The following is a 115,343-nucleotide window of genomic DNA, read 5'->3' as shown; positions in this document are numbered from 1 at the left end:
GGGCATTTTCCACGAAAGTCCGGTGGGGTTCGTCAGCGCCCTCAATCCCCAGATCGTTCTGGGAAAGCACCTTCCAGCCCAGAGGCGAAAGAAGCGCCTCAAATTCACGGATCTTGCCCGGATTGGAGGATGCCAGAACGACTTCGCGCCCCTCTGTCATCCTGCGACCAAACCGGTTTCCAGAGCCTGCAACTGCAACCCGATCAATTCCTGACATCCGCTGGATGCCAGGTCCAGCAGCGCATCCACCTCGCCGCGCCGGAAGGGGACACCCTCGGCGGTACCCTGCAATTCCACGAAATATCCATCGGCGGTCATCACCACGTTCATGTCCGTATCACAGGTGCTGTCTTCCTCGTAGTCGAGATCCAGGACCGGGACGCCCTGCCAGATCCCCACCGAAACGGCCGCCACGGGTTGAAGAATGGGCGACTGATCCAGTATCCCTCGCTCCAGCAACCTGCTCACGGCGTCCTCGAGGGCGATGTAGGCCCCGGTAATGCTGGCCGTACGGGTACCGCCATCGGCCTGCAGGACATCGCAGTCCACATGCAGCGTTCGTTCACCGAGCACTTCCATGTCCACCACGGCACGCAGGGAACGCCCGATCAGACGCTGAATTTCCTGGGAACGCCCGGAGGGCTTGCCTGCGGTGACCTCACGCCGGGAGCGGGTGTGGGTGGCGCCGGGCAACATGCCATACTCGGCCGTCACCCAACCCTTGCCTTGCCCCTTGAGAAAGGAAGGAACGCCTTCCGCCACGCACACCGTGCACACCACACGGGTATCCCCAAAGGCCACCAGAACCGAACCTTCTGCATGTTTGGTGAATCCGCGCAGGAACTCGACAGAACGCAACTGATCGGTTCGACGTTGGCTGGGGCGCATAGAGGGTCCTCATTGTCACGGTAAAATCGTTGGACCCCGATTCTAGGGGGCTACAGCACAGGATGCAACTAGGGTATGATAGCCCACGGTCATCGAATCGTTCCGTTTTGAAGGATACGCCCCCTTGAACACCTTGTACAGCATGACTGGCTTTGCCTCAGGCGCCCAGGAGACCCCTGAAGGGACCCTGCTGATGGAACTGCGCAGCGTCAATCATCGCTACCTCGAGTTGCAGTTTCGCCTGCCCGATGTTCTGCGCCCCTGTGAACCGCGCCTGCGCGAACTTCTGTCCCAATCCCTGAAACGGGGCAAGGTGGACTGCCGTCTCGAATGGCTGCCTCATCCCTCGAAAAGTCAATCCCTTTCCCCGGACATTCACACCCTGGAGCAGTTGCGCATCGCGGCTGCCCTCATCCGGAAAGAGTTCCCCGATGCCCGCCCCCTGTCTGTGGCGGATATCCTGAATTGGCCCGGGGTCTTGCCCCGCTCCCTGGAGCGCGCACCCGCAGACGAGTGGCTGGAAACCCTGGCCAGCACCACACTTCGTTCCCTGAGTGCCACCCGCAGCCGGGAAGGACAAAAATTGGGCAGATTCCTGCTGGACCATGCCCAGGCCATGAGCGCGCGAATCCAGCCCCTCAGGGAACGAATGCCCGCACTGGTCAGCGCCTATCAGGAAAAGTTGACTCAGCGTCTGCGCGAATCCCTGGCGAGCGTCGATGAGGATCGCCTGCTGCAGGAAGTCGCCCAATGGTCCGCCAAAATTGACGTAGCCGAGGAACTTTCCCGTCTCGACATGCACCTCGAGGAAGTGATCCGGGTCGTCCAGGCCGGGGGACAAAGCGGTAAACGACTCGATTTCCTGATGCAGGAATTGCATCGTGAAGCCAACACCCTGGGTTCCAAGGCCCTCCACTCGGAATTATCCCTCGTCTCCCTCGATCTCAAACTGCACATCGAGCAAATGCGCGAGCAAGTACAAAATCTGGAATGATGTCCGATCCCATCCCTTCCTCGCCCGGTCAGTTATTCATTGTCACTGCCCCCTCCGGCGCCGGCAAATCCAGCCTCATCGCCGCGCTTCTGAAACAGGACCCGCGCGTCCGGCTGTCCGTCTCTCACACGACCCGCGCCCCGCGTCAGGGCGAAATCGATGGGCAAGACTACCATTTTGTCAGTCGCACGACCTTTTCGACCTTGCGCACGGAAAACCAGTTTCTGGAATGGGCGGAAGTCTACGGAAATTTTTACGGTACGGCGCGTCGATCCCTTGAAGATCTCCAGAATCGGGGTTTTGACGTCATCCTGGAAATCGACTGGCAAGGTGCCCGCCAGGTTCGTCAGTTCTACCCGGAGTCTCTGGGGATTTTCATTCTCCCGCCGTCCCTCGAAACATTGCGCCACCGACTGCAGGGGCGGGGCAAGGATGATCCTGAAACCATAGAAAAGCGCCTGTCTCTGGCGCAGGACGACCTGAGCCACGAGAACGAGTTTGAGTATGCTATCATCAACGCTGATTTTGATGAGGCCCTCAGGGATCTGGCGGCCGTCCTGCGCGCCGCGCGTTGTCGGCGCGCCTGTCAGTATCCCCGTTACGCCTCTCTTTTAACGCGTTAGATTTCACTCTCCTGGAACCCTGATCATGGCACGCATCACGCTGGATGATTCTCTGCACCCCAATCAAAATCGCTTCGAGTTGACCCTGGCGGCCACTCAACGCGCCCGTCAAATTGCCTCCGGCTCCCCCCCCCGGGTCGACCCGCAACGCAACAAACCCATCGTCATCGCGCTGCGCGAACTCGCGGCAGGCAAAACCGGGCCGGAAGTCATCGATAAAGTCTGATTCGACTCTGGTGACCGCGTCTACCCCCTCCGAGATTCTGACTTCCGAACCTCTGCTTCGGGTAGCCACCACCTATCTGCGCCCGTCTGACCTCGAACTGCTGGAGCAAGCATTCCACCTGGCGGCCCGCGCCCATGAGGGGCAATTCCGCAAAAGCGGTGAACCGTACCTCATCCACCCCCTCTCCGTGGCCGTCATCCTGGCAGAATGGCACCTCGACCCCCAGGCCCTGTGCGCCGCACTGCTCCACGACACGGTCGAGGATACGGGCACGACCACCCAGGAGATCATGGAACAGTTTGGCCCTTCGGTGAGCGAACTGGTGGAGGGGGTCAGCAAGCTCGATCGCCTGGAATTCCAGACCGAGCAGCAGGCCCAGGCTGAAAACTTTCGCAAGATGCTGCTGGCGATGGCTCGGGATGTGCGGGTCATCCTCATCAAACTGGCAGACCGACTGCACAACATGCGCACGCTGGGGGCCATGAAATCCGACAAGCAACGGCGCATTGCACGGGAGACCCTCGACATCTACGGCCCCATCGCCAATCGTCTGGGCCTCCACAAACTGTATCAGGAACTGGAAGATCTGGGCTTCCGCTACCTCTACCCCAATCGCTATACCGTATTGAGCAAGGCGCTCAAGGCGGCAAGGGGCAACCGGCGCGAAGTGGTGGGCAAGATCCTGAGTGCGCTGGAACAACGTCTGGCCTCCTTCGGCCTGGATGTGTCCATCAAGGGCCGGGAAAAACATCTGTCCAGCATCTATCAGAAAATGCAGGAAAAATCCCTATCCTTTTCGCAAGTACAGGACATCTATGGTTTCCGGGTCATCGTGCCGGACCTGCCCAGTTGCTACCTCGCCCTGGGCGCATTGCACACACTTTACAAGCCAATTCCCGGGAAATTCAAGGATTACATCGCCATTCCGAAATCCAATGGCTATCAATCCCTGCACACCACTCTGTTCGGTCCCTTCGGGACGCCCGTGGAAATCCAGATCCGCACCCAGGACATGCACAAGATCGCCGAGTCCGGCGTGGCTTCCCACTGGCTCTACAAGTCTTCCAATACCCCCTTGAGCGATGTCCAGAAAAAAACCCACCAATGGCTCCAGTCGTTGCTCGAATATCAATCGGAAAGCGGAGATGCCGTAGAATTTCTGGAACACATCAAAGTCGATTTGTTTCCCGATGCCGTTTACGTCTTCACACCCAAGGGAACCATCAAATCCCTGATCCGGGGGGCAACAGCCGTGGATTTCGCCTACGATGTCCACACGGATATCGGCCACCACTGCGTCGCTGCCAAGATCAACGATCAACTGGCCCCCCTCCGTACCATCCTGAACAATGGGGATCGAGTGGAAATCATTACAGAGGCCGAGGCCAGCCCCAACCCGGCCTGGCTCAATTATGTGGTCACTGCCAAGGCACGTGCCAAAATCCGCCATTATCTGCGTACTCTGCGCCACGAAGAGGCCGAAGTTCTGGGAGAGCGACTGCTTCATCAGGCCCTGCGCGCCCTCAACGCAGACCCGGCCACGCTCACGGCAGATCAGTGGGAACAGCTGCTGAAAGGAGATCGTTGCAAGACCCGGGAAGAAGTGTTGGCCGAAATTGGTCTGGGGAAGCGCCTGAATATCGTGGTCGCCCGATCCCTGCTCCCCAGGAACGGGGATACCGTCCCCACCACGCCTGAAACGCGCACGTCCATCACCATTCGCGGAAGTGAGGGCATGGCCGTGCAATTTGCCCCCTGTTGTCGTCCCATTCCGGGAGACCCGATTATCGGACTGATCAAAAAGGGCCAGGGATTGCTGATTCACACGCAGGATTGTCAGAATATCCGCCAGTCTCGTATCGACCCGGACAAATGGGTGGATGTAGCCTGGGAAAACAACAGCGGTCAACTGTTCGAAGTGGCGATCAAGTTACTGGTCCTCAACCGTCGCGGGGTTCTGGCCACGGTTGCCTCGGCCATTGCCGAGGCGCATTCGAACATCGACAGCGTCACCATTGCCAAGGCCGATGGCACCTATAGCGAGATCAACTTTACGGTCCAGGTTCAGGATCGTGCACACCTGGCCACTTTGATGCAAAATCTTCGGGAAAATCCCGATGTCGTCCGTCTAACCCGCGTATAAAACCCCTCGGAGTTCCATGTCTAAAACCATTTTATCCACCCCAGCCGCACCCGCCGCCATCGGCACCTATTCCCAGGCCGTCCAGGCAGGGTCCACCGTCTACCTGTCGGGGCAGATCGGGCTCGACCCCACCACCATGACCCTGGAAGAAGGCATCGACGCCCAGATCGAACGGGTCCTGACCAACCTGCAGGCAGTCACCCAGGCCGCCGGGGGGAGTTTGAATGATCTGGTTCGAGTCACGGTATACCTCACGGACCTGGCGAATTTTTCCAAGGTCAACGAAGCCATGGCCCGACACCTGAGCGCCCCTTACCCCGCCCGCGCCGCCGTGGGCGTAGCCTCGCTACCGCGTGGGGCTTTGGTGGAGATGGACGGAATCATGGTCCTGGCGTGACTGGAGCGGGTGAAGGGAATCGAACCCTCGTCTTAAGCATGGGAAGCTTCTGCTCTGCCATTGAGCTACACCCGCACCGAACTTGAGCCCAGATTCTAACCGATTTACCGTGAATTGTCCCGCTCTCCCCTCGACTTTCTTCGCGCAGACGCTGGTGGCCTGGCAAGGTCAACACGGTCGCCACGAACTTCCCTGGCAAGGCACCCGGGAACCCTACCGGATCTGGGTTTCGGAAATCATGTTGCAGCAAACCCAGGTCGGTACGGTCATTCCCTTCTACCAACGCTTCATGACCGCCTTTCCGGAGGTGATCGATCTGGCCCGCGCGGACCTCGAAACCGTGCTGGGCCACTGGTCCGGTCTGGGATACTATGCCCGTGGTCGCCATCTGCACCGTGCAGCCCAGAAAATCGTCCAACAGGGATTTTTCCCCCGATCCCCCGAAGAACTGCAAAAACTCCCGGGCGTTGGGCGTTCCACCGCCGCCGCCATTGCCGTATTTGCCTACGGACAGCGAGCGGCCATTCTGGACGGGAACGTCAAACGTGTCCTGGGACGTTTCTTTGCGTTGGACACCCCGGAAGACGCCGGTTTATGGGCACTGGCCGAGTCCCTGTTGCCGGATCAGGATCTGGAGACCTATACCCAGGGTTTGATGGATATGGGGAGCCTGCTCTGCACGCGCACACGCCCCCGCTGTGCGGCATGCCCTCTCCAGACCCAATGCCAGGCATACCTGCGCGGAGAAACTCAACGTTATCCCACCGCGCGCCGAAAAACCGTCCGATCCGAGCGCCATCACCGTCTCCTGTTGCTGTGCACACCTGACGGACGGTGGTTGATGGAAAAACGCCCCATCCCTGGCGTATGGGGTGGGTTATGGAGCTTCCCCATGGAAGTCAGTGACTCACGACCGGCAGGCCACTCCCTGACACTCGACCTCGTGCCCTATCCAGAACTCGACCTTCCTCCCTTCATCCACCGTCTCACCCATTTCGACTGGCACCTGACCCCGTGCGCCTTCAAGGTCAGCGGTGCCGTACCTTCACCCTCCGACACGCCCGGGCACTGGAAATCCCTTTCGGACCTGATGACCCATCCTCTCCCGACACCGATTCGCCAACTGCTCCATACCCTGTCCACAAAACAAACGGGGCACTGTGTAGAATGATCCCATGAGATCTTTCCTCCCAACCCTATGAAGGAAGCCTTTCAACGCGCGCGGGACGTTCGCGTCCTGGTTGGTCTGATCCTCATCGCCTGGATTCTGTCTTTCGTGATGCTGATCAATTGGCGGAGTGAAAGTCGGTCACAGAATCGCGAAGAAATCAAAACCCGCGTTTCGCGCATACTTGCCCTCGAAGAACTCACTGAGGAAGGTCAGGTCAGTTTTCAGCGTGAAATCCACGAGTGGAAGAACGTCCTCCTGCGCCAATATGATCCGACGTTGCGCCAGAAACACCTGACGGCCTTCCTCCAGGCCCAGGAAACCACGCAAGAATTACTGGATGCGGCCCAGATCCTGGCACGGGAAGAACAGATGCCCGAACTGGCCGAATTCCTGCAAATTTCCATTTTTCACCGCACCCTTTCCCTCTCCTACCAAGCCTCCCTGATCCATCTCGATGCCCATGATCCCCTTTCTTTCCGCCTGGTGGACCAACAGGTGCGCGGTCTGGATCGCCCCATGGACGATTCGCTGCGGAAGTTGGCGGGACAAATTGCCGAATATGCCAGCCGCCAGGTAGATGAACTGGATCGCCTGGGGAACGGCGAAAATCGTTGGTGGCATCTCTGGGGAAAGTACTTCGTCGCGCTTGAAATCCTGATCATCCTGGCCTTCATGCGCCTCATCCAGTTGGCGCAAAGCACCGAACTCAAGGGACGACGAGCCGCCGTCATCATGGATTCCATCAATGATGCCATCATCGTGACCGATCCCGAATGCCGCATCCGTTTTGTCAACCAGGCGGCAGAGGCGCTGCTGGAAAATTCCCAGGAAAAACTCAAGAAGAATTTTTTCCAGCAGCAGGTCCAACTGACCGATGAGCATCTCGCCCCCGTCCCCGACCTGCTGTTACAGGTCATTCAAAACCGTCAGCGCGCCTCCTCCGGTGCCGTACACCTGTTGCATACCCCAGCGGGGAAACTTGTTCCGGTAGAAAGCCGGGCCGCCCCCATCCTGACGGAAAACAATCAACTGGATGGGGTCGTCACTCTCCTGCACGACATGACGATGTACCAGGAGCTGACGCGACAAATCCAGACCCAATCCTTTCGTTTTCAACTGGTCTTTGAACAAACCGGGATCGGAATCGCCTTCTGTGAACCCCACAGCACCAGGATCCTTGAGACCAACCAGCGGATGGCCCACATCCTGGGCGCTCAGACCCCCGCACAAATCGTCGGACATCACTTCACCGAGTTCTATGCCGACGTGCTTCATGCCAATACCCCAAGTGGCCATAATGCCTTTTTGAAGGGGTTGGAGCACATGGTTCTGGAGGCGCGGGGATCCGATGTTCAACTGCTGGACCTGACCGGGCAGCAACGACGTTGGTACCACCAGACGGTGGCCTATCTGCACGACCCTGAACGGCATATTCCCAGTCAGTTGGTTTTCGTATTCTGGGATGTCGACGACCGCGTCCAGCTTCAGACCCGGCTGGAAATTCAAGGCTCGCGCGACCAGCTCACTGGTCTGGGGAACCGTTTCCTGTTTCAATGTGCGATTGAAAGTGCCCTGAACCGTGGGACGTCGTCGGAACAGGAAAATTCGTTTTGCATTCTGCTGATCGATCTGGACAATTTCAAAACCATCAATGATGCACGGGGTCATTCCGTAGGAGACAGCCTGCTCAAGGAGGTGGCCCTGCGTCTCACCCAGACGGTCAGGGACTATGATACGGTGGCCCGTCTGGGCGGAGATGAATTTGTGATCCTTTTGAGCCATGGCCAGGAAAATTCAGCCATCGCAGTGGCAGACAAACTTTGCCACGCCATTGCCCAGGAATTTCTGGTGGAAGGACAGCGTCTCCACACCTCCTGCAGCATTGGCATCAGCACGTTTCCTGAGCATGGCCGGGAATACGATGTGCTGCTACGACGTGCGGACATGGCCATGTATCACGCCAAATCTCTGGGAAAAAACCATTTTGCCCTGTTTTCCGATGCGTTGGAACGGGAAGGCATGGAACACTGGCAACTGGATACGGAATTGCGCGAAGCCCTGAAGCGCCATGAATTCGAATTATACTTCCAGCCAAAAATCAGCCTCGATACAGGCGCCATCTGCGGTGCTGAAGCATTGATCCGCTGGAATCACCCGGTGCGCGGACTCCTGGCCCCCGACATGTTCATCCCGCACGCCGAGCGCTCCGATCTCATCATCGGGATCGGGAACTGGGTCATCCAGGAAGTCTGCCGACTCCTCCACCGGTGGGATCTCATGGACATCCCGCCGCTCGAAATCAGTTTCAATGCCTCGCCCCGTCAATTGCTGGAACCTCTCTCATTGATCGATCAGATCAAAGAAAATCTGGCCCGTTTCTCCGTCCTGCCCCAGCGACTGACCATGGAAATCACGGAAACCGCCCTGATGCAGGAAAAAACCTGGGAAACCGCCCGCGAAGTCGTCAAACTCGGCATATCGATCTCCCTGGACGACTTTGGCACGGGCTATTCGAGTTTGTCGCTTCTCCAGAAACTGCCTTTTTCCTCATTGAAAATCGATCGTTCCTTCGTTCGGGATTTCATCGACAACCTCACGGATGACACACTGGTTCGAGCCATCATCGGTCTGACGCACGATCTGGGAATGGAAGTGGTCGCGGAGGGGGTTGAAACTCAAAACCAGGCCACCACCCTGTCCCGGTATGGATGCCGGATCGGCCAGGGGTACTTCTTCTCTCCACCGCTTCAGGAAACCCAGTTCCTGGACTACCTGAATTCCCCCCTGAAAGACTCCTGAGACGGGCAGCCTATCGCCCTCCTTCGCCGATCCTTTCCACCCCGCGGTCCAATTCCCGATGAATGACCCGGGTGGACTGATACTGGGAGAAATGGCGGGCCAACTTCTCGGCAAAATAGACCGAACGGTGCTGTCCTCCCGTACACCCCAGGGAAACCGTCAGGGCCGCGCGATTGTCCCTGATGAAATCAGGCATCCAGGAAGTCACAAAAGTTTGTAAATCCGCGAACATGCGTTGCGCGATGGGCAGATTTTCAAGGAACCTGATCACTGCAGGGTCCCGTCCCGTCAATGGACGCAGGTGAGGATCATAAAATGGATTGGGAATACAACGCAGATCAAAGACGAAATCGGCGTCGAGCGGAATACCGAACTTGAATCCGAAGGACTGAAAGAAAAGGGTGAGTCGGGCCGGGTCCAGATCCACGAAATCACGCACCCAGGCCCGCAGGGTATTGGGTGTGATATGCGTCGTATCAAAACGGCGGGCCAGATCCGCCACCCCGGACAACAGGTCCCGTTCCAGGGCAATGCATTCTGCAAGGGAATGCTGATGGAGCGCCAGGGGATGGGGACGACGGGTTTCCGAAAAGCGTCGGACCAGATCCTGATCGCTGGCTTCCAGATAGAGCAACCGGACATCCAACCCATTGTCACGCAGGGTCTGGAGCGCCTCAGGCAGGTTATTCAGGGCATTTCCGCCGCGCACGTCGAGGGTCAGGGCAATCTGACGCTCGCCCCGCGCCACCAACTCCTGTAATACGAAAACCAGAAAGGAAAGAGGGAAATTGTCCATGGCAAAGTAACCGGCATCTTCCAGCGCGCGCAGAGCCACGGATTTTCCCGACCCCGACAACCCGCTGATCAATACCACCTTGGACGTAATCGCCCCTGGTTCACCGGGATTCATGAGACTCGCCCTGGGCGCAGGATTCCTGCATGAATTGTTGCTGACGATCGATAAATTCCTGGGTACTGTTGATCCCCCGCTGTTCCAGAATGAAATTGCGCGTGGCCGCTTCCACCAGTACCGCCAGATTCCTCCCCACCGCCACGGGCAAGACCACCCGGGGAACAGCCACGCCCAGTATGGATTGAGTCTGACGCCCCATGGGAAGCCGTTCGCAGGTATTCAGATCGCCCCCGGACGGCCGCTCGAGATGCACGATCAATCTTAAATTCTTACGAGGACGGACCGCCGTTTCCCCAAAGATGGAACGGATATTCAACAACCCCAGTCCGCGGACTTCAAGAAAATCCCTCAACAGGGGAGGACAACGCCCCTGGAGGGTGTCTGGAGCGATGCGGTAGAACTCCACCACATCATCGGCCACCAGTCCGTTCCCACGCGAAATCAATTCGAGGGCCAATTCGCTTTTCCCCACCCCCGAATCCCCGGTAATCAGCACCCCCACCTCGAGAATCACCATGAAAACACCGTGCAGGCTTTCCTGCTCGGCCAACTCCTGACTGAGGTAATGCCGTATCTGGTTGATGACCGAGGTACTGTCCGCGTTCGACCCCATGACGGGGACACTTCGCTGTTCCGCTCTTTCAGCCAGAGCGGGCAACAATACACACCCTTCGCTGAGAAAAATGGCCACCAGTTCGGAAGAAAAGATACCCTCCCAGGCCCTCTCCAGCGCTTCTTCGTCCAGGCCCTGCAAATAAGCCATTTCATGGGCGCCCAGGACCTGAAAACGATGGGGATGCGTCAAATTGAGGTGAGCAATCAGACCCGCGGTGGAATCACTCAGGGCACCGACGGTAACCACCCGGAGTGCCCCTTTCTGACCCGCCAGCCAGCACAGGTCGAGTCTTTCCCGATTGTCCGTAAAGAGGCGTTGAACGCTAACCGAGGGCATGGGGTTGAGAAAGCGCCTGGATCACATCCAGGGGGTCCGTGACGGACAATAGGTATTGGCGCAGGGATTCGTCGCTGAAGAGTTCGGAGATTTCCCCTAAAAGGCGCAAATGCAGTTCATTCGCATGTTCTGGAACCAGCAGGGCAAACACCATGCGCACGGGCTGACCATCCGGTGCCTCAAAAGGGATTTCCGTCGACAGGCGCAGAAATGCGGCGAACGTGTCTCGCACCCCTTTCATGCGCCCATGGGGCAGGGCAAAACCATGACCCAGCCCCGTGGAGCCCAACTTTTCACGATTGAACAGAGCGTCGAAGACCTGACTGCGCGGTAACTGGTCATGATTTTCGAAAAGTATCCCGATTTGCTCAAACAACCGTTTTTTGCTGGTCACTTCCAGATCGAGCAAAATATGGTCGGGTTTGAGCAACTGGTGAAGTCGAGGAACGACGCTTCCCACAGCAGATCACACCCCGTTGGCCAGGTGTTTCAGCGGCTGGCCATTCCGCTGGTCACTTTGACGTTCCTTGTGCTTGATGATTTGACGATCGAGCAAATGGGCAAGGTCATCGATGGCTTCGTACATATCTCCCTGGGAAGTATGGACAAAAAAGTCCTTGCCGTTGACGTGGACGTTGGCTTCCGCGTTGTGCTTGAGTTTCTCCACTGTCAGCACCACGTTGATGTCCAGTGGATGTTCGAAATGGCGTTTGATTCGCCCAATTTTCTCCTCCACATGATCGCGTATCGCAGGGGTGACTTCGATGTGTTGCCCAGTGATAGTGACTTTCATCTTGTTCTCCTTGAAAATGTACAACTCACAACGACTTGCGCAAACTGGCGGCAGAAAGATGCATGGCCTCACGATACTTGGCCACAGTCCGCCTTGCCACCTGAAACCCCCGCTCGCCCAGCAAGTTTGCAATACGCTGGTCGGACAGGGGACTTTTGATATCTTCCTGATTGATCAACTGACGGATCAGTGCCCGAATGGCAGTGGAGGAGGCCGCTTCGCCGCTGTCCGTCCCCACATGGCTGCTGAAGAAGTATTTTAATTCGAACAAACCGCGCGGAGTCAACAGATACTTCTGGACGGTCACGCGCGAAATGGTAGATTCATGGAGCCCCAGCGCCTCGGCAATTTCGCGCAAGACCAGGGGTTTCATCCCGATCTCTCCCCGTTCCAGGAAATCCTTTTGTCGCTCGACCACGGCACAGGCTACCCTCAGGATCGTGTCGAAACGTTGCTGAATATTCTTGATCAACCAGCGCGCTTCCTGCAATTGTTGGGACATGGAGTGGCCCGGAGTCCCCTTCTTGAGAATGTTGGCATAGACCTGATTGACACGCAGACGCGGCATCACTCCCTCATTCAGCGATACACTCCAACCCCGCTCCGTTCGCCGCACGATCACGTCGGGCACGACATAGCGCGTTTCGGTCGCACTGAACGCCGCCCCTGGACGAGGATCGAAGTGCTGCAACATCTGCTGCAACTCCCTGACCTTGCGCTCCTCGATGCCCAGCGCCCTCCTCAGGCGAGTGTATTCCCGTTGGGCCAGCCATTCAAGGTGATCGAGCATTTTTTTGCCCAGTCGTTTATCCTCTTCGGTCGCCTGGCTGGCCAGCAATTGCAGTTCCAGACATTCACTCAAGGTGCGCGCCCCGATCCCTGCGGGATCCAGGGACTGTAGAATGCGCAGGGCCACCAGCCATTCGGATTCTTCCACCTCCCCAAGTTCGCCGGAGACGCTGGAATTCAGGTCAATGAAAGCGTAGCGCAGGTAACCATCTTCGTCCAGGTGATCGATCAGCGTGGCCACCAGTTCCTGATCGCGTTCCCCGAGGGGCATCAGGCGCACCTGCCCCAGGAGATGATCGCGCAGGGAGAGTGGAACCACGCGCAGATCCTGTTGTATCCCCTCGTCCTCATCTTCGCCCTGCCCGCCCTGGCCGGTGCCGCTTCCTTCTTCGAAACTCCAGGATTCCTGCTCGACCTCGGCCGAAGGGGAAGGTCCCGAGTCGACGGAATCGGCAGATTCAAACGCGCCGGGCTCCGAATCAACCGCGCCGTCTTTCCCGTCGACACGTTCCAGTAGGGGATTGAGCCGGAGAAACTCCTCGACTTCCTGTTCCAACTCCTGCGTGGAAAGTTGCAACAATCGAATCGACTGCTGCAGTTGCGGCGTCAGGGCGAGTTGCGTCGTTTGCTTGAGCTGGAGTTGGACCTTCATGGTTCACAACCGGAAATTTTCACCGAGATAGACCTTTCTGACACTTTCATTGTAGACGATTTCATCGGGCTTTCCCGCAGCCAGGACCCCTCCCTGATTAATAATATAGGCTCGATCGCAAATTCCCAGGGTTTCGCGCACATTATGGTCGGTGATCAACACCCCGATCCCGCGATTCTTGAGAAAGCGGATGATCTGCTGAATATCCATCACGGCGATGGGGTCCACGCCGGCAAACGGTTCATCCAGCAAAATGAAACGGGGTCGTGTCGCCAGGGCACGCGCAATTTCCACGCGCCGTCGTTCTCCCCCGGACAGACTGACAGCGGCACTGTCGCGCAAATGACTGACGTGCAGTTCCTCCAGCAATTGATCCAGTTCCTTCTGGCAATCAGATTCGCTCAGGCCACGAAGTTCCAGGACAGACCGAATATTCTCCGACGCCGTCATGCGCCGAAAGATCGAGGCTTCCTGCGGCAGATAGGAGAGCCCCATCAGGGAACGGCGGTGAATGGGATAGGCGCTGAGACGGGTCCCGTCCATGTAGATTTCACCGCCATCCAATGGCACCAACCCGACGATCATATAGAAACAGGTCGTCTTTCCGGCCCCATTGGGGCCCAACAACCCCACGACTTCCCCGTTTTCCACGGTCAGGGAAACATCCTTCACCACCTGGCGGGCGCGATAGCGCTTGACCAGATGCTCGGCGCGTAACTGGCTCATGGGGATAAATCCGTATCCTGTTTCAGAATGAGGGGAGAAGAAGTCTTCTCTTTGTCTTTGGTCACTGCTGCAGGCACTGGCACCGTGCCCCCCTTACCCTCAGGTTTCTTCTGCTCGTCCTTCTTTGCCGGTTGCAATACCACATGCACGCGCCCAGGCGCCTTCCCTTTTTGTGCCTCGGACTCTCCGTTGGCACGTAGAAACTCCGTCCTGGTGTCATAGGACAGGTAGTCTCCCTTGATTTCATCCTTACCCTGATGCACCACGGCATGGTCGAAGAGTTCGATCCGTTCGATCTTTCCGTTGTATTCCACATGCTGTGCCTTGCCATCCACCCATTCGTCGACGCCATCGCGTTTCTGCCGGAAGGTGACCGGATTGCCGAAAGCCGACGCATATTTCATGCCCTCCGGGTCTTCGCGAACCGTCATATGGTCTGCGGTCATGTGGATCGTTCCCTGTGTCAAAACGACATTCCCTTCGAAATAACTCACTTTTTTAGTGTCATCTGCAGTCATGCGATCCGCGTCGATATTGACCGGTTGGTCATGATCCGACTTTTCGGCATGAACGGCCGTCACAACTCCGGCCAGCACCCCGCTAAGGATGACGAGGCGCAGGATGGTAGAGAAGTTTGGCATGGGTGAAATGGGCCACTTTGGTTTTGTTGTCAACGATCATCGAATTAGCGACCAGCCGATCCTGGCCATAAGTCACCACCACCGGCTGATCGGTCTTTTCGATACCCCGTTGAGGATAGGCCGTCAAAATACTGGTCGTCATCACTGTCGGGGGTTCTTCGGGCGTGGGTTGACGGGTAACCACCACGTGTCCGGTAAACACCACCTCGTCACGGGGTTCGGAGCGCACCGCCCGCTCGGAACGCACATCCACCGGGGGGCCACTGGATTCATAGGAGGTAAACAGAACCGTCTCGAAATGAGAAGTATCATCGTCCGGGTAATGTACCATTTTAGACGCATCCAGGGTGTAACGAATCTGTCCGTTTTCGCCCAGTTGCAGGGCAGAAAAGTGAGACATGATGAGATCGGGTACGTGGCGGACGGATTTCTCTCCCCACGCGCCTCCCTCTTCGACCACCCGCCATAGCCAGGTGGTGACCATGGCCAACAGCAGGACCACGACCACCGGTACCCAGGCCTCCAGATTCTGAATCAGTCGGCCCATCGTTCCAGTACTCGGGCCCACTCCCCCCGTGCCTGCAAAAGCCAGGTTGCCGCTGCCCGGGCCGCCCCCATCCCTCCCCCCACAGGGGCCACCCAATGAACTGCAGCCCGAATCTCCTCCGGGGCTTCCGGGACGGTCAGCGCCAGAGCAGAGCGACACAGAACGGACAGGTCGGGCAAATCATCGCCCATGTAAGCCAACTGGTCCCAGCGAAACCCCAGATCGGAGAGCAGGGTATCCATGACCTGGCGCTTGTCATGAACGCCCTGAAACACATGGGTGATGCCCAATTCTCGGGCGCGCAACGTCACGATGGGAGACTGGCGCCCTGTGACGAGGGCCAGCGTCAAACCTGCCTGCTGCAACAACTTCAACCCCACCCCATCACGCGAATGAAACGATTTGGTTTCGTGCCCTTGTTCATCGAAGGTCAAGGTTCCCGGTGTCAGAATCCCGTCCACGTCAAATCCCACCAACCGTATCTGACGGGCCCGTTGCACAAGATCTTCGGCGGATAACTTCATGGGTTCCTGTCAAACAATTCCGTGCCGCAGGAGATCGTGCATGTTGAACGCACCCACCAAACGCTTCTTTTCCACCACGCACAACCCAAAAATCCGCTTGTCCTGCATCACCTGAGCCGCGTTGGCCGCAAGTTCGTCCGGTCGAGTAACCACGGGATGGCGGGTCATCCACTGGCTGACTTCCTGTTCCAGCAAATTGGCGGTGCCGGTTTCAAGCGCGCGCCGCAGGTCTCCATCCGTAAAGATTCCTTCGAGACGATCGTCGCTCCCCACCACCGCCGTCATCCCCAGGCCCTTGTCCGACATGACCCGTAAGGCTTCCGCCACGGTTGCCTGATGCGTCACCCGGGGAACACGCTCCCCCTGATGCATGACGTCCTGAACCGCCAGCAACAGGCGTTTCCCCAACGCCCCGCCGGGATGCGTTCGCGCAAAGTCATCGGCGGAAAACCCGCGCGCCTCGAGCAAGGTAAGGGCCAGCGCATCCCCCAGCGCCAGAACGGCCGTGGTGCTGGCCGTCGGTGCCAGATTGAGGGGACAGGCCTCACGCTCCACCCGAACTTCGAGGTGCACATCAGCCAGACGAGCCAGACGGGAGCGCGCGTTTCCGGTCAGCGCCAGAATGCGGGTACCGCGTCGCTTGAGCAAAGGGGCAATGGCCAGCAACTCATCGCTTTCTCCTGAGTTGGACAGAGCCAGCAGCACATCCTCAGCGATGATCATGCCCAGATCCCCGTGGCTGGCCTCGGCCGGATGCATGAAAAAGGCCGGACTGCCCGTACTGGCCAGGGTCGAGGCAATCTTGCCGCCAATGTGCCCGGACTTGCCCATGCCACTGACCACGATCCGCCCCCGACAGCCCAGAAGCAAGTGATGAGCGGCCACGAAATGTTCATCCAGACGGCTGGCCTGGTACTGGATGGCCGCGGACTCGATCTCCAGAATGATACGCGCCATGGACAACAAGGTGTCGGGTGAGAGGAGAGGCAGGGAATCGGGATGAGCATTCATGATTCACGGATTATACTTGAGGGCAAGAAGGGTGTGAAACTCGACCTCTCTGTCAAAGGAATGGAAACTCGTGAGCGACACACTGGAACTGATTTTACTGCTGCTGATCCTGGCGACTCTGGGCGTGGCGCTGTTTCGTCTCCTGCGCCTGCCGGCCATGCTCGGATACCTCCTCACCGGGATCCTGATCGGGCCCCATGCTGCAGGCTGGATTCCCCCCGGTGAAGAAACCCGGAACCTTGCCGAATTCGGGGTCGTGTTCCTCATGTTCAGCGTCGGGCTCGAGTTCAGTTTACCCCAACTGATCGCCCTGCAGCGCACCGTATTTGGCCTGGGTAGCGCCCAGATGGGACTGGCCTTCGGGCTGGTCTTTTTGCTGGGCTGGTCCATGAAATTACCCCTGCAAGGCACGGTGGTTTTGGCCGGCGCGCTGTCCCTGTCCTCCACCGCGATCATTTCGCGTCTGCTGGCCGAACGCTCGGAACTGAAATCCCCCCATGGGCAACGCATCATGGGCATGATGCTGTTTCAGGATCTGGCGGTCGTCCCACTCCTTGTTCTGATCCCCGCTCTTGCCCAACCCCACGATCATCTGGCACGTCTGATGCTCATCGAAGTCTTCGAGGCCATCGTCATTCTGTCCCTGTTGCTGGGCTTGGGCAAAAAGTGGCTGGGACTCTGGTTCCACTGGATTGCCCGTCAAAAGTCCTCGGAACTGTTTCTGCTCAATGTCCTGTGGGTCATTTTGCTGTTGGCCTGGATCACCCAGAAGGCCGGATTATCGCTGGCGCTGGGCGCTTTCGTGTCCGGCGTGTTACTGGCCGAAACCGATTACCGCTATCAGGTGGAAGATTACATAAAACCCTTTCGCGATGTGTTGCTCGGTCTTTTCTTCATCACCATCGGAACGCTACTGGACCTGAATGTCGTGGTCCACCACCTGCCCGCCGTACTGCTGACCCTGGTCCTCCTGCTGGGACTCAAGTTGCTGACGGTGTACGGCCCCGCGCGCGCGCTGGGCGAGCAGGATTCGATTGCACTGCGTACCGCCCTGGCCATGGCGCCGGCCGGCGAATTCGGGTTCGTGCTGCTGGCCCAGGCCGAAGGGCTTCATCTGGTCCCTGCCACGCCGCTTCAGATCGTTCTGGCAGCCATGCTCATCAGCATGATCCTGGCCCCATTCATTCTGCTCACGAGCGATCGTATCGTCCTCTTCGTCTGCAAGAATGAATGGGCCCTGCGTTCCGTCGCCCTCCATGAATTGTCCCGTCGAAGTTATGGGAAGCAACGTCACGTCATCGTTTGCGGATACGGCCGGAGCGGTCAAAATCTGGCCCGTTTCCTGGAACAGGAGGGGGTCTCCGTCCTTGCTCTGGACCGCGACCCGCAACGGGTCCGGCTGGCCTCGGAAGCGGGCGACGAAGTCGTGTTTGGCGATGCGGGACGACAGGAAGTCCTGATTGCTGCCGGCATCCAGCGCGCCTCGGCGCTCATCGTCAGTTTCTCCGATACGGCGTTGTCTCTCGCCATCATTGCGCTGGTCCGGGAGTTGAAGCCGGCGCTTCCGGTCATCGTCCGTACCCGTGATGACAGCGATCTGGATCGTCTGAAAGAGGCGGGGGCAGCCGAAGTCGTTCCGGAAATCCTGGAGGGATCCCTCATGCTGGCCAGTCATGCCCTGCTCGAACTGGGCATACCTCTGTCGCGGGTCCTGAAACGAATCCGTCAAGTCCGTGCCGAACGCTATCAGTTGATGCGCGGGTTTTTTCGTGGGTTGACCGACGAATCCAGCGAGAACACCAACCCCGACCAACTTCGCCTGCAAACGCTGACCCTGCTGGAAAACAGCCTTGCCAGGGGGATGCAACTGCGTGACCTGCCCCTTCATCAGTGGGGGGTGGAAATCACTGCCCTGCGCCGGCGTGGATTGCGGGGGTTCCAACCCGAAGGAGAGACCCGCCTCGAAAGCGGGGATATCCTGATCCTGCTCGGCCGTCCGGAGGCGCTGGCCCAGGCCGAAGCATGGCTCATTCAGGGAAAGTGAGTCGTGCCCCTGCCGCCCACCGTACCTCTGAGCGCCCTGGATTTCACCCCGCACCTCTGCCAACTGCTCCATACTCTGGGACTGCACAGCGGATTCGATTTATTGCTGCACCTTCCCCTGCGCTACGAAGATGAACGGCATCCCGGTTCAGTCGCGGCCCTGACGCCGGGGCAAAGCGCCTGCCTCATCGTTCAGGTGGTTCGTCACGAAATTCGCCAGGGTCCCCGCCGCACCCTGACCGTCCAGGTCAGGGATGAAACCGGCCTGCTCGAATTGCGCTTCCTCCATTTCCATCCCGGCCAACTGCGCCTGTTCGCCCCGGGCAACCGGTTGCGCCTCTTTGGTGAAGCGCGCCAGGGCTACCAGAGACTGGAAATGATCCACCCCCGTTGCCAACCATTCAAGGAAAACAATCCCCTTCCGGCCACCTTGACCCCCGTTTACCCCACCTGTGCCGGCCTGTCCCAGAGTGCCCTGCGGCGCGCCCTGTCACGGGCGCTGACGCAACTCGACCTGAGCGACACCTGGGACCCCTCCTGGCGTGATTCCCTGGGGTTACCCGACCTGGCCACGACCCTGAAGATCCTGCACGGCCCCACCGATACGTCCCAACTGGTCCCCGCCCTGTGGCAACGTCTCAAATTCGATGAACTGCTGGCCCAGCAGTTGTCCATGCATTTCCACCGCCGACATCGCAGCGAAACCCTGGCCCAGGCCTACCCCGCCCAGGGAAAACTTTCCCGATCTTTTGAACGATCCCTCCCGTTTCCGCTCACTGCCGCCCAACGCCGGGTCGTCGAGGAAATTCGTCGGGATCTGGCGCAAGAACGCCCCATGCATCGGCTGTTGCAGGGAGACGTCGGCTGTGGCAAAACCATTGTCGCCGCTCTGGCTGCCGTTCAATGCATCGAGGGAGGAGGGCAGGTGGCCCTGATGGCGCCCACCGAATTACTGGCCCAGCAGCACCATGCAAAACTCTGCGACCTGCTCGCTTCCCAGGGAGTTCCTGTCGAATTGCTGACGGGACAACTCGGGAGTCAGGCTCAGCGTCACCTGCACCAACGCATCGCCAATGGAGAAATTGGCCTGGTCATCGGTACCCATGCGCTGATTCAGGAACGGGTGTCCTTCAAGAACCTGGGGCTGATCATCATCGATGAGCAACATCGTTTTGGCGTCGCCCAGCGTCTCTCGCTCCACCAGAAAGGAGGAGAATCCGGCCGGATCCAGCCCCATCAACTCATGATGAGCGCCACGCCCATCCCCCGCAGTTTGAGCATGAGTTACTATGCCGACCTCGACGTCTCCGTGATTGACGAATTGCCCCCCGGACGCCAGGGCATCACCACCAAACTGGTTTCTGCTGCCCGTCGGAACGAGGTCATCGAACGCATTCGTTCGGCCTGTCGCCAGGGTCAACAGGCCTACTGGGTGTGCCCCTTGATCGAAGAATCGGAATTTCTCGACCTGCAGAACGCCCAGGACACTTTTCAGGCCCTCACCGCCGATGCGCCGGATTTGCGCTGCGAATTGCTTCATGGCAGACTTGCCGGAGCCGAGAAACAGGCCATCATGAATCGGTTCCAGAAAGGAGAACTTCAATTGCTGGTCGCCACCAGCGTCATCGAGGTGGGGGTGGATGTGCCGAATGCGACACTGATGGTGATCGAACATGCGGAACGAATGGGGCTGGCCCAACTCCATCAGATGCGCGGACGGGTAGGACGGGGCACAGGTCCCGGCGTTTGCCTGCTCCTCTATCGGCCCCCTCTGTCCGAATTGGCGCGTCAACGTCTGAAAGTGATTTACGAACACACCGACGGGTTTGAAATCGCCCGCCAGGACCTCCTGCTCCGTGGCCCCGGCGATTACCTGGGTTCCCGTCAAAGTGGCCTGGCTCTGCTGCGCTTCGCAGACCCCGTGCAGGATGATGACCTGCTGACCCTGGCGCGTCGGTACGCGGCCGCCTGGATCGTCGAGTCCCCTGTAAAATCCCGCCATCATGCCTCGTGCTGGCTGGGCACACGTCAACCCTATCTGAATACTTGAACGCACATGAACTGGAATGCGTGGTGGCGCCTGACCCGGATGGATAAGCCCATTGGCACCCTGCTGTTGCTGTGGCCCACACTCTGGGCCCTGTGGCTGGCCAGCCAGGGGCATCCCTCCCTATCCAATCTGATCGTCTTCTCGCTCGGTACCCTGCTGATGCGCTCAGCCGGCTGTGTCATGAATGACATTGCAGACCGCAAGGTGGACCCCCACGTTGCCCGGACCCGTCAGCGTCCCCTGGCCCGAGGAGAGGTCAGTGTCAAGGAGGCCGTCGTACTGGCGCTCCTCCTGAGCCTGGGTGCCTTCGCTCTGGTTCTGACCCGCAATACGCTGACCTTGATACTTTCCCTGCCCGCCCTTTTTCTCGCCGCCAGTTACCCCCTGACCAAACGATTTTTTCCGCTCCCCCAGGCCTATCTGGGTATTGCCTTTGGTTTTGGCATTCCCATGGCTTTTGCGGCCGAACTCGGTCAGGTACCCGGTTCTGCCTGGATACTGATGCTGGCCAACCTCTGCTGGACTCTGGCCTACGACACCGAATATGCCATGGTGGATCGGGAGGATGACCGCCCCCTCGGCATTCATTCCACGGCACTCCTCTTCGGCCACCGGGACGTGGCCCTGATCATGATGTTCTACGGACTTTGCCTGCTCCTGCTGGGCGGGGTTGGCTGGCACTTTCATCTGGGCGTGCCCTACTATGGGGGACTGTGCATCGCTGCCGGGGTGGCTGGCTTTCACTACACCCTGATCCGTACCCGCGCACGCGACCAGTGTCTGCGCGCCTTTCTGCACAATACCTGGTTCGGAGCCGCCGTCTTTGGGGGAATCTTCCTGTCCTACGCCCTGCGGTAGGAACAACGGCGCCCCGCCCCCCTCCAGTATCCGTGGAACTTTGATTCAGAATCCGTAACGCAGCCCCAGCGACAACAAATCAATGTTGGAATTTCCATTGATCCGGTTGTAATTCAACTGGTAATGGTCCCAGCCCCCCTGAAAACGCAAACGCTGACTGAGATCATAGTGCATCCCCAGGCCCGTCATGTTGTAAGGCAAGGCATCGTACAGTCCCACCGTCGACGTATTGGCAGCCCCCCCCGACCCCTGATTGCGGATGGTGGCCAGACTGCCCGTCAAGGCCAGACGGTCCCCCAGGGGCAGGATTCCCGTACCGCCCAGAACCCAGCTGCGGGAGAGCCCGGAAATCTCGGAGCCCCCCAATCCCTCGCTGCGCATATGACTGGACAGCGCGCTCCCTTCCGGGGCCAATTCCGTATTCCATTGCACCGAAAAGGGCAGGGCGCTGATCCCGGAAAACCAGCCACTGCTGGCCCCCTCCTGAGCCAGGGCCGCCTGCATCATGAGGAGGAGCATACCCACTCCCTGCACACTCTTTTTCATGACGATTTCCCCCAGTGACAGACGCCACCCCCCAGTGACACTTTTACACCTTCCATGTTAGCGCAAGGGATTTGGTGCAGGCAACACCGTTGCGTCCTGAGGGGCACCGGACTGTGGTATTTTTGATTCATGATAAACCCATCGGAGCAAAGCTTCCTGGGCCGCTTCCGTACCCCCGGCACCCGTTCCGTTCGCCAGAAAGACCACCACCACCCAGTGGTTTTGCGCATCCAGACCATAACCCGCCAGGGCTTTCACCCCCTCCAACGTACCACTCTTCAGATGAAAACGACCGCGCAGTTGAGGATCTTCAAAAGAATGGCGCAATGTTCCATCCACGTTCACGAGCGGCAGGGTGGTCATGAATTCATTCCCGTAAAGACTCTTCTCCTGCATCCAGAGCAACAGGTGCGCCAGATGTTCCGCAGAAATACGCGCCTTGCGCGATAACCCGGCACCATTCTCCAGCACCAACTCAGGGAAAACCAGCCCCCGTTCCGCCAGAATCCGGAGGACTTTGGCCCGACCAGCCGACTCCGTTGCCACGCTGGCAGAATCCGGGCCGTCCGTCGCCAGATCGAGCAACAAGGTTCGTGCCAGTACGTTATTGCTGTTCTTGTTCATTTGCAGAAGCAACTCGATCAGGGCGGGAGATTCACTGGATGCCAGCACGGGCCAGTCCCTGGGCACGGGACCCTGGCTCAGGGTCCCCGTGAATGTTCCTCCCAACTCATGCCACAGGGTCCGCAAGGAAGAATCGAGATAGGCGGCATTGGTCAGCAGGGAAAATCCCATGAGCCGGGTACCGCAAGCCTGCGGCATGGTCCCCGTCAACTCCAGAATCGCGCCCGCATCCAGATGGCGGTCAGGATGGGAGATCATCGCCTGTCCCGGAAATTTGGCGCGAATGGCATAGTGCAAACCTGAGCGCCACAGGGCCGGACAGGGGCCGTCGACGGTACGGGTCCGGTTGCGCAGTTCGATCCGTGGGAAAGGAAATTCCGGCCAGATCCGGAGCGGTTCACCGACCCTCTCTCCGGGACGGATGAACCACCATTGAGTCTGCTGCCCCACCTGCAAGGCATGAGGTATCACATTGTAGGCCCGAAAGCCTTCCTGGTCGAACGTGTCAGGGGAAGATGCCGATGGGGCAAACCCTTCCTGATCGAAACGAATCGGTCCCGACAGTTGGTGAACCCCCTGCTGGTACACCTGACGCCAGAGTTCCTGCCACCGTTCCAGCGTCAATCCCGGATCGCCCACCCCGACGACTCCGAAAGGACCCTGTCCCCTCTGTGCCTCCAAACGAGGCACGCGAACTTCCGTGCGCCATGTTTTGGCAGGACCCCAATTTTCCAGGGCCGCCAGAGTCGTCACCAATTTCATGACAGAAGCCGGATTGCGCGGTGTCTGGGCCTCCCAGGCCAGGCGCGGTTGAGGTTCATGGACCCCCCAGACCACGACAGAAACCTCCGAAGCCGGGACATTGGCCTGGGCCAGCGCCTGACGCAGGGTCTGCGGAAGTTCCTGCGAAACCGAAGGAAGAGGCCCGGGGTCGGCGCAGGCCAGTCCCCCCCAGGCCAGAAGCCACACGCCCCCGACAATCACGCTGAATTTGGTTATAATTTCTTTTTTACTCAATTGGATATAAAAATCTTCCGAAGACCTCGGGATTTTGGACGGTTTTTTATACCATTCCCCTTGAAAACCTCCCAAGACGCCCATACACTGTTAGCACTCGCACTTGACGAGTGCTAATCCTGTCTCAATTTTCTCAACATTGGAGAATCGTCGTATGAAAATTCGTCCCCTGCATGATCGTGTGATTGTCAAACGCCTTGAAGAAGAACGCAAGACCGCCTCTGGCATCGTCATCCCGGATTCCGCTGCAGAAAAACCCGATCAAGGTGAAATTTTGGCTGTGGGCAAAGGCAAGACTCTGGAAGATGGTACCTTGCGCGCCCTCGAACTCAAAGTGGGCGATCGAGTCCTGTTTGGAAAATACTCTGGTCAGGCCGTCAAGGTAGACGGCGAGGAACTGCTGGTCATGCGTGAAGAAGATGTCATGGGTGTCGTCGAGGCCTGAGCCTCCCCATTTTCAATCGAACCGGTTGGACCCACCGGGTCCGCCCCCGTTAAATTCAGGAGTCTAAAAGATGGCAGCTAAAGAAGTTCGTTTTCATGATAGTGCCCGCGCCAAGATGGTCGTGGGTGTCAATATACTGGCCGATGCAGTCAAGGTCACCCTCGGACCCAAAGGCCGGAATGTCGTGCTCGAGCGTTCCTTCGGCGCACCCACCATCACCAAGGATGGCGTGTCCGTTGCCAAGGAAATCGAACTGAAAGACAAGTTTGAAAACATGGGCGCTCAGATGGTCAAGGAAGTGGCTTCCAAAACCTCCGACGTTGCAGGCGATGGGACCACCACCGCAACCGTACTGGCCCAGTCCATCGTCAAGGAAGGCATGAAGTTTGTGGCCGCCGGCATGAACCCCATGGACCTGAAACGCGGGATCGACCGTGCCGTCACGGGCATCGTGGAAGAATTGAAAAAACTCTCCAAGCCCTGTACCACCAATACCGAGATCGCCCAGGTGGGTTCCATTTCCGCCAACGCCGATCACTCCATCGGCGAGATCATCTCCCAAGCCATGGACAAGGTGGGCAAGGAAGGCGTCATTACCGTGGAAGATGGCTCCGGCCTGCAAAATGAACTGGAAGTCGTGGAAGGCATGCAATTCGACCGCGGCTACCTCTCTCCCTACTTCGTCAACAATCAGGACCGTCAAATCGCCTTGCTGGAAGATCCCTACGTGCTCCTGCACGACAAGAAGATCTCCAACATCCGCGATCTGCTGCCCGTACTGGAGCAAGTGGCCAAGTCCGGTCGTCCGCTCCTGATCATCGCCGAAGACGTGGAAGGTGAGGCTCTGGCTACCCTGGTCGTCAACAACATCCGCGGCATTCTCAAAACCACCGCCGTCAAGGCGCCAGGGTTTGGCGATCGGCGCAAGGCAATGCTGGAAGATATCGCCATTCTGACCGGTGGAACCGTGATTGCAGAAGAAGTCGGTCTGTCGCTGGAAAAAGTGACGTTGAACGAACTCGGCCGTGCCAAACGCATCGAAGTGGGCAAGGAAGAAACCACCGTCATCGATGGTGCCGGGAACGAAGAGTCCATCAAGAGCCGCGTGACTCAGATTCGCAAGCAAATCGAAGAAGCCAGCAGCGACTACGATCGTGAAAAACTGCAGGAACGCGTGGCCAAGTTGGCAGGCGGCGTTGCGGTCATCAAGGTTGGGGCCGCCACTGAAGTGGAAATGAAGGAAAAGAAGGCGCGCGTGGAAGATGCACTGCACGCCACCCGTGCGGCAGTGGAAGAAGGGATCGTTCCTGGCGGCGGGGTCGCATTGCTGCGCGCCCGCTCCACCCTGACCGCACTCAAGGGCGACAATGCCGATCAGGATGCTGGCATCAGGATCGTGGAACGCGCCATCGAAGAACCCCTGCGTCAGATCGTAGCCAACTGTGGCGACGAACCTTCCGTAGTAGTCAACAAGGTACTGGAAGGAAAGGGGAATTTCGGTTACAACGCTCAAACCGGCGAATATGGCGATCTGGTTGCCATGGGCGTGGTCGATCCGACCAAAGTTACCCGTTTTGCCTTGCAAAATGCAGCCAGCATTGCCGGTTTGATGCTGACTACCGATTGCATGGTCGCGGAACTGCCCAAGGAAGAATCCCCCATGCCTGGGGGAGGAATGGGCGGTATGGGTGGCATGGGCGGCATGGACATGTAATTTTCCTGTTGCTCTCTCCGGTGTCCTGCACCGGCGTGTTGCGCCAAACCCCCTTCAGACCTGGTCTGAAGGGGGTTTTTCTTGTGTCGTGAAAAGCGCGAGGTCGGTCTGATTTATAATGGGCGCATTACCTTCCGTTTGAGCATTCGATGACCTCTTCTTCCCACACTCCGCCGCAAAAATCCTGGTCCGGACGTTTCAGTGCCCCCGTCGCTGAAACCGTCAAGCGTTACACGGCTTCGGTACTTTTCGACAAACGCCTGGCGACCCATGACATCCAGGGCTCTCTGGCTCATGCCCAGATGTTGTATGAGGTCGGCATCCTGACGGAAAGCGATTTTTCTGCCATCCAGCGCGGTTTGACCGTCATCCGCCAGGAAGTGGAACAGGATCGTTTTCCCTGGACTCTGGACGACGAGGATGTTCACCTCAATATCGAAAAACGACTGACCCAACTGGTGGGAGACGCGGGCAAACGCCTCCATACCGGGCGCTCGCGCAACGATCAGGTAGCCACCGACATCCGCCTCTATCTGCGTGCCGCCATCGACCAGCACCAGGCCCAACTGCGCGCCCTCCAATGTGCCCTGATCGCTCTGGCCGAACAGCATGTGGACACGCTCATGCCCGGGTTTACTCATTTGCAGGTGGCCCAACCCGTCTCCTTTGCCCATCATCTGCTGGCCTATGTGGAAATGCTGGGGCGGGATCGCCAACGTCTGACGGACTGCCGTCGACGAATCAACCAACTTCCCTTGGGTGCTGCGGCTCTGGCGGGAACCAGTTACCCCATCCGGCGCGAACGGGTGGCCGAGTTACTGGGATTCGAGGGACTCTGTCGCAATTCCCTGGATGCCGTTTCCGACCGTGACTTTGCCATCGAATATTGTGCTGCGGCTTCCCTGCTGATGGTCCACCTGTCCCGTCTGTCCGAGGAACTGATCCTGTGGATGAGCCCACGCTTCAATTTCGTCCGGATCGGTGATGCGTTCTGCACGGGTTCCTCGATCATGCCCCAGAAACGTAACCCGGATGTGCCTGAATTGGTGCGCGGCAAATCCGGACGCATCATAGGGCATCTCATGGGGTTGCTGGTCCTCATGAAGGGGCAACCCCTGGCTTACAACAAGGATAATCAGGAGGACAAGGAGCCCCTCTTCGATACGGTGGAAACATTGTCTCAAACCCTGGTCATCTACACCGAAATGATGGGCGATGTACAGGTCAATGCCGCTGCCTTGCGGCAGGCAGCGCTGGAAGGGTTTTCCACGGCCACCGATCTGGCGGATTATCTGGTCAAGAAAGGAATGCCCTTTCGGGATGCCCATGAAATCGTGGCACGTGCCGTACGGCATGCCGAAACCGAAGACTGTGACCTGGCAGAACTGCCCCTGTCCACGCTCCAGACCTTTTCTCCCATCATCGAATCCGATGTTCATGAGGTACTGACGTTGGAAGGGTCGGTGGCCAGTCGCAACATTCCTGGTGGAACGGCACCGACCCAGGTTCGCGCCGCTCTTCAGGAGGCACACCAGCGCTGGGATCATGAGGGAGAGTAACCGCCCCATCGTGCGTCCAGGATTCTGGACGGTGTGGAGTCTGCTTTGCCTGCCCTTGTGGGGGTGCGGACTCAAGGGGGGACTCTATCTGCCGCCCGGACAGACACCGGTTTCCGCCACCGTGCCCGCCCCCGCTCCGGAACCCACAACCCCTTCGGGGACGGCGCCTGTTTCCGGAACGGCGCCCGCTCCTTCCCCCAATCCTGCGCCCCCAACCTCTCCCTGACGAAAACGCCATGTCTCTGCCGCTCGCCCCTGTTGGCCCATACCGTTCGCCCCTCGATGGCACCCTGATGCTGGAGTCGGTTTCCCTGAACGAGATCGCCGAACGCTACGGAACCCCGTGCTATGTGTACTCCCAATCCGCCCTGCTCCAGTCTTACCAGGAGTACCGGGATGCCTTTCAAGCCTTTGACACCCTCGTCTGCTATGCCGTCAAGGCCAATGCCAACCTGACTCTCCTGCGCCTCCTCGCCGCGCAGGGGGCCGGTTTCGATATCGTGTCCGGAGGAGAGTTATTCCGCGTACTGCAAGCCGGCGGGGATCCACGCCGCATCGTATTTTCGGGAATCGCCAAGTCCCAGCGGGAGATCGATGAAGCATTGAAAGCCGGGATCCTCTGTTTCAACGTGGAATCCGCCGCCGAGCTCCAGCGCCTGTCCGGGTGCGCCACCCGCTTGGGGGTAACCGCGCCCGTCTCGCTGAGGGTCAACCCGGAGGTTGATGCGCGCACTCACCCCTACATCGCCACGGGATTGCGTACCAGCAAATTCGGCGTGCCGGCAACCACTGCGCTGGCCCTTTATCGGGAAGCCAGAAAACTTCCCCACCTGAAGATCGTCGGAATCGACTGTCATATCGGATCCCAGATCACCACGCTGGAACCTTTTCTCGAGGCCACCGATAAAATTCTCGAACTCGTGCACCAACTCGCCGCAGAAGGCATTCCCCTGGAGCATATCGATCTGGGCGGCGGCGTGGGCATTTGTTACCGGGATGAAACCCCTCTCTCCCTATCCGACTATGCAACGGCATTGAAATCGCGTTTCAGCCAGTTCCAGGGACGCCTGCTCTTTGAACCTGGACGACGCATCGTCGGCAACGCCGGTCTGCTCCTGACGCGCGTGGAGTACCTGAAAAGCATTCCGGAACGTCAACTGGTGATCGTGGATGCCGGCATGAACGATCTGATGCGTCCTTCCCTCTACCAGGCCTGGCATGAAATCGTTCCCGTCGGTGCGCTCCGAAAAACAGACCAGAAAGTGGATATCGTGGGCCCCGTCTGCGAATCCAGCGATGTTCTGGGCACGGAACGCGTACTCGATGCGCGGGCGGGCGACCTGTTGGCCATTCTTTCCTGCGGTGCTTACGGCGCCTCCATGTCTTCCCGCTACAATGCCCGTCCTCTCCTCCCCGAGATACTGGTCCATGGGTCCCGGAGCACCCTGATCCGCCGTCGGGAAACCTACGCGGACCTGATCCAGCATGAATTGCCCTGAGTCACGAACCTTTTCCCTGCCTCTGTACGAAAAGAAGAATTCGGCCTACAATGGCCTTCACGCTTCTCGTGCAGGAGTTCGTCATGGTCACCGCAAAGAAATCTTCACCCGCGCCACAGCCCCTCGAGTCCGAAGTCCTTTCGGAACCCGGGAAGAAGAACAAGAAGAAGGCCGCCAAACAGGAAAAATCCAGGGGTATCCCGGAAATCGGGAAGAAGAAAAAAGGCAAGAAGGCCAAAAAAGCGGAAAAGAAGGCCGACAAGAAAGCCAAAAAAACAGAGAAAAAGGCGCGTAAGGTCGAAGCCTCGAAGACCCTCGGGGAAGTGACTACCGAAGTCACCCGGGTCGATACCGTGGCAGAGGAACCCATCCCTGCCGAAGGTGCAGCGCCCGCCAAGCCATCTCCGACCCCCCGGAAAAAGAAATCGGCGGAGCCCCTGCCTTCCAGCCCTTCTGTCCAAAAACCCCGCCGCCGCAAGGAAGCACTTGCTGCCCCCATGGAGGAACGCGTGGCCCTGCCCACCAAGCGCGCCCGACGAACCGCTGCGCCGGCAGAAGTTCCTGCACCACCGCTGGCCGAGGGCAAGACGCGCCGGACTTCCGTCAAAAAAACGCCCGTCACTGCGGCCCCGCGCAAAAAACGCGCAACGCCCCCGCCGCCACCCATCATTTCTCCGGACAAGGGCGCCGCCCCTGCCTCTTCCCCCAAAAGCACCCGTCGTCCCCGTGCCCCAAAGACCATCCCACCGCTGATCAAACCCATGACGTAAGGCAGGGAACCGGAAGCAGATCGTCATCCCCTAATCGGGAATCGCCACCTGATTCCTGCGGTTCTCGATCCTGTCGGTCTTGTCCTGTAAACGAGGACTGTTGCCGTGCACATCATAGAAGCGCGGACGGGAAATCATGGAAGCCAGACGCGCGGACTGCATGGGCGTCAAATCCCGGACGGGTTCATGAAAATAGTGCTGGGCGGCGGCAGCACAGCCAAAAACCCCTTCTCCCCACTCGATGGTATTGAGATAAACCTCAAGAATGCGGCGCTTGCTCCAGGTTGCTTCCAGCATCACCGTGATCAGCGTTTCCTGTCCTTTTCGCCATAAACTTCGCCGTTCGGACAAAAACAGGTTCTTGGCCAACTGCTGGGTCAGGGTGGAGCCGCCGGCCACGAACCGATGACGCCTCAGGTCTCGCCGGTACGCCTGCCGGATGCCCTCCCAATCAAACCCGTGGTGGGTCATGAAGTGACTGTCTTCGGCCGCCACCACTGCCTGTTTCAGGCTGCCTGGAATTCCCTGATAAGGCACCCAGGGGTGGGGCATGAGGGGAGGGCGTCGTTGCGACTGGAGAGACGCCGCGCGCGCGCGCATGAAGGATGTCTGATCCGGGTTATGGGTCCGCCACCACAGGACCTGTCCGAAAATGCAGGTTTCCCACAGCAGCAGCAACAGCAGGGCCCACTTCATCCCAAGCCAGGTCCAGGCCAATAATCCCTTGAGCCCCGCCGAAAACATGCGGTTCAGTGACCTGCGGCGCGTAGCGCGCGTAGCACCTCTGCGCTGGGGGGATGTATCCCTCGCCACAAGTAGAAGGATTCGGCAGCCTGTTCCACCAACATCCCCAATCCGTCCTCCGTCCGACCTGCGCCTGCCTGACCGGCCAATTTCAGGAACGGGGTCGGACCCTTGCCGTAGCCCAGATCATAAGCCAGGGTTCTCGGGTCGAAGAGCGCCGCCGGAAGCGTGGGCAGATCGCCCGCCACCGCCGTCGACGTGGCATTGATCACCACCTCGTAGGCCTGCGCCGGAATATCCGGCCAGGAAAATGCACGACAGGAAACGGCGCTGGGCAGTGACTCCAATTCGCGGACCAGCGTCTGCGCCCGTACCAAAGTCCGGTTCGCGATATCCAGTTGCACGATCCCCGCCTCCAGCAAGGGTTGCACGATGCCCCGCGCGGCCCCGCCGGCGCCCAGGATCAGCACGCGTGACCCCTCCAGGGTCACGCCCAGATTCAGGGTCATATCCCGAACCAGCCCCTCACCATCCGTATTGTCGGCCCAGAGCGTTCCCTCCGGCGTCACCCCCAGGGTATTGGCTGCGTGCGCCACCCGAGCACGCGGTGAATGCAGCGCAGCCAAGGCGAAAGCGCGCTCCTTGAAGGGCAGAGTCACATTCAGACCCAGGCCGCCTGCCGCAAAGAAGCGGACGACCTCGCTTTCAAAACCGTCCAGCGTTCCCTCGATCCGTTCATAACTGAGGTGCTGTCCCGTCAGAAGCGCAAAATGTCGGTGAATGTCGGGAGAGCGACTGTGCCGGATCGGATGCCCAATCACCCCATACCGATCCATCAACTCTGTTTCCAGGGCAACCCGGCCGCCTGCCACCCATTCAGATGACCGCGGTGCCCCTGCGGGTCGCGATCCCCTTCAAAACCCTGGAGGATGTTGTAACACCCCGTCCAGCCCATGGAAGTGGCCGCCTCTGCCGCCGCGTGGGACCGGGCCCCGGAACGGCACATAAAGAGCACCAATGACTCTCCAGGAACCCGTTCCCGCAAAGTATCCAGAAATGATTCGTTGCGCACGCCCATGGGGTAGGACTGCCATTCCACATGCACCGACCCGGGCACGGATCCAACCCAATCCAACTCCGCTTGCGTACGTACGTCCACCAGCACCGCCTGGGCATTCAAATTCAACAGTTCGAAAGCCTCGGTCGGAAGCAGGGCCCCCGCATAGGACAATCCGATTTCACGCCCGCGTTGTTGGGCGACTTTCAATAATTCGGCTATTCTGGACATGGAATACCTCATCGATGGATCAGGTTGCATTGTAACCAAAACCTGTCGTATTCAGGTAAAACTCAGACCCCCTTTTGCGTATCTGAAGACGCACTCTTATGGTGCGTTTTGCCTGAAAAGCACCATGTTGGTGCGAACCAACCCGCCACCAAAAAATCATGTTCCTTTACGCTTTCCTTATGGCACAATGCTGGAATAGATTGGAAGGGTTTGGCATGTAACCTGCTTATCCTCCGGGGATTGAGTGAGGAGCGCCAAGAGGTCGTACTATCCTTAAATTTTCTGACAGGAGAGAAGAAATGGCAGTTGCCGATGTAATGCAGATGGTCAAGGATCATGAGGTAAAATTCGTCGATTTTCGTTTTACGGACACCCGCGGCAAGGAACAGCACGTCACCGTTCCTGTCAGCCACTTCGGTCCGGACAAATTTACCGAGGGCCATGCCTTTGACGGTTCCTCCATCGCTGGCTGGAAGGGGATTCAGGCCTCCGACATGCTTCTGATGCCCGACCCCAACACGGCCAACCTCGACCCTTTCATGGATGAGTCCACGCTGGTCCTGACCTGCGATGTGATCGAACCTTCCGACGGCAAGGGTTATGATCGCGATCCCCGTTCCCTGGCAAAACGTGCGGAAGCCTATCTGAAGTCCAGTGGCATCGGTGACACTGCCTACTTTGGTCCTGAACCAGAATTCTTCGTGTTTGATTCCGTCAGCTGGAATGTGGACATGTCCGGTTGTTCCGTCCGGGTGGAATCCGAAGAAGCCCCCTGGTCCTCCGGAAAATCCTACGAAGGCGGCAACATGGGTCACCGCCCCGCGATCAAGGGCGGCTATTTCCCCGTTCCTCCCGTCGATTCTCTCCAGGACATTCGCTCAGCCATGTGTCTGGCCCTGGAAGACATGGGGGTTCCGGTGGAAGTGCACCACCATGAGGTGGCTGCCCCAGGGCAGTGCGAAATCGGTACCAAATTTGCTCCCCTGGTACAACGTGCTGACTGGCTCCAGATCCTCAAGTATGTCGTCCACAACGTCGCTCATTCCTACGGCAAGACAGCCACTTTCATGCCCAAGCCCATCGTCGGTGACAATGGGTCCGGAATGCACGTTCACCAGTCGGTCTGGAAAGACGGGAAAAATCTGTTTGCAGGCAGCGGCTACGCCGGCCTCTCCGATTTCGCCCTCTATTACATCGGCGGCATCATCAAGCATGCGAAGGCCCTCAACGCCATCACCAATCCCAGCACCAATTCCTACAAGCGTCTGGTGCCCGGTTTTGAAGCCCCCGTCAAGTTGGCCTATTCTGCCCGCAACCGTTCGGCAGCGATTCGCGTCCCCTTCGTACAAAGCGACAAGGCCCGTCGTATCGAAGTGCGCTTTCCCGACCCCACTGCCAACCCGTACCTGGCCTTTTCGGCGCTGATGATGGCTGGCCTGGATGGTGTCCAGAACAAGATTCATCCTGGCGAAGCCTCCGACCGCGACCTGTACCACCTGAGCCCCGAGGAAGATGCCAAGATCCCGGCTCCTGCGGCCTCTCTGGAAGAAGCCCTGGCCGCGCTGGACAAGGACCGCGAGTTCCTGACCCGTGGGGGCGTATTCTCCAATGACATGATCGATGCCTACATCGCACTCAAGATGGAAGAAGTCACCCTGTTCCGGATGACCACCCATCCTCTGGAGTTCCAGATGTACTACAGCCTCTAGATCCTCACTGGGCATGCCCGCCGTCACCAGCCCGTCAGCCCTCTTTGGATGACGGGCTTTTTCATGGATACGTCCCACCCGATCGACCAGGAGGATGCCCGTTTTGTCGGGCTGGACCTGCTCCACACGGCCATTCTGGTTCTGGATGGAGATCTGCGCATCCGTTTCGTCAATACCGCCACCGAAAGTTTGCTGGCCATGGGGCGCAAGCACCTCGTCAATTCCCCTTTGTCTCAGATCTCCCTTTCCTCCCAAAGTCTGGTGGAACTCACACGCACGGCACTCCAGCAGGAACTGGGATTTCTGGAACATGAGTGGGTCATCCAACCCCTTCAGGGCGAATCACAGGTCATCAGTTGCACGGGCACCCCGCTGGGCACCCCGGTACAGGGCATTCTGCTGGAACTGCGGCCCATCACCCAGCGCATGCGCATCGCCCGGGAAGAAAAGATTCTCGAGGATCAAAAAACCAACCGGGAACTGTTGCGCAATCTGGCCCATGAGATCCGCAATCCTCTGGGCGGGATCCGTGGCGCAGCCCAACTCCTGGAAGGCGAACTGGATTCGCCCGAATTGAAGGAATACACACAGGTCATTCGGGACGAAACCGACCGCCTGCAGAACCTGATGGATCGCCTGCTCAGTTCGCGCCCTTCCCGGCAGGTGGCTGCCCTCAACATTCATGAAGTGCTGGAGCGGGTCCGTACCATTCTCCTGGCTGAATTTCCCCACGGTCTGAAACTCGAGCGCGACTATGACCCCAGCCTGCCTGACCTCCAGGGGGACCGTGAACAACTCATTCAGGCCGTGCTCAACATCACGCGCAACGCGGCACAGGCCCTGGGGGGGACAGGTACGATCCATCTGCAAAGTCGTCCCCTGCGTCAGGTCACCCTGGCGCGACGCCGTTTTCGCCTGGGTGTGATGATCCGCATCCGGGACAACGGCCCAGGCATTCCGGAAGACCTCCAGAAACGCATTTTTCAGCCCCTGGTCTCCGGTCGGGAAGGAGGAAGTGGTTTGGGATTGATGTTGGCACAAAACTTGATTAGTCAACATCAGGGATTGGTGGAATTTGACAGCAGGCCCGGCGAGACCTGTTTCACCCTTATTCTTCCCTTCCTGGAAACCGAGCAATCCGCTGAACCCTGAAACCCCATCGAGGAAATGATGACCCACCATACCGTCTGGATTGTAGATGATGACCGTTCGATCCGCTGGGTGCTGGAAAAGGTACTGGGACGCGAAGAGATCCCCTACCGCTCCTTCTCCAGCGCCACGGAAGCCTTGCATGCCCTGGAAGCCGGAGAATTGCCGGCGACCATTGTGAGCGATATCCGCATGCAGGGTCTGAGCGGACTGGACTTCCTGGAACGGGTCAAGCAGGATCACCCCGAGATTCCCATTATCATCATGACCGCCTACTCGGATCTGGACAGTGCCGTCTCGGCCTTCCAAGGCGGGGCTTACGAGTATCTTCCCAAACCCTTTGATGTAGAACAGGCGCTGGCTCTGGTACGACGTGCCCTGTCCGAACGTTCTTCACAGGCCGAGGAACCTGTCGCCAACACCATTCCTCCCCTCGATATTCTTGGCCAGGCACCCGCCATGCAGGCGGTGTTTCGAGCCATCGGACGTTTGGCGCACTCCCATGCCTCGGTTCTGATCACAGGCGAATCCGGCAGCGGAAAGGAACTGGTGGCACGGGCACTCCATCGCCACGGGCCACGCGCGGGCATGCCCTTCGTGGCCCTCAACACCGCAGCCATTCCCAAAGACCTGCTGGAATCCGAACTCTTCGGGCACGAAAAAGGGGCCTTTACCGGAGCCACCCAGCAACGCCCCGGTCGATTTGAACAGGCCGAAGGAGGAACCCTGTTCCTCGATGAAATCGGGGATATGCCCCTCGAGTTACAAACCCGTCTCCTGCGCGTACTCTCGGATGGACATTACTACCGCGTGGGCGGACAAACCCCCCTGAGTGCCCGTGCACGCATCATTGCCGCCACCCATCAGAACCTCGAGCGCCAGGTAGAGGAAGGTTCTTTCCGGGAAGACCTCTTTCACCGCCTCAACGTCATTCGCATCCGGCTTCCGGCCCTGCGCGAACGCCCCGAGGATATCCCCTTGTTGGCCCAGCATTTTCTGCAACAGAGTGCGCGCTCCCTGGAAGTGGAGACCAAACGCCTGTCCGAGGCGACCCAACGTCTGATCACCACCTTCCCATGGAAAGGAAATGTTCGCCAACTGGAAAACCTCTGTCACTGGTTGACGGTCATGGCTCCGGGCATCGTGGTAGAGCCCGCAGATCTCCCCCCGGAATTGCTTTCCCAACCCGTTGCCCAAGCCCATCTGGCGGAACCCTGGCAGGAAAGCGCTGCACGGGAAATTGCCCGGCGCCTGTCCCAAGGAGAAACGGACCTGGCCCTGTCTCTGGTGGATCAACTGGAACGCATCCTCATCACCGAAGCACTGACCCATACTCAGGGAAGGCGCATCGAAGCGGCCCAACGTCTCGGATGGGGAAGAAATACCCTTACCCGTAAAATTCATGCCCTGGGACTGGACAAACTCTGGGGTTCGGCTCCGGATTAATCTTCAAACACTGCCCACACGGGCGCGTGATCGGAAGGACGTTCCCATCCGCGCGGCTCCCGATCGATGGTACAGGAACACAAGGTGGCTCCCAGTCCCTGGCTGGCCAGCAAATGATCGATGCGCAAGCCCAGATTGCGCCTGAAGGCGTTGACCCGGTAATGCCACCAACTGAAGGACCGCTCTTCCTGGGGAAATTGCCGAAAACAATCCACCAGCCCCAGGGCCTCCAGGGCCTGGAATTTCTCCCGCTCGGGAGGACTACACAACACTTCCCCGGCCCAGGCCGCCGGATCATGGACGTCCCGGTCTTCCGGCGCAATATTGTAGTCCCCTGCCACTACCAGGCGGGGATGTCGCACCAGACTGTCCTGCAAATAGTCATGCAGCGCATCGAACCAGGCAAGTTTGTAAAGGTACTTTTCCGAATCGAGCGATTCGCCATTGGGACAGTACACACTGATCACCCGAATATCGCCAAACGTGGCGGCGATGACCCGTTGCTGGGGATCTTCCCATTTGGGCAGTCCGACCACTTCCTCCACACCGGGTTGCAAGGAGATCAACGCCACCCCATTATAGGTTTTCTGTCCTGCCACATGAGCGTGATAGCCCGCCGTCCGAAATTCTTCCCAGGGGAAACGGGCAGTCTCGCACTTGAGTTCCTGCAGGCAAAGCACATCCGGTTTTTCTTTCTCCAACCAGTCCAGCACGTGGGATAACCGAACCCGAATGGAATTGACATTCCACGTCGCAATTTTCAAGAAAACTCCTCCCTATCAGTAAATTGTAACGATTCACCCGCGCCTGCAGAAGACCATGCACACCCCACAGGACAGGGTGGTTTTACCCCCGGCCTTCAACCGCATGTTGTAAATATGATACATATTTCCCAATTATGGAGAATTTGTGTCATAATTGTTACAGTTTGACCCCTTTCGTTGACTGTAGAATTCGTAAACCTTAACCACCCAGGAGCACTCAAATGTTCAAAAAAGCACTTCTCGTTACTTCCCTGGTATCCGTTTCCTTGTCGGCCATGGCCGATGGGAGCGGCTGGATCAATGACTATGCCGGTGTTTCCCTTGGCTCCGCCACTTCACCCAACCCCGGTGTGGGCAACAACGCCAATGCCAACGTGGGTGAAACCGGTTCCGAGTACCGCGTGTTCGCCGGTCACGAATTTACCCAGAATTTCGGTATTGAAACACAGTACAACCATTACCATGGGTTCGGTGGAAATGCGGCGGATGGGTCAGCCCACTCCTTCGATCTGTTGGGAACGGGGACCTATTACTTCGACCATGCCAACACCATCGGCCTGGTGGGCAAAGCCGGTTTCAATTACGCGACAGTCGGCTCCTACGGTCTGACCAACGGCGGGTTTGGCTGGGTTTATGGCGCAGGACTGCGTTATAACGTCTCCCGTCAGTTCGACATTCGCGCCGACTATCAGCGCGACCAGTTGGGCTACACCAACAACTATTTCAGCAACGCAGAAAACACCTACACCATCGGTGCTGCTTACCACTTCTAAATCGTAGCACCCCGATTCGGGCCAGGTCAGCGATGACCTGGCCCGAATTTTTTACCAGGGCATGCCAATGTCAGGACCCATCCATGGGGTCATCGGTCCATCCATGACAGGATCTCCGAAGGGACTCATCCCATAGTACATGCTGGAATAATCCACGGGCACATCCTTCGGCCACAGATAGACGACATCCGCAGCCACACGCGGGAAGATGTAGCGCATGTCACCCACTTTTCCGATGGTTGGCACCTGGAGCGTACCCGTTACGGTAATCTGTCTCTTCACGGAATAAATGGACGGATCGAAGAAGCCATGGGCACAGGCGATGAATCGCCCGTCTGAATGATCATCATCCATGGGGCGACCCGAATCATCCAGGGTATGACTCACGACATGAAAACACGTATCGGTCTTTCCTGGCCTGACCCCTTCGATCACCCCACCCCAGCGCACTTTTTCACCCACGACACCGGGGTCGTCCTGAGCCGTGCGGGGCAGGATGGGAACGAAGTCATTTCCCGCCAGAGGCGCCGGAGGCGTACTGGCACAGGAGGCCAGGCCAACCGTCAGACCCGTCAATAATAAAAGTTTGAACCGCATGATCTCCGCTTCCCCCTCATAAACTTGATTGAAATGGGTCAACACTCATCAGGGAGGTTCGGCAGCACCAATCGCCCAGGCCGACATCCACCCTGTGCCGAACATTCTACCGTCTTGCCCGTTTCACGAGTTGTTACAAATAGGCCCTTCCCGTTCCCCCTGCCTGGGCGAACAAGGGTGCGCGGAGCCGTAGACTGAATGCCGTCTTCAAATCAGGTCCGGATACAGGAATGTGCGATAATCGCCCCATGGAAACGATCAACTTCACCCATCATTTTCTCATCGCCATGCCTTCGTTGCAGGATGCCAACTTTTCCGGCACCCTGACCTACATCTGTCGGCACGATGAGCAGGGCGCCATGGGCCTGATCATCAACCGTCCGATGGACATGAACCTGAAAAATCTGTTTGGCCAGATCGCGCTCACTGCCAGCAACGAAGATGTGTCCACCCAACCGGTCTATCTGGGCGGACCGGTCCAGACCGACCGTGGTTTCGTTCTCCATACCCCCATGGGCACATGGCGTTCCACCTTGCGCATCAACGACGAATTTGGACTCACCACTTCCCGCGACATTCTGGAACAACTGGCCCTCGGCCATGGTCCTGAATACATGCTCATCGCCCTGGGCTATGCAGGATGGGAAGCCGGGCAACTGGAAAACGAAATCAAGCGGAACAATTGGCTGTCCGTCCCTGCAGACCCTCATATTCTCTTCACGCTCCCTGCAGAACAACGTTTTAATGCAGCACTGGCGTTACTGGGCGTCAATCTGACCTATCTCTCCGAGGAAGCCGGGCATGCCTGATCCGGAAGGCGCCGTCCTGGCCTTCGACTATGGCACGCGTTTTATCGGAGTGGCTTGGGGAGAGCGCCGCAGCCGGGTCTGTCGTCCGCTTGCTTCCCTGGAATGCCGCACCCGCGCCCAGCGCTGGGAATCCATTCATGCCCTCATTCGGGAATGGACACCGGGTTTGCTGCTGGTGGGACTGGCCCTGAATTCGGAAGGTCAGGAACAAACCACGACCCGTCAGTGTCGTAATTTCGCTCGCGACCTGTACCGTCACACCCATTTGCCCGTGACCCTCATCGATGAGCGCTATACCTCGCTGGAAGCCGACCAGCAGTTGCGGGCTGCCGGGGTTCCGAGCACACAACGTCGCAGCAGGGAGCATGCGCTGGCCGCCACCTTGCTCCTGGAAGATTATTTTGGTCTGTCCGTCGAGCAGAAAAACGCTTTGTGCTCTTCTGAACGCACTGATTTTTTTATTACTCTTGATGCCGAGGTTACCGATGTTTAATCCTCAACTCACCCCCGAAGGTCACCTCAAGCATCTTCTGACCATAGAAGGCCTGCCACCCGCCATTCTCTTCCAGATTCTCGACCGCGCCACAGAGTTCGAGGCCGTGGCCCGCCAGGAAGTCAAGAAGGTCCCCCATCTTCAGGGGAAATCCGTCTTCAATCTATTTTTTGAGGCATCCACACGTACCCGCACCACTTTTGAAATTGCAGCCAAGCGGTTGTCCGCCGACGTCATCAATCTGAATGTCAGCGCTTCCAGCCAAAGCAAGGGAGAAACCCTGCTCGATACGGTGGACAATCTGTCCGCCATGCAGGCGGACATGTTCGTGGTACGCCATGCTGAAAGTGGTGCTGCACATCTGATCGCCAGTCATGTCGGACCCGATATCCATGTCATCAACGCTGGGGACGGACGCCATGCCCATCCCACCCAGGCGCTTTTGGACATGTATACCATCCGCCACTTCAAGAAGCGCTTTGAAAATCTGCGGGTAGCCATCGTCGGTGATGTCCTTCATTCGCGGGTGGCCCGCTCCCAGATTCACGCCCTGACGACTCTGCAGGTTCCGGAAGTACGTGTCATCGGCCCGAAAACCCTGATACCGCGCAATGTGGAACGTCTGGGCGTACGGGTCTACCACGATATGGTCCAGGGCCTCAAGGGCGTGGACGTGGTCATCATGTTGCGCCTCCAGAATGAGCGGATGAATGGCGCACTCCTGCCCAGCCGGGATGAATACTTCAAATACTATGGGCTGACCCCCGCCAAATTGGCTCATGCCCGGCCAGATGCCATCGTCATGCACCCGGGCCCCATGAACCGGGGCGTGGAGATTCATTCGGATGTCGCCGATGGAGTCCAGTCCGTGATCCTGAAACAGGTCACCTTTGGCATTGCCGTACGCATGGCCGTCATGTCCCTGCTGGCCGCCCCTGCGCCACACTCTGCCGCTTGAACGAGGATTTTTCATGAAAATTCATATCACCCAAGGCCGCGTCATCGATCCCGTCACGCAACGGGACTCCCAGAGTGACCTGTTCATTGCTGCGGGCAAAATCGTCGCTCTCGAACGTTGCCCTGCCGGCTTTACCCCCAATCGGGTGATCGATGCCCGTGGCAAGATCGTCATGCCCGGACTGGTGGATCTGGCCGCCCGTTTGCGCGAACCGGGCTATGAATATCTGGCCACTTTGGAAAGCGAGATGGTTGCCGCCACGGTAGGGGGAGTCACCAGTCTCTCGTGCCCCCCGGACACCGACCCGCCCCTGGATGAGCCCGGTTTGGTTGAAATGCTCAAACACCGTGCCCATGGCCGGGAGCAAACCAACGTCTATCCCCTGGGCGCCCTGACCCAGCAACTCCAGGGCCTTCGCCTGACCGAGATGGGGGAATTATATGATGCAGGCTGCATTGCCTTCTCCCAGGCCAATGCCCCTCTGCTGGATACCCAGGTCCTGTTGCGCGCCCTGGATTACGCCACCACTTTTGGATTCACCGTCTGGTTACAACCCCAGGATGCCTATCTGGCGCGCGATGGGGTGGCTCACGACGGCGAAGTGGCCAGTCGCCTGGGATTGCCCGCCATACCCACCTGCGCTGAAACCATTGCAGTGAACACGATCCTGCAACTGGTCCGCGAAACCGGTGCGCGCGTCCATTTGTGCCGCCTTTCCAGTGCCAGCGGCGTGGATCTGGTCCGTGCGGCCAAGAAAGAGGGGTTGCCGGTCACCTGCGACATCTCCATCAACCACCTGCACCTCACAGAACATGACATTGGTTATTTCAATGCCCATTGCCGGCTGATCCCCCCCCTTCGCAGCGTGCGTGATCGAGCCGCCCTGTGCGCCGGTCTGGTGGATGGAACCATCGACGCATTGGTCTCCGATCACGCGCCCGTGGATGTAGACGCCAAGCAACTCCCCTTCGAAGCCGCCGAACCCGGGGCCACGGGCCTGGAACTGCTGCTGCCGCTCACCCTGGCCTGGGCGCGATCCCAGGCCCTGCCGCTGGTCACGGCCCTGGCACGAATCACCTCCGCCCCCGCCAAAATCCTGGGCATCCCTGCGGGACAACTGAGCCCCGGCCAACCCGCCGACCTGTGTATCTTCGATCCGGAACGGGAATGGGCCGTCACCCCAAAAAACCTTAAAAGTCAGGGCAAAAATACGCCGTTCCTCAATCACCTCATGCAAGGTAAAGTCAGTCACACCCTGGTGGGCGGCTTCATCATCCATGAGGATGCCCGCGCCTGACCCACGATTTCTTCTTTATTTTCCGGACCCCTATCATGACCTCCAAAAGTTCCAACCCGTTGCTGGATTTTTCCGGGCTTCCCCATTTTGATGCCATCCGGCCCGAGCACATCGAACCTGCCATCCACTCCCTGATTCAGGACTGCGAGGCCATGCTCGACCGTTTGACCCACCAGACCGAAAGCCCGACCTGGGACACCTTCATCACGCCCCTGGAAGACGTCAATGAACGCCTGGCGCGTGCCTGGGGTCAGGTTTCCCACCTGAATGCCGTGGTCAACACCCCGGAATTGCGCGCGGCCTACAACGCGGTATTGCCCCAGGTCGCCCAGTACTGGGCGCGTCTGGGTCAGGACGAAGCCCTGCTCGAGGGCTACCGAACCCTCCATCATTCCCCGGAGTTCGGAAAACTGACAGCATCCCGCCAACGCATCATCACTCAGGCATTGCGCGATTTTCGTCTGGGTGGGGCCGAGTTGCCCTCTGCCGAAAAGGCCCGTTTTCTTGAAGTTCAGGAAACCATGGCGGCCACCGGCGCGCGTTTTGAACAGAATTTGCTGGATGCCACCAACAGTTTCACCTATGACACCCAGGATCCCGATGAACTCGCGGGCCTCCCCCCGGAAGTGCTCTCCATGGCAGCCGAAACGGCCAGGCAGGCAGGGCGCTCCGGTTGGCGGCTCACCCTGCACGCCCCCTGTTACCTCCCGATCATGCAGTATGCCGAACGACGCAGTCTGCGCGAACATTTTTATCGCTGCTATACCACCCGTGCTTCGGAGTTTGGTCCGGAACCCTGGAACAACGGCCCCTTGATCCAGACTTTGCTGGCCTTGCGTGCCGAGGAGGCCCGCCTGCTCGGATTCGACCATTTTGCGCAACTGTCCGTGGAACCCAAGATGGCTGAGTCTCCCGAGGCCGTGCTGGCTTTCCTGCGCGATCTGGCTCAGCGCGCCAAACCCTTTGCCGAACAGGACTGGAAAACGCTGACAGCCTTTGCACAGGCGCGCCTTGGCCTGGATGTGGTGCAACCCTGGGATCTGGCCTACGCCTCGGAAAAATTACGCACAGCCCAGTATGATTACTCTGAACAGGAAGTGAAAGCTTACTTCCCGGAACATTCCGTGCTGAAGGGATTGTTTCAGGTCATCCAGAAACTGTATGGCCTCGTGGTTCATCCCGCCCAAGCCGAGGTCTGGCATGAAACTGTTCGCTTTTACGAATTGAAAACCCCCACCGGAACTCTGATCGGCCAGTTCTATCTCGACCTCTATGCCCGCAATGGCAAACGGGGGGGGGCATGGATGGACGACGCCATCACCCGGCGCCGCAGGGGAGATACACTTCAGATACCGGTCGCTTATCTGACCTGCAATTTCTCGGCACCGAGCGGGGGAAAACCTGCGACCTTCACCCACGACGAAGTCATTACCTTGTTCCATGAGTGCGGGCATGGTCTGCACCACCTGCTCACCCAGATGGAGGATCTCCCCCTGTCCGGCATCCACGGCGTGGAGTGGGATGCGGTGGAACTCCCCAGCCAGTTCATGGAAAACTTCTGCTGGGAGTGGGAAGTGCTTCAGGACATGACCCACCACGTGGACACCGGAACTCCTCTCCCCCGAAGTCTCTACGAATGCATGCTGGCTGCCAAGAATTTCCAGAGCGGCATGCAAACGATGCGCCAGATCGAATTTTCTCTTTTCGACATGGAATTGCACCGTGCCGTCCCCGCTCATCTCGACCCCCTGCGCCTGCTTGAACGCATCCGTGCCGAAGTGGCCGTGGTCAAACCGCCCGTCTGGCACCGCTTCCCGCACAGTTTCTCGCATATCTTTGCGGGCGGCTATGCGGCAGGCTATTACAGTTACAAGTGGGCCGAAGTACTCTCTGCGGATGCTTATGCCCTGTTCGAGGAAAGTGGCGTATTCAACCCCGAGATCGGACGGCGTTTTCAGAACGAGATCCTGGCCCAGGGCAGCAGTCGCCCGGCACTCGACTCCTTCATCGCCTTCCGGGGTCGCCCTCCCCAACTGGATGCTCTCCTGCGCCATCAGGGCATGGTGCCCCAACCCGCCTGAAAGGAATCCACGCCTATTGGCTGCGCAACGGTTCCCCAGCCCGCACAAAATTGAACGTGCGGGTGATGCGGATCAGGTCGGTCTGCGCCCGCATGGTCGCCGTGAAGGGTTGAAAAGGTGCCGCCATGCGCACGATCCGCAATGCGGCCTGGTCCAGGGCGCTGTGCCCGGAACTGCGCCGTATGTCCACAGAAGCCACAGTACCATCTGCGTTGAGCACGGTTTCCACCCCCACACTCCCGGAGAGTGGCTGACCCTGCTCGGGCGGGGGATAATTCAAGCCCCCCACTTCGGCCACCTTGGTCGTGAAAGCCTCTTCGTAAGCCTGCCATTCACCCTCCCGGGTCCCTGAATCGAGCGTACGAACCCGTTTCCCCGCCCAGGGGTCCTGGACCAACCCGTGGGCCATGCTCAAACTCCGCCAGACCAGGGAGTTTGACGAAGCGTCAGGAAACCCGGCGGCAGACTGAGGAACCAAATCCGCCGGCTTCGAGGCTGTCTGCGTGTGATCAGGGGTCGCAGGAACGTCCGGTGAGGCTGGCTCTGGCGAAGAGGAAGGCGCTGAAACTTTCTGCGGCACGGGGGAAGGAGGGGAGGCCTTGGGAGAGACCGGGAGTTCGGGTGGCCGAGGAATCGTCGCAGGAGCCGGACCTGCCTCCAGATCCACGGTCATGGGCAGGAGCGGGGAAGGCAAGCGCCAGGTCAGCCCGGAAAACCTGATCCAGAGCAAGAGCAACCCATGGATCAGGAGGGAAACGACCACCGCTGCAACCCAGGGAGAACGGTAGGAAGAAATACCGGAAGCCAACCCTGGAACCCGCCCGGATTTCATGGGGTAACCGTCGGTTCCGCCGATAACAGTTCACAATGCAGTTCAATGGCCCACAGGTCGATGGACCGGATGGCCAGTTCAACGTCCGTTCCTGCCCCCCATGCCGCTGCCCCGGGAACCTTGACCACCAGCGGCAAGCCCTCGAGGCGAGCCGCGCCCTCGCGCAGCAGACGTGCACGACAAGTCGTCACGGTCTCCTGTTCCAGCCAGCGCAGACTCCAGTAGCGCTCCATCTGGCGCTGAAAATCCTGATAGGCTTCATAGGCCCGTTCAAAGGACAGGCTTTCATCGCGCAGACGAACTCGATCGGTCAGCGCCGGATCCAACTGCTGGAACAGGCGGATCAATTGCCACTGGTTGACCAGATCCGGGTAACGACGCAAGGGAGAACTGCACCAGGCATAATGATTCAGCCCCAGCCCCAGATGTGGCGCCGGATCCACGGACATGCCGGTGCGTCCCTGTCCCTGCACCCGAAACAAACCCAACCAACCGGCTTCCACCAATTGACCCGCCCAATGACGATTGACCTCGATCATCAGTTCCGCCACCAGTTCGTCCAAGGGGGCACCCCGTGGACGCGGATAAATGTCCACATGCTCCCCTTCCACCACGAAAGTATAATCATGATATTGAGGCGTGGGGCGTTCCCTGGCCCCGCGTGCTTCCGCCAGCCGTTCTGCCAATCCCCGCAAAATTTTCAGATCCGCCAGGTGCGGGATTTCCTGCCCGTCCAGCGCTTCCTCATCCCACCGGGCCTCCAATTCATGCAGACGCAAATTGGCCCCGATCCTGATTCGCTGAATCAGGGAACGTCGCGCCACCACCGCCAGGGTTTCCTTGTGCACCTGCAGCATCAAGGAGAGTACCGGGCGCTCCTGGCCCTCGTCGAGGGAACAGCGGGTAATCACCCGTTCCGGCAACATGGAAATTTTTCGCCCCGGCATGTACACCGTACTCAAACGTGCCCGTGCCTGTTCAGCCATGGCACTATCGGGACCAAACCGGAGGCCGGGTGCCGCGATGTGAATGCCCACTTCCCAATGCGCCGGATCCACTGACCGGAGACTGAACGCATCGTCGATTTCTGTCGTAAAGGCATCGTCGATGCTGAAGGCAGGCACCTCGTAGCAAGGCCAGTCCTGCTCCTCCAGCATCGGAAAATCCGAATCCGCGGACCAGGGTCCGAAATACTCGAATTCGAAACGCCCCTCGTGCCAGGCACGGCTACCACCAATGACCCCACATTGCGCCAACACCTGGGCAGGAGACTTTTTCAGCATCGAACTGGCGGCTTCCAGGGTCTTGTACGCCAACGTGTTCTTGTCCGGACGATAGAGCAGGGCAGGGAGTTCATGTACCAGCCAATCCGGACAACGTCCCGCCGCCAATGCCTCCAGCGCCTCAGCCTTTTGCTGATCCTGAAGACGACGGCGTTCCAGACCTGCCAGTGCCGCCTTGAGAGTTTCCGGCGCAGCCACACGAAAATGACCCCGCTGGCGCCGATGAAAATAGATCGGCGCCGCCTGCAGGCGAAACAGTACGGCCACTTGCTCCAGTACGCTGGGCTCATGCCCCTGATACTCCCGCGCCAGCGCCGAGAAATGCCATTCCGATTCCGGAGGACACGCCGACCAGAGCAGGTCGACATCAATCGTTTTCTGGAGAACTTCAGCCTCCTGGATCAGTATCCTGGGCTCTGGTTGGGTAAAGCGCAGCAGCACCCCCGCACTCTTGATCTTGCTGCGTTTACCGTGTGGGGCTTCCACCTGCAACGTGCTGTCAGATTCCGCCAGGACAGTCCCGAACCTGATTTCCCCACCGTCTTCGTACACCACATAACCCATCCTGCGCACACTCCCTTATGCCAATGCCCGTAACAGGAGGTCATGAACCCCCCCAAAAGCGCCATTACTCATCGTCACGATGGCATCCCCCGTGTTCGCTTCCGCAACCACTGCCGCCACCAGAGCAGGCAGATGCGTGAAAACCTGGGCACGCGTGCCCAGGGGCCGAAGAGCCGTGGGCAAATCCCAGCCCAGGTGGTGGTCATAGCCATAGACCCGATCTGCCAGGCTCAGGCTCTCGGCCAGTCGATCCGACCATACCCCCATCTTCATGGTATTGGAACGTGGCTCGATGAGGGCCAGGATACGTCCCCCGGTCGACCCCAGGCGCTGGTGCAACCCCTGCAGCGTGGTAGCGATGGCCGTAGGATGGTGGGCAAAGTCATCATAGACGGTTACGCCATTCACCACCCCCTTGATTTCGAGGCGACGCTTCACGCCCTCGAATCGTTCGAGGGCAAGGACCCCTTCCTCCAGAGGAACTCCGGCCTGCCTTGCGGCCAGCAAGGCCCCCAGGGCATTCATCCGGTTGTGTTCACCCAACAGTGGCCAATGAGTCGTCCGCGCGCGCACCCGCGTACCTTCCCGGATCGTCAATTGACCCAGGGGATCGCAGGAATCCAGGGACCAGTCTCCCTTTGAACCAAAGGATACCGTGGGGGTCCAGCACCCCCGCTCGAGCACCTGTGCCAATGCCCCATCCTGCGCATTCACCACGATCATCCCCGAACTCGGCACGGTCCGCACCAGATGATGGAACTGCGTCACGATCGACGCAAGATCCGGAAAAATGTCCGCATGGTCATATTCCAGATTGTTCAGCAACAGAACCTCGGGACGATAATGGACAAACTTGGACCGTTTGTCGAAAAAAGCCGTGTCATACTCGTCCGCTTCGATCACGAACCAGGGACGCTCTGCCCGCGCCACCCGACCCGACCTCCAGTGCCGGGGCAAACGCGCCGATGCTTCAAAGTTGCCCGGCACCCCGCCGATCAAAAACCCCGGATGCAAGTCCGCCTTCTCCAGCAACCAGGTCACCAGTGCCGTGGTGGTGGTCTTGCCATGGGTACCCGCCACGGCGATGACCCGGCAGGAATCGAGCACCTGCTGTGCCAGCCATTCCGGCCCGGAAACGTAGGGAAGCCCCTGATCCAGAATGGCCTCCATGAGCGGATTGCCGCGCGTCACCACATTCCCAACCACAAACAGATCCGGTTCCAAGGCGAGTTGTTCCGTCCCGAAACCTTCACTCAACCCGATCCCCTGAGCGTGCAACTGGGTACTCATGGGCGGGTAAACCTGGGCGTCGCACCCCGTGACCCGATGCCCTGCAGCCTTGGCCAGCACGGCCACCCCGCCCATGAAAGTGCCACAAATACCGAGAATATGGATATGCATGTCGGCGCCCTCCACTCAACGGGCTGGCGTATAAGCCAGTTGGGGGGCCAGCCAGTATTCCGCCTGTTCCAATGTCCAACCCTTGCGCCGGGCGTAGTCCTCCACCTGATCACGCCCGATCTTGCCCACCGCAAAGTAGACGCTGTCCGGATGAGAGAAATAAAACCCGCTCACGGCCGCCGTGGGCAACATGGCATAACTCTCCGTCAAACAGATCCCGGTGCGCTCGGTAACCTGCAGAAGATCGAAAAGGATGGCTTTTTCCGTATGGTCGGGGCAGGCCGGGTAACCCGGCGCGGGGCGAATACCGCGATAGCGCTCGGCAATCAACGCGTCATGGGTCAGGTTCTCGCCTGCGGCGTACCCCCACCATTCACGTCGGACCCGCGCATGCAGCGCTTCGGCAAAGGCTTCCGCCAGACGATCCGCCAATGCCTTGAGAAGAATGGCATTGTAGTCGTCATGCGCCGCTTCATATTCAGCCAGACGTTCCTCGATCCCCTGTCCGGCAGTGACCGCAAAAGCGCCGATGTAATCCGCCACGCCCGTCGAGGCGGGTGCCACAAAATCCGTCAAACACTGATTGTGCCGATCCGACGGCTTCTCGTTCTGTTGACGAAGATGGTGCAGAACGGTGCGCACTGCCGTGCGCGAGTCATCCGTATAGATGAGCAGGTCGTCCCCGTTGTCTGCGGCAGCCGCCGGAAAAAACCCCACCACTCCGTGGGCCGTCAGAAGTTTTTGCCCGAGGAGTTGCGCCAATAGTTCCTGGGCATCGGCAAAGAGTTGACGAGCCGTTTCTCCCACCACGGAATCTTCCAGGATGGCCGGATAACGCCCGCTCAACTCCCAGGTTTGGAAAAAAGGGGTCCAATCGATGTAGGGAACCAACGCATCCAGAGGGTAATCGCGCAACTCGCGTACCCCCAGGAAGGTCGGGCGGGGAGGGGCGGCGGCCACCCAGTCGAACTTCTGTCCGCGTTGCCGTGCCTGTGCCAGGGAGAGAAGGGGACCGGTCCCTTTTTTGGCTTCATGCTGGGTTCGAATCCGCGCCATGTCTGCCTTGATCTCCCGGATGTACGTTTCCTTCAATCCTTCACTGATGAGTTGGGTGCAGACTCCCACTGCGCGCGAAGCATCGGGCACATACACCGTCACCCCCTGGTAATGGGGTTCGATCTTGACCGCCGTGTGGACGCGCGACGTGGTGGCACCGCCAATCAGCAAGGGAAGGGTGAATCCGGTACGCTGCATCTCGCGGGCCACATGCGCCATCTCCTCCAACGAAGGGGTAATCAACCCGGACAGACCAATGATGTCCGCTCTTTCCGTGCGCGCTGTTTCCAAAATGCGCTCGCAAGGCACCATCACACCCATGTTGATGACTTCAAAGTTGTTGCACTGCAAGACCACGGCCACGATGTTCTTTCCGATGTCATGCACATCCCCCTTGACCGTGGCCAGCAGGATGCGCCCCTTGGCCTGGGAACCGGCACTTTTCTCCGCTTCGATGAAGGGAATCAGATGGGCCACGGCCTGTTTCATCACCCGCGCCGATTTCACCACCTGGGGCAGGAACATCTTGCCTGCCCCAAACAGGTCGCCCACCACATTCATGCCGTCCATCAGAGGACCTTCGATCACATGGATCGGACGTTCAGCCACTTGGCGCGCTTCCTCCGTATCCTCCACGATGTAGGTATTGATGCCCTTGACCAGCGCATGGGTCAGACGTTCGTGCACGGGTGCCTGACGCCAGGCCAGGTCTTCCTGGACAGTCTTGAGTCCGGCATCCTTGACCTGGGTGGCAAAAGCCACCAAACGTTCACCGGCATCGGGGCGCCGGTTGAGGATGACGTCTTCCACATGCGTCAGCAGGTTCGGCTCAATCTCGGCATAAACCCCCAACTGTCCCGCATTGACGATCCCCATGGACATTCCGGCCTGCACCGCGTGGTACAGAAAAGCCGTATGAATGGCTTCCCGCACTGTTTCGTTGCCGCGAAAGGAGAAACTCACATTGGAAACGCCGCCACTGACCTTGGCGTAAGGCAGGGTATCCCGAATCTGGCGCGTGGCCTCGATGAAGTCCACCGCGTAGTTGTCATGTTCCTCGATTCCCGTGGCGACGGCAAAAATATTGGGATCAAACAGGATATCTTCGGGGGGGAAATCCAGTTTTTCGGTCAACAAACGGTAGGAGCGCGTGCAGATCTCCACTTTACGTGCCTGGGTATCCGCCTGCCCCTGTTCATCGAAGGCCATCACGATGGCTGCCGCGCCATAACGCCGCACCAGGGTGGCACGGTGCAGAAACTCCGCCTCCCCTTCCTTGAGGCTGATGGAGTTGACGATGGACTTGCCCTGCACACATTTCAGCCCGGCTTCGATCACACGCCAGTCGGAAGAATCGATCATCACCGGAACCCTGGCAATGTCCGGTTCGGAAGCCACCAGATGGAGGAAGCGCTGCATGGCCGCCGGCGCATCGAGCATGGCTTCGTCCATGTTGATATCGATGATCTGGGCACCGCTTTCCACCTGAGCACGCGCCACCCCCAGGGCCTCGGTGAACTTCCCGGCCAGGATCTGACGTGCAAAGGCGCGGGATCCCGTCACGTTGGTGCGCTCCCCGACGTTCACGAAGAGGCTGTCCTCCCCGATATTGAAGGGCTCCAGTCCGGACAAGCGTGTTTCCCGTGGAACATCGGGGATCTGGCGCGGAGGAATCTCCCGGACCGCTTCGGCAATTGCCTGGATATGGGCAGGGGTCGTCCCGCAACAGCCTCCCACGATATTGATGAAGCCCGATTCGGCAAACTCCCTGAGCAGAGCCGCTGTTTCCGCAGGACCCTCATCGTACCCCGATTCAGCCAAGGGATTGGGCAACCCCGCGTTGGGGTGGGCACTCACATAGGTGTTTGCCACCCGCGCCAATTCCTCGATATAGGGGCGCATGAGCGCGGCCCCCAGAGCACAATTCAGACCGATGGAAAGAGGTCGGACATGAGACAGCGAATTCCAGAAGGCTTCCGTGGTCTGCCCGGTCAGGGTGCGCCCGCTCTGGTCGGTAATGGTCCCGGAAATCATCACGGGCAAACGTCGTCCCGTGCGTTCAAAAAAGGATTCAATGGCAAAAAGGGCCGCCTTGGCATTGAGGGTATCGAACACCGTCTCCACCAACAAGATGTCCACGCCTCCCGCCACCAGTGCTTCGATGGCTTCCCCATAGGCGATGTTCAGCGTATCGAAGTCTACATTGCGGTAACCCGGATCATTCACATCCGGCGAAATGGACGCCGTACGGGTGGTCGGCCCCAGTACCCCCGCCACGAAACGGGGTTTGGCCGGATTGCGGCAAGTGGCCTCATCAGCCAATCTCTTCGCCATCCGGGCGGCCTCGAGATTGATTTCAGTCACCAGGTCCGCCATATGGTAGTCTGCCAGGGAGATGGCATTGGCGTTGAAGGTGTTGGTCTCGAGGATATCCGCGCCAGCATCCAGATAGGCCTGATGAATCCCCTGAATGATGTGCGGCTGGGTCAGAACCAGAAGATCGTTGTTTCCCTTCAGATCATGAGGAAAATCCTTGAAACGTGTCCCCCGGTAATCTTCTTCGCTCAGACGATGTCGCTGGATCATGGTGCCCATGGCCCCATCCAGCATCAGAATGCGTTGAGAAAGCAAAGTGTGGAGTTGTGCGGTCGTATCTTTCATAGACGCACAGTCTACCATGCCCGTCAAGGCGACAAAAAGGCACCCCGAGGGGTGCCCCGAAGCCACCCAGCGAGTTCCCTAGAACTTGTAGATGCCTTGCAGACCGTAGGTGGTCATGGATTGTGAGAGAATTCCGTTGGATTCCGCAAACAATCCCTTGTCGGCACGATCCTCCCGAATTTCGCCGCGCAACTCAAACGACTTGACGGGGGCATACCCCAGGGTCAGCGTCGCTTCGCGCACCGTATTCGGTCCGACCAGCACGCCATAGCCGCCCGTATCGATGCCCGTCGCCAGAGCAGCGCCCGAATTGTCCCGCACTTCCTCAGCCCGGAAGGAGACCCGATACTGCTCATTGATCTGATAGTTCAGGTACCCGGCCACCCCCCAATAGGTTTCCGTCCCCACCTGATTGAGTCCGATGATTTCATTCTGTTGAGACGCGTGGTCCGCATTCAGGATGAAGGTCAGGGACTGGGTCAGATTGGTGGTGAAGACCATGTCCAGCAAGGTGCGATTCCCCGCCCGAGCATTGGCCCCACCGTACGCCGTAAAGGTATTGGTGGTGAACATGTTGTTGGCATTGACCCCCGCCGTGGCAGGAGCCAGCACTGTTTCATCTCCACTATAAACGTCGAAGAGCAGAGACGTGTCCTTGGTGAAGGCCTCGTTCAATGCCAGTTCCACCGTCTTGGAAGCCGTCATCCCCGTCACCTGGTCCCAGCCGTTATTCACCCCCATGGTCAGGGTCGTGGCTTCGGTCACATTGTTGATGGCACGCACCCCCGTATGCGTAAAGGGAATCTTGCCAAAGAGGATGGAACGGGTGATGTTGGTATCCGCACCGCTGTCAATGTATTCCACCCCGGCCAGGGTGGTATATTTCCCACCCATCACCGTCCAGGCGTTCTTGGCATACTGCATGAACGCCTGGGTCAGGTCGAAAAACCCCCCACTGCCTGCGGTGGTGTTGTTTGGGTTGAGATTATTTCCGGAACAGGCCCCATAGGAACAAATGACCCCGGCATTGGAGCCCGCCGTCAGATTGACCAACCCGCCAATCCCCTGGGTCGGCAACTTGGAAATCGTGACCGATGCCTGATTCAGGGCAAAGGAATTCTTGGTGGTATCAAACACCTGCACGCTGGGATCCGGCGTTTGCGAGTGCGCCATGTAGCCCATGTCCAGGTAACCTTTCACTTCGATATTGGCTTTCTTGAACAACTTGCCCAAACTCACTTCAGGTTCCGCATCCGATTCTTCCTCCTTGGCCTGGGCCAGGGTACCTGCCCCCAGGTACAGGACGGCGGCAAACAGACTGAAATAACTTCGCGGATTCTTGCTGATGAATGTCATGGTTTTTCCTCGTCATATTTTTTTGTAAAAATCACGCTAAAACGGGTAAAAACCTTTTCCTCCCCCTTCTGCGTTGGGAAAGTATTGACGCACATCAAGATACAAATTGCAACAGTTTGGTCATAAAAAAAGAGGCACCCGGAGGTGCCCCAATTCCCTGACGGAGAGAGGAAAGGCTATTCGATACGTTCGCCATGCAGGACCAGATCCAGTCCTTCACGTTCTTCTTCTTCACTGACACGCAACCCCATGACCATGTCGATGACCTTGAGCAGAACGAAGGAGACCACGAATCCGTAGACCACCGTCACGCCGACACCCAAAGCCTGGGTCGCCAGGCTGCCATCCATGGCACTGATTTCCTTGACATTGAAGACCCCGGTCAGCAAGGCTCCCACGATCCCGCCGATGCCATGCACGCCGAAGGCATCCAGGGAATCATCGTAACCCAGCATATGTTTCAAACTGGTGGCGGCCCAGAAACAGATCACGCCTGCCGCCAGTCCGATGGCGATGGCTCCGCCCGTGGCCACGAAACCGGAGGCTGGCGTAATGGCCACCAACCCGGCCACAGCCCCGGAAGCAATACCCAGAACGCTGGGTTTGCCCTTGGTCAGCCATTCGGCAAACATCCAGGACAGAGCCGCCACCGCTGTAGCGACCTGAGTCACCACCATGGCCATCCCGGCACGACCATCGGCCGCCACCGCAGAACCGGCGTTGAAACCGAACCAGCCCACCCACAACATGGAGGCACCCACCAGCGTCAGTACCAGATTATGGGGTGCCATGGGTTCCTTGCCATAGCCCACCCGTTTGCCCAATACCAACGCTGCCGCCAGACCCGCGACCCCGGCATTGATGTGCACCACCGTGCCCCCGGCAAAGTCCAACACGCCTTTGCCCGCCAGCCAGCCTCCCGGCTCCCAGACCCAATGCGCGATCGGGGAATACACCAGCAACGACCAAAGTGTGATGAACACCATCATGGCAGAGAACTTCATGCGTTCGGCAAAGGCCCCGGCAATCAATGCAGGCGTAATGATGGCAAAAGTCATCTGGAACATCATGTAGACCGATTCCGGAATAGATGTGGCAGCATGGTGCACCATCACCTTCTTGGCCTCATTCTGATACAGCATGCCATCCAGCAGGAAGCGCCCCATGCCCCCGAGCCAGGGCGTTCCAGGCATGAAGGCCAGACTGTAGCCTGCCACGACCCACAACACCGTCACCAGGGCACAGATGGCAAAACTCTGCATCAGGGTGGCCAGCACGTTCTTTTTGCGAACCATCCCACCATAAAACAGAGCCAGACCCGGAATGGTCATGAACAGGACCAATGCCGTGGACGTCAGCATCCAGGCCGTAGCCCCGGAATCGATTTTGTCAAACCCCACCAGAAAGGGGGCCGTGGGCGCTGCCGGGGCCGCAGCAGCCGGCGCTGCGGGTGCCGGGGTAGCATCAGCGGCGGCGGGAGCAGCGGGAGCCGAAACTGCTGGCGCGGGGGTTGGCGGAGTTGCCATGTCATCGGCCATTACGGTCACAGTCCCCAAACTCAGGGACAGCGCCAGAGCGGCTGCTTTCAATGTTTTCCATCGTGCATTCATGTTCATTCTCCTCACAGGGCGTCCGAGCCGGTTTCACCGGTCCGGATTCGCACCACATGTTCCAAATCGTATACAAAGATCTTTCCATCGCCGATCTTGCCCGTGGTAGCCGACTTTTCGATGGCCTCGATGACCTGCTCCAGTAACTCGGTCTTGATGGCCGCTTCCAGCTTGACCTTGGGCAGAAAATCTACCACGTATTCAGCGCCCCGATACAACTCGGTATGTCCCTTTTGCCGTCCAAACCCTTTCACTTCGGTAACGGTGATCCCCTGTACGCCAATGGCACTCAGGGCTTCCCGCACCTCATCCAACTTGAAAGGTTTGATGATTGCAGTCACGAGTTTCATGATCTCTCCTCATTTTGAATTTTCGATTGGTTAAAACTTGTAAATGCCCTGCAACCCATAGGTCACCATGCTCTGGTACAGTGTTCCATTGGACGAAGCAAAGATGCCCTGGCTCGCACGGTCTCCCCGCAGTTCGGCCCGCAGTTCAAAGTCTTTGACCGGCGCATACCCCAGAGTCAGGGTCGCTTCCCGCACCGTATCGGGACCCGGCAGTGTTCCTGGGGCCGCCACGGCAACCCCGGACTCATCCTTCAATTGTTCCGCCCGGAATGATACCCGGTATTGTTCGTTGATCTGATAATTCAGATAGGCTGCTAGCCCCCAGTAAACCTCTGTCCCCACCTGATTGTTGGTGGCGCCGATCACCACATTCTGCTGACTGGAATGATCTGCATTGAGAATGAACGTCAGGGACTGCGTCAGATTAGACGTGAAAACCATATCCAGCAAGGTGCGATTGCCGCTTCTGATTCCGGAAAAAGGAGTCCCGGCATTGGCCGTATACATGTTGGTAATGGTTCCCGCCGGAATGATCCCCGCCCAGTCGAGGGAGGTGGGCACCGTTTCAGCCCCGCTGTATACATCGAACAACAGCGAAGTATCCTTGGTAAAGGCTTCGTTGATGGCAAATTCCGCAGTCTTCGAAGAGGTCATGCCCGTCACTTGATCCCACCCGTTGTTGACCCCCATGGTCACGGTGGTCGCATCCGTCAGCGCGTTCACGGCGCGTACCCCCGTATGGGTAAAGGGGCTGTGGCCATAGAGGATGGAACGGGTAATGTTGGTATCCGCCACACTGTTGGGGACTTCAACGCCCGACATGGAATTGAACTTCCCGCCGATCAGGGTCCAGGGACCGGTGGCATATTGCATATACGCCTGGGTGGGATCAAAGTTCCCCCCCGACCCCATGGTGGAATTGTAGGGGTTGAGATTGTTCCCGGAGCAGGCGCCGTAGGAACACAGGTAACCCGCGTTGCTCCCGGCGATCAGATCCACCAGCCAGCCCATGCCCTGCTTGGGGGTTTGAGACATGGTGATGGAGGCCTGGTTGAGACTGAAGGAATTTTTGGCGGTATCAAATACCTGAACGTTGGGATCAGGCATCTGGTTGTGGCCGATGTACCCGGCATCCAGATAACCGGAGACATCGATGCTGGAGGCCTTGAACAACTTGGCAATGGTCATTTCCGGCTCTGCGTTGGTTTCATCTTCCTTTGCATTGGCAGCCGTCATCATCCCCATCATCAAAAGACAGGAGGTCACTTTGAGGGGGAAGGGCAGGGGGGCTTTCATGAGGTTTTCTCCTTAGGGGTTTGGATCAGTGACATTAGGGTGCTCATCATAAGAATATCGATACAAAGAATTCATCAAAAAAACGAACCAACGCATGAAATCCTGATCAATCCTTTCCAACAACTCGCATCACATTAAGCACAGATCGTGCCAACCACGAATTCCCCAAGAATTTCATTTTTATAGGGCATATGACCGCCAGAACGACCGATCAATGCACCAAACAAGTGCATCCCTGACCCGAAGCGTTCCAGTTTGGAGCATCCCCAAACAGAAATGGAAAACGACAAAAACCCATGAACAAAAATTGGATAGAATGCTCTCACACCCATCCTGCAGGAATATACCCATGGACCCCCATACATTGATCGACGAATTCACCAGGAAAATCTCCGAACTGGTTGCGAGGACGCCCGTCGCCGATGTGGAGAAGAATACCCGCGCCCTGCTGAGCAGCCTCCTGGCAAAAGCAGATTTGGTGACGCGTGAAGAATTTGACCGTCAGACCCAGATACTGGCGCGCACCCGGGAAAAATTGAACGAGTTGGAAGCCAAAGTGGCCACCTGGGAAGCGCAGCAGGAAAAGTAGTCGCTATTGAGAGACATGTCGCGGATGCTTCGGCTCAGGTTGAGGAATCCAATTTTCTGAAACCGGTCCGGTAATGCAATGCCTCGGCAATGGCGCTTTCAGATACGCTCTCCTCCGTACCCAGATCTGCAATGGTGCGGGCCACGCGCCACACACGATGCACGGCCCGCACACTGAGTTCGTAGTGATCGGCGGCACGCAACAATAATTTCCTGGCCTGGGCGGATAAGGGAGCAACGCGATGCAGGGCATCACTCCCCAAACTTTCATTGGTCATGCCCTGACGTTCCTGCTGACGTTCCTGAGCCGAAATGACACGCTGGCGTACTATTTTGCTGGATTCTCCCTGGGATTCCGCCATCAGTTCTTCCGCCGTGAGCGAGGGTAATTCCCACTGCAGGTCGATTCGGTCGAGAAAGGGGCCGGACAGGCGACGCGTGTAGCGTTCCAGTTGAGGCTGGGTACACCGGCACCGCCCCGCAGGATGACCACGATAGCCACAGGGACAAGGATTCATGGCGCCCACCAGTTGAAAGCGCGCGGGATAAATGACCTTATGCGCTGCTCGGGATACCGCAACCTGACCAGACTCGAGGGGTTCGCGCAACATATCCAGCAAATGAGTCGGAAACTCGCCCAACTCATCCAGGTGCAGTGTTCCTCCATGAGCCAGGGAAACCTCTCCAGGATGGAGGTGTGTCCCCTGTCCCCCCCCCATCAAGGCAGCCGTTGTCACGGAATGATGTGGGTGGCGGAAAGGGCGGATGCGCCAGAGAATGGGATCGACAGTTTCACGATGTGCGGCTCGAATGGCGGCCAGAGCCAATGCCTCCGTTTCTGTCATGGGCGTACAAATGCCCGGAAGACAACGTGCCAACAGGGACTTCCCGACCCCCGGAGGCCCCACCAACAACAGATGGTGACGTCCTCCCGCAGCAATTTCCAGTACCCTTTTCGCCTGTGCCTGTCCACGAATCTGAGCCAGATCGATATCCGGCATGACCTCACGTGTTTCCTGTGACTCCAGGTGGGCAGGGGGCAATAAGGAACATCCGGTCAGATGATCCCAGGCTTCGCGCAGATGGGTAGCCCCATATACCCCGTCAGGATGACCATGCACCGCCTCGGGTGCCGAAGCTCGCGCCACCATCAACCAGTGTCCCGCCTGCGCGACGGCCACCGCCATGGGTAAGGCCCCATGAATGGCGCACAGGCCGCCATTCAATCCCAACTCTCCGGCAAACTCCCAATTTTCAAGCAGGGCATGGGGTAAATGATGGGAAGCGGCCAGAATCCCTATGGCAATGGGCAGATCGTAACGGCTGGAGTGCTTGGGAAGTTCGGCGGGAGCCAAGTTGACCGTCACCCGCTGGAGAGGAAAGCCGAAACCGCAGTGGTTCAAGGCGGCACGCACACGATCCCGACTCTCGCGTACCTCTGCCTCGGGCAAACCCACCAGATTAAACTGAGGCAACCCGCCGGACAGGTGGACCTCCACCCTTACCAGCGGGGTTTCTGCGCCCCACAAAGCCCGGCTGTAGACACAGGTAAAAGCCATGATCCGATCGCTCCCTGGAAAGGATCATGATGCCCCACGATGGCACGCATCTCTCTTTCAAAAAGCGCGAGGCGATCTGCCTATTTTTCCTGGATCAATGGCCTACCGGGAATAGTTCGGTCCGCTCAGAGCATGCCCAGCGTCAGCAGCACGGACTCACTCATCCGTTCCCGTGTCCAGGGAGGGTCCCAGACCAATTCCACGTGGGCCGAATCGATCCCCGGTACTTCCACCATCCGTTGTTCCACTTCCCCCGGAAAGGTTTGAGCCACGGGGCAGCCCGGCGCAGTCAAGGTCATTCGAACATCCACATGCGCCCGCTGGGGATCGATGGTCAAACCGTAAATCAACCCCAAATCGTAGATATTGACGGGAATTTCGGGATCGAAAACGGTCCGCAAGGCCGCAATGACCATTTCCTCCAACTCGTCCCTGGAAAATTCGGGAGCCGGTGCAGGTTTGGGTACGTCACTGGCCTCCATTCCCGGAAAACCCGCCGCAATGGCCTCTTCCACGGGAACAGTGGGCGGTTCGGGAGAGGGTTGACGTCCCACGGAGATATAACGCCTCGTGGACTCCTTGGCCGCTGGGGGTTGGGGCTGAGGCTCTTCCTGATTTAACCATTCCATCGCTGACATGATCTACTCCGTTGAAACCGGTTGATCGGCCTGATGCAACGCTGCATTCAGGGTATGCCAAGCCAGAGTGGCACATTTCACGCGCGCCGGAAATTCGCTCACCCCCGCCAGAACGGCCAACTTGCCCATCTCCACGGTATAAGGCTCCCCCTTGACCATGTGATGAAAGCCTTCGAAGAGTTCTGCCACCTCGGTTTCACGGCGCCCCTTGAGGGCCTCGGTCATGAGCGAGGCCGAAGCCGTGGAAATGGCACAACCGGAGCCCTCGAAACGGGCTTCCTGGATGATGCCGTCCTCGACTTTCAGATTGAGGGACAACTTATCCCCGCACAATGCATTAAAGCCATCGGCATGACGATTGGCGCCCGGTAACGGACCAAAATTACGGGGATGGCGGTTATGATCAAAGATCACTTCCTGATACAGATCACGCAAATCACTCATGAGACCCTCTCAACCCAGGAATAGTTTTTGCACCCGCTCGATCGCCCGGAACAGACTCTCGACCTCCTCGAGCGTGTTATACAAGGCAAAGGACGCCCGTGCCGTGGCAGGCAGGCTGAAAAAGTCCATCACCGGCATGGCGCAATGATGGCCGCTGCGGATGGCCACCCCTTCGCTGTCCAGGATGGTTCCAATGTCATGGGGATGAATGCCTTCCAGCACGAAAGACAGGATGCTGGCCTTGCCCGGCGCCGTTCCGATGATACGCAGGCCGTTGACCCGGCGGGCGCGCTCGGTCGCCTCCTGAAGCAACCAGTCTTCATGGGCCGCAATGTTCTCAAGCCCCACGGACTGAACAAAGTCGATGGCTGCCCCCAGTCCGATGGCGCCGGAAATATGCGGCGTCCCTGCCTCAAACTTGTAGGGAATCTGGTTGTAAGTGGTTTTCTCGAAGGTGACCTGCAAGATCATGTCTCCTCCGCCCTGATAGGGGGGCATCGCCGTGAGCAGTTCCTTTTTTCCATACAGGACGCCGATCCCCGTGGGACCATATAACTTATGCCCGGAAAAAACAAAGAAATCACACCCCAGGGCCGCCACGTCCACCGCCACGTGGGCCACTGCCTGAGCCCCGTCCACCAGCACCCTGGCGCCTGCTGCGTGTGCCTTGCGAATGATCTCGGCCACAGGATTCACGGTCCCCAGCGCATTGGATACCAGGGTAATACCCACCAGGCGGGTACGCGCCGTGAGCAACTGATCCACCCGATCCATCAACAAGACCCCGCGCTCATCCATGGGGATCACCTTGAGCCGAGCACCCGTCATTTCACACAGCATTTGCCAGGGCACGATGTTGGCATGGTGCTCCATCGCACTGATCAGGATCTCGTCGCCAGCCTCGAGATGGGTGCGGCCCCACGTCTGAGCCACCAGATTGATGGCCTCCGTTGCACCACGGGTGAAAATGATCTCTTCGACGTGCGCAGCCCCCAGAAACGCGCGAATTTTCTCGCGGGCACCTTCAAAGGCCTCGCTGGCTTCCTGGCTGAGCGCATGCACACCGCGGTGGATATTGGCATTGAAGTGTTCAAAATAATACCGTTCCGCATCCAGCACGGCGAGCGGCTTTTGAGTCGTGGCGGCATTATCCAGGTAGACCAAGGGTTTCCTGTGGACTTTACGCTCCAGAATGGGAAATTGACGACGCCAGAGATAGGGGTCAAACATGACCATTCTCCTCAACCGTGCCACCCAGCAAGCGCCGGACCGCTGCACGCACGCCGGCGTGAGGAATGGCTTCGGCAATTTCCAGGGTAAAGGCCTGAATCAACAGGGTGCGGGCCAAATCTGCGGCAATCCCGCGCGTACGCAGATAGAACCACTGCTCCTCGTCCAGTTGTCCCACCGTGGTGCCGTGGCTGCACTGCACGTCATCTGCAAGTATTTCCAGTTGAGGTTTGGTATTGACTTCGGCCTTGTCTGACAGCAACAAGTTGTGGTTTGACTGGCGTGAGGCTGTTTTCTGGGCATCCAGTGCCACCCGGACCCGCCCGTTGAACACGGCCTTGCCCGTGCCATCCAGTACGCCCTTGAAACACTCGTCGCTGGTACAGTGCGGGGAATCATGTTCGATGCTGGTGTGAAAATCCTGCAGGGCACGGTCCGCCACCCGATACACGCCTTTGAGAACACACTCGGCGTGGGGCTCGATCAGGCGCAGGGTAATGTCATTGCGTCCCAGCGCGCCAGACAAGGCAAAGGAGAAAACCTGCAGGCGGCTCCCGGCGCGCTGCAGCGCATGCAGCGCAGCCGTATGGTAAGACAGGATGCCTTCTTTTTGCACCTTCACCAGAGTCAAACGCGCCCGAGGTGCCAGTTCGACAGCCGTTACCCAATTGCTGTGCGTCGGTTGATCGGTGTTCCCCACACAGTGTTCCTGCAGGACCAACTCGCTGTCTTCCCCCATTTCGAGCAACAGTGCCCCGTGGCTCATGCGTTGTCCCGTCTGGCTCACTTTCACCAGATGCAGCGGAATCTCCAGCGCACACCCTGCATCCACCGTAATCCAGATTCCCTCCGCAACAAGGGCACCGTTGAGCGCGCCAAATGCGGTCAGGGCACGGGCAGGCACCATCTTTTGCGCAAACCGTTCCCGCGCCAGCGCATCCAGTTCGGACCAGAAACGCAGATGAACACCCTCTGGAAGCCCTTCAAGCATGGATAGGGCCGGCTGAAACAGACCATCCACAAAAACCAGACGGGGTGCGGGCACCTCCTCCAGCGTCAGCTCTGGTGGTCCATCCTTCCCCGCTTCCCGGGATTCGGCTGCGGAATGCAGGGACAGTTTCTCCAATCCCGACAAGGCGGTATATTTCCAGTCTTCGAGGCGGGTCGTCGGCCACCCCAGCGCTTCGAATCTGGTCCACTCCGCCTGACGCCGTTCCCGACCGACAGCCCCCTCCAGAGTCGCTTGCGCCTCAAAACTGGCACGGCATTGGGTGAGAAACGGATTCATGGGGTCACCGCTCCCTCGTTTCCTGCATCCCCGACCCAGGCGTAACCTTCCCGTTCCAGTTCCAGGGCCAATTCAGGACCGCCGGAACGCTGGATGCGTCCGTCGGACAGTACGTGCACGAAATCCGGTTTGATGTAATCCAGCAGGCGCTGGTAGTGAGTCACCAGAATCATGGCGCGATCAGGACTGCGCAAACTGTTGACCCCATGGGACACGACTTTCAGGGCATCGATATCCAAACCCGAATCGGTTTCGTCGAGAATGGCCAAACAGGGTTCCAGTACCACCATCTGAAGAATTTCGTTGCGTTTTTTCTCGCCACCGGAAAAACCTTCATTGACGGCGCGATAAAGCATCGACTCGTTCATCTCCATCAACTTCATCTTGTCCTTGACCAGGGCCAGAAAATCCATGGCGTCCAATTCAGGCAACCCGCGATGCTTGCGCTGGGCATTGAGCGCAGCCTTGAGCAGATAGACATTGCCCACCCCGGGAATTTCCACGGGATACTGAAAAGCCAGAAAAACGCCTTCCCGTGCCCGCTCTTCCACCGCCAGTGCCAGCAAATCCTTGCCCTGATAGGTCACACTGCCCCCCGTGACAGTGGCATTTTCCCGTCCCGCCAGCACATTGGACAGGGTGCTTTTCCCTGAACCGTTCGGTCCCATGATGGCATGCACTTCACCCGCCTTCACGTCCAGGTTGATTCCCTTCAAAATTGGCTTGTCGCCGACCGATGCCTGTAGATTCCTGATACTTAACATAGCGTTTCCATCGTTCCGAAATGATTGAATTTGACCCGTGTCCTGGAGCAAGTCTCAGCCCACGCTGCCCTCGAGGCTGACTCCGAGCAATTTCTGTGCCTCCACCGCGAACTCCATGGGCAGTTCCTTGAAGACTTCCTTGCAAAACCCATTGACGATCATGGACACGGAATCCTCTGCCGACAGGCCGCGCTGCCGGCAAAAAAACAGTTGATCCTCACTGATCCGCGAAGTGGAGGCCTCGTGCTCCACCGTTGCCGTATTGTTTCTGACTTCGATATAGGGAAAGGTGTGGGCTTGGCAACGATCTCCCAGAAGCAGGGAATCGCACTGCGTATGGTTACGCGCTCCCGTAGCCGAACGGGCCATGCGAACCAATCCGCGGTAGGCCTGTTGTCCAAATCCCGCGGAAATCCCCTTGGACACGATGGTGCTGCGGGTATTCCTGCCGATATGGATCATTTTGGTCCCCGTATCCGCCTGTTGGCGATGATTGGTCAGGGCCACAGAATAGAACTCGCCCACGGAGTCCTCTCCACGCAAAATCACGCTGGGGTATTTCCAGGTAATGGCCGATCCGGTTTCCACCTGTGTCCAGGAGATGTGGGCGCGCGCACCCCGGCAATCGCCGCGCTTGGTGACAAAGTTGTAGATCCCGCCCCGCCCTTCCTTGTCTCCCGGGTACCAGTTCTGTACCGTGGAGTACTTGATTTTGGCATCTTCCAGCGCCACCAGTTCCACCACGGCGGCATGCAACTGGTTTTCATCGCGCATGGGGGCCGTACAGCCCTCCAGGTAACTCACCGAGGCACCCCGATCTGCAATGATCAGGGTACGTTCGAACTGTCCGGTGTTTTTTGCGTTGATGCGGAAGTAGGTGGATAATTCCATGGGACAACGCACGCCCGGCGGGATATAGACGAAGGAACCATCGCTGAACACGGCTGAATTCAAGGCCGCATAAAAGTTGTCCTGTACCGGGACCACCGTGCCCAGATACTGCTTCACCAATTCGGGATGGTGCTGCACCGCTTCGGAAAAAGAACAGAAAATGATGCCGACTTCCGCCAACTTGTCCTTGAAGGTAGTCGCCACGGAAACACTGTCGAACACCGCATCCACAGCCACCCCTGCCAATATGGCCCGCTCGTGCAAGGGAATTCCCAGTTTTTCATAGGTCTTGAGCAATTCAGGGTCTACTTCGTCCAGACTTTTGGGTCCGTCCTTCTGTGACTTGGGTGCAGAGTAGTAGATGATGTCCTGATAGTCGATGGGCGGATAATGAACACTGGCCCAGGTCGGCGGTGTCATTTTGAGCCAGCGACGATAGGCCTCGAGGCGCCACTCCAAAAGAAACTCCGGTTCGTTCTTGCGCGCCGAAATCAAGCGTACCGTGTCCTCGGACAACCCCTTGGGAATCTCGTCCGCTTCGATGTCGGTTTCGAACCCGTGTCGGTACTCCTGTGAAATCAGGTCTTCCAAGGTATTGGGAATGGAGTTCATGATCAGACTCGCTGTAGATTGGCTCTAGAGGCCGGTAGATGAATGGGGTGAACGGCGGGCAGACGCATTTCCGCCAGAGTCACTTGCGCCAGTGCGTCATGCACGGCCTGGTTGATGCGCTGCCAGTTGGTCTTGATGGCGCAGGAAGTGGAACGCCGACAATCGCCCGGATGCTGGGCGGTTCCGCAGTCGGTCAACCCCACCGGCCCTTCCAGGGCGGTCACCACATCCACCATGGAGATCTGGTCGGGGCGACGTGCCAACAGATAACCGCCCTTGGTTCCGCGCTGGGAATCAAGCAGATTGCCATGCACCAGGGTTTTGAGCAATTTGGTGGTGGTGGGCAAGGGCACGCCCACGGCCAGGGAAACCTCCTGAGCCGTGAACAGGCGCGCCTCGTCCTGCGCCATATGGGTCAGAATGAGGATGCCGTAGTCTGTCAGTTTTCCGATGCGAATCATACCGCTGTTCACCCTCCACCGAAGGAATTCCCCCGGGATAGGGTACCATTATAGTACTCTTTATAACCCCGCGCAACCGTGGAACTTTCCCCTTGATTCCCGAGCAATTTTCTCGGTGTTTCCGCCCCGGAGGTCCTCCCTTCCCTGCAACCGTTCTGCTGCACCATCTCGGGCGCACTGATAGAATGGGTCGGCTAAACCTTAGGAATGAGCCCATGGTGCCCCATCTGACAACTGCCCTCACGGGTCCCCTGCTGACCCTGGAAAAACAGATTCTTGACGCAATGCCCCGCATCGAACATTGGTTCAGGCACCAATGGCAGGAACACTCCGCCCCCTTTTACGCCTCCGTGGACCTGCGCAACGCCGGGTATAAACTGGCACCGGTGGACACCAATCTGTTCCCGGCCGGTTTCAACAACCTGAACAAGGCGTTTGATGCCCTGTGCGTCCAGGCCGCCATGAGCGCAGTGGAGAAAATCTGTCCGGATACCCGACAGTTCCTGCTCATTCCGGAAAATCACACGCGCAATTCCCATTACCTGCAAAATATCTCATCCCTGAAGTCCATCCTTCAGCGCGCTGGGTTCACCGTGCGCATCGGCAGTTTATTGCCCGATCTCGCCCAACCCACCGAGGTGCCTCTACCCCAGGGCGGGACCCTGCTGCTGGAACCTGTTCAACGCCGAGGCAACCGCCTGGTTCTGGAGAACTTTGACCCCTGCGCCATCCTGCTCAACAATGATCTGTCCGGCGGTGTTCCCGATCTGCTGAAAAACCTTTCGCAAACCATCGTCCCCCCTCCCTGGGCCGGCTGGAGCACGCGCCGCAAATCCCTTCACTTTACGGCCTATCGCCAGGTCGCTGAAGAATTCTGTCGCCTGATTCAAATCGATCCGTGGTTCATCGACCCTTATTTCGACCATCATTCCGGCGTGGATTTCTCGCAAGGCACCGGCCTGGAGGAAGTCCAGTCCCGGGTTGCCGACCTGCTCCAGAAAATTCGTCAGAAATACCGGGAATATGACATCGAGGAAAACCCTTTTGTGATTCTCAAGGCCGATGCGGGAACCTACGGGATGGGCATCATGACCATCAAGGACCCCAGGGAACTGGATCAACTCAATCGTCGCCAACGCAATAAAATGGCTGTCATCAAGGAAGGACAGGAGGTCCATGAGGTGTTGCTGCAGGAGGGGGTACCCACCTTCGAAACCGTTGAGGACGCCGTGGCAGAGCCTGTGGTCTACATGATCGACCATTTCGTGGTGGGAGGCTTTTATCGGGTTCACACCGGACGAGGGAACGACGAGAATCTCAATGCACCCGGAGCCCATTTCGTTCCCCTGGCCTTCCAGACCCCGGCCATGTCCGCAGACTGTACCCACCAACCGGACGCCCCGCATAATCGTTTCTATACCTATGGAGTAGTCGCCCGTCTGGCCCTGCTGGCTGCAGCGCGCGAACTGGAAATGATGGCGCCCCGCTTCTCCTCCTGACTTCACGCACGGACCTTGCCCCATGGATCTGGCTTTTCTCATCGACCCTCTGGACCAACTCAATCCTGAAAAGGATTCGACCATTGAAATCATGCGTGCCGCCGCCCAACGGGGACATCGCCTTTTTGCCATCGAACCCGCCGGACTGCAACTCGATCAAGGTTGGGTTCAGGGCTGGACCCTTCCCCTCGACGATACGCCTGCACAGGGAATTCCGATCCCGCGACGCAGCGCGGCCTCTTTCCGAAAACTGTGCGATTTTTCAGCGGTGCTGATGCGCAAGGACCCCCCGGTGGATTCCGAATACCTTTTTGCCACGCATCTTCTGGACGTGGCAGAAGGGCAGGGCGCACGGGTTTTCAACCGACCTCGGGCCCTGCGCGATTACAACGAAAAGTTGGCCACGGCCCTGTTTCCCCATCTTTGCCCCCCCACCCTGGTAGCCCGCACCCAGAAGGCTTTTCGCATCTTCCTGGAACGCCACCGGGACATCATCCTGAAACCCCTGGACGGCATGGGCGGACGGGAAATCTTTCGCGTGACCGCGCAGGACCCCAACATTGCAGTCATTCTGGAAACCCTGACTCGCAATGAAACGCGTACCATCATGGCCCAACAGTTTCTTCCCGCCATTCGGGAAGGGGACAAGCGCGTCCTGATGGTGCAAGGGGAACCCTTGCCCTACTGTCTCGCCCGTCTGCCCGCCCAGGGAGAAACCCGGGGTAATCTGGCGGCAGGGGGGCGAGGGGTGGCCCGGCCACTCGATTCCTCGGATCAGCGCATTGCCGAAGAAGTCGGACCATTTCTGCGCAAGGCCGGCGTATTACTGGCAGGGCTCGACATCATCGGCACCCACCTGACCGAAATCAATCTCACCAGCCCCACCTGCTTCCGCGAAATTCGGGATCAAACCGGCTTTGACGGAGCATTGCGGGTCGTCGAGGCTCTGGAAAGCGCCTGCTGACAGATTTGATCCACCAGTCCGTCGAAAGAAATGCCCTGTGCCGCTGCCGCCTGAGGAACCAGGCTCATCGCGGTCAGACCCGGCAGGGTATTGACTTCCAGACACCATAACCGCCCCTCCGCATCGAGACGGAAGTCTGACCGGCTATACCCCTGTAACTTGAGGGTGCAGTGGGCCAGAAGGGACAGACGTTGAACCTCGGCCGTCTGGGCAGACGAGAGTTCGGCGGGGAAAACTTCCCGCGCACCTCCCGGCTGGTACTTGGCCTCGTAGTCAAAAATATTTCCCTTCTGCAGGACGATTTCCCCCACCGTCAATGCCTGACCGCCCAACACCGGGCCGGTCAGTTCCCGTCCCGGAATGAAACGTTCCACCATGACTTCGTCATCATGCTGAAAAGCCAGGGCCAACGCCCGGGGCAACTCTTCCGGCGCGTGCACCACCGACAGGCCCACCGTCGAACCCTGCTTGCTGGGTTTGACCACGACGGGCCATCCCAGCACCCTTTCGACCTCCCCACTTTCCACCGGGGCCATCAACCAGTCCGGGGTAGGAACCCCGGCCGCCCGAAGCAAGCGCTTGCTTACATCCTTGTCCATGGCCAGAGCACTTCCCAACACGCCACTGCCGGTATAAGGAATGCCGGTCATTTCCAGCAACCCCTGGATCCGCCCATCTTCTCCTGCGCCCCCGTGCAGCGCCAGAAACCACAGGTCCGGAAAAAAATCCTCCGGCAGTGTCAACCAGGACGGAATTCCGCGCGACAGTACACGCTCCCCGGAATGACGAATCCCCACCTGTTGGGCAAACAAATCCTTTTCCTGTGCCGGCGTCAGCCAACCCCGGGCCGTGTCCACCACCCGGACCCGCTGACCCCTGCGCCGCAATGCCGCCACCACCTGCACGGCGCTGGCGATGGCAATGTCGCGTTCGGCACTCACGCCCCCGGTCAGCACGGCAATGGCGAGGGAATCGCCTGCTACGGATGACTCAACCACTGTTACGCAACCCGGCCGCCACCCCATTGATGGTCAGGTAAATGGCCCGTTTCACGGCTTCCCCTTCATCTCCCGCACGGAAAGAACGCAGCAGATCTACCTGAAGATGGTTGAGCGGATCCATGTAGGGGCGCCGTTCGCGGATACTCCGGGCCAGCGTCGGATTCGATTCCAGAAGTTCTTTCTGTCCGGTGATTTCACGCAGGGCATGGGTCGTCAATTCAAATTCGGTGCGAATTTCGTGGAAAACGGCCTCGCGCAGTGCTTCGTCACTGACCAGACGGGCATAGCGCTGGGCGATGACCAGGTCGGTCTTGGCCAGCACCATATCCATGTTGGAAAGCAGGGCCTGCAGGAAAGGCCAGGTACGGTGCATGCGACGCAGGTACGCCCACCCCTCGGCATGCACTGCACAAAACCGCGCCACCGCGCTGCCAAATCCATACCAGCCCGGTAGGATCATGCGCGACTGGGCCCAGCTGAACACCCAGGGAATAGCCCGTAAATCCTCGATTTTCTGGGTCTTGCGACGCGCTGCCGGACGGCTCCCGATATTCAGTTCAGCAATTTCGCTGACGGGGGTCGCCTCCCGGAAAAAACTTTCGAACCCTGGTGTCTCATAGACCAAAGCACGATAGCGTTCAAGGGCATAGACCGACAATTCCTCCATCAGCGTATAGAACTGTTCCCGTCCCTGCAGATCGCGGTCCCGATCCAGCAAGGTGGCTTCCAGCGTGGCGGCCACCAGGGTTTCGAGATTGCGTCGCCCAATGCCGGGATCGGAATATTTGCTGGCAATGACTTCCCCTTGTTCCGTCAGACGGATCTGGGCATTCACACTGCCCGCGGGTTGCGCCAGAATCGCATAATAACTTGGGCCGCCGCCGCGTCCCACCGAGCCGCCCCGTCCATGGAACAAACGCAACTCGATCCCGTGCCGGGAAAAAATCTCCACCAGGATCTTTTCTGCCTTGTAGAGTTCCCAGTTGGACGTCAAGAATCCGCCATCCTTGTTGCTGTCGGAGTATCCCAGCATGACCTCCTGGGTACGCTGACGACTGTCCAGCAACTTCTGGTAGACCGGCAGGGAAAACAATTGCTCCATGATCTCGCCGCAACCACGCAAATCGGAAATGGTTTCAAACAGCGGAATGATGTTCATGGCCAGTTGAGGGTTCTCTCCGGGCAGCAACAGACCCGCTTCCTTGAGAATCAGGGCCACCTCGAGCAGATCGCTGACGCTGTCGGTCTTGGAGATGATGTAGTTGGGCAGGGCCTGCGGACCGAGCGAACGATGAATTTCGCGAGTCACGTCAAAAACGTCCAGTTCGCGCTGCACCGCTTCGCTAAACCGGGAAACGTGGGAACGTAACAGACGTGGGCTTTCCAACTCGCGCACCAGGATGTCCCTCCGTTCGGATTCACTCAGCGCAAGATAGTCCACGCCCAGGCCGCCCTGCGTGAGCAATTCTGCCACCGTGCGGGCATGAAACTCGGAGTGCTGACGCAAATCCAGGGGAGCCAGATGAAACCCGAAGGACGAAATGGCGCGAATCAGCAAACTCAAGCGTCCATCGGCCAGCAGGCCAGAACCGTGGCCGATCAGAGAAACTCTCAACAGTTCCAGATCCGCAGAAAATTCTTCAACAGATTCGTAGGGATCTGCCTCATCCACCTCTTCGTTCTGACTGAAACACCCCAGACGCAAGGCTGTCTGGAACAGGCGTGCATGGATATGCGTAAGCGCACGCCGATAGGGTTCTTCGAGACGGCTGTCGGTACGTTCCGGCGAACGCTCGGCCAATGCCATGACCTCCGGCGACACCTGCACCAGACGAAAGGAAAGAGACAACTCGCCGCGCAGGGTCATCAACTGGGTCAGATAAAACTCCATGGCCACGGCGCTGTGACGACACATGGCATGTTGGGTGACTTCTGCGGTCACGAAGGGATTTCCATCGCGATCCCCTCCAATCCAACTGCCCATCCGCAAAAAGGAAGGAAAGTCCCGGGCGATGCTGGCGTATTCCGGATCCTTTTCCAGGGCAGCGGCTACCTGGGACTCGAGACGCGGCACTTCGCGCAGGAAGGTATAGCGGTAATAGGACAGTCCATTCTCGATTTCATCATGGACCCGCAACTTGAAGGTGCGCAATTCGTTGGTTTGCCACAAGGTCAAGACCGCCCGGCGCAGGGCGGCATCGTTGGCTTCCTTTTCTTCAGGAGTCAGCGCGATGCGGGTCCGCTCTTCCAGCCGGTTGGCGATCAGCAGATGGCAATCGAGCACGCTCTTGCGCTGTACTTCCGTGGGGTGTGCAGTCAGAACAGGGGAAATGATGGCACGCTCAAAAAACCTTCTCACCGTACTCGCATCCACCTTGGCCTGCTTCAGTCGTTGCAAAGCCAGCGCAATGCTGCCCTCGCGAGGCGGAGCGCCAGCCTGGGAGTAGACCATGCGGCGCCGGTTATGGTGCAGGTCTTCCGCAATGTTGCATAGATGGGAGAAATAACTGAACGCGCGCACCACCGCAATGGTGTCCTCCGGGCTCAACCCGTCCAGACCATGTTCCAGTTGGACCCGTGCCCGGTCGTCTCCGGTACGGCGATAGCGGATGGCCGTCTGGCGTATCCCCTCAATCAACTGAAAAATGACTTCGCCTTCCTGGTCGCGCAGGGTATCGCCCAGGATCCTGCCCAGGAAGCGAATATCGTCGCGCAAGGGCAAGTCCTTGTCCAAACTGGCGGAAGAAGTCATGTCCGACCTCCGTTCAGGGCATCCTTCATGCTAGAATTCCGTATCTCGGATGCACTCATTGTGTTCTTCATCATGCCTTCTCCAGAAATCATCATCGCCACTCGTGAAAGCCGGTTAGCCCTGTGGCAGGCCGAACATATCCAGCAACAAATGGCAGGATTATATCCCCTTGCGCGCTTCTCGTTGCTGGGAATGACCACCACGGGGGATCAAATCCTCGATCGTACCCTCTCTGCGGTGGGAGGAAAAGGCCTTTTCGTCAAGGAATTGGAGTTGGCCATGCTGGAGGGACGGGCCCACATGGCCGTACATTCCATGAAGGATGTCCCGATGAATCGCCCCCCCGAACTCGTCCTGCGAGTGGCGGGCCCCCGCGAAGATCCGCGCGATGCCTTCGTCTCCAACAATCACGAAAACCTTGCCGCCTTACCGCCCGGTGCCGTCGTGGGGACCGCCAGTTTGCGGCGCGAATGCCAGATCCGGGCCCGCTTCCCCCATCTCGACGTCCGCCCGCTGCGCGGCAATCTGGATACCCGTCTGCGCAAACTCGACCAGGGTCAGTACCAGGCCATCATATTGGCGGCGGCTGGCCTGCGCCGCCTGGGTTTGGCGGACCGCATTCGCTCGCTCATCGACACGGCGGACAGTCTGCCGGCCGTAGGGCAGGGGGCGTTGGGTCTGGAGTTTCGAGCCAACCATCCGACCCTGGGAAAGTGGATTGGCGCCATGGTGGATCCAGCCACCGAAGCCTGTGTTTTTGCCGAACGCACCGTCTCCTGCCGTCTGGCAGGCAGTTGCGATGTCCCTCTGGGCGCCTTTGCCGAGGCAGAAGGCGATATCCTGACCCTGCGCGCCTTCGTGGGTAACCCGGCCGGTACGCGTATCGTCCGGGCCTGCCAAAGCGCCCCGCTCTCCCAGTACAAAACGCTTGGAGAGGCGGTGGCTCAGGACTTGCTCGATCAGGGGGCAGCGGACATTCTGAACGCCTGTCGCGCCTGAAACAATGCCGACCGGGTTGCTGATTACCCGACCCCGCGCCGAAGCCACCCGCTTGGCAGAACGTCTGAATTCGCTCGGAATTCGCTCCTGGGTCTACCCGACCATCGACATCGCCCCCCTGGCACCCACGGCAGAATCCTTGTCCTGGGCCGCCCAGGCAGAATTATGGATTTTTGTCAGCGCCAATGCCGTGCAGGCAGGCTGGACCTTGCTTGCCCCTCTCCACCAAGAAACGCACCGTCTGGCCGCAGTCGGCCTGGCCACTGCCCGACGCCTGCAGGAAGCCAGCGGCACTTCCGTGCTCTACCCGACGCAGGGCGCCGACAGCGAAGCCTTGCTGGCACTCCCTCTGTTCCAGAACGTAGACCACTGGAAAATCGCCATCATACGGGGGCGCGGAGGACGGGAATGGCTGAGGGAGGCCCTGGAGCAGAGGGGGGCCCAGGTAGGGTATATCGAGTGCTACGTTCGTCAGGTCCCCCGTCAATACAATCCCGAAACGTTGGAGGAGGCTTTGCAGGCCGGCGCTTCCATCTCGGTGCAAAGCACCGAATCCCTCCACAACCTGTGGGCCATGGCCTCACCGGCGCAACGGGAGGTTCTGGCAACCCGACCCTTCATCGTCAGTCATCCGCGGATCGCCGCGGCGCTGAGCGCACTCGGGCTACCCCATCCCGTGGTACTCTCTCCCGGGGATGATGCATTGGTTGCCCATTACCAGAAAAAGGGACATTCCCATGGATAACGAACAACGGCCCGTCACGCCGAGGTCCTACTTACCCGGACGCCTGACCCTCTTGATCATCCTCCTGGGACTGGCGGGACTGGTCTTCTATCAACGCAACCAGTTGCTGGACCTGCGCCAGGATCTGAGCAAGCGATTGTCTCAAACGGATCAGTTATCCCAGCAGGTGCAAAGTCTGGCTCAACAAGCCAACGAAACCAGCCGTGAAACCAGTACCCGCCTGGCCGTACTCGAGTCGCGGTTTTCCGACACCCAGAACCAGCAGGTGGAACTGGCAGCGCTCTACCAGGACCTCATGCGTCACCGCGACGACTGGATTCTGGCCGAGGTCGAACAACTGGTCATCATCGCCAACCAGCAACTGGAATTGACGGGTAATGTCCAGTCGGCCCTGGCTGCCCTGGAAGCCGCCGATCTGCGCCTGCAACGCCTGGACAAACCAGCCCTGGCCCATCTCAGGGAAAACCTGAAACTGGACATGGATCATCTGCGTGCGCTTCCTTACGTGGATACCAACGGGATCACCCTGCGTCTGGATTCACTGATCCAACAGGTCGACGGTTTGGCACTGGCCTCGGATACCCGACCCAAACCGCCCCCCCCGCCAAAGAATACCCAAACCGGTTGGCTGGAACGGCTAAGCCAGGACGTGCTGCTGGAATTGAACAATGCCATCCGAATCCGTCGCATGGATACGCCCGAACTTCCCCTGCTCACCCCCGAGCAGACCTATTTTCTGCGTGAAAACCTGAAATTGCGTCTCTTCGCTGCACGCATCGATGTACTGGCCCGCAACGAGGTACGTTTTCGTAGCGAACTCTCCGAGGCTCAGCATTGGCTCCAACGCTACTTCGATACGACGAACCCTACGGTCAAAAATTTTCAGTCCAACCTCCAGCTCCTGACCACGACGCCGGTCAGCGTCCCACTGCCCGATATCAGCGCCACACTGGCCGCCGTACATGCCGCCAGGGGAGGAAACCCATGAGGTTGCTGCTCGGGTTCCTCCTTCTTTTCATGCTCGCCACGATTCTTGCCCTGTCCTTCAACATCACGGCAGGATATGTCCTGATCGTTCAAAATCCATGGCGTATCGAGATTTCCCTGTCCGTATTCGTTCTGGGTCTGGTATTGATCCTACTGGTACTCAATCTGGGGGGGCACATGTTCCTCAAGGTCTGGCAACTCCCCAAACGGATCCGCAACTACCATCTCCGACGCTCGAGAACGCGCGCGCGCAGCGCCCTGTATCAGGGATTGACCGCCTACTTCTCGGGGCACCCGGAGAAGGCCGAAAAAATGGCCAGCATCGCCCTCAGGGGCGAGGAGGCACGGCCCCTGTGCCTGATGCTGGCGGCCCTGGCCGCCCATGAAGCACACCACTTCGAAGCCAGGGACCGCTACCTGGATCTGGCCCGGGAGGAAGAAGACCCGGAAACACTGTCCATGCTTCCGTCGATTCGTTCCAGAATGGGACTCCCGGCAGGAGCCAAGGACCCTTCAGGTTCCTGAGGGCACGAAAGGATCGGAATAAAACTCGTTTTCCGGCAAGGCGCGGCTTTCGGTGAAAGCCTTGAAACCTGCCTCCACCATGCGCGATGCGCCACAGGCATAGACCTGATGGCCGGACAGGTCCAAAAAATCCTCCAGGATGGCCTGATGGACAAAACCGGTCCGTCCGGTCCACCGATCTTCCGGCAAGGGCGCAGACAACACCGGCACGAAGGTAAAATGGGGAAGTTCCGCCTCCCAGGTGCGCACGACCTCCCGCTGATACAAGTCCACGACGCTTTGCACCCCCCAGTACAACACCATGGGACGGGTGATGCCCTTGTGGCGCGCGTATTCGATCATTCCCTTGATCGGCGCGAAACCCGTGGCACCCGCCATGAAAATGATCGGTTTTTCCGAATCCTCCCGCAGGACGAAGGCCCCCAGGGGCCCTTCGAAACGCAAGATGCCACGTTCCTTCAACTCGTTGAACACAAACCCGGAAAAACTTCCCCCCGGATAGTGCCGGATATGCAACTCCAGCAAGGCGGCATCATGAGGGGAGTTGGCCAGGGAAAAACTGCGCCGCTTTCCGTCCTTGAGCAGGAAGTCGATATATTGCCCTGCCATGAATTCGAATTTTTCATTGGCAGGCAACTTGAGTTTGAGCACCACCACATCATGGTTGGGACGTTCAATGGCCTCCACCCGGCAGGGCAACTTCTTGATTTGCATATCTGCAAAACCACTCACTTCACGAGCCTCGATGACCACGTCCCCGATGGGACGCGCACAACAGAAAAGTGCTTTTCCCTGGGCCTTGTCCTCCTCGCTCAACGCACTGGCCTGATAGTCGCCATAGTCCACCCGTCCTTCCAGAACCTTGCCCTTGCAACTGCCACAGGCCCCGCTACGACACCCGTAGGGCAAACCGATGCCTTCGCGCAGGGCCGCCTGCAACAGGGTTTCTTCATCGTGCACCTGAAACTGGCGACCGCTGGGTTGGACTGTGACTTGGAATGACATGGTCGTTCTCGCGTAAATGACGTTACAATGACTTGATGAATTCTTACCTGATCATCGGCGCGGGTAACGTGGCGCGTCGCGTCCTTCCCTTATTGAAGGGCTTGGGCCCCGTATTTACCCTTTGCCGAAGAACGGAGGCGATGCCTCAGTGGCGTACCCTGGGTGCCTTGCCGCTTCCGGGTGACCTGGATCATCCCCATACCCTGCAGCGGCTGGCGGGGCTGGCACGCACCGTCCTTCATTTTGCCCCACCCGGACCCACAGGCCAGGATGACGCACGCACCCGACACCTGCTTGCCGTGCTCGGACGGGCCACCAGTTTACCACAGCGTCTGATCTACATCAGCACCACGGGCGTCTACGGTTCCTCGGCGGGCGCCTGGCTGGATGAAACCAGTCCGGTCCGTCCCCATACCGACCGTGCCCGACGTCGGGTCAATGCCGAAAACCAATTGCGCGCCTTCGGTCGCCGCACGGGTTGCCATGTGGTCATCCTGCGCGCACCTGGCATCTATGGCGAACATCGTTTGCCCCTTGAACGACTCCGGAGGGGCGTTCCCTTGCCCCTGGAAAACCCATGGACCAATCATATCCACGAACTGGACCTGGCACGTTCCGTGGTTGCGGCCTGTACCTTGGGAAAGCCGCAACGCGTGTATAATGTGGTGGACGATCAACCCCTTCCGGTAGGGGACTTTTATGGATCTCTGGCCCAACACCATCACCTGCCGCGCCCGTCTTTTCTCCCGTTCCATGAACTGGAAAAAATCCTCGACCCCCTCAACCTCAGTTTTTTGCAGGAATCCCGGCGCATTCACAACCAGCGCATCAAGCGGGAATTACACTTGAACTGGCGTTATCCCAGCGTGGACTCATTTTTGAAATGAGTAGCGATTTTCGTTAAATTTCTGGACATTTCCAGTGATTTCGAGGCAAAATCGCGACATGAAAAAAATTCTCGTCGTGCACGGTCCAAACCTGAATGCGCTGGGAACCCGCGAGCCTGCGGTTTACGGCAGTTTGACCCTGGCCGATCTGGATACCCGTCTGCGCACCTTGGGAACGGCACGGGGAGTATCCGTGGATTGCTTTCAAAGCAACTGGGAAGGCGCGCTGATCGACCGCATTCATGATGCCCGCGTCGATGGCACTCAGGCCATTCTCATCAACCCGGGGGGGTTGACCCACACCAGCGTGGCGTTACGCGACGCTCTGGCTGCCGTGGACCTCCCTTTTATCGAAGTACACCTGTCGAACATTCATGCCCGGGAACCCTTTCGCCACCACTCCTACCTGTCGGCCAACGCGGTAGGAGTCATCTGTGGATTGGGGATACGGGGGTATGAACTGGCCCTCGACTATTTCATGAACAAGGCATAACCCCATGGATCTGAGAAAATTAAAGAAATTGATTGATTTGGTAGAAGAGTCGGGCATCAGCGAACTGGAGATCACGGAAGGAGAAGAAAAAGTACGCATCGCCAAGTTCGGCAGTTCGGCTCCCCAGTATGCCCCGCCCCAATCGTATTTCCCCCAGGCCGCCCCCCACACCCCGATCGAAACCGTACTCGCCCCCGTTGTCGCAGCCACGCCCGAGAGCGAAGGCCATGTGGTGAAATCGCCCATGGTCGGAACCTTCTACCGCTCTCCCTCCCCAGGGGCCCCGGTCTTTGCAGAAGTTGGTCAAAGCATCAACGAAGGACAAACCCTGTGCATCATCGAGGCCATGAAACTGCTGAATGAAATCGAGTCGGATGTAACGGGCTCCATCAAGCATATCCTGGTGGAGAATGGACAACCCGTCGAATACGGGCAGCCTCTCTTCGTCATCGCCACGGCCTGAAAGGAAGACCCCCCATGTTTGAAAAGATTCTGATCGCCAATCGCGGTGAGATTGCTCTGCGCATATTGCGGGCCTGTCGCGAACTGGGCATCAAAACCGTTGCCGTCCATTCGGAAGCCGATGCCGATGCCAAAGCGGTGGTGCTGGCCGATGAATCGGTCTGCATCGGGCCCGCATCCTCCCAACTCAGTTATCTCAACATCCCGGCCATCATCGCGGCTGCCGAAGTCACCGGGGCCGAAGCCATTCACCCCGGATATGGATTCCTGTCGGAAAATGCGGACTTTGCCGAGCGGGTGGAGAACAGTGGCTTTGTTTTCATCGGTCCCAAGGCAGAAACCATTCGCCTGATGGGGGATAAAATCAGCGCCAAGGCCGCCATGAAAGCGTCGGGGGTCCCCGTGGTCCCGGGATCGGAGGGCCAGTTGCCCACCGACCCCAAGGAACTCAAGGCGCTGGCTGCATCGATTGGGTATCCGGTGCTGATCAAGGCTTCGGCAGGCGGGGGAGGGCGCGGCATGCGCGTGGTGGAGCGGGAAGAGGAACTGCTCGGGTTCCTCACCCTGACGCGCAATGAGGCGCGTACCGCCTTCGGGAATGACACGGTCTACATGGAAAAATACCTGTCCCAGCCTCGCCATGTGGAAATTCAGGTCTTGTCCGACAAGTTCGGCAATGCCTTTTACCTGGGAGAACGGGACTGTTCCATGCAACGCCGTCACCAGAAGATCATCGAAGAAGCCCCAGCACCCGGAGTTCCCGCCGCCCTACGCCAGAAAATCGGGGAAAGTTGTGCGGCTGCCTGCCGTCGTATCCACTACCTGGGTGCGGGTACTTTCGAATTCCTTTACGAGAATGGCGAATTTTATTTCATCGAAATGAATACGCGGGTTCAGGTAGAACATCCGGTCACCGAACTGATCACGGGCATCGATATCGTGCAGGAGCAGATTCGCATTGCCGCCGGAGAAAAACTGTCCTGGAAACAAAAAGATATCCAGCTGCGCGGTCATGCCATCGAATGCCGGATCAACGCTGAAGACCCCTTCACGTTCATCCCGTCCCCCGGACGCATCACGCAATACCATGCGCCAGGCGGCCCCGGGGTGCGCGTGGACTCCCATATCTACCAGAATTACTTCGTCCCGCCTCACTACGATTCGTTGATTGGCAAGGTTCTGACCCATGGCGCCACCCGCGATCAGGCCCTGGCGCGCATGCGTATCGCCTTGTCCGAGATGGTGGTGGAAGGCATCCGGACCAATATTCCGTTGCATCAGAAATTGCTTCAGGATGAGGCCTTTCTGATGGGGGGAACCAGCATTCATTACCTGGAAGAAAAGTTGTCCCGGGAAAAACAGGGGTAAGGGTCATGAGTTGGACTCGTCTGACCCTCCATACCGACCGGGACCATGCCGAACTCTGGTCTGATGCGCTCAGTGCGCAGGGGGCGCTGGCTGTGACCCTGTCCTCCCAGGCCACGGGCGCTGAGGAAGTTCCCGTGTTCGGAGAACCGGGCTGTCCGGACATGCCGCTTTGGCCCCACTGCCAGATCGAGGTGCTTCTGCCTCTCGAGTGGGAGGCCTCTTCCTGGCTGGAACAGGTCAGCACCTCCCTTGACCAGCCCATCCCGCCCCACCACAGCGAGGTCGTGGCAGATCAGGACTGGGTCCGCCTCACCCAAAGTCAGTTCGACCCCATCCCGGCCGCACCCGGACTGTGGATCGTGCCTACCTGGCATGAACCCCCCGACCCCAGCGCCCTCAACCTGCGCCTCGACCCCGGACAGGCTTTCGGGACGGGCAGTCATCCCACCACCCGCCTGTGCCTGGAATGGCTGGCCGCCCATCCCCCCCGCGCACAACGGATATTGGACTATGGCTGTGGCTCGGGAATTCTGACCATTGCAGCGGCATTGCTGGGGGCACCCCATCCCGTCGGGGTGGATATCGACCCCATCGCCGTGCAAACGGCCCGTGACAACGCGATGTCCAATGGGGTGAGCACCTCCTTTTACGAACCGGACTCCTTTCCGGATTCCCCCCGCTTCGACGGGGTGATCGCCAATATCCTGACCAATCCGCTGGTGGTTCTGGCCCCGCTACTCCTGAACCAACTCAGGGTCGGCGGTTGGTTGACCCTGTCCGGCATTCTATCCTCCCAGGTAGAACGGGTACGGAATGCCTACGCCCCGGATTGTCCTCTTTCCATCGTGGGGGAACGAGAAGGGTGGGTCTGTCTCAGCGGTGTGAAGCAGGTATACTGACGTCTCTCTGAATTCCCCTGGAGTGACCATGCTACCCCCCAACGACCGTCGCTATAGTGCTACCCATCAATGGGCTCAACCCACTGCGGAAGGAACCCTGGCCATCGGAATCACGGATTTTGCGCAAGACCAGTTGGGTGACCTGATGTTTGTGGAGCTTGCAAGCGTGGGACGTGTCCTGAAGGCAGGGGAATCCTGCGCCACCCTCGAATCCGTCAAAACTGCTTCCGAAGTGGCATCCCCCATCAGCGGTACCGTATATGCCGTCAATGAGACCCTGAAGGACCATCCCGAAGTGCTCAATACCGAACCCTACAACCATTGGCTGGTAAAAATCACGCCCCATCGCGCGGAGGATTACACCCAACTGCTGACCGCCGAGGATTACCAACACAGCGTGTAACCCGATTTACGCTATCATTTCCCATTCCCCCACCACCCACAAGGAGAATCCCATGACCACCGTAACTCTGGGCGGACAGCCCGTCGCCGTTGCCGGCCAGTTCCCTCTGGCGGGGCAGATTGCCACCGATTTTTCATTGGCCGCACAGGATCTGAGCGATCGCACTTTGAAGGACTATGCCGGCAAACGCAAGATTCTCAATATCGTCCCCAGCCTCGACACCCCCACCTGCGCCACCTCGACGCGTAAATTCAATGAGAAGGCATCCACGCTGAAGAATACGGTCATCCTGGTCATCTCCGCAGATTTGCCCTTTGCCATGGCAAGGTTCTGTGCTGCCGAAGGCATCAAGAACGTCGAGATCCTGTCCACTTTCCGCAACCACCATTTTCATCAAGCCTATGGCGTGGACATCACCGACGGACCGCTACGCGGTCTGACTGCCCGGGCAGTGGTGGTTCTGGATGAAAATGATCGGGTTCTGCATACCGAACTGGTCTCCGACATCAAGGACGAGCCCAATTACAGCGCCGCCCTGACTTCCCTGAACTGAGAAACCCGTCCCATGCGTATTCTTCTCTGCGGTTCCCTGGCCTATGACACCATCATGGTATTCCCGGATCATTTCAAGAACCATATCCTGCCAGATCGCCTCCATCAGTTGAGTGTCGCCTTTCTGGTTCCGGAGATGCGCCGGGAATTCGGGGGAACCGCAGGGAATATCGCTTACAACTTGCATCTCCTGGGAGAAACGCCTTCCATCCTGGCCACCGTGGGCGAAGATTTTCTTCCCTACCGAACCCGCCTCGAACATCTCGGGTTCGACCTGCGGGGCATTCGACTCATCCCTGGCAGTTACACGGCACAGGCCTTCATCACCACAGACCTGGACGACAACCAGATCACCGCCTTTCACCCTGGCGCCATGGCTGCTTCTCACACCCACACCATCGACACGGTCCCTGGCATTACGATGGGAGTCGTTTCGCCCGATGGACGGGAAGGCATGCTCCAGCATGCCCGACAATTCCACGAAGCCGGAATTCCCTTTCTGTTCGACCCCGGGCAGGGCCTCCCTCTCTTCAGCGGACCGGAACTGCTCGAGTTTCTGGAACAGGCCACCTGGCTGGCGGTCAACGACTACGAGGCACAGTTGATGGCCAACAAGACCGGCCTCTCCTTCGAGCAACTGGCCAGCCGCGTGGATGCCGCCATCATGACCCGGGGGGCTCAGGGATCGTGCATCTTTGCCGGAAATGAAGTCATCCCCATCCCCGCGGTCCCGACAGACCGGATACTCGACCCCACAGGATGCGGAGACGCCTACCGGGCGGGGCTGATGTACGGATTGAGTCACCGCTGGGACTGGGACCGCACCGGGCGTCTGGCTTCCTTGCTGGGTTCCTTGAAAATCGCCTGTCGGGGCGGTCAGAACCATACTGTCACACGCGCCCAACTCAATGAAAAACTTCAGGAGAAATTCGGCTTTTCTCTTGACCCATGAGCATGCTCCCGCGCATTCTGAGATTGCTCGGACATATCCTGCGCGCAGTGCTCACTACGGCCCTGGTTCTGCCGTGGTGCTCCCGGGCCCGGCGCCGTCAACTCATCTGCCATTGGTCCCGCACACTGCTCCGGCATTTGCGCCTGACCGTTCAGGTACAAGGCGCCTGGCCCGATGGTCCAGGTCCCTACCTGCTGACTTCGAATCATATTTCCTGGGTGGACATCTTTGTCATTCACTCCGTCCATCCCGTACGCTTCGTTTCCAAATCCGAAGTGCGGCATTGGCCTGTTTTCGGATGGCTGGCCGCCCAGACGGGAACCTTGTTCCTCAGCCGGTCTTCCCGTCGACAAACCCTGGAGATCGGAAAAGCGATGATACAGGTCCTGCAGGCGGGTGATGATCTGGGGTTTTTTCCGGAATCCACCACCAGCGACGGCACGACCATCCTTCCCTTCAAAACGGCTCTCCTGCAGTCGCCCCTGGATTGCCAGGCCACGTTGTTACCCGTCGCCCTGCGCTATTCCGCGCCCCAGGGGCATGAAGAATCCGCGTATCCGTTCATTGGAAACATGACCTTCACGGAGTCCCTGGTGCGGATCCTGAAGAGTCCGCCCAGTCAGGTCACCCTGTCTCTGGGCACTCCTCTCCGGGCCACCGAACTGGGCACCGACCGACGGCAACTGGCGCTGCAGTTGCACACACTCACCCAACGATTGCGTGAATCAATGTAAGGGGCGAACGGGCATGCCCGCCACCTGAAAAATCACCCCGTCTTCCAGTCTGAGTGCCGTCAACGGCCCCCCCCACAAGCACCCCGTATCCAACCCCTGCACATCGACACTACAATGCAGTCCCAACGCCGACCAATGACCACAGAGAAGGCGCTGCCCTGCACTACGTCGCCTGGGTACGGCAAACCAGGGCATAAAACCATCCGGAATCCCCTTCAGGGGACCTTTGTAGCCAAACTCCATCACGCCCTCGCAGGAACAGATGCGCAACCGGGTCATTCCGTTGATGATCGTGCGCCAACGCGCCACGCCCGTCAATGCATCATGCCAACCCGTCGGGGTATTGCCATACATCACCTTCAGAAAATCACCATATTGGTCACTTTGCAGAACCCCTTCCACTTCCCTGGCCAGGGAGGCGGCCTGATCCACAGTCCACTGCGGCAGCAGCCCCGCATGAACCAGGGTCACCCCCTGATCCCGGTAAAGCAGAGGACGGCAGCGTATCCAGCGCAACAACTCTTCCCGATCGGGCGCCTCGAGAATGTCGTCGAGCGTATCTCCGGGACGCAAGTGGGTGGCACCCTCTGCCACGCACAGCAAATGCAGGTCATGGTTGCCCAGTACGACCGTCGCCTGATCGCCCAGTGACCTGACCATGCGGAGCAACTCGAGGGAATGGGGACCACGATTGACCACATCGCCGACAAACCACAACTCATCCCGTTTTCTCAGCGGCAGGGTGGAAAGCAGACGGTCCAGGGGTTCCAGACACCCCTGAAGATCACCGATTACGTACACACTCATGGAGTGGGTGCGGTTGGCGTCGCAACGGTGGAAGGCGAACTCCCGTTTGCCGGCGCAGGAGGGGACGGAAGGGCCATGGCCACTTCCCCCACCGGCTTGATGCGCGCTTCCACCGCCGCCTCATTTTGTTGTGCAGCCGAAGGGACGGAACGGTCAGAACAACCGCCCAGCGCCCCCGCACCCAAAAGTATCGCCCCAATACATGCCACACGCCTCTTCATCATGAACTCTCCTCAATGCGCACCGTTTCCATTCTACCCCCAACTGTCCAGCCGATTCGTTTGAAAGTTTCACCTTTTTTCTCAACCTCTGGCCCTAAAAGTCATTATCTGGTAATTTCCGGGTTAGCCCTTTGGTAGCCACATCTTTCCTATGAACTCATTCCTGATTTTGCTGCGGCGGCCCGGACCGCGGTGGTTCTGCGCCCTGTTCGTCGCCTGTCTCCTGGGCTGTTCTCCAGAACTTCCGCCACAGGCCCAAAACGGAACGATCACCCCCACTGTCTTCAATACGCAGTCTCCTGCACCTCATGCCCCGCCCAACCACGGATTCACTGCCCTGGTTGCCTTCGGAGACAGCCTTTCCGACATGGGGACCTATACGGTCCTGGCCGAGCGAACCTATGGTCTGGGAACCTCCTTCAATATCCCATTCGCCGGTCTACCCTATCCGGCGGGTGGACAATTCACTGTCAATGGCGCCGCAACGGGGAATTGGGTGGGAGACTTGGCCCAACGACTCAACCTCGACATCACTCCGAACCTGGTTGGTTACGGCGGCGCCCCCGGTAGCCGATACCTCACGCCCAAGGGCGGATTTTCCCGTACACCGGTATTTTGCCCCTTTGGTTTCCAGACTGAGCGCCACCCGGCATTTTGCCTGGACTTTGCTGAAGGGGGTGCCATGGTCAGCGACCCCATGGGCATTGACCACGATCAGGGAGCCTTGACCTTGCCGTTGACCCAACAGGTCTCCCAGTACCTGCATCAGTTCCATCGTTTTCGCCCCGACCAGTTGGTCACCGTGTTTGGTGGAAACAATGATGTGCTGTCAGTCTTCACCCAATTCCTGGTCAACATCACGGAAAGCGTCCAGCAACGGGTGGCCCGTGCAAAACAGAATGATCCGACCATGGGACCGGTTCGCCAGCAGGAGGTTGCGACCCAGGCCTTGGGCCAGGAATATCAAACCGCACTCGTTCATGCCCAGCATCAGATAGATCAGGCAGCCGACGATCTGGCCAGGCTCACCCTGCGGATCATCGAGCACGGAGCCCGTTATGTGCTGGTCTATACACTCCCCGATTCTGCCGAAACACCCTTTGGACGCGGCCTTCCCTACACTTTGAGAGATTTTCCCCAACCTCCCCCGGTCGGCTATGTCTGTCACGCCTCGGAAACCCTGGCCCCATGCAGTCTCCTGTCACTGCTGGTGAATCGATTCAACCAGCGCCTGCTTGACAACTTGCAGGGCAAGCCCGTCAAGATATTCGACAGTCACCAATTGTTCAAGGAACTCGTCGCCCACCCCGAGGCCTACGGCTTCACTCATGCCACCGTTCCCTGGTGCAGCCCCAAGGTGCCCTCATCCCTTCTGTGCAATCTCGACACCCCCAACAAAACCGCAGGAGCGACCGTTCAGGATCTTTCGTCCTGGTTATTTGCCGACGACATCCATCCCACGCCAGCAGGCTATCAGGTTCTGGCAGATCAAACCTGGTCTGAATTGGAACGGTTTGGCTGGATAGTCAAACCCCCACAGCCCGGCGGTCAGGACCAGGGCAGGTGAATGACGCTGACCACCGGGTGTTTAAAAGCCCACAGATCTTCGATCATGTTTTCCACTTGTGCGCCAGATACTTGTACAACACACAAGGGTCTCTCGTGCTTCTGCAAGGTCACGAAGGTAATCAGGCGCAATTTGTGCTTCAACACGATCTCCGACAGTTTCGGGAAAACATCCTCGCCTGCCGAAATATCGAACGTCACCCGGATTCCCTTCGCATCCGTTTCAAAAATGCTCGCAAAAGCACGAAACAGATCGGATTCCGTGATCAACCCCACCAGATTCCTTCCCTGTACCACTGGTAGCGCACCAATTTTCTTGTCGCGCATCAACTGAGCAGCCCGCTCGATGGGCTCTTCGGGTGTCGTCGTCAGGGGATTCGCGCGCATGAGATCACGAACCTTCAAATTCGACTCCAGAGGAAACTCAGCCATCAAAGTCTCCCGGCTCACCGGAGAAAACGGATTAGCCTCCTTGGGATAGGCATGCAGAACATCCGAATAGGAAATAATCCCCTCCAACCGTGCTCCAGATGGCGACTCTTTCACCACGGGGATCCGGCGGATCCGGTGTCTGGTCATCAAATCAGCCACGGCTACCAGGGAATCCTCCGGCGTAACGGTCAACAATCGACGAGTCATCCACATACCAACAAACATTCTTTCCGCTCCGAGAGGATCAGGGGGCTTTGGACTATTTCATCCCGCCGTGCCGGCGCGCTTCCTCTTCGTAGAGTTTGGCCAAAATGGTGGAATCCTCTTCTCCGTGGCCTTTGTCATGCGCCCATTCAAAGGCGCTCCGCGCAGCCCGGTGGAGAGGGCAGGGCACACCATGGCGCTCGAACTGATCGATTTCGTAGGACAGATCCTTGATCATCTGGTTGACCTTGACGCGCACCGTATAGTCGCCATCGACCATGAAACGGGCCTCGCGCAATCCCCGCGGGGAAAAGGGTGCCGTGGTGGCCTTGATGGCCAGCCGTCGTTCCACATCCATATGGCCGACCTTCATCAAGGCCACCATTTCGGCCGCAGCAAGGTATTCAATGCCCAACTTGCCATTGATCATCAGTTTTTCCGAAATCCCGTCGAGTGGTCCCCCGGCATGATTGATTTTGCTGCCCATGGCCAGCAAAAGTGGCTGAATCCTGACCATGGCATCCTCAGATGCCCCTACGGTAAAGACCAGCGTACGATTGTCTGCTTCAGGCAAAGACCCGGACATGGGCGCCGAGACGAACTCGATGCCCTTGGCTACACAAGCATCGGCCAATTTTTTTTCATGGCCCAAGGTCAGGGTAGCGCATTCCAGGGCAATGGACCCCGCTTTCATATGAGGGAGTGCACCAGTTTGAGGGTTGAGCCACACGTCGGCAGAAGCGGCATCATCCCATACCATGGTAATCACGAACTCGGCATGGGTCACCGCCTCTGCGGGAGTCATGGCATGGCGTGCGCCCAGTTCCACGAGGGGCAGGCAAGCGGCTGCTTCAATATTCCAGACCGTCACGGAATAGCCTGCGGCGATCAATGAACGGGCCATGCGCGAACCCATGGCACCCATACCCAATACGGCAACCTGTTGAGGTGAAGAAGAGGACGGAGTATTCACGGTAATATCTTTCCTGTGTCCGGGTTAAAATCAGGCCTTCGATGCTAGAAAGATTCGAAGAAGTTAAAAAGCGAATAATGCACGTATGACATATGAACCATTTTAACATCCCAATCCAGTCCATCGCATCCATTTTTTATGGAACTTGATCCCTTGAGCAGGATACGACGTCACTTCATCCTCTTCTTGAACCTGCTTTGTCTATGGTTCGATCCCGCCAAGGCGGCGGGGGCTTCCCCCCCGGCACCCCTGTCCCCCCCCACCCTGACCCCGATTCATCATCTGGTGATCCTCTACGACGAAAACATTTCCTTCGATCATTATTTCGGCGCCTATCCCAAGGCACTCAACCCTCCGGGCTCACCCCGCTTCATTGCCAAACCCCACACGCCCAAAGTCGACGGCTTCGATTCCCTGCCCTCGAACCCGAACCCCCATCCCTTTCGTCTCGACCGAAGGCAGGCAGTCACGGCAGACCAGTCTCACGCCTATACGGATGAACAGGAAGCATTCCATCACGGGCACATGGACCGCTTTGTCGAATCCACCGGAAATGGGCTGGCCCATACTTCTGGCGTACTGGGCAGCCCCGCCACGGTCATGGGCTATTTCGATGGCAATACCGTCACTGCCCTGTGGAATTATGCCCAGCACTACGCCTTGAGTGATGCCACCTTCACGGATACCTTCGGCCCTTCCACCCCGGGCGCGCTGGAAGTGGTGGCAGGGCAAACCCATGGCACAATTCCGGTTTTTTCCCAACGCTTCCCTTCGTTGCCCACCAGTATCCTCTTGCCGGATGGTCGAGGCATGTTCACCCTGATTGGTGATGCCGATCCGGAAGAGGATGTCTGTTCGCGCTCACCGCTCAAAATCCGCATGGCGGGCCCCAATATCGGCGAGCTGCTGGACAGGAAAAAGGTTCCCTGGGGAAATTTCATGGGGGGCTTTGACCTCCATCGCGTCAACCCGGACGGCAGTTCGGGCTGTACCCGAACCAGTTCCACGATCACCGGTTCGGTGGTACGCGATTATCAGCCTCATCACAATGGATTTCAGTACTACCCTTCCACGGCCAACCCCTTTCACACCCGCCCGTCCTCCCTGTCCGCCATTGGCCATGCAACCCTGCCGGATGGCGTGACGCCGGAACCGGCCCATCACCAGTATGATCTGGAAGATTTCTTCAGTGCGGTAAAGGCGGGAAATTTTCCGGCCGTCAGTTTTCTCAAGGCACCGGCCTTTCAAGATGGTCATGCCGGCTACTCCAACCCTTTGGATGAACAACATTTCGTCGTGCGTGTACTCAATTTCCTTCAAAGTCGTCCTGAATGGAAGGAGACCGCCGTCATCCTGACCTATGATGATTCCGATGGCTGGTATGATCACGCGCTCTCGCCCATCCTTCATTCTTCCCACGACCCCCAGGCCGATACCCTGAGCAGTGCGGGACATTGCGGATCGGAAAACCGCATCCCCCTCGGCATCGATGGGCACCCCGTCAATGGTCGCTGTGGCCCTGGTCCGCGCATTCCCTTGCTGGTCCTGTCCCCCTGGGCAAAGGCCAACTGGGTTGACCATACAGCGCTGACTCAAACCTCCATTCTCCGCTTCATCGAGGACAATTGGTTACATGGAGCACGCCTGGGCCAAGGGTCTTTCGACAGCGAGGCGGGCAACCTGATGCACCTCTTCGATTTCACCCGGCCGACACCGCTTCCCCCTCTCTTTCTGGACCCTGACACGGGACTTCCTCTCGCACTTCTTCCCCATGACCTCTGATCGCCCAAAAAAAAGTTTCCTGATCCTCTGTACCCTGCGTATCGGGGATATTCTTCTCGCAACGCCGCTCATGCGATCCCTGCGCAAGGCGTACCCTGACAGCAGAATCGACGTGCTGGTTCTGAAGGGCATGGCCGGTGTGCTGGAAGGCAACCCGGACATCGATGGAATCATTGAAAGTCCTCATCGGACTACCCTCTGGAACCGTCTCAGGGAATGGCGCTCCCTCTGGCGCCGCTATACCCATGCCCTGAGCCCGGTCTCTTCTGATCGGGCGAGGTTTTACGCTTTTGTGGCAGCCCCCCAGCGTCTGGGTTTCATCAATCCCCATACCTCGTCCTTTTCACGGCGTTTACTCACCCACACGTTCCTGTTCGATGACGAAACGCTGCACACCGTCCCCCACAATCTGAGGTTACTGGAACCCCTGGGCATTCCTCCCGACTGCACCGTCGTCCCCCCCTCGGCAAAAGGAACGCTCCCCCTGCCACTGCACGAAAAAAAGTATGCCGTGGTCCATCCCTATCCAAAATTTACTTATAAATCGTGGCCACTGGAGAACTGGGTCACATTGATTCAAGAACTACAGAAGAGGTCCATACCTGTTGTTCTCACAGGCAGTCGCAATCCAGAGGAAATGAATGTGGTTCGGGAAATTGCACAACGCACCACGGCACTCGATCTGGCAGGCACCCTGTCCCTGGCAGAAACCGCCGATCTCATCCGGAAGGCTCAATTTTTTGTGGGGCCAGATACAGGGATTACCCACATGGCCGCTGCAACGGGCATCCCCACCTTGACTCTCTTCGGCCCCACCAATCCAGTCAAGTGGGGCCCCTGGCCCGCCACCCAGGACTGCGCACAGCAACCCTGGCGCCGTCAGGGAAGCCAACACCAAGGAAATGTCTGGATCATTCAGGGATCAGGACCCTGCGTACCCTGCCACCAGGAAGGATGTGACCGCCACGCGCTCAGCAAGAGCCTGTGTCTGGAAAACCTCCCGGTGAGCGCCGTTCTGGAGGTCATCCAGACCCTGACACGTACACAGCGTTGAACCTAATCTGTCTATCCTGACACAGGTAGTTCCATGATCAAATGATTCAGCGTATCCACCCGAGTTTCCAAAAGTCGTGAAATTCTGTCTCTAATCCCGTAAGACATCACGACCCTCCGACCTTTGGTGGCGATCCCCGCACAAAACTCCACCCCTTCCATTTCAAATTGGAAAGGTTCCGAACGTCGTATTAAATTGAAATTTCCATCAAAGCAAAGAAAATAGTGGTCAAAAATAACTTTTTTGACCTGGTACTCGGAGTCATGGGTAATGTGCTTCATAAATAGTTTTTTAAAGACTGGCGCTTTTCTGCGGTGATGAGACACGGCAAGCCAGCCAGTTTCCCATGGGATGACCTGTGAAGAACCAGATAAAATAGAACCTCGAATCGGTGCAATCCGGGATTTGGGGTTCACGCCCAATTTTTCCGATACTGGACGTAGTTCACCCTCCGAATAAAGGTAAACTTCCAAAGGCTGAGTAGAATAAAACAGGTAGAGTTCGTCATCCCGAACACAGGGCATCCAGTTTTTTTCTCGAGCATGGTCATGAGGAGAGGGGAGTACTACCGGATCTACCCATTCACCCTCACTGATCCTGGCAAGTGTCATGGTGTTATAAAAACTTTCGCCCTCCCGACGGAATCCACTGAACAGACCCCACAATTCTCCCTTCCAAAGAAAGAGGCGCCCATCTTCCAGACCATTCCTGGCCGGTGAACAAGTTTGCCGGATTTTCTGGTCATCCAATTTACGGGTAGACTTCAGCGTAAAATCATCCGCATAGTGAAGCAACCAGTTTTCACTGCTCAGGCATTCCTGTTGAGATCCATGATAGGGTATGGGATCAAGAGCTCGCACCAGCACCCACCAACCCTCTTCCCCTGCCACAATGGATGGATTACAAAAATCCAGGGAAGTTGGAAGATGAATCTCTTGCATCCTCACCATGTTCGAACACTCAATCAGTTTCATAGAGAAATCAATAAGCCGCCTAACAAAACGATGCTATACCCTTCTGTGAAATCAACCAAAAACGAATTATAAAGGCAGCCAAAGGCAAACAGAATCCCAATGCCACGCAACACTTGTCCAGACAGTCCCGGTTGACGACCGCCGCGTAGATAAAATATGAAAAAGGCTGCGATGGCTACCAAACCAGGAACGCCAAACTGGACAGCCCACATCAGGTATTCGTCATGGAAATTGGAAGTCGCCAATCGATTGACCGGTGTAGTCTCATTTTTGGCCAATTCTTGTGTCAAGGTCAGAACAGACCCGGTTCCCGATCCCAGCGCAGGATGTTTCAAAAACAGAAGAACCCCTTTATGCCAAAACTCTACTCGCTCTCCCTGCGAAGTGTCTGCGCCGGTTTGATGGGATTGTCGGACCTCCTGAAACACGGTTCCCAGCATCGTTGAAGGGTTCGTCAGGCTCCACAAGGTACTTCCCAGCACGATCATCACGCTGAGAACCAGTACCCAACGCCCTTGAAACCGAGTACTTGGCCCGGAATTGCTTTGGGTCTTCGAGAGATCTTTCTCCTGCCGCACCACTGCCCTGTTTCGTGAAAACCACCACTCGCCCAATAACCAAAGCGCAATCACGGGGAGCATCGCCTTGCCGGTTCTCCCTACCATCACGAAAGCCACGTTACCCGCAGCAAGTAAGGCCATCCCCCAATATAAAAATCGTTGCTTTTCTCTTGCTTGCCAACCCAAGGCACTGGCAATGACCACCAGGATGCAAAACAACAAACCTTGGGTAATATGCTGGCGAAAAACCGCATCTCCAGGGCTGGGCATGCCAGCCACATAGATAGGATCACTGATATGTGTCAACCTCAGGTACTCAGTCCAGGATAGGAGTACATTGATCAGCAACGCTCCACACAATACGTTCAATCCTCGAACCCGGTCTTTTTCCTCTTGGAAAAAAGGCATCAACAAAGGAATGAATAAAAGTTTATGGTAACGGTTGAGTACGTTGAGGGCTTCATGATGCGGTCCCACAGAATACACTGTCCCCAGTCCGACGATCACAAGCATGATCAAGGCTGTCAGTGACAGTGGGTTTCTCAATAACCGTGGAAGCGCTTGCCACCATTCCCTGGAAAAAAGTGCCATCAGCAGAATGAGGTAACCAAAGAAATTGACCCCCACGACTGAAAAAGGGAGGGACGCAAGCATTCCATAGACGCATAGGCGGATGGATGCGGCAAAAGAAAATAGTTTCACTCTGAATACTCCGCCCTGCGAGAGAAACTCTCTTGACAAAAACTCATGCCGTTCCCCATCGTTCGGCAATTCTCTGCAGGATGGCCTCCACTGCCTGTCGGGTTCCCAGGGGGGGGAGGGTGGAACGAGGCATTTTGTCCTCTACCCAGTCCCGATGCAACCGTCCCAGTAACGCCTCCAATGCCCCGCTCCGGTCCACCTCGATGGCATAGCCCCCATGCTTCCCGATTAAATCCATCAATTGGGGGTTCAGATGCACAAGGCCAATCACCGGCCGATCTGCCCATAGGTAATCATAAAATTTGGAAGGAATGTACTCGGCACAATCGGCCGTATGACCATGGATCAGCAATAGACCATCCATCCGGTGCATTTCCTGCTGAATACGTTCCCGACCGGACAGTCCCGAGTGAGGATCCCGTTCCAGACGCCCGTGTTCGAAAAAATATTTCTGCATTCCCAACCGCTGAATGGCTTCTCGACCTGGCCCATCGATGCTTCCACCAAAACAATGAATTTCCATGTCCCCCGCCTGTTCCGGACAGGATTGAGAAAAACGCGCAAGGGCCTCCACAAATGGACGCAGGGTACGCACCTCGGAGAGAGAGCCAAAGTGCCCCAGACGCAAACGAGGCCCTTTCTGGTAGGCTGCCCTGGCCTGGGGGGGTTCCGCCCCGGGCAATAGGGCAAAGCCGCGCTTGCCCAATTGTGGGTGCCGTTTCAGCGCACTGGTCAGAGCCTGCTCGGTAAACCACCAGACCATATCCGCCTCCGTGCAGATCATCCCTTCCAGGCGAGCCCAAAACTTGAGATTTCGGGTGGCCGGAGTTGTCCCCGGAAAAATCATGGGGTCATGGATCTCGGCAATCCAGCGAACTTTCGTCAGTTTTTTTAACCAGTATCCCGCCCAATGGGCCGAGTAGGCTCCCCCTGTGGAGTAGATGAGTTCCGGCTGATAACGCCGAATCATTTTCCACCCCCGATAGAGGGCGGCAGGCGTCCAGGACCACTGACTTTGCAGTCCCACGACCAGTCGTTCCAGAATGATGAAAGGGGCCAGAAGCAGCGAAGTCAAACCGGTAACCACGCGGTAACGCCAATCGCGACCCCATTTCAGGGCCAGCAAGTGACGCAGGTCGAAACGGAAGCCGGCGGGGCCCCAGGGAAGTAATTGTTCGTGAACGAAACGCGAATCCCTGACGCCGGTAACCGCGCTGAGTACGATGGGTTCGATACCAGCCGCCCTGAGGTGAGGGATCTTGTCCGTTATGGTCAGACTGGCCGCCCTTCCGTCCATGTTGAATCCATGGGAAAGAATCAGCCAACGACGTGCTGGCGCGCTCGTCATGCCTTGTCAACGGCGAAGGAGATTCGTGCCGAATGCACCCTAGCCCCTCTCGCTCTCATGCCGATAAATGACGCCATGAATCCCCAGTTGCTTCAATTTCCGATAAAGATGGGTCCGTTCCAGTCCGACCCGTTCAGCAACCCGGGAAATATTGCCTCTGGCATCTCTGAGATGGAATTCGAAATAACCTTTCTCAAACTCGTCCCGTGCCTCGCGCAGGGGTTTCTCGTATAGGGCGACCAAGTCCCGAACCAGAACGGAACGTTGCTCCTCATCGGCCGTGTCGGGTTCTCCCGGCTCACCTTCATAATCCGTGACAAATCTCTGGGCGTCCTCAAAGGTGATTTCAAACCCGGAAGCTGTCAGCGCCAATGTCCGAACGGCACTGGCCAGCATGGGCAAGTTGCCTGGCCAGCGTTGCTGCCGCAAGAGGTTGAGCGCCCCGCTGGTCAGGGTCCGAACCGGGATTTCACCGGTTTCGATCATGCGATTGAGAAAGGTAAGCGCAATTTCCGGAATGTCCTCCGCATGTTCACGCAAGGCAGGAACGGCCAAGGACACTCCGCCCATCTGAGCCAAAAATGCGGCAGCCAGGTGCCCGTTACGGATCAATTCCCCGAGCGGCTGGGCACTGCCACAAATCAGGCGCAGATGATAGCGTGACAACTTGGACATCAGTTGTATCAGACCTTGCTGCTCTGCAGCCTTCAGGTTCGCCAGTTCGGCAATGAAGATGACTCCCCCCTGATAATCCTGCAGGGGCTGAAAGGGGTTTTCTTCCAGCCAATGCATCTCCTCGGGGGCATACCAGAGCGCATTGGGTTTGAGCAGGTGGCGGGCAATCAATTCGATTCCGCACCCCGGCTCCCCCATCAAAAAGAGAGGAACGGCCTGGGAAGCTATTTGATCGAGGCGTTGCCGTAACTCGTTCATCACAGCGGAACGGCCCAACTGATGGCTGGATAGTGTCTGTTGGCGTACTTCTTTTCCGGCCTGCATGGCACGAACCACGGTGGAGAGGAGTTTGGGCAAGGCAATGGGTTTCTCCAGAAAGCCATAAGCCCCCATCCGCGTCGCCTCCACGGCCATATCCACCGTCGCATGTCCTGACATCATCACCACCGGCATGGTCAATTGCCCCGTGCTGGCCCATTCGCGCAATAAGGTCACCCCATCTTCCAAAGGCATCCAGATATCCAGCAACACCATGTCGGGACGCTGGCGCTGCCTTAGTTCGCGGGCTTCACTGGCGGTCGCCGCCAACTGTACTTCATATCCTTCATCGCGCAAAATTTCCGAGAGTAATTCCCGAATACCGATTTCATCGTCCACGATCAAGATCAAATTGCTCATCCCCGATTCCCCTTCCTCATGGGCAACCGGATCTCGATGGTTGCCCCGCCCGCAACACTGTTGAAAGCCCGGATATGACCATGATGTTCTTCCACGATCTTCTTGACGATAGGCAACCCCAGGCCGGTCCCCTTGGACTTGGTCGTGATATAGGGTTCAAATACCCGCGCGATCACCTGTTCAGAAAACCCCTGTCCATTGTCCGATACGCTCAGTTTGGCCCATTCCTCGTCCTGTTCGGTGATCACACGCACCCTGAAGTCCTTTTGATCCCGCCCCTCATCCAACGCATTCTGCAACAAGTTATGGATGACCTGCCGCAATCGTGTGGTATCTCCCTGAATTTCCGGAAGGTCGGGATCCAACTGGGGGATGATATGCTCTCCTGCATTCTCGTACAATACCAGCACCTCCCGAATCAGGTCGTTGAGGGATAAACGCTCTTCCACCAAACGGGAGACCTTGGCATATTCACTGAAATCGTTGACCATGTTTTTGAGGGCGTCCACCTGATTGATGATGGTACGGGTTGAGCGCTTCAGCAACTCAGCGTCCCCCTCACTCAGGTGATCCCGCAAACGATGATCCAACCGCTCCGCAGCCAGTTGAATGGGAGTCAGAGGATTCTTGATTTCATGGGCCAGGCGGCGTGCCACTTCCCCCCAGGCCGCGTAACGTTGGGCTTGAACCATCTGGGTGATGTCATCGAATACCAGAACCCAGTCGCCACCCAGACCTTCCGGCAAACGCGACCCCTTGAAATGAAGTTTGCGACGTCCCTGTTCGCCTTCATACTCCGCATCCCCTTCCCATCCCTGAGCAGAAGAACCAGAAAAATTCTTTTCCAGAAAATCGACGATGGGCAACAGCGAGGGGGCTCGATAGCCCCATTCCTTCAGGGTGATCCCCTCCAGTCCGCTCAATCCCAACATCTGCTGGGCACTGAAATTGGCACTTTTGAGATGCAGGTGGGGATCCAGCACCAGCACGCCCGCAGAGAGGTTCGAGAGGATGTTTTCCTGGTAGATCTTGGCCTCGGTCAACCCCTGCTGATAACGTTGCCGGGCCAGGGACGCCTCCCGTAACTGATGGGTCATGGTATTGAAGGATGCGGTCAACACGCCCAGTTCATCGTTGCTGCTGACTGGCGTCAGGATGCTGAAATCCCCGGCGCCCACAGCCCGGGTGCTGGCTGCCAGCGCATTGAGCGGTGCCCCGAACCGTTCGGAAACCACAAAAGCCAGGACGATGGCTGTCAACAGGGTCAGCAGCAAGACCAGGGAAAGGTTCAGCCGGTACAGGTTTTTCAAGCCATGGCGCGCCAGGAGAAGTTCCTGATAGCCACGCCAGGCCGCTTCCACCTGATCCGCATTGGTGGCCAACTCTTTGGAAACGGGCTGCAGTAATTGCAGCACCCTGAAATCCTCGGTAAAGGAAATCCGGTTGACGGGCACCAATACGCGCAGAAATATCCCCTTTCCCGGTAAATTCTCCACCATTCGATAGGGGCGCTGAGCACGAATCTGATGACTGATGTTCCCGGTCAGGGTCAACCCCTCGGGAATCAGGGCATCATTTCGAGCGCTGGAAAAAGCCAGCACCGTCCCGTTTTTTGAGAGCAGGGTGGCCTCCTGGACCCCAAACTGCTCGCGCAACTGCTGCAGGAGAGAAAATTCGTCCAGGGCTGTCGCATCGGCCAGCACCGAGGACATCGTCGTCGCCTTGTGAACCAGATCATCCAGCAGGCTATCGAAGGCCGTACGCCCCAGACCAAGTCCGGCCGTCAAGGCCTTGTCCACATTCACATCAAACCAGGATTCGATGCTGCTCGACAGAAACCGGACGGATACGCCATAAACCAGTGTCCCGGGCAGTACCGCCATGCCCACCAATAGTAATACCAGTTTGAAAGTCAGTTTTGAACCGAAGACTTGTTGTCGCCACTTGCGATAGAGCATGACCAGTTGATAGGCAATCAACCCCATCAACAACAAGGCCATGGTGGCTCCACCCATGAGAAGTCTGGGGTAATCTGCCGCAAACAGGGTGGTATTCGCCGTCGCTACGGACAAAATGACCAGAAAGGTCGTAGCCCCCCCAAAGATGGGCAGAAGAAACCACAGGGAACGCAGTCCCAGGAGGGCAGGGATCCGTTTCAAGGGGCGAATATCCATTCCCGGTGCGGTGATGTCAGGGTCCAATCATCGGAATACAACGCATCCAGTTGAAAAGGCTTGGGCAGATACGAAGTATCCAGTTCGATATGAAGCCGTGCCAGGTACTGCTCGCCTTTACCAAGCGGGATCTGACTGTGGACGGGAACAGCCCTGACGGTCTCCAGGGCTTGCAAGGCCTCGTCCAGAGATGAAAAATTCAGGTAAAGCCCACCGATGGAGTAACGATACACCCGGGTCAACGGGTTGAAACTCAAACGCCGTTCCTGGTGCCAAGTCAGTGCCTGACGATTGAACCAGTACCAGCGTGGCTGGGTCAGACTGAAGTCGAGACCGAAAGTCAGGGGAATCCCACGTTCCACGGCTTCTTTCAGGGCTGCGGTCAAATTGATCGTGAAGTTTGTCGTCAGCGAAACGTTTGCCGAGTCGATCCACTGCACCTCTGCGTTCTGGATGTCGATACCTTCGGCATGGGCTAAAAAGCCCCATAACAGCAAAGAAAATGCTAAAAAACACCTAAAATTTCTGGAGAACAGCATAGAAAAAGCCATCATGTATGTCATCTGGCAGAAGTTGTCCATTTTCCCAGCGTGGGACGGGATCCATCTCACCCACTTTTTGCATCGCTTCGTCATTCAGCCTCAAGGTCCCTTCCCTGGCTCCTTCCGTTTCTTCGAGAAAACGCTGGATCACCGCACCATTTTCTTCATGAAACAGAGAACAGGTGGCGTAGACCAGACGCCCCCCTTTTTTCAGGGTGGTCCACAACCGGGTCAACAAGTTCAACTGGCGTCGGGCCAACGCAGGGATGTCTTCTTCGCGCCGCAACCACTTGATGTCCGGATGGCGTCTGACGACCCCCGAACCACTGCATGGGGCGTCGAGCAGAATGCGGTCGAAAGGTTGTCCATCCCACCACAGATCGGTACGGGCTGCATCTGCGCAACGAACTTCGGCCGTCAGGTGCAGGCGTTGCAGATCGGCCTGCATTTTCTTGACACGACCCGGCTCGATATCCAGGGCCAACACCCCCGCCAATCCATTTCCCCTTTCCAGCATATGGGCCGTCTTTCCCCCAGGGGCTGCACAGGCGTCCAGTACCCGTTGCCCGGAATGCAGCCCCATGAAATGAGCCGCCCATTGCGCGCCGGCATCCTGAACAGAAACCGCCCCCTGTTCAAACCCCGGTAACTGGGTCACGGCCTGGGGGGTTTCAAGCACCAGACCCTCCTGACCAATGGCCCGGGAAATCAGGCCAACCTCCTGCAAACGTGCCTGGTATTGGGCCACGCTGTTGAATCGACGGTTGACCCGCAACGTCATGGGCGGACGTTGCTGCGCCTGCTGCAGCATGGATTCCCAATGCACCGGATGGTCCTGTTGCAGGCGCGTGATCCACCAGTCGGGATGAGAATAACGGCCTTCCAGCGATTCGTGGGCTTCCGCCATCAGCGCTTCCTTCTGGCGCAACAGATTCCTCAGTACCCCGTTGACAAAGCCTCGCGCCGCGGTCAAACCCAACGCTCCTGCCGTTTCAACCGCATGACTGACCACGGCATGGGGTGCCGTGCGCGTATGCAGCAATTGATAGGCGGCCACCATCAGCAACAAACGTGCCGCCGTCTCCGGTTCTCCCTTTTGAAACAGAGGGGCCAGTACCAACTCCAGTTCCGTCTTGAAACGCAGGACTCCGTAGGCGCAATCCTGCAACGACGCCCGCTGGTGGTCCGACAATACGCCTTTGGCAGCCTTGCGTGCCTCGGTCAGGGCATGGTCGAGATTCTTCCCGGCCAATACCTGGCTCAGGGCAAAAACGGAAAGTCGTTGTATTTCAATCATGCTTTACCCCATTTCTCACCGACTTTCATGGCATTTCCGCGCAAAAATTCCTGTATGGACAAAATCTTTCCTCCGGCCCGTTGCAGCCTGGTCACCCGCAGCAGACCTTCGCCACATACCACGCCAATGCCCTGGTGGTCGAGGTGACACAAGGTACCGGGTGGATCATTTCTCGAAGAGAAAGGTTTTTCTTCGATTTCGGCTTCCCACAGACGCAGCATTCCTTCCCCGGACCAGGTTCTGGCCACGGGGCCTGTCACGAACGCGCGGATTTTCCTGTCGATTTCCGCGGCCGAAGCCCCCCAGTCAATCTCTGCCTCTTCCTTGCGAATCTTGTCGGCATAAGCCACCCCCAGGACCGGCTGGGGTCGGGCATGACGCTGCAGGTAGTCCAGTTGATCCAGTCCCTCGACCAAGGTGTTGGCTCCCAACTTCGCCAGTCGATCATGGAGAGACTGGCCCGTTTCCCGAGTCTCGATGGGACAGGCGCGCTGCAACAGGATCGGACCGGTATCCAACCCCGCTTCCATCTGCATGAGACTGATCCCCGTTTCCCTGTCTCCCGCCAGCAACGCGCGCTGAATGGGGGCAGCGCCACGCCAGCGGGGAAGGAGAGAGGCATGAACATTGAGGGCGCCAAAAGGCGGCAACGTGAGCAGGGCAGGGGGGAGTATCATTCCGTAGGCAACCACCACCCACGCGTCGGCTGGCCATTTTTCCAAACAGGCCATGAACTCCGGATCTTTCAGGGAATGCGGTTGCAGCACAGGCAGTTGTGCGGCCCGGGCGCACTGTTTGACCGGACTTTCCCGTATCTTCTGTCCCCGTCCGGCAGGTCGATCCGGCTGGGTTAACACGGCCAGTACCTGATGATCCGAAGACAGGAGCGCCTCCAGGGAAGTGGCGGCAAAATCAGGCGTTCCGGCAAAAATGAGGCGCATCAGAGCGTTTCTCGAAGACGTTTGCGCAATTTCGACTTGATCCGATTCTGTTTGAGCACAGACAGATAATCCACAAACACCTTTCCCTCCAGATGGTCCATCTCGTGTTGCAGGCAGGTGGCCATCAAGCCTTCCGCTGCCCGCACAAAAGTGTTTCCTTCCAGGTCCCAGGCTTCCACGACCACGCGGTCAGCCCGTGTCACCTTGTCATAAATACCGGGCACCGACAGGCATCCTTCCTCGTGTTCGCGCTGTCCCTCCTGCTGGATCAAACGGGGATTGATGAACACTTCGGGATTATTTTGTTCCTTGGAAATGTCCAGCACGATGACACGCAGGTGGATGTCCACCTGCGTCGCTGCCAAACCGATCCCCACGGCCGCCTTCATGGTTTCTATCATGTCCTGCGCCAAACGACGTATGCGTTCGTCGACCTCGCGCACAGGTTTGGCCTTTTTGTACAAACGGGTATCCGGATAGCGAAGAATGGGGAGAAGGGCCATGAAAGGGAAGTATAAGATCAGTTTAAAATTTTGTAACGCCTTATTATAACGAGCATCTGCCCTCGATGGTGCCCTCTTGCCATGGTTCCACTCCCCGACGCCCCGTCAGACCCCCTGAAGTGCTGGCTGAACCAGGAACATCATCATTATCTCAGGCCAGAGGACAGCGATTTTCCTGCCTCCCTGAGGGAAATCCATCCCGTACCCGTCCATCTCTACCTGACCGGGCACCTGCCCCTGCTTCAACGTCCCATGCTGGCCATCGTGGGCAGTCGCCGTGCCAGTGCCCAAGGAATCCTGAATGCCACAGCCTTCGCTCGTGCCTTGTCCCAGGCGGGACTGACCATCATCAGCGGACTGGCGACCGGCATCGACGCTGCCGCCCACCGGGGAGCGCTGGAAGGGTGCGGCAAAACGGTTGCCGTGATGGCGACCGGCATAGACCGTCTCTATCCCTCGGAGAATCGGGCACTGGCGCGGAAAATTTCCGAACAGGGGCTGATCTTGAGCGAATTCGACTTCGGCACCCCAGCCCATCCCTGGCACTTTCCCCATCGTAATCGTCTGATTGCCAATTTGTCCCTGGGGTGCCTGGTGGTGGAGGCCGCTCTGGACAGCGGTTCCCTCATCACGGCCCAACTGGCCCTGGAGCAGGGCAGGGAAGTTTTTGCCCTCCCGGGTTCGATTCACAATCCACTCGCCCGGGGATGTCATCAACTGATTCGGGAAGGGGCCAAACTGGTGGAAAATATCACCGACATCCTGAACGAAATACCGGAATACGGTGGCAAAACCGGAAAGAACCCGGTATCCTTTCAAGAAAATTTTTCGCTGGTTCCCCCTCTGTCCACATTTCCCTCGGTAGAATGTCTGCGCTTGTGGCAGAATATGGGGGAGTTACCGATGACTCTCGACCGGTTGGCGAAACAGTCCAACTTGACGATGAGTCAGGTAGCGCTCATGCTAACCTCACTTGAATTGGCAGGCCATGTGGCCTGGCTTTCCGGAGGACGGGTTCAGCGCCTGGTTCACCCCCATCCAGGCTTTCCTTGACCGACCCGATGATGGGCGTTTGATACGCGAGGGCACCGTTATGGTGGACATCCTGTTGTTTGTTTATGAAAATTTCTTTGGCAGCGGCATTTATCCGGCGCATTCCGTGCTCGTCAACCGTCTTTACGCAGCGGGTTTTGAAGAAAATGCGGTGCGTGGAACCCTGGCCTGGCTCGATAGCCTGGGGCAGAATGGCGAGGTCGTTCCCCAGGGTCCGACTTCCGACTCCATCGGCACGGAGTGGCAGTCAACACCTGCCCAGCGTTTTCTGGTAGAGCATGAACTGGAGCGTTTGGGACAGGAAGGCTGGGATTTTCTTGCCTTTCTGGAAAACGCCAGGGTACTGTCAGCGGCCCAACGAGAACTGATTCTGGGGGGATTGATGGCGCTGGATCTGGACGAAAATGAGCCCGACCTGGATCGCCTCAAGTTGATGGCGTTGATGGTTCTGTGGCGTCAGGGTCGTCCCTGGGATGCGCTGCTGATCGAAGAATTGATTTATTTCCAGGATTCCCTGGTCCATTGAGTGATTGACCGTGTCAAAAAAACTACTGATCGTTGAATCTCCCTCCAAAGCCAAGACCCTGAAAAAATATCTGGGTCAGGATTTTGAAATCCTTGCCTCCTACGGCCATGTGCGCGACCTCGTCCCAAAGTCCGGCGCAGTGGACCCAACCACGAATTTTTCAATGAAGTATCAGTTGGTTGAACGAAACAAAAAACATGTGGATGCCATCATTCGGGCGGTCAAGTCGGCAGATCATGTTTTTCTGGCCACTGACCCGGATCGCGAAGGGGAAGCCATCGCCTGGCATCTGGTGGAAATTCTCCGGCCCCAGTTGGAGGGAAAGCCTTTCGAACGGGTCGTCTTCTACGAAATCACCCAAAAGGCCATCCAGGAGGCGGTGGCCCATCCGCGTGCCCTGTCATTGCCTCTGGTCAATGCACAGCAAGCCCGTCGCGCCCTGGACTATCTGGTCGGCTTCAACCTTTCTCCCCTGTTGTGGAAAAAAATTCGCCGTGGACTATCGGCAGGACGGGTACAAAGTCCGGCTCTGCGCCTGATCGTGGAACGCGAGCAACAAATCACCGCCTTTCGTCAGGAAGAATACTGGACCCTTCATCTGGAGAGCATCAAGGAGGCGCAACCCTTTCAGGCGCGTCTGGTGCAATGGGCCGGAGAAAAGTTGCAGACGCTCAGCATCACTTCGGAAGATCAGCAACGTTCCTGGCTGGATTCCCTGAAAGATCAGCCAGCCCAGGTCCGCTCCGTGGAGCGGAAACAACGACAACGTCACCCGGCTGCCCCTTTCACCACCTCGACCCTGCAACAGGAATCGGTGCGCAAATTGGGCTTCACCACTGACCGCACCATGAAAGTGGCACAGCAACTGTACGAAGGGATTGATATCGGAGGCGGGGCCGTTGGTTTGATCTCTTACATGAGAACCGATTCGGTGCAGCTTTCCCAGGAAGCGCTCACTGACATCCGGAACCACATCCAGGCAAATTTTGCGGCAGAATTTTTGCCGGAGAAACCGGTTTTCTACGCCAACAAAAGCAAAAATGCCCAGGAAGCCCATGAGGCCATTCGCCCGACCTCCATTGCACGCAGTCCGGAAAGCCTGCGTGAACATCTTGCGCCCGATCAATTCCGTCTCTATGAAATGATCTGGAAGCGCACGGTGGCCAGTCAGATGACCTCCGCTCAGTTCGATACGGTCAGTGTGGACATTTCCGTCGGCCCTCAGGCCCTGTTCCGAGCCACGGGTCAGACCATGACCTTTGCCGGATTCATCGTGGTTTACCGCGAAGACGTGGATGAAACCCCCACCGCACACACGGAAGGCGATGAAAGTGATCGTCGGCTCCCGCCCCTCGTGGAAGGAGAAATGCTGCCTGTGGAACGTCTGTGGGGAGAACAGCATCACACCCAACCCCCCCCACGGTACACGGAAGCCAGTCTGGTCAAGGCGTTGGAGGAATTCGGAATCGGTCGTCCGTCGACCTACGCCAGCATCATCAGTACCCTGATCCAGCGCGAATACGTCACCCTCGATAAAAAGCGTTTCATGCCCACAGATGTGGGGGAAGTCGTCAATCGCTTTCTGACCGAGCATTTTGCGCGCTACGTGGACTACGATTTTACGGCCCGCCTCGAAGATCAACTGGATCAAATCTCGGAAGGACGGTTGGAGTGGATTCCCGTACTGGCTCAATTCTGGAAAGATTTTTCTGCCCAACTGGAAGAAAAATCCTCGGTATCCAGGGCAGAGATCACGCAAGAACTTCTGGAGGAAGTTTGTCCGAAATGTGGCAAACCGCTGACCGTACGTCTGGGAAAACGAGGGAAATTCGTTGGCTGCAGCGGCTATCCCGACTGCGACTTCACCCGGAACCGGGAAGGAACGCCCACCCTCGAAGCACCAATCCCTGTGGGTACGGATCCGGAGACACAACGACCCATTCTGCTGATGAATGGTCCCTACGGACCCTACGTACAATTGGGAGAAACCGGCGAAGACGGCAAAAAACCCAAGCGGGTTTCACTTCCCAAGGGTTTGCTGCCGGCTCAGGTCACCCCGGACATTGCGCTCAAACTCATTCAATTGCCGCGGACCCTGGGTATTCACCCCGTCACCGAGAAACCCATCGTTGTCAATATCGGTCGTTTTGGGCCCTACATCCAGAACGACACCGATTTTCGTTCCATTCCAAAAACCGACTCCCTGTTCGAGATCACCCTGGAACGCGCCACCGCCTTGCTGGCTGAACCCAAATCACCGGCCCGGGCAACCAGTTCCGGAGGATTGCTGCGCGTCCTGGGGGAACACCCCAAGGATCATCAACCCATCGAACTCTTCACGGGAAAATATGGCCCCTACGTCAAACATGGAAAACTGAATGTGACCGTTCCATCAGACCTGTCGACGGATCAATTGACCCTGGATGATGCCCTGGACCTGATCGCGGCCAAGTTGGCCAACGCCCCGGATAAACCGGAGAAACCGCCCGTCAACGGAAATGTTCTGTCTTTTGCCTCAAAAGAAACGCACCGACCGAGCAAAGCTCCACCCAGCAACAGGAAGCCTCGTTCGTCCCCCGCCCAGGGACCCGCGAGTCCCCGTGGAGCGCGTACCCGAAAACCCTCCCAGCGTAAAACCCCGGTCTAGTTTTCATGTGGTCGGTACTCATCCCCACATGGAACAATCTGGCGTTATTGAAGCAGTGCCTGACTTATCTGGAAAAATACACCCAGTTTCCCTATGAGGTGATCCTGCACGTCAATGAGGGCACGGATGGAACCCTGGAATGGGTTCAGGAGCAGGGCATCGTTCATACCCATTCCACGGAAAACATCGGAATTTGCCAGGCCATCAACCAGATTTCGGAACGGGCAAACTACCCCTATCTGGTCTACCTGAATGACGACATGGTTTGTCTGCCGCAGTGGGACGTGGAACTTCAACGCTGCATTCAGTCACTGGATACCGAGGCGTTCATGATTTCCGGAACGATGATCGAACCCGTGGCTTCCGGCAACGCCTGTGCCATCGTGGCGGATTATGGTCGGGATCCGGCTTCCTTTCGGGCTCAAGATCTGATTCGGGACCTTCCACAACTCGTGATTCCGGACTGGTATGGCGCAACGTGGCCACCGACGGTCGTTCATCGGAACTGGTGGAAAAAGGTGGGGGGATATAGCCTGGAGTTTTCCCCGGGCATGAGCAGCGACAATGATTTCTCCATGAAGATGTGGCAGGCCGGTTGCCGCATCTTCCTTGGAGTCGGGACAGCCCGCGTTTACCACTTCATGTCCCGCTCAACGGGAAAAGTCAAAAAAAACGACGGGCGCAGGCAGTTCCTCAAGAAATGGGGAATGACCCAATCCACTTTTGACCGCCATTTTTTGCGTCGCGGATCGCCCGTCACCACCCTGCGCCTTCCCGAACCCTCGCCCACCCCGAGGTATTTCCTGGACCGGGCAAGGAGTTGGTTAAAGTCCCTGGGTTGATGATCCCTCAAATATCGATATTGGTAACGCCCAACGCGTTATTTTCAATAAATTGCCGGCGCGGTTCCACTTCATCCCCCATGAGCGTGGTAAAGATCTCGTCGGCTCGAATGGCATCCTCGATCTGGACCCGAAGCAAGCGGCGGGATTCCGGATTCATCGTGGTTTCCCATAACTGGTCCGGATTCATCTCGCCCAGCCCTTTGTAGCGCTGCAGGGCAATTCCACGACGGGCTTCGTCCAGGAGCCAGCGAAGCGCCTCCGGAAAGTTTTTGATGGACTTTCCCTTCTCCCCACGCCGAACCATCGCCCCTTCTTTGACCAACCCCTGAAACAGGTGAGCCACTGCTTTGATCCTTTCATAATCTCCGGAAGTCAGGAACTCGGAATCCATGAAGAATGCGTGAACGACCCCGTGATCTGTCTTGAGGATGCGCAGACGGAAATTGCCCGTCAGGTCGTCCACCTCGTGCTGAAGCGTGATCGCCGCATGATTTTCTCCTCCCTGACGCAACTGCAGGATATCGTTCAGACGCTGGGCTGCACTTTCTGCCTCCTGCTCCGTGACCAACTTCACTTCAGGAACCTCGAGGAGTGCTTCCAGAAACTCTTTGGGAAGAGCGCGCGCAAGACGCTGGATGACCGCCTCTGCCAGAAGGTATTCCCGCGCGATGCTACCCAACGCCTCGGCACTGACCACGCATTCGCCAGAGCGGATCTCTGAGCCTTGCAGCGCCAGTCCAAGCAGGTATTGGTTCAATTCATGATCATCTTTCAGGTATTGTTCCGTTTTTCCCTGCTTGACCTTGTACAGTGGCGGCTGGGCAATGTAAATATGCCCGCGTTCCACCAATTCGCGCATCTGGCGATAGAAAAAAGTCAGCAGCAGGGTACGGATATGGGATCCATCCACGTCCGCATCGGTCATGATGATGATGCGGTGATAGCGCACTTTTTCGGGAGAATATTCATCCTTTCCGATGCCCGTGCCCAATGCCGTGATCAGCGTCACGATTTCCTGGGAGGACACCAGCTTGTCGAAGCGCGCCCGTTCCACGTTCAAAATCTTTCCCTTGAGGGGAAGAATGGCCTGAAAACGCCGGTCTCTACCCTGTTTGGCGGAGCCCCCTGCAGAGTCCCCTTCCACCAGGTAAATCTCACATTGTGCCGGGTCCTTTTCCTGGCAATCCGCCAGTTTCCCAGGCAGCCCGAGACCGTCCAGCGCGCCCTTGCGGCGGGTCAACTCCCGCGCTTTTCGAGCGGCTTCCCGAGCGCGTGCTGCCTCTATGATCTTTCCCACGATAATGCGCGCTTCCGCCGGTTTCTCAAGAAGAAAACTGCGCATTTGATCCGACACGACCTCCTCGACCGCCGGGCGCACTTCCGAGGAAACCAATTTTTCCTTGGTTTGGGAAGAAAATTTCGGGTCAGGCACCTTGACCGACAAGACGCAGGTCAGACCCTCGCGCATGTCATCGCCCGTGGTTTCCACCTTGGCCTTGCGTGCCAGTTCGTTCTCTTCGATGAAATGATTGAGGGTGCGTGTCATGGCCGCCCGCAGGGCGGTTAGGTGGGTTCCCCCATCTCTCTGGGGAATGTTGTTGGTGAAACAGAGTACGTTCTCCTGATAGGACTCATTCCACTGCATGGCCACTTCCACGGTGATGCCTTCTTTTTCTCCCACCGAATGGAACACGGTAGGATGAAGCACGGTTCGGGTACGATTCAGATACTCGACAAACCCTCGTACTCCGCCGTTGAAGGAGAAATTTTCTTCCTGACCATGACGCAGATCCTTCAGAAGAATGGAGACCCCGTTGTTGAGGAAGGAAAGTTCCCGCAAGCGTCGTGCCAGGATGTCGTAATGGAATTCGATGGTGCCGAAGGTCAGCGGGCTGGGAAGGAAGTGAATCTCCGTTCCACGTTTCGGAGAATCACCGACAACCGCCAGGGGAGCCACCGCGTCGCCCTCCCGAAACTCCATGAAATGGCGTTTCCCATCCCGATAAATGGTCAATTTCAGCCAGGTGGACAACGCATTGACCACTGACACCCCTACGCCGTGCAAACCCCCGGAGATTTTGTAACTGTTGCTGTCAAACTTTCCGCCAGCATGCAGTACCGTCATGATGACTTCGGCCGCAGAACGTCCTTCCTCGGGATGAATATCGGTGGGAATGCCCCGTCCGTTATCTGTGACCGTAACGGAATTGTCCATGTGAATGATCACCTGGATCTCGTCACAATGACCGGCCAACGCCTCATCGATGGCATTATCCAGGACTTCAAAGACCATGTGGTGAAGGCCCGTTCCATCGCTCGTGTCCCCGATGTACATTCCGGGACGCTTGCGAACGGCTTCCAACCCCTTGAGCACTTTGATGTTTTCAGAAGTGTACTGATTTTTTTCCTGAGTATGCTGTTCCACGTATATTTTCCTGCAGTCGAAAGTCAAAAAGTTGAAAGGGACTCAAATTCGCATGGGCATGACAACATATTTGAACTGGAGTTCGGCAGAAGGGAGTGTAATCAACATGCTGCTTCCCGTTTCTCCGAAAGAGCAGGTCACCTGATCCACGCTCAAATGTTGGAGAACTTCCAATAAGTAATTGATATTAAAACCTATATCCAAAGGCTCCTGAGTGTATTCCACTTCCAGTTCCTCGTGGGCCTCTTCCTGTTCACTGTTGGAACAGATGATGGCCAGATTCCCCTGCGTCAGCAGGAACCGAACTCCCCGCACCTTATCGTTGGACAGAATGGAAGCACGTTGCAAGCCCTGCAACAGGGAAAGTCGCGAGAGGGTGAAATGCCGATAATGCGTCGTCGGTATTACCCTTTGATAATCGGGATACTTGCCTTCGATGACCTTGGTAAGGAATTCGGTTTGAGAAAACCTGAATTCCACCTGAGCGGAATAAAACGTCAACTCCACAGGATCATCGCTGGGTTGCAACAGTTTGATCAATTCACTGACCGACCTCCGTGGCAGGATGGCTTCAACCTTATCGAAGGCCTGATCCATCCGATGGGTCGTGTAAGCCATACGGTGACCGTCAGTCGCCACCGCAGTGACCTGATCCCCCTCGATCGCCAGATAGGTCCCGTTCAAATAAAAACGAACATCCTGCTGTGCCACCGCATATTGTACTCGCTCCAGAAGGCTTTTGAGGAGTTTTTGGGTCAGGGTGATGCGTTTTCCTTCATCCTGTGCACGGGCCATGCTGGGAAAGGACGCTCCCTCCTGGGTCAACAGGTTGAACCGGCTCTTGCCGGAACGTACCACCATTTTACCTGCACTCTGGTCCAGAGTCAGAAGGCTGTTTTCTGGAAGGCTACGTACGATGTCATGAAGTTTTCGGGCAGAAACCAGTATGGCACTGGGTTCACTGACCTGTTCCGCCGGAGAACGGGTCTTCACCTGGATCTCGAGATCTGTTCCATGGACCTGCAACTGGTTCTCGAAGGTATCTATCAGGACATTATTCAAAACCGCCATGGTTTGACGTCGCTCAACGATGCTGAGCAAGGGTTGCAAAGCCGTAAGAAGATTTTCTCTTACTATTACTATGGTTGTCATATATCCCTCTAATAGTTAATGATAAGAGTGGGCAAGATATCGGGAAAACTCATTAAATATATTAAAAAACATAATGATGGATCCTTTCAAAGGGTGTTGATAAACCTTTTTTTCACTGGATTGCTTTGTGGATAACCCGGAATTTTTTTTAATTTTCCGAGTTATCCACAAAGTGTCCCCAGGTTTCCCCTGATTTATACCGTACTTATTCCCTGTTTCGGGTTATCCATTGAGAATACTGTTCAAAGCCTCGAAATCCCGCTGGGTCGTTTGATCGCTGCTGCAGAGTTCCTGGATTTTTCTGCAGGCATGGAGCACCGTGGTGTGGTCTCGTCCACCAAAGGATTCACCGATGTCAGGCAGGCTGAGACTGGTAATTTCCTTGGCCAGGGCCATCGCCATTTGTCGGGGTCGGGCAAGATTTCGGGTTCGTTTTTTGGAAAACATGTCGCTGACTTTGATCTTGTAGTAATCCGCAACGGTTTTCTGGATGTTTTCAATGGAAATTTGTCGGTGTTGCAGTGCCAGAACATCTTTCAGGGCCTCTCGTGCGGAAATGACGCTGATGGGTTCATTACGAAAACGTGCGTACGCGACTACCCGTTTCAAAGCTCCCTCCAGTTCACGTACATTTGAGCGAATATGCTTGGCGATGAAGAAAGCGACGGATTCTTCAAGGAGGATCGATTCCTTGTGCGCCTTGCTGATCAGGATGGCCACCCTCATCTCGAGTTCAGGAGGCTCGATGGCAACGGTCAATCCCCAACCAAAACGTGAGATGAGGCGAGGTTCCATGCCCGAGATCTCTTTTGGAAAACTGTCGCAGGTGATGATGATTTGTCGGTGTGATTCAACCAATGCATTGAATGCAAAGAAAAATTCTTCCTGGGTTCGCGTTTTGTTCCCAAAGAACTGGATATCGTCGATCATCAACAGATCCAGGGTGTGGTAATACTGCTTGAAACTGTCAAAGGATTTATGTTGATAGGCACGGACGACATCGGAGACATACTTTTCCGCATGGATGTAACGTACCCGGGCTTGGGGGTTCCGTTCCAGCAGGTTGTTTCCGATCGCTTGAATCAAGTGCGTCTTGCCGAGTCCCACTCCGCCATAAACGAAGAGGGGGTTATAGGCTTTTCCCGGATTTTCAGCGACCTGTAAGGCGGCTGCACGAGCCAGTTGGTTGGCCTTACCGTTCACAAAGTTATCAAAATTGAAGGTTCGGTTGAGTTGGGAGCGTTCGGCTGGATCCGGTTGAAGCACCGTTCTGACCAGCGAGTCCTGAGGATTCGCCTCTGGAACTGGCAAAGAATTCTCGGGGAGGATCGTGTTATTCTCCTTCTGCTGCAAAATCACCGAGTCCAACCCTTGATCCCGAGCCAGTTCTTCGATGCGCTGGAGATAACGTTCCTTGACCCACTGCATGATGAATCGATTGGGCGCAATCAGGAAAACCTGATTATTTTCGATCACCTCCGAGAGAGGTTTTATCCAGGTATTGAATTGGGATTCGGTGTATTCTGCCTGAAGATTCAGCAGGGTTTGTTGCCATCGTTCTGAAGCCGGAAAAATAGACACAGTGGGGGTACCTTACGAGCTGAGGGCAGGGTAAAAACGATTGTTTACCCTCCATTCTACCCCAGTCCAAACGAAGTTATTCACCGCTGGATACGGGCGAATGTGGATATTTTTTTCTTGACATAACCCACTGTTTTGAGGTGTAATCATGGGTTCATTAGTGAAGTCTAGGAAAATGCCATGAAACGTACTTACCAACCATCGGTTACCAAACGAAAGCGCACTCATGGTTTTCTCGTGCGAATGAAAACCCGTGGAGGACGTGCCATCATCAGAGCACGCCGTGCGCAGGGTCGTGCCCGATTGGCTGTTTGAATCCGGTGATTAAAAAATCAATCGGTTGATCACCCTTTCAGGGCGAGCTGATTTTGAGGCGGTTTTTTCCCTGAGAATCAGTCGCTCGACTCACCATTTCAGAATACTTGTCAAACCTAACGGAAGTGACGATTTACGCTTCGGTCAGGTCGTGGGTCGTAAAGTATGTCGGCGTGCGGTCGGGCGTAACTACATGAGACGGTTTTGCCGTGAATGGGTGAGAAAGCATCTAACGCAATTGAGTGGTCTTGATGTGGTTCTGGTTCATAAAAAAATCTTTACCCATGAAGATCGGACCCACCTTTATGGGGAATTGGAATGCTTGACGGATTTCAGTCATAAATGTCGCGATTCTTACAGTTCCTCATCCGCACCTACCAACTCTGCTTAAGTCCTTTTCTGGGCCGTTCTTGTCGTTTCTATCCAACTTGCTCTCAATACGCTCACGATGCCATCCTTCGGCACGGGGCAGTGCGTGGTATCGGCTTGGCGGCAAAACGTTTGTGTAAATGTCACCCCTGGCATCCCGGGGGCTACGATCCCGTTCCGTGAGAGTCCTATGAAACTGCAACGAATCATCCCTTTGATCATCTTTACGCTATCCAGTTTTATGCTGTGGGACGCCTGGCAAGCTTCTCAGGGAAAAAGGCCGGTCGCAGGGATGAGTGCGCTTCCCGCACTCAGCGCTTCCAGTGGGGCGTCTTCCGTTGCCACACCCTCATCCTCGGGTTCGGTCCCTGTTGCCCCCACGGCTTCGTCGTCGGGCGCAGTGGTTACACCCTCTGACTTGACCCATGGTCAAAGAATTCTGGTTCATACCGACCTGTTCGATGCAGACATCGATACGGTGGGCGCAGATCTGCGTAGTTTGAAATTGAATCATCATCTTTCGGCTGAGAACGAACATCGTCCCGTAGACTTGTTCGAAGATCATTCCAGCCTGATCTATGTTGCCCAGAGCGGTTTGCTGGGAGATCATCTGCCGAACCATACTTCGATTTACCAGTCGGCAGGGACGAATTATTCTCTTGAACCGGGTCAGGAGGATATCTCCGTCCCTCTGACCACGGAAGTTCCGGGGGTGGTTTCTGTGACGAAAATTTACCACTTCAAGCGGGGAAGTTACGTCATCGGTGTTGAAACAAAGGTGAAAAACCTATCCTCTACCCCTCTGTCTCCCTCTGCCTATTTCCAGTTTTTACGGGTTTCCAAAGCCCCCCCCGGTGACCCCCGCTTTGTCAGCACCTATACAGGACCTGCGGTTTACACCCAAGCCACAAAATTCCAAAAAATTTCCTTCTCCGACATTGAAAAGGGAAAAAAAGACTACCCAGTCAATGCCAATGATGGCTGGCTTGCCATGCTCCAACATTATTTCGTTTCTGCCTGGTTACCCCCTAGTGGCGTCCCCCGCGAATTCTTTACACGCAAGGTCGGGAATGATTTGTACACCGCAGGGGTCATCCTGCCCATGGGGACGATCCAGCCACAGGGGAGTGCGGATGTATCGGTGCCCCTTTATGCCGGGCCGCAGGAGGGCGCAAAACTCAAGTCCCTCGCACCCGGCCTGGATTTGACCATCGACTATGGTTGGCTGACCATCATCGCCATGCCCATGTTCCAATTTCTCTCCTGGATTCATGGGTTGGTAGGAAATTGGGGCGTTGCCATCATTTTACTGACGGTGACCATCAAATTGGCCTTTTTCCCGCTGTCTGCAGCAAGCTACAAATCCATGGCCAAGATGCGCGTGGTTCAGCCCAAGATGGAAAGAATCCGCCAACAGTACGCGGATGACAAGGGACGCATGAATCAGGCCATGATGGAGTTGTACAAGACGGAGAAAATAAATCCCTTGGGGGGGTGTTTACCCATGGTGGTACAGATTCCTGTTTTCATTTCTCTTTATTGGGTGTTGCTGGGCGCTGTGGAATTGCGTCATGCTCCCTTCTTTGCGTGGATTCATGATTTGTCCGCCCCCGACCCTTTTTATATCCTTCCCCTGATCATGACCGCTTCCATGTTTTTGCAACAGCGCATGAGCCCCAAGCCGGCAGACCCCGTGCAAGCAAAGGTGATGCAGTTCATGCCCCTTGCCTTCAGTTTCATGTTCTTCTTCTTTCCGGCTGGTCTGGTACTGTACTGGGTTGTCAATAATCTCTTGTCCATTGCCCAGCAATGGCAGATTACCCGTATGATGGGTGATGGAGTCAAGTCCTGATATTATCGTTGCCCAGGCAACAGCCCCGATTCCCTCAGGGATCGGGGTATTGCGCCTTTCTGGCCGATCCATGGAGGCACTGGTCCGGTCTTTGACTGGAAAAGGTTATCCTGCAGCGCGCCTGGCCTCTCTGCGTTCGTTCCATAATCGTTCGGGGGAGGTCATTGATCGTGGTCTCATTCTGTATTTTCCGACCCCAAATTCCTATACGGGGGAAGATGTCGTTGAGTTGCACACCCACGGCAGCCCGGTCGTTCTCCAGGAATTGCAGGCGCACTGCCTTCAGTGGGGCGCAAGATTGGCCAATCCGGGAGAATTTACCTTAAGGGCTTACCTCAACAATAAAATAGATCTCAACCAGGCGGAAGCCGTGGCTGACTTGATCCATGCGGAATCTTCCCAGGCGGCTCGTTCAGCGGCCATGGCTTTGTCCGGTAAGTTTTCCGAGGTCATTCACTCTCTGATTTCCGATCTCACGACGCTTCGGGTACGACTGGAAAGTGATTTTGATTTTAGTGATGAGGAAGTCCCTGTTTTTCATGAAAATTCATTCCGATCCTCATTGAATCACCTGCTTGAACGGTTGACACGTTTGGTGGAAAATTCAAGGCAGGGCGCGCTGTTGCGCGAAGGTAAAAACATCGTTTTGATTGGCTCTCCCAATGTGGGGAAGTCAAGTTTGCTCAATGCGCTGACCGAGGAAGACCACGCTTTGGTGACCCCCATTGCAGGAACCACGCGGGATCTGATTCGTGGTCATATGGTTTTGCAGGGCATACCGATTCATCTGGTGGATACCGCCGGTATTCGTGAAACCGACGATTTTGTGGAACTTGCGGGGATTGAGCGTACGTGGTTGGCCGCGAACAAGTCGGATCTGGCCTTGATCGTGGTCGATGTCCGTAAAGGGGTGACGGAAGAGGATCGTTCCTTGATTGGACGTTTGCATCCGGACCAGCCAAAACTCATTGTTGCGAATAAAATCGACCTTCTGTCCCAGGAACACGACGTTGTTTCTGAAATGCAGTACCCCGCCGCAGGGTTGTTACCAGTGATTCCGGTATCGGCACATACGGGGGAAGGGTTGGAGGTGCTGAAGCAGAAGATGCTGTCGGGCATGGAGATCGATCGGGTTTCGGAAGCACCGTTGCTGCTGGCACGGGAACGCCATATCGGAATTCTGGGGCAAGCCATGAGTCACCTTCGGGAGGCCTTGAAAACCGTTGAATCAGAGTTTGTTGCTGAAGAATTGCGCCAGGCTCAACTCAAATTGGCACAAATTTCAGGCAAGGAATTTGCGGCAGATGATTTGTTGGGAGAAATTTTTTCAAGGTTTTGTATCGGAAAGTAAGGTTTAACTCCCTGTGTTTCACGTGAAACACAGGGGAGAAACAGGTGAAAAGGATGGGCAACACGTGAAATATCCTCAAGAATTTGCAGTGATCGTGGTGGGGGGAGGGCACGCAGGGACTGAAGCAGCCCTGGCCGCTGCACGAGCCGGTATGACAACCCTCCTGCTGACCCATAATATCGAAACGTTGGGTCAAATGTCTTGTAATCCTTCCATTGGCGGGATCGGTAAGGGTCATTTGGTCAAGGAAATTGACGCGTTGGGCGGTGTCATGGGGCGGGCTGCAGATGCTGCAGGGATCCAGTTCAGGATATTGAACAGCAGTAAGGGCCCGGCCGTTCGGGCAACCCGTGCACAAATTGACCGACAATTTTATCGGCAATATATCCGCTCGTGCCTGGAAAACCAGCCGAACCTGATTATTTTTCAGCAAGCCGTCACCGCCCTCAAGATGATGGGGAATCGTGTGATAGGTGTGGAAACTCAGTTAGGGGTATGGTTTGCTGCCCAATCAGTGGTACTGACGACGGGGACTTTTTTGGCGGGATTGATGCATATTGGATTGAACAAAAGCCCCGGAGGACGGGCTGGCGATGCCCCCGCCGTTCCGCTGGCAGAACAATTGAGAGAGTTGTCCTTACCCGTAGGACGCTTGAAGACTGGAACGCCTCCCCGAATTGACGGGAGAACCATCGATTATTCCAAAACGCTGGCCCAACCTGGGGACGAACCAAAACCGAAGTTTTCATTTTGGTCGGCGGAGGAGAATTACCCTAGACAAGTACCTTGCTGGATTACCCATACCACAGAAATGACTCATGAAATCATCCGGCAGGGTTTGGATCGTTCGCCTCTTTATACAGGGGTGATCGAGGGCGTTGGACCCCGTTACTGCCCTTCCATCGAAGACAAGATACATCGTTTTGGCGATAAATCCTCGCACCAGGTCTATCTGGAGCCCGAGGGTTTGACCACTCATGAAGTGTACCCCAACGGTATTTCCACCAGTTTGCCCTTTGACGTTCAACTGGCTTTGGTACACTCGATTCCGGGATTGGAAAAAGCGCACTTGTTGAGGCCGGGCTATGCCATCGAGTATGATTACCTGGACCCCCGCGGCTTGTTTCCCACTTTGGAATCGAAATCATTAAGCGGTTTGTATCTTGCCGGTCAGATCAATGGGACCACGGGGTACGAAGAGGCTGCAGCACAGGGATTGCTTGCCGGACTCAATGCGGCGCGTGCCGCCCGTGACTGTGATGGATGGGCGCCCCTGCGCCATGAGGCTTACCTGGGGGTCATGGTGGATGATCTGGTGACACGGGGGGTTACAGAGCCTTACCGGATGTTTACCAGTAGGGCAGAATACCGTTTGCAATTGCGGGAAGATAATGCTGATCTGAGACTTTCTGAACATGCCCATAAATTTGGGCTGATTTCCGACCAACAGTGGGCTGAGTTTTCAGAGAAAAGAATGATGATCGAGGAAGAAACTCAGCGCATCGGCAAAATCCGATATCATCCAGAAAACCACTCAACCGATGAACTGACCACAATATTTGGGCCGAATTATCCGGATAAGGATGCCACTTACCTTGAATTGCTCAGACGACCAGAGGTTGGCTATGAACAACTTGAACGTCTCGGTGTCCTGGAACCCG

The 115,343-nt window shown here is 57.3% G+C and carries 108 protein-coding genes and 1 tRNA gene (1 of these 109 only partly in view); 54 read left to right on the top strand and 55 right to left on the bottom strand.

Features of this window, described 5'->3' with window-relative positions:
• On the bottom strand, positions 1–160 hold the 5' portion of the coding sequence (gene rdgB / locus M6F29_RS00750) for an RdgB/HAM1 family non-canonical purine NTP pyrophosphatase (protein WP_298156593.1). The gene continues 434 nt to the left of window position 1, outside the view; the window shows 160 of its 594 coding nt (coding positions 1–160); it begins with the start codon at positions 158–160; the stop codon falls past the left edge of the window.
• Complete coding sequence (rph, locus tag M6F29_RS00745) at positions 157–888, bottom strand: ribonuclease PH (RefSeq protein ID WP_298156591.1); 732 nt, start codon at positions 886–888, stop codon at positions 157–159. Before rph ends, rdgB begins: the two co-directional genes overlap by 4 nt.
• A gap of 124 nt (positions 889–1,012) precedes the next feature.
• Here rph and M6F29_RS00740 point away from each other — a divergent pair, with 124 nt between their 5' ends.
• From M6F29_RS00740 to M6F29_RS00720, 5 genes are read left to right on the top strand one after another with little or no spacing between them, the layout of a single operon-like run.
• A complete protein-coding gene (locus tag M6F29_RS00740) occupies positions 1,013–1,882 on the top strand; it encodes a YicC/YloC family endoribonuclease (protein ID WP_298156588.1) in 870 nt (289 codons plus the stop codon).
• Positions 1,882–2,505 (top strand): guanylate kinase, encoded by a 624-nt coding sequence (gene gmk / locus M6F29_RS00735; RefSeq protein WP_298156585.1) that lies wholly within the window; start codon positions 1,882–1,884, stop codon positions 2,503–2,505. The genes M6F29_RS00740 and gmk overlap by 1 nt, the downstream gene beginning before the upstream one ends.
• 25 nt (positions 2,506–2,530) lie before the next feature.
• Positions 2,531–2,731: a DNA-directed RNA polymerase subunit omega gene (gene rpoZ, locus M6F29_RS00730; RefSeq protein ID WP_297455240.1), complete on the top strand. Its 201-nt coding sequence runs from the start codon at positions 2,531–2,533 to the stop codon at positions 2,729–2,731.
• A 10-nt stretch (positions 2,732–2,741) separates the two neighbouring features.
• Positions 2,742–4,874: a RelA/SpoT family protein gene (locus M6F29_RS00725; protein WP_298156581.1), complete on the top strand. Its 2,133-nt coding sequence runs from the start codon at positions 2,742–2,744 to the stop codon at positions 4,872–4,874.
• A gap of 16 nt (positions 4,875–4,890) precedes the next feature.
• The gene (locus tag M6F29_RS00720) at positions 4,891–5,271 is read left to right on the top strand and encodes a Rid family detoxifying hydrolase (RefSeq protein ID WP_297455245.1); all 381 of its coding nucleotides are present in this window, start codon (positions 4,891–4,893) and stop codon (positions 5,269–5,271) included.
• 1 nt (position 5,272) lies between these two features.
• On the opposite strand, the gene M6F29_RS00715 is transcribed toward M6F29_RS00720, so the two are convergent.
• Positions 5,273–5,346, bottom strand: a tRNA-Gly gene (locus M6F29_RS00715).
• A 34-nt stretch (positions 5,347–5,380) separates the two neighbouring features.
• Here M6F29_RS00715 and mutY point away from each other — a divergent pair.
• Both mutY and M6F29_RS00705 read left to right on the top strand, forming a co-directional pair.
• On the top strand, positions 5,381–6,442 hold the full coding sequence (gene mutY / locus M6F29_RS00710; RefSeq protein ID WP_298156579.1) for an A/G-specific adenine glycosylase: 1,062 nt from the start codon (positions 5,381–5,383) through the stop codon (positions 6,440–6,442).
• A 27-nt stretch (positions 6,443–6,469) separates the two neighbouring features.
• Positions 6,470–9,241: an EAL domain-containing protein gene (locus tag M6F29_RS00705; protein WP_298156576.1), complete on the top strand. Its 2,772-nt coding sequence runs from the start codon at positions 6,470–6,472 to the stop codon at positions 9,239–9,241.
• A 10-nt stretch (positions 9,242–9,251) separates the two neighbouring features.
• On the opposite strand, the gene rapZ is transcribed toward M6F29_RS00705, so the two are convergent.
• Genes rapZ through M6F29_RS00655 form a run of 10 tightly spaced genes read right to left on the bottom strand, consistent with a single transcriptional unit; the run spans position 9,252 to position 16,789 of the window.
• Entirely contained in the window at positions 9,252–10,151 is a 900-nt protein-coding gene (gene rapZ / locus M6F29_RS00700; protein ID WP_297479613.1) for an RNase adapter RapZ, read from the bottom strand.
• Positions 10,138–11,106, bottom strand: a complete 969-nt coding sequence (gene hprK / locus M6F29_RS00695) for an HPr(Ser) kinase/phosphatase (RefSeq protein ID WP_298156574.1) — start codon at positions 11,104–11,106, stop codon at positions 10,138–10,140. The genes rapZ and hprK overlap by 14 nt, the downstream gene beginning before the upstream one ends.
• Positions 11,093–11,566: a PTS sugar transporter subunit IIA gene (locus tag M6F29_RS00690; RefSeq protein WP_298156571.1), complete on the bottom strand. Its 474-nt coding sequence runs from the start codon at positions 11,564–11,566 to the stop codon at positions 11,093–11,095. The genes hprK and M6F29_RS00690 overlap by 14 nt, the downstream gene beginning before the upstream one ends.
• Before the next feature lie 6 nt (positions 11,567–11,572).
• A complete protein-coding gene (gene hpf / locus M6F29_RS00685; protein ID WP_297455609.1) occupies positions 11,573–11,899 on the bottom strand; it encodes a ribosome hibernation-promoting factor, HPF/YfiA family in 327 nt (108 codons plus the stop codon).
• Positions 11,900–11,924: 25 nt separating this feature from the next.
• On the bottom strand, positions 11,925–13,340 hold the full coding sequence (locus tag M6F29_RS00680; RefSeq protein ID WP_298156568.1) for an RNA polymerase factor sigma-54: 1,416 nt from the start codon (positions 13,338–13,340) through the stop codon (positions 11,925–11,927).
• Positions 13,341–13,343: 3 nt separating this feature from the next.
• A complete protein-coding gene (gene lptB, locus M6F29_RS00675; protein ID WP_297455605.1) occupies positions 13,344–14,066 on the bottom strand; it encodes an LPS export ABC transporter ATP-binding protein in 723 nt (240 codons plus the stop codon).
• On the bottom strand, positions 14,063–14,707 hold the full coding sequence (gene lptA / locus M6F29_RS00670) for a lipopolysaccharide transport periplasmic protein LptA (protein WP_298156565.1): 645 nt from the start codon (positions 14,705–14,707) through the stop codon (positions 14,063–14,065). Before lptA ends, lptB begins: the two co-directional genes overlap by 4 nt.
• Positions 14,667–15,254 carry an LPS export ABC transporter periplasmic protein LptC gene (gene lptC / locus M6F29_RS00665; protein ID WP_298156562.1) on the bottom strand — a complete coding sequence of 196 codons (588 nt, stop codon included), beginning with the start codon at positions 15,252–15,254 and terminating at the stop codon, positions 14,667–14,669. Before lptC ends, lptA begins: the two co-directional genes overlap by 41 nt.
• Entirely contained in the window at positions 15,242–15,778 is a 537-nt protein-coding gene (locus M6F29_RS00660) for a KdsC family phosphatase (protein ID WP_297455598.1), read from the bottom strand. The genes lptC and M6F29_RS00660 overlap by 13 nt, the downstream gene beginning before the upstream one ends.
• A gap of 9 nt (positions 15,779–15,787) precedes the next feature.
• Entirely contained in the window at positions 15,788–16,789 is a 1,002-nt protein-coding gene (locus tag M6F29_RS00655; protein WP_298156557.1) for a KpsF/GutQ family sugar-phosphate isomerase, read from the bottom strand.
• A 70-nt stretch (positions 16,790–16,859) separates the two neighbouring features.
• Between M6F29_RS00655 and M6F29_RS00650 the strand changes: the two genes are divergently transcribed.
• Genes M6F29_RS00650 through ubiA form a run of 3 tightly spaced genes read left to right on the top strand, consistent with a single transcriptional unit; the run spans position 16,860 to position 21,740 of the window.
• A complete protein-coding gene (locus M6F29_RS00650) occupies positions 16,860–18,833 on the top strand; it encodes a monovalent cation:proton antiporter family protein (RefSeq protein WP_298156554.1) in 1,974 nt (657 codons plus the stop codon).
• Positions 18,834–18,836: 3 nt separating this feature from the next.
• Positions 18,837–20,882 (top strand): ATP-dependent DNA helicase RecG, encoded by a 2,046-nt coding sequence (recG, locus tag M6F29_RS00645; protein WP_298156551.1) that lies wholly within the window; start codon positions 18,837–18,839, stop codon positions 20,880–20,882.
• Positions 20,883–20,888: 6 nt separating this feature from the next.
• Positions 20,889–21,740, top strand: coding sequence for a 4-hydroxybenzoate octaprenyltransferase (gene ubiA / locus M6F29_RS00640; RefSeq protein WP_298156548.1), 852 nt, complete (start codon positions 20,889–20,891; stop codon positions 21,738–21,740).
• Between the two features lie 45 nt (positions 21,741–21,785).
• Here ubiA and M6F29_RS00635 read toward each other — a convergent pair whose 3' ends face one another.
• Both M6F29_RS00635 and dacB read right to left on the bottom strand, forming a co-directional pair.
• Positions 21,786–22,286: a hypothetical protein gene (locus M6F29_RS00635; protein ID WP_297455589.1), complete on the bottom strand. Its 501-nt coding sequence runs from the start codon at positions 22,284–22,286 to the stop codon at positions 21,786–21,788.
• Between the two features lie 57 nt (positions 22,287–22,343).
• The gene (gene dacB / locus M6F29_RS00630) at positions 22,344–23,927 is read right to left on the bottom strand and encodes a D-alanyl-D-alanine carboxypeptidase/D-alanyl-D-alanine endopeptidase (protein ID WP_298156546.1); all 1,584 of its coding nucleotides are present in this window, start codon (positions 23,925–23,927) and stop codon (positions 22,344–22,346) included.
• A gap of 154 nt (positions 23,928–24,081) precedes the next feature.
• Between dacB and groES the strand changes: the two genes are divergently transcribed.
• From groES to M6F29_RS00600, 6 genes are all read left to right on the top strand, one after another.
• Positions 24,082–24,372, top strand: a complete 291-nt coding sequence (gene groES / locus M6F29_RS00625; protein WP_297455585.1) for a co-chaperone GroES — start codon at positions 24,082–24,084, stop codon at positions 24,370–24,372.
• A 70-nt stretch (positions 24,373–24,442) separates the two neighbouring features.
• Entirely contained in the window at positions 24,443–26,086 is a 1,644-nt protein-coding gene (groL, locus tag M6F29_RS00620; RefSeq protein WP_297455583.1) for a chaperonin GroEL, read from the top strand.
• A gap of 149 nt (positions 26,087–26,235) precedes the next feature.
• The gene (gene argH / locus M6F29_RS00615) at positions 26,236–27,645 is read left to right on the top strand and encodes an argininosuccinate lyase (RefSeq protein WP_297455581.1); all 1,410 of its coding nucleotides are present in this window, start codon (positions 26,236–26,238) and stop codon (positions 27,643–27,645) included.
• Positions 27,632–27,871, top strand: coding sequence for an LptM family lipoprotein (locus tag M6F29_RS00610; protein ID WP_297479637.1), 240 nt, complete (start codon positions 27,632–27,634; stop codon positions 27,869–27,871). Before argH ends, M6F29_RS00610 begins: the two co-directional genes overlap by 14 nt.
• Positions 27,872–27,881: 10 nt before the next feature.
• Positions 27,882–29,144 carry a diaminopimelate decarboxylase gene (lysA, locus tag M6F29_RS00605; protein ID WP_298156541.1) on the top strand — a complete coding sequence of 421 codons (1,263 nt, stop codon included), beginning with the start codon at positions 27,882–27,884 and terminating at the stop codon, positions 29,142–29,144.
• A gap of 83 nt (positions 29,145–29,227) precedes the next feature.
• Positions 29,228–29,914 (top strand): hypothetical protein, encoded by a 687-nt coding sequence (locus M6F29_RS00600; RefSeq protein ID WP_298156539.1) that lies wholly within the window; start codon positions 29,228–29,230, stop codon positions 29,912–29,914.
• Between the two features lie 30 nt (positions 29,915–29,944).
• Here the strand turns inward: M6F29_RS00600 and mtgA are convergent, their stop codons facing one another.
• Genes mtgA through M6F29_RS00585 form a run of 3 tightly spaced genes read right to left on the bottom strand, consistent with a single transcriptional unit; the run spans position 29,945 to position 31,946 of the window.
• Positions 29,945–30,658 (bottom strand): monofunctional biosynthetic peptidoglycan transglycosylase, encoded by a 714-nt coding sequence (gene mtgA, locus M6F29_RS00595; protein ID WP_298156537.1) that lies wholly within the window; start codon positions 30,656–30,658, stop codon positions 29,945–29,947.
• Positions 30,659–30,663: 5 nt separating this feature from the next.
• Complete coding sequence (gene aroE / locus M6F29_RS00590; RefSeq protein ID WP_298156636.1) at positions 30,664–31,494, bottom strand: shikimate dehydrogenase; 831 nt, start codon at positions 31,492–31,494, stop codon at positions 30,664–30,666.
• The gene (locus tag M6F29_RS00585) at positions 31,494–31,946 is read right to left on the bottom strand and encodes a rhodanese-like domain-containing protein (protein WP_297479650.1); all 453 of its coding nucleotides are present in this window, start codon (positions 31,944–31,946) and stop codon (positions 31,494–31,496) included. Before M6F29_RS00585 ends, aroE begins: the two co-directional genes overlap by 1 nt.
• Positions 31,947–32,245: 299 nt before the next feature.
• Here M6F29_RS00585 and glnA point away from each other — a divergent pair, with 299 nt between their 5' ends.
• From glnA to ntrC, 3 genes are all read left to right on the top strand, one after another.
• Positions 32,246–33,655 (top strand): type I glutamate--ammonia ligase, encoded by a 1,410-nt coding sequence (gene glnA, locus M6F29_RS00580; RefSeq protein ID WP_297457416.1) that lies wholly within the window; start codon positions 32,246–32,248, stop codon positions 33,653–33,655.
• 63 nt (positions 33,656–33,718) lie between these two features.
• Entirely contained in the window at positions 33,719–34,807 is a 1,089-nt protein-coding gene (gene glnL, locus M6F29_RS00575; RefSeq protein ID WP_297457413.1) for a nitrogen regulation protein NR(II), read from the top strand.
• 15 nt (positions 34,808–34,822) lie between these two features.
• Positions 34,823–36,250: a nitrogen regulation protein NR(I) gene (gene ntrC / locus M6F29_RS00570; protein WP_366525903.1), complete on the top strand. Its 1,428-nt coding sequence runs from the start codon at positions 34,823–34,825 to the stop codon at positions 36,248–36,250.
• On the opposite strand, the gene xth is transcribed toward ntrC, so the two are convergent.
• The gene (gene xth, locus M6F29_RS00565; RefSeq protein WP_298156530.1) at positions 36,247–37,014 is read right to left on the bottom strand and encodes an exodeoxyribonuclease III; all 768 of its coding nucleotides are present in this window, start codon (positions 37,012–37,014) and stop codon (positions 36,247–36,249) included. The two genes, ntrC and xth, sit on opposite strands and share 4 nt — an antisense overlap.
• Before the next feature lie 221 nt (positions 37,015–37,235).
• On the opposite strand from xth, the gene M6F29_RS00560 reads away from it, so the two are divergent.
• A complete protein-coding gene (locus M6F29_RS00560) occupies positions 37,236–37,787 on the top strand; it encodes a porin family protein (protein WP_298156528.1) in 552 nt (183 codons plus the stop codon).
• A 51-nt stretch (positions 37,788–37,838) separates the two neighbouring features.
• On the opposite strand, the gene M6F29_RS00555 is transcribed toward M6F29_RS00560, so the two are convergent.
• A complete protein-coding gene (locus tag M6F29_RS00555) occupies positions 37,839–38,384 on the bottom strand; it encodes a Slp family lipoprotein (protein ID WP_298156526.1) in 546 nt (181 codons plus the stop codon).
• Between the two features lie 230 nt (positions 38,385–38,614).
• On the opposite strand from M6F29_RS00555, the gene M6F29_RS00550 reads away from it, so the two are divergent.
• The 5 genes from M6F29_RS00550 to M6F29_RS00530 are packed head-to-tail and all read left to right on the top strand — an operon-like array spanning position 38,615 to position 44,022.
• Complete coding sequence (locus tag M6F29_RS00550; protein WP_297479670.1) at positions 38,615–39,193, top strand: YqgE/AlgH family protein; 579 nt, start codon at positions 38,615–38,617, stop codon at positions 39,191–39,193.
• Positions 39,186–39,686 (top strand): Holliday junction resolvase RuvX, encoded by a 501-nt coding sequence (gene ruvX / locus M6F29_RS00545; protein WP_298156522.1) that lies wholly within the window; start codon positions 39,186–39,188, stop codon positions 39,684–39,686. The genes M6F29_RS00550 and ruvX overlap by 8 nt, the downstream gene beginning before the upstream one ends.
• Positions 39,679–40,644, top strand: coding sequence for an aspartate carbamoyltransferase catalytic subunit (locus M6F29_RS00540; protein ID WP_297455492.1), 966 nt, complete (start codon positions 39,679–39,681; stop codon positions 40,642–40,644). Before ruvX ends, M6F29_RS00540 begins: the two co-directional genes overlap by 8 nt.
• A 13-nt stretch (positions 40,645–40,657) precedes the next feature.
• The gene (locus tag M6F29_RS00535; protein WP_297455490.1) at positions 40,658–41,941 is read left to right on the top strand and encodes a dihydroorotase; all 1,284 of its coding nucleotides are present in this window, start codon (positions 40,658–40,660) and stop codon (positions 41,939–41,941) included.
• A gap of 35 nt (positions 41,942–41,976) precedes the next feature.
• Entirely contained in the window at positions 41,977–44,022 is a 2,046-nt protein-coding gene (locus tag M6F29_RS00530) for a M3 family metallopeptidase (protein ID WP_298156518.1), read from the top strand.
• A gap of 13 nt (positions 44,023–44,035) precedes the next feature.
• On the opposite strand, the gene M6F29_RS00525 is transcribed toward M6F29_RS00530, so the two are convergent.
• The 8 genes from M6F29_RS00525 to M6F29_RS00490 all read right to left on the bottom strand — a co-directional run bounded on the left by M6F29_RS00525 (position 44,036) and on the right by M6F29_RS00490 (position 56,431).
• Positions 44,036–44,854 carry an energy transducer TonB gene (locus M6F29_RS00525; protein WP_298156515.1) on the bottom strand — a complete coding sequence of 273 codons (819 nt, stop codon included), beginning with the start codon at positions 44,852–44,854 and terminating at the stop codon, positions 44,036–44,038.
• Complete coding sequence (locus tag M6F29_RS00520) at positions 44,851–46,701, bottom strand: ribonuclease catalytic domain-containing protein (protein WP_298156512.1); 1,851 nt, start codon at positions 46,699–46,701, stop codon at positions 44,851–44,853. Before M6F29_RS00520 ends, M6F29_RS00525 begins: the two co-directional genes overlap by 4 nt.
• A gap of 15 nt (positions 46,702–46,716) precedes the next feature.
• Positions 46,717–48,102 (bottom strand): UDP-N-acetylmuramate:L-alanyl-gamma-D-glutamyl-meso-diaminopimelate ligase, encoded by a 1,386-nt coding sequence (mpl, locus tag M6F29_RS00515; RefSeq protein ID WP_298156509.1) that lies wholly within the window; start codon positions 48,100–48,102, stop codon positions 46,717–46,719.
• A 15-nt stretch (positions 48,103–48,117) separates the two neighbouring features.
• Complete coding sequence (gene metH / locus M6F29_RS00510) at positions 48,118–51,819, bottom strand: methionine synthase (protein WP_298156507.1); 3,702 nt, start codon at positions 51,817–51,819, stop codon at positions 48,118–48,120.
• 78 nt (positions 51,820–51,897) lie between these two features.
• Positions 51,898–53,175, bottom strand: coding sequence for an outer membrane beta-barrel protein (locus M6F29_RS00505; protein ID WP_298156504.1), 1,278 nt, complete (start codon positions 53,173–53,175; stop codon positions 51,898–51,900).
• 176 nt (positions 53,176–53,351) lie between these two features.
• The gene (locus tag M6F29_RS00500; RefSeq protein ID WP_298156501.1) at positions 53,352–54,785 is read right to left on the bottom strand and encodes an ammonium transporter; all 1,434 of its coding nucleotides are present in this window, start codon (positions 54,783–54,785) and stop codon (positions 53,352–53,354) included.
• An 11-nt stretch (positions 54,786–54,796) separates the two neighbouring features.
• The gene (glnK, locus tag M6F29_RS00495; RefSeq protein WP_031599015.1) at positions 54,797–55,135 is read right to left on the bottom strand and encodes a P-II family nitrogen regulator; all 339 of its coding nucleotides are present in this window, start codon (positions 55,133–55,135) and stop codon (positions 54,797–54,799) included.
• 30 nt (positions 55,136–55,165) lie between these two features.
• On the bottom strand, positions 55,166–56,431 hold the full coding sequence (locus M6F29_RS00490) for an outer membrane beta-barrel protein (protein ID WP_298156498.1): 1,266 nt from the start codon (positions 56,429–56,431) through the stop codon (positions 55,166–55,168).
• Between the two features lie 349 nt (positions 56,432–56,780).
• On the opposite strand from M6F29_RS00490, the gene M6F29_RS00485 reads away from it, so the two are divergent.
• Positions 56,781–57,020, top strand: coding sequence for an accessory factor UbiK family protein (locus M6F29_RS00485; protein ID WP_298156496.1), 240 nt, complete (start codon positions 56,781–56,783; stop codon positions 57,018–57,020).
• 34 nt (positions 57,021–57,054) lie between these two features.
• Here the strand turns inward: M6F29_RS00485 and M6F29_RS00480 are convergent, their stop codons facing one another.
• From M6F29_RS00480 to M6F29_RS00445, 8 genes are all read right to left on the bottom strand, one after another.
• Complete coding sequence (locus M6F29_RS00480) at positions 57,055–58,578, bottom strand: YifB family Mg chelatase-like AAA ATPase (protein ID WP_298156494.1); 1,524 nt, start codon at positions 58,576–58,578, stop codon at positions 57,055–57,057.
• Positions 58,579–58,703: 125 nt separating this feature from the next.
• A complete protein-coding gene (locus tag M6F29_RS00475; protein ID WP_366525908.1) occupies positions 58,704–59,060 on the bottom strand; it encodes a DUF59 domain-containing protein in 357 nt (118 codons plus the stop codon).
• Positions 59,061–59,219: 159 nt separating this feature from the next.
• Positions 59,220–59,660, bottom strand: a complete 441-nt coding sequence (gene sufU / locus M6F29_RS00470; protein WP_297477678.1) for a Fe-S cluster assembly sulfur transfer protein SufU — start codon at positions 59,658–59,660, stop codon at positions 59,220–59,222.
• Between the two features lie 9 nt (positions 59,661–59,669).
• The gene (locus tag M6F29_RS00465; RefSeq protein ID WP_521401682.1) at positions 59,670–60,896 is read right to left on the bottom strand and encodes a SufS family cysteine desulfurase; all 1,227 of its coding nucleotides are present in this window, start codon (positions 60,894–60,896) and stop codon (positions 59,670–59,672) included.
• Complete coding sequence (gene sufD / locus M6F29_RS00460; protein WP_298156488.1) at positions 60,883–62,178, bottom strand: Fe-S cluster assembly protein SufD; 1,296 nt, start codon at positions 62,176–62,178, stop codon at positions 60,883–60,885. Before sufD ends, M6F29_RS00465 begins: the two co-directional genes overlap by 14 nt.
• Positions 62,175–62,942: a Fe-S cluster assembly ATPase SufC gene (sufC, locus tag M6F29_RS00455; protein ID WP_297477672.1), complete on the bottom strand. Its 768-nt coding sequence runs from the start codon at positions 62,940–62,942 to the stop codon at positions 62,175–62,177. Before sufC ends, sufD begins: the two co-directional genes overlap by 4 nt.
• A 54-nt stretch (positions 62,943–62,996) precedes the next feature.
• Complete coding sequence (gene sufB / locus M6F29_RS00450) at positions 62,997–64,445, bottom strand: Fe-S cluster assembly protein SufB (protein WP_298156485.1); 1,449 nt, start codon at positions 64,443–64,445, stop codon at positions 62,997–62,999.
• Positions 64,446–64,447: 2 nt separating this feature from the next.
• Positions 64,448–64,906: an SUF system Fe-S cluster assembly regulator gene (locus M6F29_RS00445; RefSeq protein WP_297477670.1), complete on the bottom strand. Its 459-nt coding sequence runs from the start codon at positions 64,904–64,906 to the stop codon at positions 64,448–64,450.
• A 215-nt stretch (positions 64,907–65,121) separates the two neighbouring features.
• Here M6F29_RS00445 and gshA point away from each other — a divergent pair, with 215 nt between their 5' ends.
• Positions 65,122–66,405, top strand: coding sequence for a glutamate--cysteine ligase (gshA, locus tag M6F29_RS00440; protein WP_298156482.1), 1,284 nt, complete (start codon positions 65,122–65,124; stop codon positions 66,403–66,405).
• Positions 66,406–66,427: 22 nt separating this feature from the next.
• Positions 66,428–67,369, top strand: a complete 942-nt coding sequence (gene gshB, locus M6F29_RS00435) for a glutathione synthase (protein WP_298156479.1) — start codon at positions 66,428–66,430, stop codon at positions 67,367–67,369.
• On the opposite strand, the gene M6F29_RS00430 is transcribed toward gshB, so the two are convergent.
• Together M6F29_RS00430 and ppc are read right to left on the bottom strand one after the other, a co-directional pair.
• The gene (locus M6F29_RS00430) at positions 67,312–68,367 is read right to left on the bottom strand and encodes a D-alanine--D-alanine ligase family protein (RefSeq protein WP_298156477.1); all 1,056 of its coding nucleotides are present in this window, start codon (positions 68,365–68,367) and stop codon (positions 67,312–67,314) included. The two genes, gshB and M6F29_RS00430, sit on opposite strands and share 58 nt — an antisense overlap.
• A complete protein-coding gene (ppc, locus tag M6F29_RS00425; protein WP_298156475.1) occupies positions 68,360–71,122 on the bottom strand; it encodes a phosphoenolpyruvate carboxylase in 2,763 nt (920 codons plus the stop codon). Before ppc ends, M6F29_RS00430 begins: the two co-directional genes overlap by 8 nt.
• Positions 71,123–71,149: 27 nt before the next feature.
• Here ppc and hemC point away from each other — a divergent pair, with 27 nt between their 5' ends.
• From hemC to M6F29_RS00405, 4 genes are read left to right on the top strand one after another with little or no spacing between them, the layout of a single operon-like run.
• On the top strand, positions 71,150–72,121 hold the full coding sequence (gene hemC, locus M6F29_RS00420) for a hydroxymethylbilane synthase (protein ID WP_297477658.1): 972 nt from the start codon (positions 71,150–71,152) through the stop codon (positions 72,119–72,121).
• A gap of 4 nt (positions 72,122–72,125) precedes the next feature.
• Positions 72,126–72,866 carry a uroporphyrinogen-III synthase gene (locus M6F29_RS00415; RefSeq protein WP_298156472.1) on the top strand — a complete coding sequence of 247 codons (741 nt, stop codon included), beginning with the start codon at positions 72,126–72,128 and terminating at the stop codon, positions 72,864–72,866.
• Positions 72,859–73,854 (top strand): uroporphyrinogen-III C-methyltransferase, encoded by a 996-nt coding sequence (locus M6F29_RS00410; protein WP_298156469.1) that lies wholly within the window; start codon positions 72,859–72,861, stop codon positions 73,852–73,854. Before M6F29_RS00415 ends, M6F29_RS00410 begins: the two co-directional genes overlap by 8 nt.
• Positions 73,851–74,378 (top strand): heme biosynthesis HemY N-terminal domain-containing protein, encoded by a 528-nt coding sequence (locus M6F29_RS00405; protein ID WP_298156467.1) that lies wholly within the window; start codon positions 73,851–73,853, stop codon positions 74,376–74,378. Before M6F29_RS00410 ends, M6F29_RS00405 begins: the two co-directional genes overlap by 4 nt.
• Here the strand turns inward: M6F29_RS00405 and M6F29_RS00400 are convergent.
• Positions 74,367–75,383: a CDP-6-deoxy-delta-3,4-glucoseen reductase gene (locus tag M6F29_RS00400; RefSeq protein ID WP_298156465.1), complete on the bottom strand. Its 1,017-nt coding sequence runs from the start codon at positions 75,381–75,383 to the stop codon at positions 74,367–74,369. The two genes, M6F29_RS00405 and M6F29_RS00400, sit on opposite strands and share 12 nt — an antisense overlap.
• 35 nt (positions 75,384–75,418) lie before the next feature.
• On the opposite strand from M6F29_RS00400, the gene M6F29_RS00395 reads away from it, so the two are divergent.
• Genes M6F29_RS00395 through M6F29_RS00355 form a run of 9 tightly spaced genes read left to right on the top strand, consistent with a single transcriptional unit; the run spans position 75,419 to position 82,133 of the window.
• On the top strand, positions 75,419–76,270 hold the full coding sequence (locus tag M6F29_RS00395) for an SDR family oxidoreductase (RefSeq protein ID WP_298156463.1): 852 nt from the start codon (positions 75,419–75,421) through the stop codon (positions 76,268–76,270).
• A 58-nt stretch (positions 76,271–76,328) separates the two neighbouring features.
• Positions 76,329–76,763 carry a type II 3-dehydroquinate dehydratase gene (gene aroQ / locus M6F29_RS00390; protein WP_297477645.1) on the top strand — a complete coding sequence of 145 codons (435 nt, stop codon included), beginning with the start codon at positions 76,329–76,331 and terminating at the stop codon, positions 76,761–76,763.
• Between the two features lie 4 nt (positions 76,764–76,767).
• Positions 76,768–77,226, top strand: a complete 459-nt coding sequence (gene accB / locus M6F29_RS00385) for an acetyl-CoA carboxylase biotin carboxyl carrier protein (RefSeq protein ID WP_298156461.1) — start codon at positions 76,768–76,770, stop codon at positions 77,224–77,226.
• Between the two features lie 14 nt (positions 77,227–77,240).
• Positions 77,241–78,593 (top strand): acetyl-CoA carboxylase biotin carboxylase subunit, encoded by a 1,353-nt coding sequence (gene accC / locus M6F29_RS00380; RefSeq protein WP_297453997.1) that lies wholly within the window; start codon positions 77,241–77,243, stop codon positions 78,591–78,593.
• A gap of 5 nt (positions 78,594–78,598) precedes the next feature.
• Positions 78,599–79,492 (top strand): 50S ribosomal protein L11 methyltransferase, encoded by an 894-nt coding sequence (gene prmA, locus M6F29_RS00375; protein WP_298156458.1) that lies wholly within the window; start codon positions 78,599–78,601, stop codon positions 79,490–79,492.
• Positions 79,493–79,520: 28 nt separating this feature from the next.
• On the top strand, positions 79,521–79,895 hold the full coding sequence (gcvH, locus tag M6F29_RS00370; RefSeq protein ID WP_298156456.1) for a glycine cleavage system protein GcvH: 375 nt from the start codon (positions 79,521–79,523) through the stop codon (positions 79,893–79,895).
• A gap of 52 nt (positions 79,896–79,947) precedes the next feature.
• Entirely contained in the window at positions 79,948–80,448 is a 501-nt protein-coding gene (gene tpx / locus M6F29_RS00365) for a thiol peroxidase (protein ID WP_298156453.1), read from the top strand.
• Between the two features lie 12 nt (positions 80,449–80,460).
• Complete coding sequence (locus M6F29_RS00360; RefSeq protein ID WP_298156451.1) at positions 80,461–81,399, top strand: carbohydrate kinase family protein; 939 nt, start codon at positions 80,461–80,463, stop codon at positions 81,397–81,399.
• Between the two features lie 2 nt (positions 81,400–81,401).
• Positions 81,402–82,133 (top strand): lysophospholipid acyltransferase family protein, encoded by a 732-nt coding sequence (locus M6F29_RS00355; protein ID WP_298156449.1) that lies wholly within the window; start codon positions 81,402–81,404, stop codon positions 82,131–82,133.
• Here M6F29_RS00355 and M6F29_RS00350 read toward each other — a convergent pair.
• Both M6F29_RS00350 and M6F29_RS00345 read right to left on the bottom strand, forming a co-directional pair.
• Complete coding sequence (locus M6F29_RS00350; protein WP_298156446.1) at positions 82,125–82,940, bottom strand: symmetrical bis(5'-nucleosyl)-tetraphosphatase; 816 nt, start codon at positions 82,938–82,940, stop codon at positions 82,125–82,127. The two genes, M6F29_RS00355 and M6F29_RS00350, sit on opposite strands and share 9 nt — an antisense overlap.
• Entirely contained in the window at positions 82,937–83,164 is a 228-nt protein-coding gene (locus M6F29_RS00345; protein ID WP_298156442.1) for a hypothetical protein, read from the bottom strand. Before M6F29_RS00345 ends, M6F29_RS00350 begins: the two co-directional genes overlap by 4 nt.
• A gap of 148 nt (positions 83,165–83,312) precedes the next feature.
• On the opposite strand from M6F29_RS00345, the gene M6F29_RS00340 reads away from it, so the two are divergent.
• Positions 83,313–84,728: an SGNH/GDSL hydrolase family protein gene (locus M6F29_RS00340; RefSeq protein WP_298156439.1), complete on the top strand. Its 1,416-nt coding sequence runs from the start codon at positions 83,313–83,315 to the stop codon at positions 84,726–84,728.
• On the opposite strand, the gene M6F29_RS00335 is transcribed toward M6F29_RS00340, so the two are convergent.
• The gene (locus M6F29_RS00335; protein WP_298156437.1) at positions 84,710–85,366 is read right to left on the bottom strand and encodes a CBS domain-containing protein; all 657 of its coding nucleotides are present in this window, start codon (positions 85,364–85,366) and stop codon (positions 84,710–84,712) included. The genes M6F29_RS00340 and M6F29_RS00335 overlap by 19 nt on opposite strands.
• Before the next feature lie 52 nt (positions 85,367–85,418).
• Positions 85,419–86,336 carry an NAD(P)-dependent oxidoreductase gene (locus tag M6F29_RS00330; protein WP_298156434.1) on the bottom strand — a complete coding sequence of 306 codons (918 nt, stop codon included), beginning with the start codon at positions 86,334–86,336 and terminating at the stop codon, positions 85,419–85,421.
• Positions 86,337–86,489: 153 nt separating this feature from the next.
• On the opposite strand from M6F29_RS00330, the gene M6F29_RS00325 reads away from it, so the two are divergent.
• Positions 86,490–88,118 (top strand): phospholipase C, encoded by a 1,629-nt coding sequence (locus tag M6F29_RS00325; protein WP_298156432.1) that lies wholly within the window; start codon positions 86,490–86,492, stop codon positions 88,116–88,118.
• The gene (locus tag M6F29_RS00320; RefSeq protein WP_298156429.1) at positions 88,108–89,172 is read left to right on the top strand and encodes a glycosyltransferase family 9 protein; all 1,065 of its coding nucleotides are present in this window, start codon (positions 88,108–88,110) and stop codon (positions 89,170–89,172) included. The genes M6F29_RS00325 and M6F29_RS00320 overlap by 11 nt, the downstream gene beginning before the upstream one ends.
• Before the next feature lie 11 nt (positions 89,173–89,183).
• On the opposite strand, the gene M6F29_RS00315 is transcribed toward M6F29_RS00320, so the two are convergent.
• Genes M6F29_RS00315 through def form a run of 9 tightly spaced genes read right to left on the bottom strand, consistent with a single transcriptional unit; the run spans position 89,184 to position 99,566 of the window.
• Complete coding sequence (locus M6F29_RS00315; RefSeq protein WP_298156428.1) at positions 89,184–90,146, bottom strand: hypothetical protein; 963 nt, start codon at positions 90,144–90,146, stop codon at positions 89,184–89,186.
• Positions 90,143–91,477, bottom strand: a complete 1,335-nt coding sequence (locus tag M6F29_RS00310) for an O-antigen ligase family protein (protein WP_298156427.1) — start codon at positions 91,475–91,477, stop codon at positions 90,143–90,145. Before M6F29_RS00310 ends, M6F29_RS00315 begins: the two co-directional genes overlap by 4 nt.
• Entirely contained in the window at positions 91,452–92,756 is a 1,305-nt protein-coding gene (locus M6F29_RS00305) for a glycosyltransferase family protein (protein ID WP_298156424.1), read from the bottom strand. The genes M6F29_RS00310 and M6F29_RS00305 overlap by 26 nt, the downstream gene beginning before the upstream one ends.
• 39 nt (positions 92,757–92,795) lie before the next feature.
• Positions 92,796–94,109 carry a sigma-54-dependent transcriptional regulator gene (locus M6F29_RS00300; protein WP_297453661.1) on the bottom strand — a complete coding sequence of 438 codons (1,314 nt, stop codon included), beginning with the start codon at positions 94,107–94,109 and terminating at the stop codon, positions 92,796–92,798.
• Entirely contained in the window at positions 94,106–96,268 is a 2,163-nt protein-coding gene (locus M6F29_RS00295; RefSeq protein WP_297477611.1) for a sensor histidine kinase, read from the bottom strand. Before M6F29_RS00295 ends, M6F29_RS00300 begins: the two co-directional genes overlap by 4 nt.
• Entirely contained in the window at positions 96,265–96,780 is a 516-nt protein-coding gene (locus M6F29_RS00290; RefSeq protein ID WP_298156421.1) for a DUF4390 domain-containing protein, read from the bottom strand. Before M6F29_RS00290 ends, M6F29_RS00295 begins: the two co-directional genes overlap by 4 nt.
• A gap of 19 nt (positions 96,781–96,799) precedes the next feature.
• Entirely contained in the window at positions 96,800–98,122 is a 1,323-nt protein-coding gene (rsmB, locus tag M6F29_RS00285; protein WP_298156419.1) for a 16S rRNA (cytosine(967)-C(5))-methyltransferase RsmB, read from the bottom strand.
• On the bottom strand, positions 98,119–99,063 hold the full coding sequence (gene fmt / locus M6F29_RS00280) for a methionyl-tRNA formyltransferase (RefSeq protein WP_298156416.1): 945 nt from the start codon (positions 99,061–99,063) through the stop codon (positions 98,119–98,121). The genes rsmB and fmt overlap by 4 nt, the downstream gene beginning before the upstream one ends.
• Positions 99,063–99,566, bottom strand: coding sequence for a peptide deformylase (gene def / locus M6F29_RS00275; protein ID WP_298156412.1), 504 nt, complete (start codon positions 99,564–99,566; stop codon positions 99,063–99,065). Before def ends, fmt begins: the two co-directional genes overlap by 1 nt.
• Positions 99,567–99,647: 81 nt before the next feature.
• Between def and dprA the strand changes: the two genes are divergently transcribed.
• From dprA to M6F29_RS00255, 4 genes are read left to right on the top strand one after another with little or no spacing between them, the layout of a single operon-like run.
• Entirely contained in the window at positions 99,648–100,619 is a 972-nt protein-coding gene (dprA, locus tag M6F29_RS00270; protein ID WP_298156410.1) for a DNA-processing protein DprA, read from the top strand.
• A complete protein-coding gene (locus M6F29_RS00265) occupies positions 100,555–101,145 on the top strand; it encodes a DUF494 family protein (protein ID WP_297477597.1) in 591 nt (196 codons plus the stop codon). Before dprA ends, M6F29_RS00265 begins: the two co-directional genes overlap by 65 nt.
• A 10-nt stretch (positions 101,146–101,155) precedes the next feature.
• A complete protein-coding gene (gene topA / locus M6F29_RS00260) occupies positions 101,156–103,792 on the top strand; it encodes a type I DNA topoisomerase (RefSeq protein ID WP_298156408.1) in 2,637 nt (878 codons plus the stop codon).
• Positions 103,793–103,797: 5 nt separating this feature from the next.
• Positions 103,798–104,634 (top strand): glycosyltransferase family 2 protein, encoded by an 837-nt coding sequence (locus M6F29_RS00255; RefSeq protein ID WP_298156406.1) that lies wholly within the window; start codon positions 103,798–103,800, stop codon positions 104,632–104,634.
• 7 nt (positions 104,635–104,641) lie between these two features.
• On the opposite strand, the gene gyrB is transcribed toward M6F29_RS00255, so the two are convergent.
• From gyrB to dnaA, 3 genes are all read right to left on the bottom strand, one after another.
• Entirely contained in the window at positions 104,642–107,062 is a 2,421-nt protein-coding gene (gene gyrB, locus M6F29_RS00250) for a DNA topoisomerase (ATP-hydrolyzing) subunit B (RefSeq protein WP_298156403.1), read from the bottom strand.
• Between the two features lie 42 nt (positions 107,063–107,104).
• Complete coding sequence (dnaN, locus tag M6F29_RS00245; RefSeq protein WP_297477589.1) at positions 107,105–108,214, bottom strand: DNA polymerase III subunit beta; 1,110 nt, start codon at positions 108,212–108,214, stop codon at positions 107,105–107,107.
• Between the two features lie 222 nt (positions 108,215–108,436).
• Complete coding sequence (gene dnaA / locus M6F29_RS00240) at positions 108,437–109,789, bottom strand: chromosomal replication initiator protein DnaA (protein ID WP_363320359.1); 1,353 nt, start codon at positions 109,787–109,789, stop codon at positions 108,437–108,439.
• A gap of 186 nt (positions 109,790–109,975) precedes the next feature.
• On the opposite strand from dnaA, the gene rpmH reads away from it, so the two are divergent.
• From rpmH to mnmG, 6 genes are all read left to right on the top strand, one after another.
• Positions 109,976–110,110: a 50S ribosomal protein L34 gene (gene rpmH / locus M6F29_RS00235; RefSeq protein ID WP_297453624.1), complete on the top strand. Its 135-nt coding sequence runs from the start codon at positions 109,976–109,978 to the stop codon at positions 110,108–110,110.
• 25 nt (positions 110,111–110,135) lie between these two features.
• Positions 110,136–110,501: a ribonuclease P protein component gene (rnpA, locus tag M6F29_RS12215; RefSeq protein WP_366525902.1), complete on the top strand. Its 366-nt coding sequence runs from the start codon at positions 110,136–110,138 to the stop codon at positions 110,499–110,501.
• Positions 110,453–110,662: a membrane protein insertion efficiency factor YidD gene (yidD, locus tag M6F29_RS00230; RefSeq protein WP_297453622.1), complete on the top strand. Its 210-nt coding sequence runs from the start codon at positions 110,453–110,455 to the stop codon at positions 110,660–110,662. The genes rnpA and yidD overlap by 49 nt, the downstream gene beginning before the upstream one ends.
• Before the next feature lie 7 nt (positions 110,663–110,669).
• Entirely contained in the window at positions 110,670–112,331 is a 1,662-nt protein-coding gene (gene yidC / locus M6F29_RS00225) for a membrane protein insertase YidC (RefSeq protein WP_298156400.1), read from the top strand.
• Positions 112,315–113,682 (top strand): tRNA uridine-5-carboxymethylaminomethyl(34) synthesis GTPase MnmE, encoded by a 1,368-nt coding sequence (gene mnmE, locus M6F29_RS00220; RefSeq protein ID WP_298156399.1) that lies wholly within the window; start codon positions 112,315–112,317, stop codon positions 113,680–113,682. Before yidC ends, mnmE begins: the two co-directional genes overlap by 17 nt.
• Positions 113,683–113,746: 64 nt before the next feature.
• The coding region (mnmG, locus tag M6F29_RS00215; RefSeq protein ID WP_298156397.1) for a tRNA uridine-5-carboxymethylaminomethyl(34) synthesis enzyme MnmG at positions 113,747–115,343 on the top strand (1,597 nt) is incomplete at its 3' end.

Source organism: Ferrovum sp. (assembly GCF_027317285.1).
Lineage (GTDB): Bacteria > Pseudomonadota > Gammaproteobacteria > Burkholderiales > Ferrovaceae > Ferrovum.
The sequence above is the reverse complement of the archived record's forward strand: the minus strand, read 5'-3'. Positions and strand labels throughout refer to the sequence as shown.

Excerpts from the sequence above, each read along its gene's own strand:
- M6F29_RS00305 (WP_298156424.1), bottom strand. The coding sequence starts at position 92,756 with ATGACGAGCGCGCCAGCACGTCGTTGGCTGATTCTTTCCCATGGATTC.
- mpl (WP_298156509.1), bottom strand. The coding sequence starts at position 48,102 with ATGCATATCCATATTCTCGGTATTTGTGGCACTTTCATGGGCGGGGTG.
- M6F29_RS00255 (WP_298156406.1), top strand. The coding sequence starts at position 103,798 with ATGTGGTCGGTACTCATCCCCACATGGAACAATCTGGCGTTATTGAAG.
- M6F29_RS00550 (WP_297479670.1), top strand. The coding sequence starts at position 38,615 with ATGTGCGATAATCGCCCCATGGAAACGATCAACTTCACCCATCATTTT.
- M6F29_RS00530 (WP_298156518.1), top strand. The coding sequence starts at position 41,977 with ATGACCTCCAAAAGTTCCAACCCGTTGCTGGATTTTTCCGGGCTTCCC.
- gmk (WP_298156585.1), top strand. The coding sequence starts at position 1,882 with ATGTCCGATCCCATCCCTTCCTCGCCCGGTCAGTTATTCATTGTCACT.
- mnmE (WP_298156399.1), top strand. The coding sequence starts at position 112,315 with ATGGAGTCAAGTCCTGATATTATCGTTGCCCAGGCAACAGCCCCGATT.
- M6F29_RS00445 (WP_297477670.1), bottom strand. The coding sequence starts at position 64,906 with ATGATTCGCATCGGAAAACTGACAGACTACGGCATCCTCATTCTGACC.
- mtgA (WP_298156537.1), bottom strand. The coding sequence starts at position 30,658 with ATGTTTTCGGCGGGGCTCAAGGGATTATTGGCCTGGACCTGGCTTGGG.
- M6F29_RS00485 (WP_298156496.1), top strand. The coding sequence starts at position 56,781 with ATGGACCCCCATACATTGATCGACGAATTCACCAGGAAAATCTCCGAA.
- M6F29_RS00540 (WP_297455492.1), top strand. The coding sequence starts at position 39,679 with ATGTTTAATCCTCAACTCACCCCCGAAGGTCACCTCAAGCATCTTCTG.
- M6F29_RS00400 (WP_298156465.1), bottom strand. The coding sequence starts at position 75,383 with ATGTCATTCCAAGTCACAGTCCAACCCAGCGGTCGCCAGTTTCAGGTG.
- M6F29_RS00655 (WP_298156557.1), bottom strand. The coding sequence starts at position 16,789 with ATGAATGCTCATCCCGATTCCCTGCCTCTCCTCTCACCCGACACCTTG.
- M6F29_RS00335 (WP_298156437.1), bottom strand. The coding sequence starts at position 85,366 with ATGACTCGTCGATTGTTGACCGTTACGCCGGAGGATTCCCTGGTAGCC.
- M6F29_RS00480 (WP_298156494.1), bottom strand. The coding sequence starts at position 58,578 with ATGGCTTTTACCTGTGTCTACAGCCGGGCTTTGTGGGGCGCAGAAACC.
- prmA (WP_298156458.1), top strand. The coding sequence starts at position 78,599 with ATGAGTTGGACTCGTCTGACCCTCCATACCGACCGGGACCATGCCGAA.
- ubiA (WP_298156548.1), top strand. The coding sequence starts at position 20,889 with ATGAACTGGAATGCGTGGTGGCGCCTGACCCGGATGGATAAGCCCATT.
- rapZ (WP_297479613.1), bottom strand. The coding sequence starts at position 10,151 with ATGAATCCCGGTGAACCAGGGGCGATTACGTCCAAGGTGGTATTGATC.
- M6F29_RS00585 (WP_297479650.1), bottom strand. The coding sequence starts at position 31,946 with ATGTCCAGAATAGCCGAATTATTGAAAGTCGCCCAACAACGCGGGCGT.
- M6F29_RS00560 (WP_298156528.1), top strand. The coding sequence starts at position 37,236 with ATGTTCAAAAAAGCACTTCTCGTTACTTCCCTGGTATCCGTTTCCTTG.
- M6F29_RS00265 (WP_297477597.1), top strand. The coding sequence starts at position 100,555 with ATGTGGCCTGGCTTTCCGGAGGACGGGTTCAGCGCCTGGTTCACCCCC.
- M6F29_RS00360 (WP_298156451.1), top strand. The coding sequence starts at position 80,461 with ATGCGTATTCTTCTCTGCGGTTCCCTGGCCTATGACACCATCATGGTA.
- M6F29_RS00350 (WP_298156446.1), bottom strand. The coding sequence starts at position 82,940 with ATGAGTGTGTACGTAATCGGTGATCTTCAGGGGTGTCTGGAACCCCTG.
- rph (WP_298156591.1), bottom strand. The coding sequence starts at position 888 with ATGCGCCCCAGCCAACGTCGAACCGATCAGTTGCGTTCTGTCGAGTTC.
- sufD (WP_298156488.1), bottom strand. The coding sequence starts at position 62,178 with ATGAATCCGTTTCTCACCCAATGCCGTGCCAGTTTTGAGGCGCAAGCG.
- M6F29_RS00660 (WP_297455598.1), bottom strand. The coding sequence starts at position 15,778 with ATGAAGTTATCCGCCGAAGATCTTGTGCAACGGGCCCGTCAGATACGG.
- hemC (WP_297477658.1), top strand. The coding sequence starts at position 71,150 with ATGCTAGAATTCCGTATCTCGGATGCACTCATTGTGTTCTTCATCATG.
- M6F29_RS00680 (WP_298156568.1), bottom strand. The coding sequence starts at position 13,340 with ATGAAGGTCCAACTCCAGCTCAAGCAAACGACGCAACTCGCCCTGACG.
- M6F29_RS00555 (WP_298156526.1), bottom strand. The coding sequence starts at position 38,384 with ATGCGGTTCAAACTTTTATTATTGACGGGTCTGACGGTTGGCCTGGCC.
- M6F29_RS00415 (WP_298156472.1), top strand. The coding sequence starts at position 72,126 with ATGCCGACCGGGTTGCTGATTACCCGACCCCGCGCCGAAGCCACCCGC.
- yidC (WP_298156400.1), top strand. The coding sequence starts at position 110,670 with ATGAAACTGCAACGAATCATCCCTTTGATCATCTTTACGCTATCCAGT.
- glnL (WP_297457413.1), top strand. The coding sequence starts at position 33,719 with ATGGATACGTCCCACCCGATCGACCAGGAGGATGCCCGTTTTGTCGGG.
- groL (WP_297455583.1), top strand. The coding sequence starts at position 24,443 with ATGGCAGCTAAAGAAGTTCGTTTTCATGATAGTGCCCGCGCCAAGATG.
- M6F29_RS00520 (WP_298156512.1), bottom strand. The coding sequence starts at position 46,701 with ATGGGTTATGTGGTGTACGAAGACGGTGGGGAAATCAGGTTCGGGACT.
- sufB (WP_298156485.1), bottom strand. The coding sequence starts at position 64,445 with ATGAACTCCATTCCCAATACCTTGGAAGACCTGATTTCACAGGAGTAC.
- sufU (WP_297477678.1), bottom strand. The coding sequence starts at position 59,660 with ATGAGTGATTTGCGTGATCTGTATCAGGAAGTGATCTTTGATCATAAC.
- rpmH (WP_297453624.1), top strand. The coding sequence starts at position 109,976 with ATGAAACGTACTTACCAACCATCGGTTACCAAACGAAAGCGCACTCAT.
- M6F29_RS00300 (WP_297453661.1), bottom strand. The coding sequence starts at position 94,109 with ATGAGCAATTTGATCTTGATCGTGGACGATGAAATCGGTATTCGGGAA.
- accC (WP_297453997.1), top strand. The coding sequence starts at position 77,241 with ATGTTTGAAAAGATTCTGATCGCCAATCGCGGTGAGATTGCTCTGCGC.
- sufC (WP_297477672.1), bottom strand. The coding sequence starts at position 62,942 with ATGTTAAGTATCAGGAATCTACAGGCATCGGTCGGCGACAAGCCAATT.
- rsmB (WP_298156419.1), bottom strand. The coding sequence starts at position 98,122 with ATGATTGAAATACAACGACTTTCCGTTTTTGCCCTGAGCCAGGTATTG.
- M6F29_RS00500 (WP_298156501.1), bottom strand. The coding sequence starts at position 54,785 with ATGAATGCACGATGGAAAACATTGAAAGCAGCCGCTCTGGCGCTGTCC.
- glnA (WP_297457416.1), top strand. The coding sequence starts at position 32,246 with ATGGCAGTTGCCGATGTAATGCAGATGGTCAAGGATCATGAGGTAAAA.
- accB (WP_298156461.1), top strand. The coding sequence starts at position 76,768 with ATGGATCTGAGAAAATTAAAGAAATTGATTGATTTGGTAGAAGAGTCG.
- rpoZ (WP_297455240.1), top strand. The coding sequence starts at position 2,531 with ATGGCACGCATCACGCTGGATGATTCTCTGCACCCCAATCAAAATCGC.
- M6F29_RS00320 (WP_298156429.1), top strand. The coding sequence starts at position 88,108 with ATGACCTCTGATCGCCCAAAAAAAAGTTTCCTGATCCTCTGTACCCTG.
- M6F29_RS00340 (WP_298156439.1), top strand. The coding sequence starts at position 83,313 with ATGAACTCATTCCTGATTTTGCTGCGGCGGCCCGGACCGCGGTGGTTC.
- ruvX (WP_298156522.1), top strand. The coding sequence starts at position 39,186 with ATGCCTGATCCGGAAGGCGCCGTCCTGGCCTTCGACTATGGCACGCGT.
- yidD (WP_297453622.1), top strand. The coding sequence starts at position 110,453 with ATGTCGCGATTCTTACAGTTCCTCATCCGCACCTACCAACTCTGCTTA.
- M6F29_RS00465 (WP_521401682.1), bottom strand. The coding sequence starts at position 60,896 with ATGGTCATGTTTGACCCCTATCTCTGGCGTCGTCAATTTCCCATTCTG.
- M6F29_RS00705 (WP_298156576.1), top strand. The coding sequence starts at position 6,470 with ATGAAGGAAGCCTTTCAACGCGCGCGGGACGTTCGCGTCCTGGTTGGT.
- M6F29_RS00490 (WP_298156498.1), bottom strand. The coding sequence starts at position 56,431 with ATGAAAGCCCCCCTGCCCTTCCCCCTCAAAGTGACCTCCTGTCTTTTG.
- metH (WP_298156507.1), bottom strand. The coding sequence starts at position 51,819 with ATGAAAGATACGACCGCACAACTCCACACTTTGCTTTCTCAACGCATT.
- hpf (WP_297455609.1), bottom strand. The coding sequence starts at position 11,899 with ATGAAAGTCACTATCACTGGGCAACACATCGAAGTCACCCCTGCGATA.
- gshA (WP_298156482.1), top strand. The coding sequence starts at position 65,122 with ATGGTGCCCCATCTGACAACTGCCCTCACGGGTCCCCTGCTGACCCTG.
- M6F29_RS00525 (WP_298156515.1), bottom strand. The coding sequence starts at position 44,854 with ATGAAATCCGGGCGGGTTCCAGGGTTGGCTTCCGGTATTTCTTCCTAC.
- gcvH (WP_298156456.1), top strand. The coding sequence starts at position 79,521 with ATGCTACCCCCCAACGACCGTCGCTATAGTGCTACCCATCAATGGGCT.
- M6F29_RS00610 (WP_297479637.1), top strand. The coding sequence starts at position 27,632 with ATGAGGGAGAGTAACCGCCCCATCGTGCGTCCAGGATTCTGGACGGTG.
- M6F29_RS00395 (WP_298156463.1), top strand. The coding sequence starts at position 75,419 with ATGAATTCTTACCTGATCATCGGCGCGGGTAACGTGGCGCGTCGCGTC.
- lysA (WP_298156541.1), top strand. The coding sequence starts at position 27,882 with ATGTCTCTGCCGCTCGCCCCTGTTGGCCCATACCGTTCGCCCCTCGAT.
- M6F29_RS00600 (WP_298156539.1), top strand. The coding sequence starts at position 29,228 with ATGGTCACCGCAAAGAAATCTTCACCCGCGCCACAGCCCCTCGAGTCC.
- fmt (WP_298156416.1), bottom strand. The coding sequence starts at position 99,063 with ATGCGCCTCATTTTTGCCGGAACGCCTGATTTTGCCGCCACTTCCCTG.
- M6F29_RS00535 (WP_297455490.1), top strand. The coding sequence starts at position 40,658 with ATGAAAATTCATATCACCCAAGGCCGCGTCATCGATCCCGTCACGCAA.
- ppc (WP_298156475.1), bottom strand. The coding sequence starts at position 71,122 with ATGACTTCTTCCGCCAGTTTGGACAAGGACTTGCCCTTGCGCGACGAT.
- lptC (WP_298156562.1), bottom strand. The coding sequence starts at position 15,254 with ATGGGCCGACTGATTCAGAATCTGGAGGCCTGGGTACCGGTGGTCGTG.
- lptB (WP_297455605.1), bottom strand. The coding sequence starts at position 14,066 with ATGAGCCAGTTACGCGCCGAGCATCTGGTCAAGCGCTATCGCGCCCGC.
- lptA (WP_298156565.1), bottom strand. The coding sequence starts at position 14,707 with ATGCCAAACTTCTCTACCATCCTGCGCCTCGTCATCCTTAGCGGGGTG.
- M6F29_RS00315 (WP_298156428.1), bottom strand. The coding sequence starts at position 90,146 with ATGAAACTGATTGAGTGTTCGAACATGGTGAGGATGCAAGAGATTCAT.
- argH (WP_297455581.1), top strand. The coding sequence starts at position 26,236 with ATGACCTCTTCTTCCCACACTCCGCCGCAAAAATCCTGGTCCGGACGT.
- dnaN (WP_297477589.1), bottom strand. The coding sequence starts at position 108,214 with ATGACAACCATAGTAATAGTAAGAGAAAATCTTCTTACGGCTTTGCAA.
- gshB (WP_298156479.1), top strand. The coding sequence starts at position 66,428 with ATGGATCTGGCTTTTCTCATCGACCCTCTGGACCAACTCAATCCTGAA.
- M6F29_RS00720 (WP_297455245.1), top strand. The coding sequence starts at position 4,891 with ATGTCTAAAACCATTTTATCCACCCCAGCCGCACCCGCCGCCATCGGC.
- M6F29_RS00505 (WP_298156504.1), bottom strand. The coding sequence starts at position 53,175 with ATGACATTCATCAGCAAGAATCCGCGAAGTTATTTCAGTCTGTTTGCC.
- M6F29_RS00345 (WP_298156442.1), bottom strand. The coding sequence starts at position 83,164 with ATGATGAAGAGGCGTGTGGCATGTATTGGGGCGATACTTTTGGGTGCG.
- M6F29_RS00405 (WP_298156467.1), top strand. The coding sequence starts at position 73,851 with ATGAGGTTGCTGCTCGGGTTCCTCCTTCTTTTCATGCTCGCCACGATT.
- ntrC (WP_366525903.1), top strand. The coding sequence starts at position 34,823 with ATGATGACCCACCATACCGTCTGGATTGTAGATGATGACCGTTCGATC.
- dprA (WP_298156410.1), top strand. The coding sequence starts at position 99,648 with ATGGTTCCACTCCCCGACGCCCCGTCAGACCCCCTGAAGTGCTGGCTG.
- M6F29_RS00475 (WP_366525908.1), bottom strand. The coding sequence starts at position 59,060 with ATGGAGGCCAGTGACGTACCCAAACCTGCACCGGCTCCCGAATTTTCC.
- M6F29_RS00635 (WP_297455589.1), bottom strand. The coding sequence starts at position 22,286 with ATGAAAAAGAGTGTGCAGGGAGTGGGTATGCTCCTCCTCATGATGCAG.
- glnK (WP_031599015.1), bottom strand. The coding sequence starts at position 55,135 with ATGAAACTCGTGACTGCAATCATCAAACCTTTCAAGTTGGATGAGGTG.
- def (WP_298156412.1), bottom strand. The coding sequence starts at position 99,566 with ATGGCCCTTCTCCCCATTCTTCGCTATCCGGATACCCGTTTGTACAAA.
- aroQ (WP_297477645.1), top strand. The coding sequence starts at position 76,329 with ATGAAAAAAATTCTCGTCGTGCACGGTCCAAACCTGAATGCGCTGGGA.
- tpx (WP_298156453.1), top strand. The coding sequence starts at position 79,948 with ATGACCACCGTAACTCTGGGCGGACAGCCCGTCGCCGTTGCCGGCCAG.
- M6F29_RS00410 (WP_298156469.1), top strand. The coding sequence starts at position 72,859 with ATGGATAACGAACAACGGCCCGTCACGCCGAGGTCCTACTTACCCGGA.
- hprK (WP_298156574.1), bottom strand. The coding sequence starts at position 11,106 with ATGCCCTCGGTTAGCGTTCAACGCCTCTTTACGGACAATCGGGAAAGA.
- groES (WP_297455585.1), top strand. The coding sequence starts at position 24,082 with ATGAAAATTCGTCCCCTGCATGATCGTGTGATTGTCAAACGCCTTGAA.
- M6F29_RS00355 (WP_298156449.1), top strand. The coding sequence starts at position 81,402 with ATGCTCCCGCGCATTCTGAGATTGCTCGGACATATCCTGCGCGCAGTG.
- aroE (WP_298156636.1), bottom strand. The coding sequence starts at position 31,494 with ATGGATCGGTATGGGGTGATTGGGCATCCGATCCGGCACAGTCGCTCT.